The sequence below is a fragment of the Exiguobacterium sp. s146 genome (genome assembly GCF_018618415.1).
Lineage (GTDB): Bacteria > Bacillota > Bacilli > Exiguobacteriales > Exiguobacteriaceae > Exiguobacterium.
In genome coordinates this window covers 1-101,045 of sequence record NZ_JACSMA010000005.1, presented here as the reverse complement: position 1 = coordinate 101,045, position 101,045 = coordinate 1, and the positions used below count along the sequence as shown (strand labels likewise).

The following is a 101,045-nucleotide window of genomic DNA, read 5'->3' as shown; positions in this document are numbered from 1 at the left end:
TCGGAGCAAGATCACTATATGGGTTCAACCCGTTTCTCGCCTTACGTGACGAAAATAAAAAACAAGCAAGCTCAGCTCATAAAAATCGCATCAAGCTAACTGACTTTTTAAAAGCCAAGTTAGCTGATGTCTTTTTTATTTATAGACAGTACACTAGATGAGGATGATCCATGTACATGAAAAAACACCATTCAGCCGAATGGTGTTCCTTGCGTGGCGTTAGACGCGCCCACGCTCTTGCTTTTGACGTTGCCCTTACGCCCCGTGCCTCCCGTTAGAAAGGGCCAGGAACATAGAGATGCGTTTTAAAGCAGCTCTTGTTATCGGGCCGTCAGGGGGGCAGCGGTGCGATGAGCGACTTCGCCACAAGGCGCTAGACGCTCACGCATGAGCCCGAATCACCATTCCTTCTCCCATGCCCCGTCTTCAGACACGCCCCAATCCTCGAAGCGATACTTGATGAGCCAATGGACATGCATCACTTCATATTCGAATACACTCTTGGATAGCTCTGAGACGACGAAACTGACGTCCCCATCCGCCACCACCCATGTCCCATATAGATACACGATCTTGATTGGGTGCTCTTCTGCATTCAGATAGATCAACACTCGGAAGTAACGCGAGTTCCGTCCTTCATCGAACCGGACGACCTTCTCGACACAATGTTCCTTGTCGACGACACGCATCCACTCGGGATGTCCCATCAGTTCCGAGAACACGGTCTGGACGAACGGATCCAATCCTTCGAACACATAGTCATCAAGCAGCCCCTCGTCCATCACGTCTCCCCCTTCCGCTTCGCTATAGAACGATTCCCCCTCCAGAGCCAGTTCAGTCCTTGTTCATGAACCTACAGAAATGAAGACTTTTAAAAAATGTATACACATATACATGTATACACGTATACAAATCTACATGTATACATGTATACAATGACTCCTTTTTCTTATGTACGACGATTTCGTCGAATCATATTGGTATTGAAAAAGACGGTGAGGTGGGTCAAGCGTTCTCCTTCCTTCACGTCACAAAGAAGATCCATGCTCACAAGTTTTAAGTCGTCAAAATCTTCTTGAAGCCGGTCAGGAAGGCGTCGAAGCAATACCTCCGTCATCTCGTCCATCGTCTGTTGGTCTAGTTGAAAATTATCCATCTGAATCATCCTCTCCTGTTGATAGCCTAATGATACCTCGCACCCAAGCAGGCAACATCTCGCCTAATTTCACGTAAGCCCTGGTGTTGTTTCAAACAAGCCCTAGGGCTTGTTTAGAAAACATGGTCATTTTCAATAAATAAACCATGTTTTCACTCCTGACACTTCATCAAACAATCTTCTTACGAGACAGACCAAAACAACGTCCAACCTTCACACACGAACCATCTCGTTTTCGTCATGCGAAAACGGACCTTTTCCCGGATCCCGCTCGATGGATCAAGGCGAGAGCAACGCGAGTCGCCCCTCTCGTCAAAGAAAAACGCACGTTTTTCGTCCTTGCCCTTACCGGACGGACCGGGACCGGTCCCCCGGCCCCACTCCATTCCGTTCAACCCATGTAACCTCGCTGTTTCATGCTGACGTACGACTCGTCCGCTCCGAGGATGAGATGGTCGAGCACCGGGATGCCGATAAGGTCCCCCGCTTCATGTAACCGTTCGGAGACGAGGATGTCCTCCCGGCTCGGGGTCGGGTCCCCGCTCGGATGCTGATGGCAGACGATGAGACACGAAGCGTTGTTCAAGATGGCGCATTTGAAGACTTCCCGTGGGTGGACGACGCTCGAGTTGACGCTCCCGACGTGCGCCCGGTGGACACCGATGACCCGGTTCTTCGTGTTGAGCATGATGACGAGGAACACTTCACGGTCGTCATCCCCGATGAACGATGACCCGATTTGTCGGGCGCTGTCCGGTGAATGGATGATGGCGTGCTCGAGGGCGACCATTTCCTCGCGAACCTCTTGCTTGATACGGATGACCTCGATGATAGCGGATAGTTCCATGATGATTTGTCCCCTTTCAGATAAGCTGTCCTCAGAACGAACACCGTTGTGCGTCCTGTTGACGGATTCGTTGCGAGCGTCGGGAGACGGTGCAAGGGCGACCGCAGGGAGAGCCTCAAAAAAATGCGTAGAGCGCACATAGGTCCAGGCTTCCGTAGCCAACGAGCGAAAAGCCTTGCTTTGAGCCTAAAGCGAAGGAAGACGGGCCGGAGGGCGCGTCATTTTTTTGACGTCCCTTGCACCGACGACCAGCGAGCTAGAGTACGGAAACAGGACGCAGGGATCAACAATCATGAAAAAGGCTGTTCAAACGGGACAAATCAGGTATAAAATAGGAACAAGTGTTCGTTTTATAAAAAGGAGTGATTGTGATGACGATGTATCGCGATCGGGGTGAGCTGAAATGGATCCCGTTCCTCATGCCCGAGCACAAGGCGCTACTGACGAAATACTATAAAGAGATTCAAAAAATTGAGATGCCAGATATCGATGAACAGGTCCTATCGGTCTATGAGAATGTGCTGAATGACGCGATCTTCAGCGGGGATATGGTGGAGGTGAAATATGTGGAGGATCGGGAGATGAAACGATTCAAGGGGTTTGTGCACCGGACGAATTACATGGAGCGGACCGTCGAGCTGGCCAATCAGCGGGACGGGATCATCCATGTGCCGTTCGAGGCAATCATTCACGTGGAACAATCGATGGACTAACGCCCTGGCGGTTGCTGACGAAAAATCCTTTGCTGCTTTTATAGATGTATCAGTTAAAAGTTGCAGTACACTGATATCTTTAAATCATTCCGTTTGTCAATTTAAGCTAGACAGATCGACTCCATTCAGGTGACTCAAAAATGCCTCCAACGGTGTGCGGTAATTCAGTGACTTTCTTGGGATGTTATTCCGCTTGTCGGCCACCGACGAAATAAATGTTTGATCCACCTGGTTGAAGTCCATTTCCTTTGCCAAGCCGTCTTTCCGCAGGAGCCCGTTGGAGTTTTCATTCAAGGCGCGCTGAGAAGGCGTGCCAGGATCCGCAAAGTAAATCGAGACGTCGTGCCGGTTGCACAACGGTTTCCAATTAGAGAATTCCTTGCCGCAATCAAACGTGATGGATTTGAACAGATTTCTCGGGACCCCTTGGAACCACTGGTTCAACGCAGTTTCAATATCGCAAGCCTTGCGTCCTGCAGGCTTCAGGGCGATGATGACTTTCGTCAGCCGTTCGACCAGCGTGATCACCGCACTTTTGTGGCGGGCACCCACAATGGTGTCGCCTTCGATATGCCCGAACTCTTTTTTGAACGACGGGTTGTCGGCTTCCCGTTCGGAAATATGGCGTTTGAACGCCTGCTTTCCCCGGCGTTCCTGGTGTCCATTGGGTTTCCGTTTTCCTTTCATCGGCAGCGTGGCGGCGTCAAAGACCTGATTTTTGAACATGCGATAGATGGTGCGCGCGGAACAATCGATGGCCGTTTCTGCCCGGCCGACAATGACATCCGGCGTCCAGCCCTGCGCCACCTTGTCTTGAACATAGGCCACTTGTTTCTTCGGCAGGACAATCTTCCGCCGGCCGCAGCGTTTCTTATTTTTCTTGTATTGCGTGTAGAAGTCGAGCGCTGTATGTCCTGATTTCAGGAAATTGATGACGTTGTAGATTGGCTGCCTGGAACGGTTCATCAACTTAGCAATGATCGCTACAGGTATATTTTGGCGGTGGTAGGATTCTATCATCACCAGTTCATCCGTGGTAAGATGGGTGTAGGTCATTCGTAATCACTCCTATGTTTTTCTTTGGTCGGAAAATACATTGTGAGTGCACCACGAATGGCTTTTTCAATTGTCTAGCTTAATTTTACAATCGGCGTTTTTGAAAACTTTTTTGTGTTAATTGAATTTAAGTAGAAAAGAGAAGAAGCTTTTGGGCTTCCTCTCTTCCGATAATATCTCATATGTAAACCTTTATCTGGTGGAACCCTTAAAAGCTTATTCTGTATTTATTGTTTCCCTTTCCTACAGGTTTTAGCGTGTAAAACATAACATTTAAACATTCGTTTGAACATTTGATTGACAATCCAGCGAAATATTTATACACTTGCTTTAATCAAACATTCATTTGAATGTTTAACTAACAGTAAAGTATTCGTTAAAGCTCGGATTTACAAAGGAGTTGGTGATGTTGATATCCACTATTTTTTCCGCCATTGCAGCTTATATTGCAACAAGCATTGATTACGTCATCATATTATTGATTTTGTTTTCACAGACCAAAAAATCCGGCCAATTAAAATCCATTGTCATCGGCCAGTATTTGGGGACAGCCCTATTGGTTGGTGTCAGTCTATTGGCTGCATCCGGTCTTACCTTCGTTCCGGAACATTGGGTCGGGTTGCTCGGACTCATTCCGATTTACCTAGGAATCAAAGTGTGGTTTAAAGAGGAAGAAGAAAACGACGAAGAGGATATCCTGTCCCGATTATCTTCCGGAAAATCCAATCGCTTGTTTGTAACCGTCACAGTCATTACATTGGCGGCTGGCGGCGACAACATCGGCGTCTACATACCCTATTTCTCAACTTTGAATCTGAGTGAAACCGTTGTGATGCTTATTGTCTTTGCCGTCATGGTCGCGATTTTGTGTTACCTTAGTTACCGTTTGGCATCCGTTAAGTCGGTCTCTGAAACGATTGAGAAATGGGAACGCTGGATTGTACCGATTGTCTTCATCGGACTCGGCATCTTGATCATGATGGAGAACGGAACCTTTCGATTCCTTTGGAGACTGGTGAGCTGAAATGATTTTTCACATGCTCTGTTCCTATAGAAGAAAAACTTACTGCAACCTATTTATTTGATGAAAAGAGGAAAATGAAATGAGCAAAGATACATGCGAAATTTTGTGTGTGGACGAAGAAAAAGTTGTGCGAGTCCAGCAACAGCTTGCAGAGCAAAATCCGTTGGAAGTCGCGAAAATTTTCAAGGCATTGTCCGACGATACGAGAATCAAAATCGCTTATGCCTTATCGCTGGAGGACAAACTCTGTGTTTGCGACGTCGCCAATATCATCGGCTCTTCTACAGCGACGGCTTCCTACCACCTGCGCCTGTTAAAAAATATGGGGTTGGCGAAATACCGCAAAGAAGGCAAATTGGTCTATTATTCGTTGGATGATGCACATGTGAAACATCTGGTTCAAGTGGCCTTCGCTCATCAGAAGGGGGTTGTTGAAGTTGGTTGAGAAAGCAAAGATAGAAGAAGAAAAAACAGTCTACCGTGTGGAAGGATTTTCGTGCGCCAACTGTGCCGGAAAATTCGAGAAGAACGTCAAAAACCTTTCCGGTGTTGAGGATGCGAAAGTGAATTTCGGCGCTTCGAAAATTTCCGTTTACGGCGAAGCAACGGTCGAGGAACTGGAAAAAGCTGGCGCTTTCGAGAATTTGAAAGTAGCACCGGAAAAACCGAAACGTCAGTCGCTCCCGGAAGTGAACGTGGCTAAAGAGGACAAAAACGTTTTCCGGGTCGAAGGCTTTACCTGCGCCAACTGCGCCGGGAAATTCGAGAACAACGTCAAGCAGCTTCCCGGTGTCCAAGATGCCAAAGTGAATTTCGGCGCTTCAAAGATTTCCGTTTACGGGGCAGCCACCGTCGAAGAATTGGAGAAAGCCGGGGCGTTTGAAAACCTGAAGGTCGCTCCTGAAATTACAGGTCGGCCAGCTGGTTCGAAAACGGAAGCCGAAAAAGTGACAGTCAAAAAAGAGGACAACGTGCCGTTCTACCAAAAACATAGCACTTTGCTCTACTCCACCCTGTTGATCGTTTTCGGGTACATTTCCCAGTACGTTAATGGAGAAGAAAATTTGATAACCTCCCTCCTATTCGTGGCAGCCATTGTCATTGGTGGGTACTCGCTCTTCAAAGTCGGTTTCCAGAATTTAATACGCCTGGATTTCGACATGAAAACCCTCATGACCGTTGCCGTCATCGGGGCGGCTTTTATCGGCGAATGGGCGGAAGCGTCTATCGTGGTCATCCTCTTTGCGATCAGTGAAGCACTGGAACGCTATTCCATGGACCGTGCCCGCCAATCCATCCGTTCGTTGATGGACATTGCCCCGAAAGAAGCACTCGTCCGGCGGAATGGCCAGGAACAGCTGATTTCGGTGGACGACATTGTGGTGGGCGACACCATGATTGTCAGACCCGGACAGAAGATTGCCATGGACGGCACGGTGACCAACGGCTATTCGGCGGTCAATCAGGCGGCGATCACCGGGGAATCCGTGCCGGTCGCCAAAACGGTGAACGATGACGTCTTCGCGGGCACGCTGAATGAAGAAGGCTTGCTCGAAGTCAAAGTCACGAAGTTGGTTGAAGACACAACCATTGCGAAAATCATCCACCTGGTTGAGGAAGCACAAGGCGAACGGGCTCCTTCGCAGGCGTTTGTCGATAAATTTGCCAAATATTATACACCGATTATCATGGTCGTTGCTGCGCTTGTAGCCATCGTTCCTCCCCTTCTGTTTGATGCCAGCTGGGAAACCTGGGTCTACCAAGGATTGGCTGTGCTAGTCGTAGGCTGCCCGTGTGCTTTGGTCATTTCGACTCCGATTTCGATTGTATCTGCTATCGGGAACGCAGCGAAAAAAGGCGTTTTGGTAAAAGGCGGCGTGTATTTGGAAGAAATGGGCGCGCTGAAAGCCATCGCGTTTGACAAGACCGGCACCTTGACCAAAGGGGTTCCGGTTGTCACGGACTTTGAAGTGCTGAACAAGGGAATCAGTGAAAAAGAGCTGCTTTCTATCGTCACAGCACTGGAGTACCGCTCACAGCATCCCCTTGCTTCGGCCATCATGAAAAAAGCGGATGCAGAAAATATTTCTTATTCTTCGGTCTTGGTCGAGGACTTCTCATCCATTACCGGCAAAGGGATTAAAGGAACCGTCGAAGGAACCACGTACTATATCGGCAGCCCGATCCTCTTCAACGAGCTGGGCGCCGCAAGTGCCGATGAGAACTTGGAACAAAATGTAACAGCCCTTCAAAATCAGGGCAAGACAGCCATGATCATCGGAACGGAACAAACTATCCTCGCGGTCATTGCCGTGGCGGATGAAGTCCGTGAATCCAGCAAGGAAGTCATCCAGAAGCTGCATCAAATGGGCATCAAGAAGACAATCATGCTGACGGGCGACAACAAAGGGACCGGTCAGGCCATCGGCCAGCAGGTCGGCGTCAACGAAATCCAGGCAGAATTGATGCCAGAGGATAAATTAAATGTCATTAAACGCTTGCGAGCTGAGTACGACAATGTCGCGATGGTCGGGGACGGCGTAAATGACGCTCCGGCACTCGCTGCCTCTACTGTTGGAATTGCCATGGGTGGTGCTGGAACGGATACCGCTTTGGAAACAGCAGATGTCGCCCTGATGGGCGACGATTTGAGCAAACTACCGTTTACGATAAAATTGAGCCGAAAATCCCTAAATATTATCAAAGTGAACATCGCGTTCGCTATCAGTATCAAAGCGATTGCATTACTCTTGGTCATCCCGGGCTGGCTCACCCTATGGATAGCTATTATGTCCGATATGGGGGCAACTCTTCTGGTAGCACTGAACAGTTTAAGACTGATGAATGTCAAAGAATAAAAAAACAAAAATATTCATTTTTATATCCTCGAATTTGTACTGGGTATGATAAAAATAAATGATCTCTGTTTTTTAAGACGGCTTTAAGATGACTTCGGTATTGTTCCCGAGTCATCTTTTTAGGTTTCATTGTCAGCTTTTTTATCATCAGACAGTTTTAATCGAGGCCGAACCTTATTCATTGACCGGAATATTCTCCGAAGTATGGAAAGAAAATCCGGTCGATAGGTCTACTAAACTATGACAATTAAATCTAAATATTTGAACGTTCGTTTTGGAATCATTCATTCATTCGAATACATCCTATTTTAAGAGACGAAATTTCGATAGTGTTCAAAAAAAAAACGAATGAGGGGGTTTCTAAATATACCCTCATTCGATATTCAGTTTCCTTGCACGTAGAAAAGTATTTATTGGTATCAGACGGTATGAAGTATAGAATTTTTACTCATATGTCGAACCTCAGTGTGGATTTGGTGCAAGGATGACTTATTTCTTTAGTTGTGTTTTTTTGATTCTAACTCTATTGTAGAATGTTTAACATCTAGTTTTGAAGTCACTTCTTTGACTTTTTGTTTAACAATAGTTGAATCCTTTAGATTCATCTCTTCTACTATTAAGTGTAAATTCATGGCGTTATCTTCGCCATCAATTGACCAGACATATAGGTTTTGAACAGAAATCACTTCTTCAATACCTTCAATCTTTTGCTTCACCTCATCGATGTCAATACCATCAGGGACAGCACCTAAAAGTATTTTCATTGTTTTAACTAAATTACGAAACACATTCACTAATATAAACAACGCAATAGCAATTGATAGGATGGGGTCAAGTATATGTATATCCTTGAAGAGTAAAACTATCCCTACTACAAGAACGGCAATCCAACCTAAAACATCTTCTAAAAGGTGCCAAGATAGTACTCCCTCATTTACTGATTTTCCTTTGTGTAGACGGAATGCCGCAAAACCATTTAAAAGCACACCAAAAATTGCAAACCAAATCATTCCTTGTGCATTAGAATGCTCCGGTTCAAACAGTAGAGGAATTGCTTGAGTAAAAATATATACAGATCCAATTATTAATATTGTCGCATTTATTAATGCTCCTAAAAGGGAAAAACGATTATATCCAAAAGTGAAGTTATGATCGGGTTTTTTGTTCGAAAATTTTTGTAAGAACCAGGACAGGCCCAATGCAAGAGCATCACCTAAATCGTGAATGGCGTCCGACATGATTGCAACACTATTAATCAAAAATCCCCCGATAAATTCACCAATCGAGAAAACAAGATTAATTATAAATGCTAGTTTGATATTTTTTGATGCCTTATCAGTACTCGCCATTGTTCGATCTCTCCTCACTTGGTAGTCCATCCTTAAAAAGGTTAGTTGTTAGAATAATACTGGTCTCTAGCGTTCTGCAATATAATAAATTTCTTTGCCTATTGATTGTAAACAACGCATACTTGAGAACTTAAGCGCAGTTCTTAATATTTTAATAAACAATCGAAGGACGTAATTTTTGAAAGCGAAATTAAATACATGTATCTAATTTGTTAGAACCATTTAGGCACTAATTTTATATATAAGACTTCTCCGAACAATTCGGTAACGGTCTGTAAAATGATCACTACAGCTACTTGTGTTGATAGGGGCTCTGGTAATATAGATGCTAATGGAAGAACTACAAGTGAATTCCTTGTTCCCATACTAAATGTAATTGCTCTTCTTGAAGCAATATCTAGTTTGAACAACTTACCAAGGGACTTTGACACCCATGGTATGATAAGTAGAAATAAAATATAAACTGGTATTACATCTATTAATGTCCCGAGGTCACTATACACTTCCCTAATTTGAGAGGCAACTACCACAAAAAGTACAAAAGACATAAATGGAACGGGAATCCATGGCGGCATTTTCATGATACGATTACCTAAAGAACTCTTTTTAGAACACAATTGTGTCATTATCGCTAATAGAAGCGGTATAAAAATCAAAAATAGAAATGCATCTAGAAATGGACCCATCCTAACGATACTAATAGCCTTTTCTCCTAATAATACGAATAAATATATGGGTAAGAATATCGTCTGTAAAATTAAAAGAATCGGTGTTACTTTTAACAATATTGATTCGTTTCCCTTTCCCATCTTTGTAAAAACAATCACATAGTCGATGCACGGTGTTAACAACACCAAATACACCCCCAGCATTAGTGATGAATCTTGAAGAAATATGATAACCAAAACCTAAACTATTAAAGGAACGGCAACAAAATTTCCTAATAAAAGAGCTACCACAAACCTCATGTTTGTAGCAGATCCATTCGATTTCAGAAACGGAATTTGAACGAACATCCCATACATCAAAACTCCTAAAAGGGGAGAAATAAAAATATCGAGATATACAGCTTCTGTATTCAATAGACCAAAGATTACTGCCAACATCAAAAAAATGATGTATATACTGACTTGGTGGGCTTCCACCTTCTCTAGCACTTGAATTCCGAATTTGCTTTCCTTCTCTATCAAAATCACCCCCAAAATTTTCAGGAAATTTCAGAATGAAATAGATAACTCCACGATTTTAATTGCCAGGGCAAGAGGTTTTATATTTTTTCTTCTAGTATTTTTATTTATCCAACAGTAAAAATACCGACTGAAAGTAAATATAATTAAGGCTCATTATTTACACTTCCGAATATAGTTAGTATCTTGAATATATATCAGTCAAAAAATAAAGTGATAACCATTAAAAAAATAATTATTTTAGCCTAAAGCCACATCTAAAATCATCATGATTGTAAAGCCAAACATTAAACAAACAGAAGCCAAGTCCTTGTTTCCATTTTCTTGAGATCCTGGGACTACCTCCTCCACTACAACAAAAATCATTGCTCCTGCAGCAAAGCTTAGCGCAAACGGAAGTAAAGGCTCCATTATGAGTACTGCTACTACTCCTACCAACGCCGCGAACGGTTCAACCATACCAGATAACTGGCCATAGAAAAAACTTTTACGACGAGATAATCCATCTCGTCTCAATGGCATTGACACAGCAGCACCCTCAGGGAAATTTTGTATGCCGATTCCGATTGCCAGCGCGATAGCTCCCGTGATTGATGATGAAGGGAATCCTGCTGCAACTGCTCCAAATGCAACGCCTATGGCAAGTCCCTCTGGAATATTATGCAATGTTATTGCTAACACCAGTAACGTGCTCCGCTTTCTCTTCTTAGGGTTTATACCCTCAGCCTCATCCATCGGTGAAGTGGGATGCAGATGTGGAATCACTTTATCAACACCTGATAAAAAGAATCCTCCAAGTAAGAAACCGATTGCAGCTGGTAACCACGCCGGAAGAGAATCTTGTTCCGCCATCTCAATTGCAGGTGAGAGTAATGACCAAAAACTAGCGGCAATCATTACTCCTCCAGCAAAACCGAGCATCCCATCCATTAGCTTTTGATTCATTGATTTTGTCATAAACACTAACGCGGCACCAAGCGCCGTCATCCCCCAAGTGAATAAAGTACCCAGCAATGCTTGAGTAAGGGGTTCTAACGAAGAAATATATTCAATCATCTATCAAAACTCCGTTGCCAAAAATCGAGTTTCTATACATGCTCAAAATTAAGTAACTATTATCCAAAATCAGCATTGCTGTCTCCTCCTCTTGATTGTCAATCCTACTCAACAGGTGATTTTTTTAATGTTGATGCACTACTTCCCCTACCTTCAGTTTGCAAAGCAATTCATCGCTGTGAGGATGAGAAAGAGTTTCGAATTGAATCGTAGAGTGTTGAACGTTCAGATGTGCTAAATCGTGTTCAATTTCTTGAAGTAGATTCTCACTGTCATAGATTTGTAAATTACCATCAACGACAACATGACATGAGAGTGCATTCATTCCACTTGTGATACTCCAAAGATGAAAGTCGTGTATACTCCGTACCCCCTCCTTGTTGTGAATGACTTGAAGAACCTTTTCGACATCAACGTTTTGTGGTGCACCTTCCATTAATACGTTCAATCCGGATTTCGTCACGAAATAACCACTTCGTAAAACAAGTCCCGCTACAATGATTCCTGCGAGCGGATCTGCCCAGTTCCATCCAAATGCCATGATAAGAAGCGCTGCCAGTATTGCACCGACTGAACCCAACGTATCGCTTACAACATGTAGATAAGCACCTCGCATATTCAAATTATGTTCTACGTCTGCACCTCTTAACATAATCCATCCAACAAGAAGGTTTATAGCAAGGCCAATACTGCTAACAATTAACATTCCTACGGATGCGACCTCAGGTGGTTGAATAAATCGATTGATGGCCTCATAAAAGATATATATGGAAATCAGTATGAGTGTGACCCCGTTTAAAACAGCTGCTAGAATCTCGAAGCGTCTATATCCGAACGTTTTACGATTGTTCGCTATTTGTTCACCTAATTTAAAGGCAAGTAATGCAATAGCGAGCGAAGCCGCATCACTAAGCATGTGACCTGCGTCCGCTAAAAGTGCTAAGCTATTTGTAAGGTACCCTCCAATCGCCTCTACAACCATGTATGCCGAAATAATAAAGAATGAAATGATCAAAATCTTTTTGTTAGAGGTATGAGAATGATCATGTGCATGATTATGTGCCATAAGATTAACTCTCCTTACTATATTTAGTGGTGTTTCGCATGCTCAATCGCCTGTCTTAGTAAGTTCATGACATGGTGATCATCTTCTGAATAAAATAGAGTAGTTCCTTCTCTTCTAAACTTGACAAGTCGAAGATTTTTTAAAAAACGTAGCTGATGAGACACGTTTGATTGACTTAAGTTAAGAAGATCAGCTATTCCGTTGACCGAATGTTCCTTTGTGCATAGCAGGGTTAATATTTTAATTCTTGTCGGGTCACTAAGTGCCTTGAACGTCTGAGATACAATAAATAGAGTCTCATCGTCAATCTGCGCCCCTATTTCTATTTCATTTTCTGTAGTATCTTCAATCGGTTCATCCATAAGTCAGTACCTCCGCTCATGATAACTATACATGTTCATATGTTCATATATAACTTATTAGACTTTTGCTGTGCCGTCAACACTTAATTTAAAAAACATTTATTCTATCAGCTCTACATACTTGAAGATTTGAGATACTTTCTCTGGTTTTGCGATTATTTCTTATTTTTAGCCATACAAAAACTACCTATTAGAGAGCTAGTTAGATCTCATACTCGATAGGTAGTCACGCTTTTTCAAAAAATCAATATAGTACACTAACGTTTTAAGAAAACGTCAATTGAATTATTTACTGGGTATTGTCTAATCTATTTTCCAACTTCAAAAAGCTTTTCATGTTTTTCTAAATCAAAGCTGTTTTTTAGTAAGCATACCAATTTGATACAATTAGTTCTTCATTTTTCAAATCCAAATCAAAAACTACTGTTTGGTACTGATTCGTCCAAGAATGACTGTAATCAGAAAAAAGGCGGTCAACGCTAAAAACGGAATTGTGATAAAACCCATCCAGTCAATGTACTGTGCATTACAGGAAACTCCTTGTTCACATGGTCTGACTTCCGAAAAGCCGGGCACCTTTTGTACAAGATAGTGGTAAAAAGAGATACAGAATCCGATTATTGATAAAGGGAGAACATAAAATTTGATTGAGCTATCTTCTCTGAAAACTGCAATTGCAAGAATCAAAGCTATTGGGTACATAAAGATACGTTGAATCCAACAGAGTTCACAAGGTATAAAACCACGAATTTCGCTAAAATATAGACTTCCAAGTACTGCAGTAATTGAAACAACCCAGGCGAGGTACAGTCCATATCGGTTTATTACTGAAGCGCTCATTGGGTTAGCTCCTTTTCAATTTGTTTTTTTATAGAGGTATAGTCGAATGGATTTTCAAGGATGACCCCATTAACTGCAATCGTCGGGGTCAGTGTAACATTGTATTTTTCTACGAGCGCCGCATCCATTTTAACTGATTCTAATCTAGAAGAACGACTTGATAGGTCTTCTCTAAATTTATTTAAATCTAGAGAAGGGACAGTCTTCGTCGCAATCTCTTCCATTTTCTCCACCGTAACCCATGGATTATCGTGTATTTGCACGTCAGGTTGAGCTTCATAAATAGCTTTGTGAAATTGCCAAAATGATTCTGGGTGATTTTTGTAAACAGATTCTGATGCAAGGGCAGCTAAAGTGGACTCATCTCCGTGAAACAAAACATTAATGTAACTAAAGGAAGCTTTCCCACTTTCAATGTAATCTTTTACAAGTTGAGGATAGATTGTTTCACCCCACTCTTTACACGAAGGGCATTTATAGTCTCCGAATTCTACAATTGATATCGGCGCTTCCTTTTTACCTATTGTAGGTTGATTATTAACTGATATCTTTTCATCTTGAACAATTTTAGTCTTTGATTTTTCGGAACTTTGATCATTTAAAAATAAAAAAGCTAAGACTGCAATTACTAATACGGATGTAAAAATAGTCAATAGTTGATTAGTTTTCAAAACAATTCACCTCTTTTATAAATTCGTTATTTCTTTTATCAGAATTATAGCTAAAAATACTAGAGTATCCTTAGTTTTTCAACATTGAATCCATGGACTTCTAAAAACGAAATCTATGAGTCAAACAAGTTACATTCTAACACATTCATGCAACTAAACTTTTATGCAGATGAAAGGAGGGCCAATTTATTTCTTAAAATACGTCTATTCCCCTTAATAATAGTGCATTTTAAAACAGGGCAAGAAAACTTTTAACTGTAGATAGACGAAAGCCAATAATCGTTGCATAGAATGACTAATATTTAAAGGATAAGTACCATACAGATAGTAAAAAACCATTCATGGGTCTTTACAACCAAAAAAACTACATATGAGGAGTCTATTATGAAGTCTAAACATAAATTTCGAATAAGCTTAGTAATTTCCTTGGCTTTATTAACTTCTTTTTTCTATCCCTTTAAGCTTTTAACTAGTGTTAACGTCCTAAACGTCGTACATGCAGAGGAATCTCTATTCATAACAACTGAAAATTTGAATTTGCGTTCCTCGTTCTCTTCAAAAAGCAAAGTCCTTTTGACGATTCCAAAAGGAAAAACCATTAAGAAGATAGGTGTATATGGAGAAGATAAATCCTGGTTTAAAGTTTCATTTAATTCAAAAATCGGTTATGTCTCAACGAAGTACGTGACGCCAAAACCTATACCTAAAAATTCAGTCAGTTCAATAAACACAATATATAAAACTAAAACTTCACTAAATCTGCGTAAGGGCCCATCTGTCAAATCACCCGTTTTAATGACTATCCCAAAGTCCAGCCCACTAATGTACCATGCTGCCTCAGGCCCTTGGTATAAAGTATCATACAATGGGACTCAAGGCTATGTGGCAAGTCAGTATGTAACCATATCGCCCTCGGCTATGAAGTCACGAAGTAAGCAAACGACCGAGATTCGCTCAAGCATGTCTTTAGTGAACTCAAAGGTCCTTATTACGATTCCAGCATCTACTGAAGTGACTGTACTAGGAAAATCGGGCACAACGGGTTCTTGGTTAAAAGTTATGTATAACGGTATTACAGGATTCACACCTGCTCGACATTATATAGTGCAAGTGGCACCGGGGGATTCTTTATCCACTTATCCAACATATATTACTATCGAAAATCTTAATTTACGTAACCAAGCGAGTCGTTACGGATCTATTTTGACAACAATTCCCTCAGGCACTTCGATTTCTGTCATATCGAAAAGCGCCAGTTGGTACAAGGTGCGATATAACAATCAAGTCGGTTACGTATCATCTGGTTTTGTGCAACCATTTACCGGAAAAACTCCTATAAAATCACCGGTGATTCCAGCTAACAAACACGTGATTTTAATTGACGCTGGACACGGTGGGGGAGATGCTGGTGCAGTGACTTCAAACGGTACAGTTCAAGAAAAAGTACTCACCCTAAACATTGCTAATCGTGTGGCCGACGAACTAAAGAAAAACTATGAGCTTTATGAAGTGAAACTAACGCGCTCAAATGATAGATACTTGTCACTTGTTGAGCGGACCAATCTATCAGAAAGGCTTGATGCTGACGCTTTCATAAGCGTCCACATTAATTCTTCACCTTCTTTCGCTACAGGTCATGAAGCACTCGTCCCTACTTCTAGCGCGTACACCACAAATCCATATGCGAACGCTAGCCGCAGATTAGGTGAAGTAATTAATCAAGAAATCGCCATGAACGTTCCAGATTTTAAAAATCGAGGCGTTAAGCGACAAGATGTCTATGTGGTAGGAAGAAACACGGTACCTTCTACTCTCATCGAATATGGCTTTATTGCTAACTCAGTAGATCGCTCCTATATGTCGGGAAGTAACATGATCAAAGCAACCGCCAAAGGAATTGATAAATTTATGAAGAGTTACTACTAAATAAACACCAAACAAATACTAACAAACGATTTGACCACTGAATTTGAGACAAAATGTCCTAAATTCAGTGGTCATCATTCATTTCCTCATCAAAATGGCATTATAAGTATTTCTCTTGATATACTCGAATGACAATAAACTCAAAAGAACAACTGACATAGAAATGAAAAGAAATAGAAATATAGATGGTGAAGTAATATTGATACAATGATTCCGGTTCGAGTTTTAATCATGATACGAATACTTTTATCCAGCAACGCATTTTTTATAATAGAGATAAGTTACGGAGGCAACAACATTGTTTACCATGAAAAAAATTATAGCTTCAACTTTACTTGGTGTTATGTTAGTTCAAAGCGCATCCCCTTCTTACGCTTTAAACTTGACTGAAAAACAAAAAAATATCCAGCAGAAGCAAGCGCAAAATTCTACAGAGCAACGTAAAGCTAATACGTCAATTCAGCAGCGTGAACAAGATATCACACTCGAAGAACAGAAACTGAATGACTTGGAATCCGAGTTACAGGATATTATCAATGAGGTCACCCAGAAGAAGGCTGAAATTCGGACAACCCAAAAGAAAATTGCTCAGATTCAAACTCAAATTAAAGAATTCCAGAAAAAAATGAGCTCTCAAAAGACATTGATGGAAGAACGCATGGTCACGATGCAAAAAAACGGTGGTTCTTCTATAAACTGGGCTGAATTTATTTTTGGTTCAAAAGACTTTGGTGATCTGGTTTCACGCATGATCACCGCAGGGACGATTCAAGAAAATGATCAAGAACTTTTCAAAGAATATCAATCAACAAAAAATAAGCTTCAAATTGCTAAAGCTGAATTGGACACTGAAAAAGATAAGCTTATTAGTCAAAAAGAAGAGCTAGAGAATAGTCAGAAAAAATTGAACGGCAAAATTAAAGTGCGGGCTGCTCAAATAAAAAAATTAGAGGCCGAAAAAATCCAGTTCACATCTAAATTGGTAAGCTTGCAACAAATGGAATCGACGCTTCAAGAACAAGAAAAATCAATTCAAGCAGAGATTGAAGCCCAAAGGCTTGAAGAACAAGCTAAAATTCGTACCAAAGAGGCTGCGCGTAAAGCTGCAGAAGCAAAAAGTGCCGAAAAAAATGAAATCAGCGAGAATAAAGCCTCTCTCGAAAAATCACCAAACTCTGAGAAAGTGGTAAACACTTCAAAGACTACGGATTCACTCGCTTCTCCAACAAGTGGCGGAGTTTTTCAACGTCCAACCTCAGGTATCGTAACCCAAGGATGGGGTCCAGCAGGCGGGGCCAATGGCTACAGCTTCCATAATGCACTAGATACAGCTGGACCAGTAGGAACTCCTATTATGGCTGCTCAAACAGGAACTGTAACTCGAGCAGGCTGGGGTGGACCTTATGGAAATCATGTCATCATTACGCATGTCATAGGCGGTCAAGTTTGGACTACCCTTTATGCTCACATGAGCTCATTGTCCGTTTCCGCCGGACAACGTGTGACCCGAGGACAGAACATCGGTGCGATGGGGAGTACCGGAAATTCGACCGGTTCTCATTTACACTTTGAAGTCCATCGAGGAAACTATTCGTACTCAGCTACAAGTGCAGGGAATACAGTCAACCCATCCCAATTTTTCTGAATTTCAGAGGCGAAATTGTTTAACACTATATAATTACTTCAGTAAATCACTTAATATTTAGACCACAGAATATTAGATGCCCCGTAAAAGTTGGACCTGATAATCTAATTTTTATGGGGCGATTTTTATGTCCGAAAGCTTTTAAAGTCTCGGTGACCAAACGCTAACTGACTCGCAAGAAAAACTTCAGAAAGTTAGGATGAGCTTTCGTTCGTGCCCCCACCCCCCTACGAGTGCCTGGGGAATACAATCTCAGGTGCGACATACACATTCACTATGTAGATATTAAAAACGATATGGATGGGTAGACAATCTTTAATCGATTCAATCTTGAAGTACAGACTCTTCTCTCCTTTGATGACCTTCAACTGGCAATATACGTCGAGACGAACCTTAGGTTACTAAGGCCGTGTCTAACGGTCGATGATAAATTTACGGATATGAAGGTCCAAATTCAAACCTAGGTTGTCGAAGTCACCAGATGATCTATTTCATTATCCAACTTTTTGGATTAAGTTCAATTAATATCTTTTGAACTTAATATATAAAATTGAACTTAATATATAAAATGTACATTTCTTTATTTTTTATATAGAAAAGTAAACCAATCGAGCATACGACGCTCTATAAAGTCTTGAACCTTAAAAGTGACATGGGGTCTATGCTCGATAGCTAATAAGATTGCATGATCAGGTCACTTTTAATGTAATAATCAATACATCACATTTTCGTGTATGTTAATATTAAATCGTTTAAAGGAGAGAAAAAAGATGGCAAGGTTTTTTTCACTGTTGATTGTTTTGTTAGTATTATCTGGTTGTGGAAGTACAGTAAGCAATAATGGACCTGAAGTGATTCCAGAATTAATTGATGTACAATTTAAAACAGATCCTGAAATAGTAAAAGCAAACGAAGTTATTGAACTTATAGCAACTGTTTCTCAAGGAAACGAGAAAGTAGACGATGCGGATAAAGTTGAATTCGAGATATGGAAAGAAGGCCAAGAGGAAAGCCAACACGAAAAAATTGAAGCCAATTATCAACAAGACGGACTGTATGTAATTTCTTATATTTTTGAAGAGCCCGGTAAATACTTTATATATTCACATACGACAGCAAGAAGCTATCATTCTATGCCCAAAAACGAAATATTAGTAAAATAATAAATTTTAATTATTACAATTAATAATATAGACGAGCTAATCCATGATGAAAAAACTCGTTTTTATTGAATCGCGCGACAACATCAACCTTGTGATATATGCTCGAAAAATACCAATTTTATGATATATCCTTTCCGCTCCAATGTCTGACACGTCCATTCCGTCGCTCCACCTTGGAAACTACCATCAGTTGTATGCTTATATGTAGGAATATAAACGCGAGTCAAATAGAGTCACATTGCTCAAACGCATCCTCAAAAACTCGAAGGATGCGTTTTTTGTCCTGCTGAGTATTGCGGATACAGAGAGCCACTAGTGCGGACGACTGAGCGAGTCAATATGAAGAAAAAGGCCATCGACTCATCGATGGCCAAGATCTTAGCTTATCCCTAGCCCGTGGTGTTCCCTCATTGAGGTTTCGCCATCGACCAGGATTTTATAGGAGTCGTGTACGATCCTGTCGAGAATTGCGTCCGCGATTTGGGCCTGTCCTAGATTCGAATGCCACTCCGCGTGGCGTTAGACGCGCCCACGCTCTTGCTTTTGACGTTGCCCTTACGCTCCGTGCCTCCCGTTAGAAAGGGCCAGGAACATAGAGATGCGGCGGTGAGCCAGCAGCTCTTGTTATCGGGCCGTCAGGGGGGCAGCGGTGCGATGAGCGACTTCGCCACAAGGCGTTAGACGCTCACGCATGAGCCCAAATCACCATTCCTTCTCCCATGCCCCGTCCTCAGACACGCCCCAATCTTCGAAGCGATACTTGATGAGCCAATGGACATGCATCACCTCATATTCGAATACACCCTTGGATAGCTCTGAGACGACGAAGCTGACGTCTCCATCCTCCACCACCCAGGTCCCATATAGATACACGATCTTGATCGGACGTTCTTCTGCATCCAGATAGATCAACACCCGGAAGTAAGGCGAGTTCCGTCCTTCATCGAATCGGACGACCTTCTCGACACCATGTTCCTTGTCGACGACACGCATCCACTCGGGATGTTCCATCAGTTCCGAGAACACGGTCCGGACGAACGGATCCAATCCTTCGAACGCATAGTCATCAAGCAGCCCCTCGTCCATCACGCCTCCCCCTTCCGGTTCTCTATAGAACGATTCCCCGTAAAAAGACAGTTCAGTCCTCATCCATACACTAGTAGAAACGATTCCCATTCAAAAAAATGTATACACGTATACATGTATACACGTATACAAATCTACATGTATACATCTAGAAAATTCTTACGGTCGACCATATGTTCGAAGCGTATTGGTGGTGAAAAAAACTGTGCTTCTTGTCAATAACTCCCCTTCTTTCACATCACATAGGATATCCATACTCACAAGTTTAAATTCCCCGTTCTTAACGTTTAACCGATCCGGTAGGCGGCGTAGCAATACCTCCGTCATTTCGTCCATCGTCTGTTGGTCTAGTTGGAATTTATCCATCTGAATCATCCTCTCCATTTGATAGCCTAATGATATCTCGCATCCACGTAAGCAACATCTCGCCTAATTTCACGTAAGCCCTAGTGTTGTTTCAAACAAGCCCTAGGGCTTGTTTAGAAAACATGGTCATTTTCAATAAACAAACGCTCTTTTCACTTCTGCCATTTCATCAAAAAAATTATGCGACAGACCAAAATAACGTCCCATCTTCACACACTAACCATCTCGTTTTCGTCATGCGAAAACGACCCTTTTCCGGATCCCGCTCTATGGATCCAGGCGAGAGCAACGCGAGTCGCCCGTCTTCTCAAAGAAAAACGTATGTTTTTCGTCCTTGCCCTTCCCGGACGGACCGGGACCGGTCCCCCGGCCCCACTCCATTCCATTCAACCCATGTAACCTCGCTGTTTCATGCTGACATATGACTCGTCCGCTCCAAGGATGAGATGGTCGAGCACCGGGATGCCGATGAGGTCACCCGCTTCATGCAACCGTTCTGAGACGAGGATATCCTCCCGACTCGGGCTCGGGTCCCCGCTCGGATGTTGGTGACAGGCGATGATGCACGAGGCATTATTGAGAATCGCACATTTGAAGATTTCTCGCGGGTGGACGACACTCGAATTGACGCTTCCGACATGCGCCCGATGGACGCCGATAACCCGATTCTTCGTGTTGAGCATGATGACAAGGAACACTTCACGGTCATCGTCCCCGATGAACGATGCCCCGATTTGTCGGGCATTGTCAGGTGATTGGATGACGGCGTGCTCGAGGGCAACCATTTCCTCTCGAACCTCTTGCTTGATACGGATGACCTCGATGATTGACGATAGTTCCATGATGGTTTGTCCCCTTTCGGATAAGCCGACCTCAGAACGAACACCGTTGTGCGTCCTGTTGACGGGAACGAAGCGAGCGTCGGGAGACGGTGCAAGGGCGACCGCAGGGAGAGCCTCAAAAAAATGCGTAGAGCGCACATAGGTCCAGGCTTCCGTAGCCAACGAGCGAAAAGCCTCGCTTTGAGCCTAAAGCGGAGGAAGACGGGCCGGAGGGCGCGTCATTTTTTTGACGTCCCTTGCACCGACGACCAGCGAGCTAGAGTACGGAAACAGGACGCATGGAACACCGATCACGAAAAAGGCTGTTCAAACGAGATAAACCGGGTATAAAATAGGAACAAACGTTCGTTTTATTAGGAGGATGCTTTTTATGACGATGTATCGCGACCGGGGTGAGCTAAAATGGATCCCATTCCTCATGCCCGAACATAGGGCCCTACTGACGAAATACTATAAGGAAATTCAAAAGATCGAGATGCCCGATGTCGACGAACAGGTCCTATCGGTCTATGAGAATGTGCTGAATGACGCGATCTTCAACGGGAATATGGTGGAGATGAAATATGTGGAGGAGCGGGAGATGAAACGGTTCAAGGGGTTCGTGCACCGAACGAACTATTTGGAGCGGACCGTCGAACTGGCCAATCAGCGGGATGGGGTCATCCATGTGCCGTTCGAGGCTATCATTCACGTGGAACGGTCGATGGACTAACGCCCTGATGGTTGTTTGAAGTCTGCGTCACGAAACGAAGTTTCGCTCCTCGGCTTTTTAAACTTCTAAATAGTTAATTTATGAATTGTAATTGGCATCTCAAAACTTTTGTTCAAGCTTTAATCTGATGCAAATGAACAATTTCACAAAAAACATATCTTGGAATAGGCATATAGAAAATATTTATTAAGGTTTCAATAGCCAATTGCTGTAAACTATTAATGTAATTATCTGTTACCCAAGGAGGAGCAGGGTCTATGAAACCTAAACATGCTATGACTGAAGAAGATATCAAAAATAAATTTATTACTCCTGCCATTGTAGAATCTGGCTGGGACATGAAGTCTCAAATCTATTTCGAACATTACTTTACTGATGGGCGTGTAATTGTCCGCGGTAATTTGACAGCTAGAGCTGAAGGAAAACGTGCAGACTATCTGCTAATGCATAAAAGTAACTATCCTTTGGCTATCATCGAGGCCAAAGATAACAATCATCCAGTAGGCGGAGGGATGCAGCAAGCTATTGATTATGCGGAAATCTTGGATATCCCCTATGCTTACAGTTCGAATGGGGATGCATTCGTTGAACACAATCGCTTAACGGGTGAAGAACGGACGATTTCATTGTCAGAGTTCCCTTCTCACGATGTTCTTTGGTCACGCTATCAACAAGATGCCGGTTTAAGCACCGAACAAGAAGAATTAATCAATGAGCCGTATTACTATCAACTTGGTGATAAAACACCGCGCTACTATCAACGTGTCGCAATCAACCGTACGCTTGATGCAATCGCCCAAGGCCAAAACCGTATCATGCTCGTTATGGCAACAGGAACGGGGAAAACCTATACTGCCTTCCAAATTATCTATCGTCTCTGGAAAGCTGGGATTAAGAAGCGGATTCTTTTCTTAGCCGATCGTAATATTTTAGTTGATCAAACCATGATCAACGACTTCAAGCCGTTTGAAAAGGTCATGACAAAAGTAGAAAATCGAGTTCTCGATAGTGCTTACGAAGTCTATACAGCGCTCTATCAACAGTTAGCTGGTGAAGACGGCATGGAACCTTTCCGCCAATTCGAGCCTGACTTTTTCGATTTAGTTATCATCGATGAGGCTCATCGTGGATCAGCTAAAGAAGAAAGTCGCTGGCGTAAAGTGTTAGAATACTTCAGTGGGCCCGATACGACACATATTGGTTTGACTGCTACGCCAAAAGAAACGAAGAATACTTCAAACATTACGTATTTCGGTGAACCGATCTATACGTACAGTTTAAAGCAAGGAATTGATGATGGTTTTCTTGCCCCTTATAAAGTCGTTCGAGTCGGGTTAGATCGTGATTTAGAAGGTTACCGCCCTGAAAAAGGTAAAGTCGATATGTTCGGAAATGAGATTGAAGATCGAGAGTATAACATTTCCGATTTTGATCGAAACATGATTATTGATGGACGCACCGAAGAGGTCGCCAAACGAATCACAGAATTCTTAAAAAAGCATGATCGTTATATGAAGACGATTGTGTTCTGTGCAAACATCGATCATGCAGAACGTATGCGCAGCGCATTAGTCAACCTTAACGCTGACTTAGTAAGAGAGAATTCAAAGTACATCATGCGCATCACGGGTGATACGCCTGAAGGGAAGGCGCAGCTCGACAACTTTATCGATCGTTCAAGCCAATATCCGACAATTGTCACTACATCAAAATTGCTGACCACAGGCGTCGATGCTAAGACGTGTCGCCTCATCGTACTCGATTCAAATATCAACTCGATGACTGAATTCAAGCAGATCATTGGTCGAGGGACCCGTCTTGATCCCGAATTTGGAAAGGAATACTTCACTATCATGGACTTCCGTAATGTCAGTCGTCTATTTGCTGATCCAGAGTTTGATGGAGACCCTGAAGTCATTTACGAAGTGCCTGAAGATGGTGAGCTACCAGACGAAACAAATGAGCCTGGTGGAACGTCGAATACGAACACTCCTTCTCCTACTGGACTTCCAGGCGGAAACAGTGATGAAGATGACTATTACGCAGCACCAAAAAAATATCGAGTCAACGATGTTGATGTAAAAATCGCTAATGAACGTGTTTATTATTATGATGTTGGCGGAAAACTCATCACTGAAAATTTGATTGATTATACGAAGCGCAATATTCGTAGTGAATACGCTACGTTAGAGGAGTTTTTACGTAAATGGAAAAGTGCCGAACAAAAACAATCCCTACTTGATGAATTGAAAAAACACGGTGTTTTATTGGAAGCTTTGTTCGATCAGGAACCGCACTTGAAGGATCTCGATGAGTTTGATTTGATTTGTCACTTAGCGTACGATCAAAAGCCACTGACAAAGGCTGAGCGAGCGAACAACGTGAAAAAACGTGGTTATATCTATCAGTATCAAGATGTGGCTCGTGATGTCCTCGAATTATTGCTTGAAAAGTACCAAAATGAAGGGGTCAAAGAAATTGACGGTACTACCGTTCTTGAACTCCCAGAGTTTCAGCGTTTCGGCAGTTCACTTAAAATCGTTAAGGCTTTTGGTGGAAAAAAAGAGTATTTAAACGCATTAAAACAATTAAAAGATGAAATTTATATTTCCTAGGAGTTGTAATTCATGTCAATCACCTCGTTTGTAAAGAATATGCAAAATATTATGCGTAACGACGCTGGAATTTCTGGTGACGCGCAGCGTCTCGAACAAATCGTTTGGATTTTGTTCCTTAAAGTCTATGCAGCTAAAGAAGAGCAATGGGAATTGCATGACGATAACTACACTTCCATCATTCCAGAAGAATGCCGTTGGGAAAATTGGGCCGTCGATAAGAAAGACGGAAAATCCTTAACAGGAGAAGCACTTCTCAATTTCGTGAACGGTACTCTTTTCCCTACTCTTAAAACGCTTCCGGTAGACGAATTGACACCGGTAAGTAAATCCATCGTCAAATTTGCTTTTGAAGATGCGAACAACTACATGAAAAATGGTGTGCTCTTACGCCAGGTCGTAAACGTTATTGATGAAATTGACTTTACTGACTACAAAGAACGTCATGCCTTTAACGAAATTTATGAACAAATTTTAAAGGATCTTCAAGCACAGCGCGCATCGGGAGAGTTCTACTCTCCTCGTGCGACGACTGACTTTATGGTACAAGTCACTAATCCTCAACTCGGAGAACGTGTCGCTGACTTCGCTTGTGGGACAGGTGGGTTCTTAACTTCATCACTGAATCACTTGATTCAACAAGTCACGACAACAGAAGAACGTGAGCTCTATAATGCTTCTGTCTTCGGGATTGAAAAGAAGGCGTTTCCTTACTTACTCGCCATTACGAACTTATTGCTCCATGACATTGATAATCCAATGATTGTTCACGGGAATTCTTTAGAAAAAAATGTGCGCGATTACTCTGAACGTGAAAAATTCGAAGTTATTCTAATGAATCCGCCTTACGGTGGATCAGAAATTGATGGGATTAAAATGAATTTCCCACTCGAATTACGCAGTAGCGAAACAGCTGATTTGTTTATGTCCGTTATTATGTACCGATTAAAAAAGGATGGTCGCGCTGGCGTCATCTTGCCAGATGGTTTTTTGTTTGGTGAAGATGGATCGAAGCTCGCGATTAAAGAAAAACTCATCAAAGAATTCAATTTGCATACGATTATCCGGTTACCACATAGCGTATTCGCACCATATACATCGATCCACACAAACATGTTGTTCTTTGATAAAACAAAACCAACAGAAGATGTTTGGTTTTACCGATTAGACATGCCCGAAGGTTATAAAAACTTTTCTAAAACACGTCCAATCAAACTAGAACATTTTGAACCTGCCTTAGAGTGGTGGAATAATCGTGTAGAAATCATCGATGGAAAGAACGAAAAAGCACGTAAGTTTACAGCGGAAGAAATAATCGGCCGGAATTACAACCTTGATTTATGTAAGTTCCCTCAAGATGAAGAAGTTATCTTAGAGCCTCAAGAACTGATAGAAAACTATGTGGCAGAGCGCTCACGTCTAAATCATGAAATCGATAGTATCTTAAGTGAAATTCAATCTATGTTAGGTGAAGTTAAATGAATGCAGTCGAGCTAAAAAAATCCGTATTAAATTATGCTTTCCAGGGTAGACTTACAAAAACATCTACCCTTAATGATTCTGCAAAACACACTTTAGAAAAAATTATGCAGGAACAAATAACTCTCATCAAAGAAAAGAAGATAAAAAAAGAGAATAGCATAGACAGTACGAACTATAGCGATATTCCTTTTGATATTCCGGATCATTGGGTTTGGGTTAAACACAATCAAATTTTTGAAATTATTGGAGGTTCCCAGCCTCCAAAATCGTATTTCAAATCCGAACCATCACCAAATTATGTACGTTTATACCAAATTAGAGACTATGGGAATTCGCCTGTTCCTGTATATGTCCCAAAAAACAAAGTCACCAAATTCACTAATGACGGAGATATATTACTCGCTAGATACGGTGCTTCTGTAGGGAAAGTTTTTATAGCTAAACAAGGTGCCTATAATGTGGCAATGGCTAAAATCAAAAAGTTGTTTCAGTCAGAACATCTAATCGACAATTTGTATTTGTACTACTACTACTGTTCTTCTATTTATCAATCGAAAGTTCGAAATTTCAGCCGTTCAGCTCAGTCTGGTTTTAATAAAAATGATTTAAATTCTCTGTGGTTCCCATTACCTCCTTTAGAAGAACAAAAACGAATCATAGATAAAATTGAAGAACTGTTTTTTAAAATTGATTCCTACGATAATCATTACTTAGCTTTAGAAGCTTTAAACAAACGTTTCCCCAAAGACTTGGAGAAATCAATCCTTCAATATGCTATGGCAGGTAAATTAGTAGAACAAGATACTTCAGATGAACCTGCTTCAGAACTATTGAAACGAATTTCTGAACAAAAGGAACAAATGGTCAAAGAAAAAATCATCAAGAAAGAAAAAGCTCTTCCTCCTATAATCGAGGAAGAAATTCCTTTTGATATTCCTGAGACATGGGAGTGGGTAAAGTTAGGTGAAATCTGCGTCACTAACATCGGTGTCACTTACAAACCTGAATCTATAACCACAAAAGAGAATCCTAATTCAATACCTGTTTTAAGATCTTCGAATATCCAAAACAGTTTGATAGATTTAAATGATTTAGTTTATGTGAATAGTGAAGTTCGTAATAATCAATTCCTTCATCCAGGTGATATTTTGATGTGTGTTAGAAATGGTAGTCCAAAATTAGTTGGGAAAACAGCTATAGTAAATTGTTCTGGAATGGCATTTGGAGCATTTATGTCTAAAGTTTCTTCTCCAATTAATGAATATCTTCAAATTTTCTTTCAATCTAACGTTTTTAAAGACCAACTTGTTAGTTCAAAAACTACTACAATTAATCAAATTACACAGTCTGTTCTAAAAAATATACTAGTGCCTATCCCTCCCTTAGAAGAGCAAAAGCGAATTGTTTTTGCCACTAATAACGTTTTAAACAAATTTAAAGAAAAGTTCAAACACGTCTTTTAAACGAACTTTAAAAAGACATCTTTGTCTGCCGATACACTTAAAAACGAAAAGGGCTTTAAATGGCTCTTTTCATTTTGGTCCCATTGTCCATTAACTCATCTTTTAATCAATATATATTCTATCCGATATTTAATGAGAAAATGAACATTCACAAACGCGCCATCTACAATCCTCTTTTCAAGACTCTCCACGTCCTTGAAATTAAAAAAATTCTAACTTCAAGGACGATTTTTAGTGACACCATATTATCAACTCATTTAGTCGCTTTCATTGACACGATCACTCAACTTTAATATATTATAAGTAATCAACTAGCAGGCTGGACTGACCAGCCAACAACGGCCCCTTATCTTTCGGTAAGGGGCCGTTTATTTTATACTGTTCATATCAAAACTATAGTTATGGAGGACCTTGTTCATGTCGAAACCGGAAAAGATATTCAAATCCACGACCGAACAACTTGACCTTCTGCAACGACGAGGTCTCGTCATAGATGACCCGATGTTCGCGGAGGAGGCATTGATTCGAACGAGTTATTATGAAATCATCAACGGCTACAAAGACCTTTTCATCGACGTGAACGTTGAGGAGGAACGCTTCCAAAGGGGGACAACGTTCTCAGAGATATATTACCTATATGAGATGGACAACACTCTCCGTTTTGCCATGTTGTCGGCGACCCTGTCTGCGGAGAACCTTCTACGCTCTGTCATCGCCTACGTCCTCGCTGAAGAGCATGGACATTCCGTAAAAGACTATCAACACAACCGGAATTTTCGACAGGGTAAGAAAATCATGCACGGCCGGGCAAAAGGGAAATTCGAGCGCGAACTGCTGCTGCAAATCTTTACCGAGGTCTATCATTCCACCCACCAACCCATGACCTATTATCGCGAAACCTATAAAGACATGCCCCCTTGGATCCTGGTGAAGGGCCTGAGCTTCGGGAACCTACAATATCTGTTCAAACTGATGCTTCCCGAGTCGAAGACTAAAGTCATCGCACGTGCGACAGGGATGAGCCCTGAGTTGATTGATGACCGTTTCAAACAATCTTTCTCAGAGATGTTTGACATACTGGTCGCTTTTCGGAACTGGGCGGCACATGGGGGACGTGTGTACAACCATCGCGTCCGCAGGAGGCTGAGTCATTCTCCCGCACACGCCCGGTTCAATGTGACGCACTCCGCCTATCAGAAACACGGTCGGGGACGAGACGACATCCTGAGCCTCATCATCGCCTTGTCCTATCTTCGAGAGCGAGGGATGGCGGAACGATTCATCCAATCAGTCACCTCAGAGATCAATGATTACGTGATCAGTTTCCCGAGGCACGAAGACATGCTTCTGAGTCAGATGAACCTCCCGACAGCACTATTTAAGGAGTGGCTACATAACTTATAGTCGGACAAACAAAACCGGGAAACTTCAATGTGAAGCTTCCCGGTTCATATTTCCAATCCCCGTCTTGATTACAATGAAGCGAACCGTTCCTATTCATCATCTTGACGTTTCTTCAAAGAGTTTCGTATCTAAATCATCGATGTGACCGGTCTGGACATCATTCAAATAGTCTTCCAACTGGGAGAGAGACAAAATCCTGCCTTCCCGTTCAATATACTCGGCGATTCGGCGAGCCGGATTTTCTACATCATATTGTTTGAAATAACGATGTGAACCAATAATCAACAATTCTCGTTTCGTCCTCGACAGGGCTACGTTCAATCGGGCGGCATCTGAAAAGAACCTCGTCTTCTTTTTCGAGCGTGTCGTACAATAAAGGATCACCTCTGCCTCTTCACCTTGAAATCCATCGACAGTATCTACCTTGATACGCCCCTCCCGCAATTGAACACCCAATCGTGGGCACGACCCGAGCATCTTGATAATCAGTCTCTTCTGGGCTCTGTAAGGGGTGATGACCCCGAACGTGTCTGAACCCTTCCTGACCAACTTGTCTAAAATGGCCTTCACGACCACTGCCTCCCTCTCGTTACTCAAGGGAGTCTCTTGCTCGAAATAATCCGGATCGTCCCCTAAATCAAGCCATGTCATTTCATTCGGGAAGTGTATCGGTTTTTTATGCAATGTTGATTCTCCGCTCAACAGGTCATTCTCATAGAATAATGAACTGATGAGACCACCCAATGAAGTAGGCATACGATATTGCGTACCCAAACGATTTTTGGCGTGGGGAGGCGTTTGAATATATAGACGCTCGAACAGGCTCTTCTCAATCAACTCATCCTTGATATGGGGTTCCTCATTTGCGAGCAGACCATCCCGGTCTGTCAGTGACGGATGCATCGTCGGAGGTAGTTGGAGGTGGTCACCAATCAAGAGGGCTTTTCGTGCTCTGATCAAAGGGAGAAGCATCTCCCCGGGAAGGGCCCGTCCCGCCTCATCGACGATCACCAAATCGAATTGTAGACGGTCTATCCCAATCTTTCTTCTCGCCAGGCCGACACAGGTGGCCCCAACAATCTGTTTAGATTGGAGAATGAGGGTGGCGATGGTCGCGGAGTCTTCTTTTTCCAATTCTTCACGCCAATCCATGAGCAGCGGTCTCAGGTTATCTGGAACGACTTTCTCTGCGATGCGTTGGCGGTACAGACGCTCGACCTCTTCGAAACTATAGGCGACGAGCTCACGCTGCATCTTACCTTCGTTCCCACAGCGAACCAGACCAGACGGATAATGATCGATGAAGTCCGTCAATACGTTATCCACGGCGACGTTAGATTGGGAGGTAATCAATATACGGTCATGAGGGTGGCGTTTCAGATGCTGTCGAACAATCTCTTGGATGACAGTGGTCTTCCCACTTCCAGGCGGTCCTTGAATCATGTACAAAGATTCTGCACCAAGTGCCATCTCCACGATTTCCCTTTGTCTCTTATTTGATGCTATGTGTGGGTTGAAATAATCAGCGTCCTCTAGTCGCACCGGTTCAATCTGTGGGATTTGCGAAGGATCCAATAACAGCTCATGGATGACCGATGAGGCAACCTCTCCTTGTCTGAAGCTTCTGATGGCATGGAACTGTTGATGCTCCGCATAGCTGCGTCCCATATAGTACAATGCAAAATCGTCTAAATCACTCCTCAACATGACCTCATCCGGTTCGAGCAAAATGAGCATGTATTCCTCACGAACGATGGCCACTCGTTCACCATATCTGGGGTGGTCCATTATCATATATTGACGGTGACGGAATATGGCGTCAGGGCCGCCAAGAAAATTCTCGAGCTCTCGAGAGTGGGTAAAGCGTAGATTCACTTTTACACGTCTAATCGTCGGGTCGAAGGCTTGGTCAATCAGTTCCACCTGTTCTTTGTAAGGGCCTTTGCGGGCTATGGAGACGCTCAACCTCTCCATCAGGTCGGTCCACTTGTTGTAATACAATCGGGTCGCGATGGCCTTTTGGATGACCCTCTGTTTACGGAATTCCGATTCCAGGTAGAGGTGTAGATGGATGGTCGGTTCGGTCATGGAAGGGGTCGATTCGATTAATAACTTCCATTCCGATTCATCTCTGATGTGGAGCGTGAACTCACTTACGACGAAGACCTCTTCTGCACGAATAAGTTCTTCTTTGGCCAACTCCTGATGAAATCGAAAATAGAGCGGCATCTGATTTTCGTCCTTCACCAACTCTACCAGCAGCCCCACGTCCGTGGATAACTGCATCCGAAAATAGTTCGTATCTGAACAGGGGGCGACCTTCCATTCCCTTGAGGAGAACGAACCTTCCCTTTTCGACAGTTCATCCATGAACTCGACGGACGACACCTTGTCAGGAACCGCAAGTGCGACCTCGTCCAGTTGTAGCAGGTTCAAGCTCCGTACAAACTGTTCCGTCACACGAGGACTCTTTTTACCATTGAAAAAATGATAATCCACAACGAGCGGATAGACGATAAGTTCCATCAACGGTTGAGGTCTGCCTCCCAAGGGCTGAATCAACTCTTGGTTCGGGAGAGTGAGTTCAATCCCGTGATAGGAGACGATAGACTCGTGTCTCGTGTTCTTCACAACCTGTACGTTTAACCCTGAGGACTGGGCGTTCTCCAGATGCTCCTTGAAATATCCATGCCCGACCGATGCTGTCCATGTACCGCTATCCCTAAGTCCAATCAAACATAAAGGAACGATTTGGCCATCCTCATAATCTAATACACGATGACGATCACAGTCACTCAGGTAGATGGAAAAAGATAGCAATTCCGATTCAAAAATGTCACCTCCGAGCAACTCCTCTTTGGTTGCATAGAAGAGCCTACCTACGTATGGGTAATCGTTAGGTAACGTCAATTCGAACTCGAAAGGGGCGGCATGTCTTTTTTGGGCCCATTCCATCTTCCTTTCATACCGAGCGAGGTAATTCACGTAAGCGTTCATTTTAGCCAGCGCTTCTTCGAACTCATATAACATCTTCGCAATCGCGTGTGCACGCAGTTGATTGGTCTCGCCACGCTCATCTCTGCGGATGGCATATAGTTTGTTTTTCTCATCCTTGAATTGTCGGATTTGTCTCTCAAACATCTCCCTACGCTCCTTTGCCGAGGAGATGAAATGATTGAACTTTGCTTGGCGTAGGGCCTCTGCTTTAATATATTCTTCTCTCTGGCGGAGTTCTCTACGCGCCTTCTTGAAGGATTCTTCGCGAGAAATCCCGGACCGCCTGAAAGATTCGACCATGAGATCGACTTCTTTTTGAAAACGTTCCACATCCCTCGCCTGCCGCGCTTGTTCCCTCTCGATGTCATCCTTAAGATCGCGGTGCTTCTCACGTTCGCAATCCGAGGCCTCCCCGTTCAAGAAATCCGATACGGTGGACAATACGAACGTCCCTACGACAAGGGCCCCGACGAGTGCAGGTATCATTTAAGGAGCGAGACAAGCTTCTCGCGGATGTCCTGCATCTCTATCTTGATTTCAGTCACCTGCTCTGGGCTCAGTGTATTTGACGCGAGTTGTGCGCGTAGGAAGCGATAGTCTCCTTCAAGCATCTCGATGCTTGATTTTGCCCTGTCTTGATTACGTATCTCTAACATTCTCGCCTCATGCTCCTTCTCGATTTTCAGTTGTTCATTATCTTGTTCCCGCATCTTTTGTTTGTGTTGATATTTGTCCTGCTTCGCATCAAGCTCTGCCTTCACGATGCTTTCATGAATCCTTGCCTCATTCTCTTTTAGTTGATTATCTAATTCACGTCTACTCGTCTTGTTCGACTCTTCGATTTCCATCATACGAGTCTTGGACTCCACCTTCACGACTTCATGTGCCTTCTTGGCTGCATAAACATTCGATATATTTCTGGAAATGTCGGCAGCCGCTTCTAATCCCTTTCCAATCACCTCAGGATTTTGCCAAGGCTTACCGGACGCCGCTCCCCCTACATTGGCGGGTAGGTCTTCTTTTTTTATCGGTAGGTTCGATGAACCTTTCGGCTCGTTACTTTTTGTCATATCTATTCCTCCTTGACGTTGATCACACCATGTTGATGGCGGCATTCTTATGCATCACCTGGAGCTGTCTGATGTCTTCCTCGAGTCTATTGACTTGATGCATCGTTTGCTGCGCGGTATCTCCGAATTGAGTGTCCAAGAGTTCTTTCCACCATTCCACATCATCTTGTAGGAGGCAAATTGCCTTCCCGACCAAGGATACTTGTTGCTGGGCCATCTGTAACTGTTGGACAAACTCTTGCGTCCTGGCATTCAACCTGGCTTCTTCGACTCGAATCGACTTCATCCGTTGTTCTTCCAACTGTTGTTGCATCGTCTCGAGTGCACGTATGCGTGTCGCTTGCTCTGCATCGATTCTCTCTTGGAATATTTTTCGTTTTTCTAGTAACTCCTCTTCGTTCTTACGATTGAGCATTTCACCCTCGAGTTGGGATTTGGCTAACAGGCTCTCCAGCTCCACAGTAATCTTTTTCAATTGACCATATTCATAGAGTGCGGACCCGAAGCGTACGACTTCGATGGCAAACTCGATTGTCTGATAAGGTACCCCCGCCGCCACTCTCCCATTACCTGCAAATCTACCTCCGAATTTAAGACCAGATTTCATGTTCCACCCCCCTGTTCACCTTGCTCTTCTAACCATGAGACAGGGATTCGTTTGACGGCATGAAATGAATCGTACTCTATTTCGAGCATTTCCGTATCATATCCTTCCTCGGCCAGCTTTGTTTCGAACCGCCTCAACAATTCTGAGGAACGGTCCGTCCCATGTACTCTGATCCCGTCCCCTAAACGTGTTGGTGGGGCATGCACAGAGAATGAACCGGTGACCTCATCGATGTACATACTTATTCGCCTATACTTTTCATATGTGTCTCTCTGCTCGAAGAGGCGGAGCGCCTCTTCGCTCAACCAATTCGGACGTTCCTTTCGGAAACGTTCGAGGTGCTCCCAATCATTCTCTTGAATATCATGGAGCACAGAAGGTTCTTTGAGACGAATGGAATTGATTGGGTAATGAAGTTCGAAAAATGGTCCGTCAGATATGGTCGAGGAGGTCTCAAGAAGGAGAGAAGTGTCCACCACCTCTTCAAAGTACGTAGGTACGGCTCTCAGCAAGAATGGTCTGACTTTAGGTGTCGCATCCCTTTGAAACTCTAGTTTTAGAACAAGTTGTTCAGCTTCAAGTTGATCCATCACCTCTTCGGGTGGCATAGTCGATTGAATCAGGTCAAAGGTGTTGTAGGGATTCTCCCTTTGATACAGGGAAGGGGTGATTTTTCTTCTGCTCTCGGTAGATGACTCGAGCTGGTTTTCAAACATTACTCGTTCATGCTCGATGTCAAAGAAAATATTCCAACCGCCAGAATCCAATCGCTCCGAGACGATCAATCGTTCGTACAATCTCTCCCCTATCAGAGTCAGCGTGAAATCGTCACCTATTTCCTCAAGCATGCCTCTTCTAATCAGCCAATCTGCCTGTTCCCGGATGACCCCTTCGCTCAATTCGGTCACTTCTACAAGTTCCTTGGTCTTCACTCCTTGAGCGGCACCTTTAAGCAAAAGTCTCAAGACCGGTCCGAGCTCCGTTTTCAATGTCGAGGTGATTGAGATCCTCCCGAGAAACCCCTCTATTTCAATTTTTAAAGGTTCAGGTAACTGTCGAATCCACATAGCTTCACCTCATCGATTTACTAAATTACATCCATTTTACTTTTGTTTGAAGTACCAAACCATCGTTTCTATTAATATATGGTAAATAAATTTCTATATTTTAACTTTTTGAATGAATACTACATATTCATCGATAAGTTATATAAAGTCTTAAAGTCCGAGGCGTGAATCCCTGCAAGATAATTTACCATGATAAATTTGTTACCCACCTTCTATGTCGCTATTGTTTTAAAATCAAAAAGAATGTTGCGCGAGTAAAGTTTATTGAGCTGATCTACACTATTAATCAACTAACTAAGATGTCTGGAGGCACATTTGAGACGAAGGGACGAGATGTAATGAACTGTGGAGAAGATATTATGGTATGGTCTTATTGGAGAGCGGTCATACGATACGGGCATGTGGGGAAAGGCAAAGAAATCAGTGTGGCACGATATCTGGTCATGCCTGACTATTTTATGATGGTCGATGTGATGACCGTCATCAACGAGATGCCAGGGACGAAAAAACGTGCAATGACCTCACTTCGAAAAATCGATTATACAGAGTATTTAGAAGGTCTCCGCGCAGAGAAGGAGAACTTCTTTCTACAAAGACTCTTCGAAGGGAAAGAAGCTCTTTAAAACAAGATAGTATGAGATTTTTTGTATACATTTCGACGTCGAAACGTATACAAATCTAATCAATCCTGAAGGACCGCATCGACAATACAGCTGACAGAGTGGTGAGAACAGAACAATGGATACACAAGAGACGAAGGTGACCTCATTCCGGGTGTCGCCTGATGTGAAACAACGTATACAGGGCTTGATGGAGGAGCGACAGCTCTCGACAAATCAATTGTTCGAGGAGCTTTTGCAATTGGCCGACAAAGATTCCCCTGACCCGGTCATCGCCGAGGAGGACGCCGTATTGGAGGCGACACTCTTGCAGGTGAGGGCTCTATTCCATGAACGGGCGACCCGTATTGAGGCGCAGATTCGAGAGAACAATCGAATCAAATCCAAACACCTCACGGCGGTGAACGAGCTCGAGCAGGGCATCCTCGAGGAAAAGGACCGTCTCGAAATGGCGCATGAGGAGAACTTGTCTGCACTCGAAATAGAGAGGCGGAATCTCGAAGAGCGACTCGAAATCGCACTACAGGAGAATGGCGAGCTGGCTTCCACCTTGGAGGCGGAACGCACGGCATCCAAGGTGGTCACGAAAGGTCTGAAGCGAGAGGTGTTCGATTTAGAAGGAAAACTCAAGAGACTCGAGGACGAACGCTCCCAGCTTTACCGTCAGAACCAGAGCCTGGTCGACATGGTCGAAGATCTGAAAGGGCGCATACGACGCTCGGATCAATTAGAAGAGGAGAACCAAAGACTCCATCTCGAGGTACAGATTCTGCGTCGCGAGAAGGAAGCCTTTGAGAGTCGACTTGACGAGCAGGTCGAGCTCGCCATCCTGCGAGAACGGAACAAGAGTCACGAAGCATTCGATGAATGAAAAAAGGCACCACCGGGTAAATTGACTCACCCAGTTGGTGCCTTTTGATATATCTCAAAACTTGAACCGATATAATCCTTTAGCCGTTATCAAGACTCGCTTGATTCGTCTCGACAGAGACATCATCAACATCGCTTCATCTAGAAAAATGAGTGTCACACCTTTCTAGCTGACTCCCTGCACATCTTCTCATAGGGACAGTACTTACAATGTGGCCCCGGGGTGGCAGTGATTGATTGTTCAAGACCAGCCCCATCAAACACGTTCCGTCCCCTTGACGGTGTCCCGAACAAGGTGACTTCCGTTCGCGGGATGACATACCTCACCTGACCAAGATGAAAATTTTTCCCCTTCGGACTTGATGGATGTTCATCCCAATAGAGATGATGTTTAGCAGTCCACATCTTTTTTTTCGTTTCAGAGAGGTGAGGGAAGAGTGAACTGACACGACGATCCCAGCGTGCCTCCCTCTCCCTGTCCCCGCATCTGCCCAACAAGAGAAGATTTTGGAATACGAAACCCTCGTGGAACTCGCTCTCGAAAACGGGGCGTTCATCGAACAGATAACTGTAGGCCGCACGTTTCTTACAATATTCATACGTTCTTTTGACCGCTCCCACGAAGACTCGGTCATTGGATGTCAGGGTAATTTTCACAGGGGAAGCGACTTCTTGACCTTCCGTCTCGTCAGATTCATCCTTATCGTCTATGGAATCCGGAGGGGCCTCGGTGAGTCCCATCAGGTCAAGATAGAACGAGGGTGCGAGCGCCTTGTCCTTCTCAAACTCTTGGATGAACGAGAATTTCAGATGGACACCGTTGCACATAAGAAGATATAGAAGATAACATGCGATTTCGAACTCGAGGTCTTTTCGAACCTTCAGTTGTGATAGCGCGACATTCGTCTCAAAGAGATACTGTGTCCGCTCAGGTTTCAGCGGCCAAAGACTCATCGACTGCGTATATGGGAATGATTTCTGATCCATCACACAGAAGTGGATTTGGCGCTTCTGAGAGAACTGCAACCCGTCACTGTTGAGCATCGCTTTGACGAGATCCCCCTTCTGACCTTGTTCACGTCCGTTGACCTCAGATTCATACCCATCTTCTTCTGGTCTTCCAGCCAAGAAGAACTCGAGTCCCCTCACAAGGTCACGTCGGTCCACTGCCTCCAAAGGACTATCCTGTAGCTCTTTTAGAGAATCCCTCACTTCCTCCGCGATTCTTTTATCCGCCGCATTTTGAAGACCGGGCATGATTTCACCAGTGATATGATCATCCAGTACCTCAACGTAGTCTTTGATGTTCGCACGCTCATCTTTGAACAATTTTTGATAGAGTTCTCGGATGACCTGTAAACCTTTCTTGATCGCCTCGATTTCCTCGATGCTCACATTCAGATGGCTTATCATCTCGTGGGGACGTGCGTATAGTCTATGGTCCAAATCACCATCAAACTCACTATGTTTTGCCCGTAATCTTTGTTCTATATCCTCTTTGATTGAAATCAACTCGTCCAACTTTCGAGTCCATCCATCAAACTCTTTTTCTCGTTCGAGTAGCCTCGATACCCTGATTAACGGTCTCAAGTAACATGTCGCCTGGACACCATCGATGAGGAGGAATCCTGATTGGAAGATACGCTGGATCCGTTCGATGGAGAGGTTCTCGGAACTTATATACGAATCAGACCTTGTGTCATATCGACCATTGTTCAGCCTGTGGATATCAAGCAAGAAACGTCCGAACGGGTAACGGGACAACTGCTGCCTCCCCATCTCGTCCAGGTCAGACATGTATCCCCGTATCTTATGGGCTTTCGGTGAAACCAGATGATGTGTATCTCTTCTCGCGTACTCCTTGAATTGATAGAGGTTCTTGAAACGATAGACCTCACCCTTGCTCTCCTCTCCCTCCTCGAACCTTCCGTTCAATGCCTCGAGATAGCGCTTGGCGTGCATGTTGACCGGATACGGGATATCCAACGCCTTCTCACTTGGTGTGTTCGAGAAATCAAGGAATCGCTCGATGGGTTCGAAGCCACGCTTGAAGCCGTCGACGTGATTCACTACGTGGATTACCTCGACCTCTCGGCTTAGCATGTCAAAGATTTTTTTCTGTATCGGTAGGAGGAAGTAAAATCCATGGAGAACGATTTTTTTCTGTTGCGCGAATCTTCGTTCCACGAGACCCCTTAAGTCTGAATCACCGCCGAGTCCCACCCCTGACCCACCATGGAGGATATGGGGATGCGTCTTGCCCCTCTCCGTCAAAGCCTCTTCGAGCAGGTCTGTGAAACATCCGATGATGTCCTCATCGAACCTCGTCATCCAATCATCAAACTTTTTGAACGCACCGGATGTCTCCATCGCACCATAGAGCCTTACGAAGGTCTTCTCCTCCATCGAAACCTGGTCTCTGGGAAAGGAAAGATTGTCCGATTCGACACCAGCTTCCCTTAGCGTCCTCATGGTCGACAAGAGCTGGCCTTGATTCTTGTCGACGGCGCTGTGGATATCAAGATGTTCGACATGCCCCTGTTCAACATGCAGACGCAATGCCTCAGAGAGGAGAACGAACTGATGAAGCTCCGTGCCAGGGCGATACCAACCTCCCCCCATCACCCTTGACAGATCCGCAAAAGAAATCACAGGGTTATGAAACCAGCGGAACAATTCATTGCTACTCTCTTCCATGCCATCCCTCAAGGAATTCGTTGCCGTGATGTGGATGGCATCTCGATAAGGACCGAACCGAGATGCCGGATGCATCAGCTGTTCAGGCGTCTCATAGGTCATGACTTTATAGCCCATCTTCGCGTCCTCCCATCCGTAAAAGGTCTCCCCAGGTACGTGGGGGGTCATTTTCCTTCGCCTTGTCGTATTCATAGACAAATATTCTGGATATCGCTCTCGTCATGGCCACATAGAGCAGTCTGCATTCCTCTTTGATTTGTTCCTCGTCCTCCTCTTTCTTGAGCAAAAAATAGTTCTCCGTCATAAAGTCTATTTTTGCAGCCTGGTCGACGAATCGCCAACTATACTCGATGTCACCCGTCTCGTCGGCAAAGACGATGATATCACTCCCGTCACCGTGGCTCCCTTTCACCATGTTTTTCGAGGTGTAGGGAATCATGACCGTGTCGAACTGTAGTCCTTTCGAACGGTGTACCGTCAGCACCCTTACGATGTTCCCTTCGAAACTCCAGTCCTCGATATCAGCCTCGTCGTCCTCCCGATTGGTGGAGACTTGGATATCCAGCCAGTTGTAGAGTTTCAAGATGTCCAAGGGTTCGTCTGCGAACTTCTCGTGGGCCAGCAACAAGATTTTTTGTATGTTCAGCTCGTACTTCTTCACCTCGGCCTCTGGAACACCCGCACCACGTAAGTTTTCCAAGTGCCGGGAGTTCTCGAGGAAATGGTCGATGACGGGCAGGAGGGGGTGGTGCTTCATTTTCACCTGTGCCTCAGACCATATGTTGTCCAAATAGACAACATGTTCTTCTGCCACGATTCTCTCCTGCCCATCCTCCACCCCTACTCTTCTAACCCTGACCGGATCGGACGGAAACGAGAAGGCGGTCCCATCGAGCGAGAAAATCAACTTCTTGTCCTTAGGAAAAATCCAAGACCCCAACAGAATCAGTAGGTCTTTGGCGGCTTCTGAAAGGAAGAGCGTCCCATCCATCCTCACCTCATAATTCTTTATCCTGCCGTCTTGCCTCAACTTCTTCCCGATTTCTTCGGCCTGGGAGTTCTCGCGTACGAGTATCGCCAGCACCGAATTCTCAGGGAGCTCGTCATATCGCGACTTGATTTCATCCATGTCGACACTTCCATCTTTCAATGTGAAGAACGCATCCCCTCGATCCTCAACCATCTTCCGCGAAAACATCGCCCCATCGTCCCCCGGCAACAGTCCACAAGAGCGCCATGCGACAAAATGATTTTCCATCATCTCTACGAGCCGCTTCGATGAACGGAAGTTCTCGTCGAGTTGATATCTCGTCTGTGGTCGCGCCCCTTTGTTCGCCAGAGTGGATTGCAGGACAGTGAAGGCTGAAGAGTCCGCCCCACGGAATCTATAGATCCCTTGTTTGACATCCCCCACCACAATGAGTCGAATATCCGTCGAAGCGACAAGATTCGCGATGAACGATATTTGAGAGATGTCTGTGTCTTGGAACTCGTCGACAAGAAGATACTTGTATCGTTCTGACATCTCAAAGAGAGGTGCGTCGACTGCAACGAGTCGCTTTAGGTACCGGGTCAAATCAGAAACCCCGAGGATATCTGAAACCTTCTTGAGCTCGTCGAGCCTCTTATCGGAATCGATGACAGTGGCGACGAACGAACTGATGAGCTCATTTTTAGGTGAGTCCATCCTTTCAAGTTCCTCATGAATGAGACCTTTCTGTTCAAATTTGTCCCATAGCTTCTCGACAAACTCACGGACGCGATAATACCACAGTCCCGAGAAGACATCTTGGATATTGGTACCACGGAACTTCTCGTCTATCACCTCATCGATGAGCATCCTCCTCTCCATGGTCATTCCACTGATTCTCACGTTCGAGCCCAGACCGATATGCTGTCCATATTGGTTCAAGATATTTTTCGCGAATGAGGGAATCGTCAAGATGTCCATCCTGCGCAACTCGTTCAAGTATTTCAAGAACCTTGTGTCACCGGTCTGCCTTGTCAGTCGGACGAGTTCTTTGGCAAGTGCCGCCTCCATATTGTTGACCGCCTCGTTCGTGAAGGTGATCATGGCAACCTCTCCCAGGTGTTTGATTGCACCGGTATTTAGAAGAAACAAGATTCTCGCGATGAGTGTCGTCGTCTTCCCGCTCCCCGCACCCGCATTGATGGTGATGCTCTCGTCGATGTCCGCGTGTTCCACCACATATTGGTCGTAGTTGAACCGGTTCGCCAGATGACCGTGCTCCTTGAGATAGCTCGCATATCTTTGGTGGCCAACACCATCATTGATAGTGAACGGGGTGATGCCCGAGATGTTCACAGGGATGTGATAGACCTTGATTCCTCGTATCCTCATCGAGTCGATGACCGAGGGTGATACGTCTCCTCCGAAGACGATTGAGTGACGCGGTGCATTCGTTCTGTCGGTCTCTTTTATAGCGTGTTCTTCTTCATGAAGGGCGTACCGGTCCACCCCCTTCTCGGGGACGAGGTCCATTTCTATCCCTGCCTCATGCCCTTGCATGATTCCAAAGATTTCATAGGCGTCCTCCTCTTCGTATAGCGACAACGCTTTTCCTTCAGCATCCTTCCAGTTCTTCCTCGACTTCAAACGAAAGAGATGTATCGGGTAGGAGGTGAAGGATTCGATTCGTTTTAATGACAGTCTCTTGGTCCTTTCATATGCGGCGTCACCCGAGAATAGTTGAAGACCCATGGAGAAATCTCCGGACCCCAGCAAGATGTCACTTTTCATGAACACGTCATGGGTAAGGCTCATCTCGACCGAGTCGAAGATTCCCGTCTCCTGCAAAATGAAATAGAAGTGTATGTCTGTCAATAGCGCCTTGTAGGCGAGATTGGCCTGACTCTTTGCCGATTCACGGTTCGATCCGGGAAAGTAATCGCCGACGAACTTTTCCTCGAACTCCGTACAGCGAGGTAGACTCCGCTTCTCCAGAATCATCTCATATAGTACCGTGGTGAAAAGGGGCGCGCTACGATTCTTCGTCCCCTGCTGCACGTAGGGATGTCTGTATCGAACATAATCGGTCGTCAACATATGTTCTATCTCTGTGGAGCCCTCGATGTAATTCAAGACTTCTTTCATATCTATCATACCGAGCACCTCCCTATTATTTGATATCGTCAAATGATATATGGCTCATCGATACCTTTCGACATCGAGACTCGCCATCCTTCCAAAATAACGCACATAATATAGGAGGGTATGGTCACACCCATGCCCTCCTCCAATGTCACCGGTTCAGTCACGTCATTCCCCCGGTCCCCTTCGTCGAGAAGCTTGGTCCTCGACCCGGGACTCCTCAATCAATCTCTCCACATATAGTTCCTCCATGATTTCATGCAACACACCGAGTTGACTAAATCTCTTGTTCGAGACGATCTCAAAAAAAGAGACCAGATACCGCACGAAGACAAACAGAATCAATGTGCTGAAGACAAACAAGAACTTGAGGGTCGCTTGCAGCTCTGCAGTGGAGTTCAAGATAGAAATCGATGATGATATGAACACGGTCAGGTACACCGCGTCCAATGAATACCTATTCTCATGTGGGGCAACACGCTTTGCGACTAAATCTGCCAACTCCCTGATATGGATCGATCGATGGATGTGATAGTCGTGTTCGAGGACACCGCTCACAACACCCTTCATCCGCTTGAATCGCTCGACTCTCGCCTGTTTGAGTTTTCTATCAGACATGTCATTGTAGTATCTCATCATGTAAGATGTCATCACGATTGCGATGCACCACAGACTGAGAGCTATCATGCTCTCTACCATTCGAGGAACGATGGCAGGGAATGCCAGGACCGAGAGGTTCAATAGAATCGAGAGGACGAACATTCGCATCGAGGGTATCCTCTTAAAGATACCCCCTTCCTCTTTTTGCTCAAGCTCCAAACGTTTTAGATAGTAATCAATCAGTTTTTGAACCATCTCTCATCCTCCATCCTACTGTAGGTACCTCGACCCTGAACATCAGTATTCGACCATGGTGGTGATTTTTTTTGAATCAAGATAATGATTCATCTCACCTTCAACGAATGCTTCTACGTCCTGAAGGTCGCGAAGCATCGGACCGAACGCCAAGGAGCTTAGGATTTCAGGCCGTCGGATGATCCTGCTGTCCAATATTGCGACCACACCCATGTCTTCCTCTGATCGGATGAGCCGACCGGTTCCTTGCTTCAGTTTAATCATCATCTCATCTTCGACAGTCCCAGGTATCAAAGTGGTCTTATGTTGAATCACAGGGTCAGGTACCGGATATGGCAATCTAACGACAATGAGACAGGAGAGCGCATTCCCTTTGATATTAACGCCCTCCCAGAAGGATCCCGTCGCGAAGAGGACCTTGCCGCCCCCGTCCGTGAACTCTTTTTGGAGCGTTCGGACAGACTTTGTTCCGTCTTGTCTCATCAAAGTCCACGCCGCGTCTTGGCTCTTATCCTGTAGCAACAGGTCGACCTGGTCGAGTTGGCGTTTCGAGGTGAACAACACCAAAGTCTTGCCTTCGAACACATCGGCCAGCCGTTTGATTTCTGAGGCGATCGACTCGATTGACTCATCCGTTCTCACGTCGATTTCCTCCCTTGGCACATAAAGACGTGTATTGCTCTTATAGTCATATGGGGAGGGTTGTGGATCACTGTATTCGGTGCGCACCGGCAGACCTAGCGTCCTCCTTTGATACCCATAATATTTTTTCAAATCCGTCGTCTTGTCTCCCGTACCAAGCGTGGCAGATGTCAAAATCACCGAGTTCCCTCGTCCGAACAACAATTTCTGTATGAACTTATCGATGTTTTTCGGAGCGCTGCAGAGGAACAAGCCTCTCCGACTGAATTCTCGCTCATAGACCGCCCAGTACACTGACCGTTCCGTCAACAACGAATCCAAATATGTATGGAATGTCTCGGCGAGCGTGACCGTCTCCTCATACAGGTCCTCTCTCGAATCGTCATAATCGTGATAAGTCAGCGCCTCCAGGAGTGCACCTAGATTAATAAGAACCTTATTCATCATTTCCCGTGTACCGTGCACGACATCCGCGATATCGAGCCGGTTATCGAGCACATATTCTGCCTCCCTGCCGTACTTCGAGGAAAGGTAGGTATAGAATGTATCGAACAGGTCGAGCAGGTCTCGTTCGAGTGACACGATGTCAAATCGCTTCAACCGGACATCTTCGACAAGTCGTCTCAGCTTTTTGACGTCATGATGGCTCAATTTCGTATTCAGCGCGTCCCTCACGACGTCCTCGAACTTATGAGCCTCGTCTATGACGGTGGCGTGCCCTTCCTCGATGAGTCCTTTGCGACCGGAGAGCTTCTGCCTCAGGTCTTCGACGAGCAGGTTATGGTTCACGATGAGACAATCTACCGAGGACCCTCCTCGTCCCGCGAGGCGTTGTCTCATGGTGTAGAATTCACATGCATGTCTGAGCTCACATCGGTTGAACAGGCAGGACTCCACCTGTAGGCCCCTCTTCTCAGAAGGAGTCAATTCTTCCCCGCCCCAGGCCTCTTGCAACGCCCCGATACTTGAAAAGTCTTTCTTGAAACGACTCGAACCGGACTCATATCTCTTGAAGCAAGAATAGTTGGTGCGCCCCTTCCCTACCGTGTAGGTAAATGGCTTCGAAAGGATTTGACCTACCTTCTCTACGTCCGAGACGAGTTGCTCGGTCAGTTGTATAGAGGACGAAGAGACGATGAGGGGCTTCCCGGTCTGCCAACTTCGAATCAGTCCCGGCATGAGATAGGCGAAGGATTTACCGATCCCGACCCCCGCCTCCGCGATGAGCACCTGGTTCTCTTCCATCGCCTGGGCGATGTCCAACATAAGGTTCTCTTGTCCCTCGCGTGGGGTCAATCCATGTTCCGTCATCGAATCGATGCCATTGAATACTTGATTGATAAATTTGATAATAATCACTCCTTGAAACATATGTTCTCGTTTATTTTATCACTGTCCCCCACTCTTGATCAACCATTATCAGGAAGAAGATGTATATTCATCATGTATCCTACACTCTATAGACATTGATGAATAGCGATTCTTTAATACCCAGCTAAAAATATGACATCCTTAAGGATAGGAAACGACCTATAATGAATAAGAGAAACTTTCATCTTTGTATCGAGACTTCTTACAATATGCTGAGAAGGTGGATAAATGAATTTTATGGGAGGAGTCATTATGGACACAGTCAGTTTTAAAGATTTGCCTATATCAAACCTTGTTCCAAATCGAGTGTACCTTTCTGGTGACACAGGAAATTATACGAGAGACGAACCGATTCAGAGGATTTTCAAATTCGAGGGGTACAGGGGTATCGGTAACATGGGTGGGATTCGCCGTACCATGTTACATGCTAACAACGGGTCATCTGAGGAAGAGGCGTTCATTGTACTCGTGAACAGTGGCGCACAGCTGAATTGGCCAAACGTCTATGATACAGCTAGCGGTATTTTGACTTATCACGGGGACAATCAAAAACATGGCAGAGACCATCTCTCCACGAAACAGGCGGGAAACAAGGCGTTCATCAAATATTTCAGAAGGTCATACGAGGAATTTGGTGCACATATCGTGCCATTCTTTTACTTTGAGAAACTGCCTGACGGAAGCGTCAAGTACATCGGCTTGGCCGTACCTTACGTCGAAGGACTTGACGCTTCAGAGGCTTTGACACTAGAGAGGTTCAATGAAAATCGGACAGGGAAGGATTTTGAGAACCTGGTCGGACGATTCACCGTTTTGAGGACGACCGTCACCAGGGAGTGGTTGCTCGACTTGAAGCATGGGAAGATTGATTCTGAAAATGCACCTGTGGAGTGGCTCCGCTTCCTGGCCGAAAGAACATTTGATCCACATGTCGAACCACCTCAGGTGCAAAGCCTCAGCCGCAACAAGAAAAAGGTGAAGATGGAGAGCATCGGTTATCGCATGGCATCTTTCCGAAAAACACAGGGGAGATTCAGACGGGAACTCCTGAAAAGAAGCGACTGCTGTGATCTGTGTGGTATGGCGGTCGAGCCCCTCTTGGTCGCGAGTCATATCATCCCATGGTCGGTCGCCAACGAACACCAACGGCAAGACCCCGACAATGGGCTCCTTCTCTGCGTCACCCATGACGCATTGTTCGACAAAGGATTCATCACTTTCGAGGACGATGGGAGGATTCTGATTTCGGAGATGTTTCCTCGCCAGGAATGGCAGAGGTTGTCGATAGACGAGACGATGCACCTCTCACATATACCGAGAAACAAGGCATATATGCGCCTCCATCGGGCGAACACCTTCAAAACTTCTTCAAGATGAGCATTTCTATTCAACTCTCAAAAATTATTCAGGAGGATTCGTCCATGCCGTTCGCAGATGACATTCTATTCATGAAAAATCTTTATACGAAGATGCCGGTCCAAGTGGTCCATGGGAACATCCACCTCTTAGAGGAACATGTCCCGGGCCTACAATTGCGATATCCTGGAGCGTTACGCGGTGGCAAAATCGGGGATTATTGTCTCTATTTGAACGATTTTGCTCCCTCGCATACACACGTGGTCCGTGCGATTCATAAGTATTGCGAGATTTCGGGACACGACGGGGCCGAGTCGATGCTCTGCTTTCTAGAGGACTTGGCTACCAACGGCCTAGCGGGGACAGAAAACCTTCCGTCCCCGTTCGAACTCGCGGGAAACAGCTTGGATGACCACCAGACCAGGATGCTCCTCTACTGGTTGATTCTACAGGAGGACATCAATTATCCGAGTCCTCGACACATGGGTGTCCGGATGCCGTTCGTCCGATATACCGAGGCCGTCATCTCTTCGATCCACCCGAATCTGCTCGACATCGAGACCGTCGTCGAGAGGACCGCTGCCCGGGGCGGGAGACCTGCGCCCAGGTTCGCACATGCCTCCCTGTCCTCTCGTTTCCTACGAACGTTCGATGTCATCGAGAACATGAGGCGCTCTGTCGTCTGATGAAAAGAAGTCGCCGGCACCTGTGCGGCGACTTCTTCGAGTATTACAGCCATGTAATTGCCAAACCATCGTCAGAGACGTTCCTCGAAGGAGGCCAGCATTCCCCGCATCCGTACCATGAGACGGATGAACTCCTCCCTGTTCTTCTCGTCGAGCCTTCCGATATGGTCCATGTCGATTGTATCGAGCGTCTTCAGGGACGTGTTGAATGCATCGATTGGTCTCATCTTCGCCCGGGAGATGGCAGTCTCGTCAGCCCTACGGTCGATGAGGGAGGCGGCCTCATTCCTCAGATCCTTCATTTTCGAGTTGAGCTGCCTCATAGCCTCCAGGTCGATTTTCTCCTTTCCCTGAAAAGCGTCGGCGACATCATTAACGATGTCGTCGAACTCTTTGAGGAACACCTCTCGATTCGGTGCCTTCAAGATGTCGTTCCCGATGCGACGGATGTATCTGGTCAAGTCCTTGTTCTTGGAGATTGTCAACGCCGTGAAGAGCATGTCCGTCACTCGGATCCGTTCCTCCTCGTCCTTCTCGTTCTTCAGGATGCCGACCATTTCCTGGAAGGGCCCATCCAGTTCCAGATCCCTCGCGAGATAGAATTTCCCACCGGCGTTGATGAACTCCAGATACTCGACCATCAACTTGGCCTTCTCGACCATCTTCTTGACCTCCGGGAGCTTCTTGTTGGTGTTCAGCACATACTCCTGTTCCGTGAAGTATTCGTTGACGACGATGTCATTGTAGACGTCGACGAGGTTGTCGATAGGATTGTAGTCCACCGGACGCTCCTCGCCATGCTGCAGGTTGAGCTCGAGCCGCTTGATGTCGATATCGGAGAGCCCTTCTTTCGGGTCGAGGATGATTGCCTCGAAGAGCACATCCATCCCGTGGTCACGTCTCAGATGGCGGAGACAGGTGAATCGACGGTTCCCGTCCACGATGGTCCCATCGTTGAGCACCACACCCGGCACCCGCTGTCCGAAGTTCTTGATGTTGTCCTTCGTCTTCTCGAGCGCCACGCTCCCCAGGCCCGCTTTTCATCTCTCATTCCTCCTCCCTTGACCATCAGACGGTATCTCGTCCGATTTTGAATACATGTATTAGGTCCAGTACCCAAGTATTCATTTTTTTGTCTCCACTTTCCTATCTTTTTCCCTGATTTTTAGGGGACGTATCATCATTTTTACAAAAGAGGGATATCTCTTCGATGACTCATCTGTCCCGATACACCACCTCGTCTGTTTCTTTGAAATCGACAAAATGGAGGAGGTCCGCGCCTTCGGCGGACCTCCTCCATCTAAATCGATCGGCTATCGGTTCAATCGAACAGGGCGACGATGTCGTCATAGTTCACGTTCGGGTCAGGTCGGAGCTCGCCGTTCTCAATCGCCTCGAGCATACGCTGCTCCTTCTCCTTGAGTCGGATGTAGATTTTCTCATCGACCATGTTCTGTCTATCGGGCTGGCCCTCCATCATCATGTAATGATAACGGGTGTATTGTCCCTCTGGGAGTCCCAGACGATGAATCCGGTCCCTCGACTGGAGCATATGGGTGAGATTGAACGAATACTCGAGATAGACCGCGTCGTGACAGACATGATGGAGCGACACTGACTCCGCCAGCGTGTGCGGGTTCGTGACGATGACATCGAACTCACGGTTCTGGAAGGCACGGATCAGTCGCTCGCGCTCCTCCTGTGGCGTGCTGCCATAGATGACCGCGGATCGAATCCCGTTCGACATGAGCTCCTCATGGACCCGGTCTATCGTATGCACGAACATGCACCAAACCACCGCGGTCTTGCCCTCCCTGTGGAGGGAGGTGACGGTATCGATGGCACGTCGGAACTTCCGTGTCTCTCGGACGGACCTGAGGAGACGAATCTCCTCCATATCTAAGGAAACATCGGGCTGCCCGTCCCCGTCTAAAAGGGGGATTCCTGTGGCATCTTCTCCGAACATCTCTGCCATGTCGATGTTCCGGAGGACGAGCTCCGGGCTCGATGCCGCTTGGATGAGGCGGATATAGAGGGCGAATGGATTTCCCCGGTACTTCCGGTAAAGGAGGTCGATGATGCGCTGTTCCGTGTCGTCAGCGACAATCTTGTAGAGGATATCGTCATCTGCATCTGGCACACCGAGCTCCCGCTTGTTTGTCCGCCAGAAGAACGGCACCAACTTCATGTTCACCTCTTGGACCTTCGACTCGTCCGGTTCCTTGAGCTCGTAAGGCTTGAAGTTGAAGAATGACTTGTATTCCTCACCGTACAGGATATTGAGGAAGTTATAGATGTCCTCATAAGTGTTGGGTATCGGTGTCCCGGTAAGGACGAACTTATAGGGGGCCAGGGGGGCCAACGCCTTCGCGGACTTCGCGCGTATGCTGTTCAGTCCCTTGATCTTATGGACCTCGTCAAAGACCAGCATGGTGGAGCGGTCGATCACCTCCGAGAGGACCCGCTCATATTTTCCGAGCGACTCGTAGTTGACTAGGATAAGGTCATAGAGGTGTGCGTCGGTCTTCAGGGCGAGCAACGGCTCGACCGATTCATGGATGTCGAGCACCCTAAGGTCTCTCTTGTTCCCGAAGTTCGCCTTGAACTCGTCCTTCCATGAGATGAACGTATTCTTAGGCCCGATGACGATGAGACGCTCGACCTTGTTCACCTCTCTCGAAGAGAGGTATGCATATGCGCCATAGATCATCGAGGTCTTTCCCGCACCTGGCACGGAGAAATTCGCCGCCTTCTGCATCTCGACCATATAGAAGGCCGAGCGCATCTGCCGCTCCCGGAGCTTTCGTTCGAGCTCCCTGTCCACAAGGCTCGAGAAGATTTCGTACTTTTGTTGAACCTTCTCGTGTGACGACTTGAGGAGACGCGCATACTCTGCCCTCTCCTCGATCATGAATTCCTGGTCGCCCAGATATTGCTGGAGACGTTCGGTGACGACGACCTCGAAACCACGCCTTGCGCCGAGGTGCTCCAGACGGCTAATCACCTTCTTGATTTCCATATACGTCAAGTCTGCGCGGAAAGAAGGATATCCTCCCTCGCAGAACGGCACGAGCGTCCTCGTCAGTGTACGCTCGTTCGTACGTAACTTGCCGGGCGCCACCCGGTCATGGACGACGAGCCTTCCCTGATCCAACGTCAGGACCAGGGCGTCGTCCAACAGCATCTCTTTGTCCAATATAATCTTCCCCTTGTCTCTTCTCAGGATATGACTCAGCACGAGCTCCTCGAATTCCCTGACACGTACACCATGTTTGCCCGAACTGTCGGACCAGAGGCTCTCGAACTCCTCGATGGCCCTGTCGATCTTTTGACGGTCGAAGTCCGAGCACAGCCAGGTCCCGGTGACGTCGAATGACTCGTAATTGTGCTCGATGGCGGCGCGTGTCTCGTTATTGGACCCGGTGAAATATAGGATGTTCCCCTCCGCATCCTTGACGAGCCCGAATTTGGAGTGGAACAATCCGGAACGGATGAAACCAATGCGGACGTCCACGACTCCTATTGCGATGAGATGGGCCAGGTTCGAGAAGTCTGCCTCCTCCTGGAGGGAGAGCCTCTCGTCGAGTCGTTCCAAAAGGTCCTGCTCGATTTCACGTCTCAGACGATATCCCTCGGTCATCTGAAGGAAGTCCTCCTCCGCTATCTCCTCGGAGATGATGAGACGCATCCTCCCACCGTTCCGGACCAGCCCCTGAATCCCTCTCGCGTAGTGTGCGAACGCCTTCCCGCTGAAGTACCCGCTCACACGGTCATAGGAGACGGCGTTCGTCAGGACCGGCTCATAGAAGGTGTTCGCGATGCTCGTCTGGTTCGTATAGTATGAGGGTTTCAGGTCGAGGAGGCGAAAGTCAGATTCGGCCCTCATAGGGAATCCAGTCTCTCCCGCAACAGGTTCACCAATCGGTCGAACTCGCCCTTCGTGTGCGCATCCATTCTGGACACCTGCTCCGTGTCGATGTTCTCGAGCGCCTTGAGCGAGGTGTTCAAAGCATCGACGGGTTTCATCTTGGCCCGTGTGATGGCCGTTTCCTCGGCACGACGGCTCACGATATAAGATGCCTCGGAGCGTACCTGTTCAAGGTCCTTGTTCACCTCTCGGATCGTCGAGAGGTCGACGTTCTCCCTCTCCTGGAAGGCGTCGTGCACTTCGTCCACGATGTCCTCGAACTCCTCCAGAAATTCCTCACGGTTCTTGCTGCGGAGGATGTCCTTCCCGATTTTACGGATGTAACGGGTGAGGTCTCTGTCCTTCGAGGTGCTCAATGCCGTGAAGAGCGCGTCCTGGACCCGGATGCGGTCCTCTTCGTCCTTCTCTTTACGCAGGATTCCCGTCATCTCCTGTAGCGGACCGTCGAGCTCCAGCTCACGTGCGACATAGAACTTGCCTTCCGCATTGATGAACTTGAGGTACTCGACCATGAGGTCTGCCTTCTCGAGCATCTTCTTGACATCAGGTTCTTTTTTATCGATGTTCGCTGCGTATTCCTTGATTGTGAAGTAACGGTTGATACGAATGTCATTATAGACGTCGACCAGGTTGTCGATGGCATTATAATCGACCGGTCGCTCCTCCCCATGCTGGATGCGCAGTTCGAGTCGTTTGATGTCGGCGTCCGTCAGTCCCTCCTCGGGGTCGAGGATGACAGCATAGAAGAAAAGGTCTCCCCCGTCCTCACGCTTGAGTTGTCGAAGACAGGTGAAGCGTCGGTTCCCGTCGATGACGGTCCCGTTGTTCAGCACGACACCCGGTTGCATCTGCCCCAATTTCTTGATGTTCGTCTTCGTCTTCTCGAGGGCGTTCCGGTTCGAGTCGACGATCATCTTCTCGACCTTCTCGTTGTACTCGTCTTTTGACAGCTCGTCCACGACGACCCCTTCGGACTCAAGTTTGTTCATCCAGCTGATGATACGTCCGTTTCTTTTGTTATATAGGAGAAGGTCGAGCGGGATTTTGTACACGTCGAAGCTCTTGACCTCACCCTTCAGGGCGAGCTTCCGCTTCTGCTCGGTCTTCATGATGTCATGACCGATGCGCCCTCTCAAATTGATGGTCTCTATTGATTGTTCTGTTCTCAAGTTCATTACCTCGTTTCTAAAGATTATGTGATGTTTTCAGTCTCGATAAAGATCATCGAGGAATATCGACTTGTCTCGGTACACTTTCTCGGTCTCCGGTGAGAAGAACCCTCCCCGGTCCCTGATGGAGTCGATTATCTTCCCGCTGTTGAACGTCATACCGTATCGTTCCTCGAGCCCTCTTTCGAACACGTGGACGTCTGTGCCCTCGCTTTCATGGAGGTGTGCAAGATAGAAATGTCCAAGCATCCTCTTTTCTCTGGAGAAATAGAAGATGTCCCCACCACCTGACGGGATGAAGTTCACGTCCGGATGAAGGCGGATCAGCCTCTCGTAGAAGACATTCTCCATCCCCAGGTCGACCAACTCTGAATCGAGGACTTCTTGAAGCATGGGGAATGTGAAATACTCCGTGTCGAGATGTCTTGCAGTCTCGACAATGCCCTCGATTTCAGCCCGGATCATGGATTTTGAGAACCCGCCCTTCTCCAGTCGCCCGATGTTCATGTAGTGGTCGTCGTCTGCCCTGAAGATCTCTAATTCTGTCTCTAGGTCCTTCAGTACCTTGAAGTAGCTCTGCGTCTTGGCAGCCGGGATGTCCTGTATTCGATACAGGTCTTTGGATTTGATGACGCACCGGAAATATGCCTCCCCACTCCCATACTCCGACTTGACGATGAATCCACCGCTGATTGTGTAGCCCACCTGTGACAGGATCCATTTGTTCAAGAACTTGTCGTAAAGGTCTGGGACGTCCTTATAGAGATCAAGCAGTTGGTCGAACGTGTAGATGGCTTCGACAAGGATTCCCCTCAACCACTCTGTCTCCTCGTCCGTGATGACCGGGAAGCTTGCTATCAATACGTTATCAGGCGATAAATGTTCTAACATGGTGGTCTGGACCAGACTACGCATGGAAGGGATATGAAGTCCAAATCTACGGGACAGAATGTCTAGAAATTCCTCGAGCGGTATCGGGGCATGCTCACGGATTAGATGACGCACCCACGTGAGTTTATCGCTAACACCTATGGCGAGTTCTGGCATCCTTCCCATCGTGACATGAGGATGTGAGATTCTGGTTTTGATGATGTTATGAAGCTCTGAAGGATCTTGGCAGTTCAACTCTTCCATAAGTTCAGGGTCGAGTTGAAAGATGTAGCGCGCATTGTATACACCAGGTTCTAGTTGCAGCAAGCGTAGAAGACGTTCGACCCTCTCACCTGTGAAGACCTTAGGGTCATGGAATCTCAGCCCGTGGCCATACGAGTTGATAACAAACTCTGACCTTTCACCTATACCCTTTAACGTCAGCTCATCAGTCAGGAGTGGAGGGGCCAATTCGACAGGGATATGTTCTGCTATAAACCGTTCGTATTGCCTTTTGACCTCCTCGATGTGAAAAGGGGCCATCGACGCATGAATACGGAGAACATGCTCAAAAATGTTCTTCTTATTGATTGGTACTAGCTCGCCATCATATAAGAACAACGAGAAGTGTCGTTCGAACCTCTTCTGCTGCTCCAGTGTCAACTTGTCGTGAATTCCCGAAATATGTCTTTCCCCGCGTTTCAGTTTGGCTGATAGCAATCTATATACTCCACGATGCATGTCGAAGATTTCGACGAAAGCATCTTCGGAAAGGCTGAATTGGGTAAAGAGTTTAAGATGGGCATTGGTCTCATCGATGTGAGTGAGTGGAACGAGTCCCACTGCCGTGTTCAATCGAGTCGATATGCGTTGTCTGGAAATCCCGCGTTGTTCCGATATCTCATTCACACTCTTGAGACCCTGGAATCTCATACGCATAAATTCTTTCTCAGGCAATCCGTCCCAAACCAAAAATTCTTCGAACGTCCTCCTTATCTTTTTTACAACATGCTCGTCATGTGCAAGCAACCCCTTTTGTTCTGACGCCTGAAGGACCAATCGGACATACCGCTCATCTCTCCCGAATTTTTCTCTAAGTTCCTCCACCGTGAACGTGTCATCCAATTCGTCATACCACTTCTGCAAGAACTTCCTTTCAAGGAGCGTGAACTGTCTTTTGCCGATAGGGGCATGCCTGCCAACGGGCGGATTCACTGGTGTCTGGTAAGACTCAGGCAGAACTGATTCCGATGAACATGAACCCATCGCTTCTTCAAACGCCAGGTAGGAAGTCATCAATTTTTCGTATGTATTCAGCCGATTCCTTCCCCCTGTTCTCTCTTTGAACGTCTCGTAGTCGACTCTTTTAAATGAGTGATAGTCGAAGCCTTTGACTTTCAAAAGTCTCGGTAGCGACTCATTCACGCCCATCCCCATAAAGATAAGATGATAGAAGGTCCTTTCGGCACTCATCCGTATAAATTGCTCGGGCCCGTATATGCCCAAAAGGGCGGTGAGCGTTTTGTAAACCGGCTCCCTGAACCGTTCTATGGTAGCAGCTTCACCTGAAATGAAATCTTGAACAGTCAAATGTTGGCGAGTCAATTGGATGACAGAATTGAACGACAAGGAATATCCCTCTCGTTCTGCGACATCAATCATTCCAAGAAAACTATGTTGCAGGTCTTCTAGACGAATATCCTGATATCTTCCCCCTCCAAATCCCGGCTTCCTTTCATCCATCTTCTTATCCCCCGATTCTCATATTAGTTCACTGACGTCCAATCGAAGACAAGTATTCCTGTAGGGCTCGACGAATGATTTCATCCTCGGATACAGCTTCCTCTCGGGCCTTCTGCCGAAGGTTTTGATAGAGCAAGGCATCGTCATCGTTGAATGTAATCCGGATGTTCCGCTTAGGGGTGCTGGAGGTCTCGATAACTCGCCCTTCTTTCCGTTCTAGCAGCATCTTTTTCACCTCACGTAATTCCTCACGCGTCATCTCATATACGCTCTTCTCCCCATTTTTCGTAGGGTAGGTTTTTCCGTCCAAGAGCGCAGGTCTCGGGTCCTCCGGCCAAGACAAGAGTTCGGCGAGCTTCGTCGCGCTGAAGTCCTGTTCAATCGTCTTTTCTAGGATGTTCGGCCCGAACGTGTTCCAGAATGACACGAAACGGCTCACCTGCGGGTGTGACATCCCGATACGATTCAAGAAGTCCTTCCATGTCCCTTGCACCCTCTGAAAATCCTGCTTCGTCTCAGGGTCCCTGAACAGGGCGTTCGCATGTGCGAGTATTCGACATTTCTCGACAAAACTTGTCGCTTGGATGGCATCGATGTGATTGTAATACTGCACGATCCCCTCCATGTCCTCTGGGAGTTTCTTTGTGATGATCCGTGACAATCCCGTCGCCGGAAGTGCTTGATAGGGATTTGACACGGTCGTGGTCGCTGAGAACTCCTTCACGGCCTCGACCTGTTCGGTTCGCGTGTCGGCCGGTTGTTGGTTCTGCTTGACCGGAAGGCTGGCGCTGAACGTCGAAATTTTCGGGGCATGTTTCTTTCGGTTGCGTGTCATAACGAGAGTACCTCCTGGGCAAGTTGTAGATAGGCATCGGTCGCAGGGCTCTTATGGTCGATGACGGGGCGAGACTCGCGCTGTAGCGTCTGGACCTTTACCGCATAGGGAATCGTCGTCAAGACCGGGATGCCGACTTCTTTTCCGAGTTCTTCGAGTTCTTCCACTGTCGTGACGTCTCCTTTCGAGCGAGCGCTAACCATCGTCGGTATGAATGCCGCGATATGGATGTCTTCCCGGAAGCGTTTCATCTCTTCCAGCTCCTCTGGCGCCGAGTAGACCGCGTCCATCGAGAACTTTTGCATCTGGACAGGCATGACGATACGGTCCTGAGCGACGAGTGCGCAGCGTGCGTATGGGTTAAGGGCCGATGTCGATCCGGGGCAATCAATCAAGCAGATGTCGAACAGTTCGTCGATCTTGGCGAGCTCTTCACTGAGACGATACTCATATCCGATTTGACTCGTCAGGTCACTTGGTGAGGCCGAGCGTCTCGTCGGGACAAGATAAATCGTCCCGGTCTCATACTCGCACGTCACGATGACCTGTTCTATTGGTGTATAGAAAGGGTCATTCTCCTCGAGAAGACAATCGAGGAGCACCTTGCCCTCATAGTCGTTCGTCAGGCCGAGCCCGTTCGTCGAAGAAGCTTGATCGTCCGCGTCTATGACCAGGACACGTAATCCGTCACGGGCATACGCGTGGGCCAGGTTGATGGTCGTCGTCGACTTACCGACCCCGCCCTTTCTATTGTACAGTGCGATTTTCTTCATGATTCGTCTCCTCGTTTCTCGTCTGTGACTTGGATGATATTGTCGCTCACTGTCTGTTGGATGATTTCTGCCAGTAATTCGCTCACGCTTCGATTCTGTGCATGCGCATATTGTTGGAACTGATCTGACAGGTCGGTCGGGATCCGAGCGGAAAGAATGGACGATGGTTTCTTCGCTTTTTGGAACGGACTGACTTTGACCTGAGGCGTCTGGTCACGATTTTTACGTGCCTCTCGGATTTGTTTGACCGTCAACTCGTCGATGTTACGCGACTCCCCATCGATATAAAGTCCTTGCTCGATGACCTCCTCCACGTTGTCGAGATACATCAGTTCGAACAGTTTGGAGGCAGGTACGCTCGAAAGTGTGCCTTCCAGTGGGTGTAGCGTCTCGTAGGCTTTGACATATCGTGAGGCGAGAGAGCTGGACATCGACACGGCTTCGAGGAATCCGAGCCATTCCTTCTTGTCATGCATCTCAGAGCGTGCGATGACGAGTCGCTTCCCTATCTCGAACACTGAAATCGTTTGTACTTTTGAAAGCTCATTGATCTCGTTCACGAGGTCCTCGACCTCTTTGGATACCGGAAGTTTTTGAACGAGGGCACTGATATTTGTCAAACCACTCTGATATGGATGCTGCTCGCTCGGTTTGATTTTATGGATGTTTCGATTCCGTGCCTTCATGACGTCTCACCCGCCTTTTCGACGATTTGTTTGGCCAATCGACGGAACGGGTCAGCGAGCACCTTGGATTCTTTTGAGCGGTACTGGATGACGCTCTTCCCGCTATCGGCCGCCTTTTCGATGAACGTCGACCGTTTGATGGTCGGGAGGATCTCTAGCGTCTCTTGTCTCGCAATGTCCTCCATCGCTTCGTAATATTCTCTGTCAGCCTTCAAAGAGGCGTCCATGGCGACAGGAAGGATGCCTGTGATGACGAGGTCCGGATTATAAAATTTCTTCACTTTTTGCACCGTACGTACGGTACTCGCAAGTTGGTCGAAGACGAGCTTCTTCGGCATGAACGGGATGATGGTCATGTCTGACGTCGACAGGACGACTTTCGAGAGTTCGTTGATTGATGGGACCGAATCCAAGATAATCCAATCGAACTCGTCTTCTAACGGGCTTATCATGTCCTTCAATAGAAAGAGCTTGTCTTGTTCCGATATCAGGTTAATCAATCGTGCATTACGTTCGTTCGAAGGGAGAAGACTGACGTTATGCGTCTCATCGTCAAAAAGGACTTCTTTGATGTCGAGGTTGCGTGTATGTACATCAAACATCGTCATGTACTTGATTGTGTCAGATTCTTTCAACATCAGTTTGCTGAGGGAACCTTGTGGGTCCAAGTCGATAATCAGTACCCGTTTTCCCAGCTCACCCAATGCGTAGGCCATGTTCAAGGAACAGGTGGTCTTTCCCGACCCACCCTTTGATATGTAGAACGTGAGTATGTTCATCTTCTCTCCCCTTTCTCTCTCATATCATGTCATAATCTTTTTTTCAATACAATGAAAAAACCGAATGCCCTATATAAAATCATAAAATATATGTATACAAACGTGTTTCAACAAAGTATACAATAAGGTTCATATATATATATCTGTATACATTTCGACGTCGAAATGTGTCCGATTAGACGATTGTCATGTGGAGCTCCACAAATGTATCGCTGCAAACGGAGCTCATATCAAGGAGAGACATACAAGTTATATCTATACGTCGCTGGATACTTTCACAGAAGAAGACTAAAACCATATTCTTCTGGATTGAAATAATTGAAACAGATTATAGAGAGTTTAAAAGGGATTAATAGAATTGGAAGAACCAGAAGTCCCCTGGACCCAGTCTTCCCAGGCGTTCAGCAGATTATATCGTCTAGAGAATCTTCAGGAGAAGCCATTCTTTTTTCAGAAGGACTTTATTTACTTCTGTTAAGATTTGTGATCATGACGATAAGTTATAAAATCCTTCTTCGTATAATTGATTAATCAGATGAAACATTTGATTTTTTTCCTTAATGGCCGAGCGAAGTGCCGAATCGATGCCCTGATGGTCGAGATAAATCTCAAAGCGTGAAATCAAGCATTTCGCATGATACATATTGGTCGTTTTCAAGAGTTTTTTCAAAAAAGTGCATGTCAAAGAGGCCATCATGCGACAGCCATTTTTTCCTGTATGGTTTTCAGCCGTTGATGAAGATAGAAGATCGGTTCCTCAAAGAACAGCTTGTGCGCGCTCGAGTGGACCAAATCCTCCCGATGGTGGAGGAACGCTTGCTTCAACTCTTCGACCACCTGTTCGAACGATGTTGCTCCGAACGTATCACTCATCGAGAAGAGCGAGTCGCGGCCTATTTTGAGCGCGTCAAAGTCGAGGAACTCCCCGACCCGCTTACGAAGCTCGAACCAAAGGAGCTGGACCGCAGAACGCTCCTGCTCTTTAATCTGCTTGCTGTCGTGTGTCTCCGATAGCTGGACTTCAAGCAAGAGCGGACGTGTCACATCTTGGACACGCTTTTTGAGCGATACGCTCTGCTGGACCATGTTCAAGAAGGTCTTGCTGTCCTCGACGAGCGACACGCGTAGGAACTTGAGACCGGACATCATCTTTTGAATGGCGAGCTTGTGGCCGCAGTATTTAGGAAGGAAACCTTTGATTTCATCGTACGTCAACACGGCCTGCTCGTTTGACTGGACGTGAATATCCTTCTCGACCTGGACGAGCGTCCGCAATGCGAGGCGCAACGTATTGACGTTGTCGAGCGCGATTAGCTCTGACAAGAGGCCATGCCAGATAGACGTGTACCCGGTCTTTGAGACGACAGAGGTGCCGTCGAGGAAGAGGTCACGATAATTCTCACGGTATTCCGTCAACTCGATAGAGAACACCCCAGGGAAATGACGGACGACCGTCATGAGGCCGCACTGTTCGAACATCTTCAGGTTGTTATGTAGGGAACGGGCCGAGGTGCGCGCCGACTCCGCCATCGCAACATCTTCCGCGAAATCGATTTTCCCTTGGTCATCGGCATAGGCGAGGATGGTGAGCATGTGCCGGATCCGCGACTTCGTCCATTTCAAGGATGTGAAGCAGACAGGGATGTTATAATGATGCTGCTCATAACGATAGTGATCCTGTCGTTTAGTCCAACGTGTCAGTCCGCTCATCGCGACTAGAAGTTTATTCGCAATCAAAACATGGCGATTCTTACCGATCATCTCTCCTACACCTCCCCTATCCTAAAATATGCTAGTTTTAGTATCTTGTTCTTTCCAATTGGTGTCAAAGTGCGGTTTCAGTACGACGGTTTGCGACCAAATTTAAATAAACATTGGTGTTGAGCCATTTTTAGAGAGAAAAAGAGTGTCGTTTCAGTACGACGGTTTGCGACCAAATTGATACGAACGGCCTGATGAAGCGATTTCAGGCTATATTCGGCTAGAATTTTCATCACGAAAACATAGATTATGTCGTTTCAGTACGACGATTTGCGACCAAATTGACTTAAGTGTCGTCTCGGTACAATGATTGGCGACAAAAATCGAACAAAATGCGGTTTCAGTACGACGATTCGCGACCAAATTTAAGAAACGGGTACTTAATTTTTTTTTGGAATTCTATCGATTTGCCCATATATGTCGTTCTGGTACGCCGATTCGCGATCAAATCAAAGAAAGTGTCGTTCTGGTACGATGGTTTGCGACCAAATTAAAGAGAATGTCGTTTCAGTACGACGATTTGCGACCAAATTCTATCTAAGTGCGGTTTCGGTACGATGACTTGCGACCAAATTCATCTCAAATGTGTCTTATTACGGATTGTACTGAACACTTTAGAATAAACGCGACATTGTAAGGCCGTTCACCCCCAAAACTCCCAGGATGTCATCTTGGTACGATGGACGATGCTGGTCCATGGCTGTCCTATGACTTGCCCTGAGCATGGAATGTTCCACATGGAACATATTCGGCCGCCATATCAACAAAAAGAAGCCCCTTTTGCAAAGGGCTTCCTGGGATGTACGTCTCTGTCAAAGCAGCAAGGTGTCATTGTGGTTCAACATCTCCCACGACTCGAGCGGATAGAACGTGAAGAAATAATAATCACCGGAGCGGTGCCAGTCCTTCAAGATGAACTCGTGCTCCTTGATGCGGTCGAGGTTCGCCTCGAGCTCCATCAGGTTCTCTGACTTACGTGACTTGTTGAAGCGGATCGAATAGGTGAACTGGCGCCAATGTCGCCGGACCGGGTTCTCCTCCCCCGACTGGATGGAGGCCATACGTTCTTTTTGTAGGACGAATGCCAAATGATAGGCGAAGCTCCCTGTCAACTGTTCGATCTGTTCCCCGTATATGCTGACGATCTGCTGTTTGAGCAGGTCATCATAGACCTCCTCGGTGACCGTGACGACCACCTGGCTGTCGGCCAGTGTCGTGGCGTTCCTGATGGTGACGGATGAGAAGAGCCCGCGGATGAAGAAGTCCCCTTCATCGTTATGCCCGGCGACCCGATAATAGCCGAGCTTCATCAACCGCTTCGTCGTCAAATCATAACTCTTCCCGCTCTTGTTGGCATACAGCTTCTCCACCAGCCGGACCAACGGGAAGATGATTTTCCGGCTCGTCTGGAACGAGATGTCGCGGTAAGAGAGGATCTCGGTGAAGGCCTCAAAATCCTTCGAGTCGAGGTCAGGGACCTTGCCGTTCAACTCTTGGATGAACTCCTTGCTGACCAGGACGGAAAGGTTATGCGGGACGCCCTCCTTGTACTTGGGGACGACGGACTCATAATTCAACAGGTCGAGGTTGAGCTGCGAGGCATCGTTCAACCTCTCGTCGAGGTGGTCCGTCTTGTTCTTGATACGGTCCGACATGCCGAAGAACGGGATGTCGACGGCCAATGTCGGTGAGTGGTGCGCGACCCGTTGCGTCAGATCGATCTCTTTGGCCACCTCCCCTAGGACCATCAGCACGTCGGTCTTCAACGTGGACGTTTTTTGATTGAGGGTCTTCTGCGACCAGTAAGGATATGTGTGGAGTAATCGGTTCGGATCCTCGGCCCATTCCTGGATCTTTGTGATGCAGAGCTGCATATAGTCCTCGACAGACTTCACGTGAAACTCTCTATAGAGGCCTTCGGGGCCAGCCACCTTCAAATAGGCCGAGATCATGTCATGTTGTGCCCGCAGCTCCTTGTTATATCCACGTCCCTCTTGATAGTTACGGATCGCCGTCTTGACCCAGCGACGCTTCAACTTCATGAAGGAATAATAGCGAATCTTTTTATAGGCGTTCTCGATGTTCTCAAGGGCGTAGTGTTCCTGATAGAGCGACGCCACGAAGCCGTTTATGTCGTAAATCGCCGCCTCGTGGAGAATGTCCTCCATGCCGTGCTGTTTGATTGAATTGACCGCTTGCGAAATGATGAGTTGCTGGGAGCGGCTGTTGGAGTTCGATTGGTTCTCCATGCTGATCACCTCTTCTCCCCTAAATATAGCACACGTCCCCAAGAGGAACCTTTAAATTTGATACCCTATAATTATTTCAAATACCACAATTGAAAATGTGCGCCGGCGCACACTTTTTTCTAATATGATGAGAGGTGAAATTGAATTATAATTCTAGTGTAGGGTTTTGTTAGAATACTCCCTAAAAATGGCTTATAAGTAGGCCGTGACTCAATAAATGCAAGGAATGAGGGAAGTTATGAGCGTACATCTTAAGGCGTTTGACACATATATTGGGAAAGGGGCCAAGATGCTGTCGTGGGATGTCGGTCTCAACCCTGATCTCAACGAGAGCAAGGCGAAGACCTCCAATATAACGAAACGGCTCATCGATCGTCATAGCGATGCGATAGAGCTGTTGGAAGGAGATGTCGACGGACGACTGTTAGTGAAGTCTGTCAATCTCAATAAAAAGGGCACTTCCAAACAGAACACTGTCCTCGAGGAAATCGATTTTCTCGAGTGGGTCGAGACGGACTGGGAAAACAGTGCAATCATGCGATCTCTCGGCGGTTCGACCTTCCTATTCATGGTCTTTTGTGAGAACAAGGTTGGGGATGTGTTCTTTCTTGGTCCCGTTCTCTGGAAACTACCACATGAAGAGGTAGAGGGATTGAAATCCTATTGGGAGATGGTGACCAGTATACTGAGAGAAGGGGTACAGATGTGGGAGGCCTACCACGGGAGTAAAATGATCACGAAGAACAATCTCCCAGGCCAGGCGGCGCATAAGATGATACATATCCGGCCGAAAGCGAACAATAAGAACGATGTCACCCTCCTCCCTGACGGACAGACGATCACGAAGCAAGGCCTCTGGCTGAACGCGAAATACGTGAGTGGAATCGTCACCCCCCTCTTCGAGGCCAGACGAGATGAAATCAATGTCCTACGAGACATGGAGTCAATCGACGATGAAATAGTGGGAGCCACAATCGACTCCCTCAAGAGGTTGTTGCAGGAGGAGGCCTATACCCCAGAGACGTTCGTGGCAGCCTGTCGAGAGGTCATTCCGGGATTCGGGGTCGAATCCATCAACAAGCGTCTGGTCGAGAATGTAGGGTATCGGATATCCTCGCCATACATCTTGGCCAGGAAGCATCTGGACAGCAGGTCTTATATCGAGCAAGTCATTTTGGGCGTCGATTATTTCAAGATGGAGGATACACCGGTACTCTCCCATCCCTATGCGTCCAGGATGATGGCAAAGATGAGGGACGGTTGGAGAATCATCGAAATCGAGCCCGGCCTTTTCATCACAGAACGGGCACTCGTCCGTGCGGGCATAACCACCAAACTATTGGAATCTTTTCGGGAGTTGGTCTTTAACGAGATGGAAGTAGGTCGCTTCTATACGATTGAGCGGCTCACAGAACTTCTCGACTATGACCCGCTCGGGGAATACGGGTTCGATGAGAAGGTGTATGAGGGGGTATTGAGAAGGCCAGGTAAAATCTCTCATGTGAAGGTCGGTGATACCTATCTCTTCATCAGAGGGGTGAGCCGAGACCTTCCACAAGCATTGATGAACAGTTTGATGGGGGTGTCTCCACATGCACGGCTGACGGATATGTGCGACGAGTTGTCTGACCTTCATGGCAGACCGTTCGACCGTGCGGGTTTCGTCATCTTGGTGAACCGAACATCATTTTATCTGGCGCCAGACATGGATATGGTATTCGTGACCAAGGATGCCTATCTGTCTTACCTTTATAAGGTGTGATTTGAAATAAGCCCCGGTTAGAAAAGTGTGCGCCGGCGCACACTTTTCTAACCGGGGCTGCTTGGTGAACAACTCGTCAAGCAGATACATATAGACCGTTGCGCCCGAAACGAGACCATGGGCATTTCCAGATGGACACAAGGTATGGTACGGTAACGGGCAAGCTCGATCTGAATTTGATGTATGTTAAACAGATGAAAATAGAGGACGAGAAAGATTCGATGATGAGCCCCGTTGGCAGGGAATCTGGGACAAAGAGAGAACTGTTTCAATACTGCATCTGAAGGATGTGAAACATCGAAGTGAAAGGAGGGTCAGGATGGAAGCGAGCAAAATGTTCGTCAACCTCATCGAGTTGTCTCCAACCGATAGAGGGTACGCCCTCGACGCCGTAGGCTACATCGTGGAAGAAGGAACCGGCGGACGACACCTGGATAAGATACACAAGAAGAATTTCCGGATGACGACGGTCGAGTATGTGAATGGGTTGAAAAATAACCTGGACAATTCCGGACAATGGACTTTGGTCTACGAGGCCATCTCAGAATGGTATGGGTCCTTCCAAAGAGACTTTCAAAACCTGGACATCAATCAATTAAAGAGCAGGTGGAAAGAAAGGCCCATACATACCTGGGCACACTTTCTTTTGAGCGGGGAGCTCCATCTGTTGAGGGAACTAGATCATTCGGAGATGGTTTTGATTGAAAAAGAGACCTGGGAAAGGACGCAGAAACTTTCTTTGAAGAACTCGAGCCTGACAACGACCAGGGATGATGTTCAGGACAAAGGGACAGAACATGACGGTTTAAAAGAAGAGCTCATAAAACTATATCGGATCGATGAAGAGACAAGGGTCAAGGTTTCCCTTTTCGACAAGAGAGTAGCGTTCTTTCTACAGACGCCATATGAAGAAGCCTCCGTCGACGAATATAAGAATAGATACAACCTCCACAGCATCACCCAATACTCGTCGATAGATTTATCCACTTTCAGCACCCAACACGACCTTTTCGTGTTCATGGGGACGAGGGCCACCCATGCTGCCTTCTATAAGCTCACTAGCAAGATTCCTAGGAATCGGTTGTTGCAGGTGAGCGGCCAGAACATAGATATCGTATTCAAAGAAATCACACAACAGTTAAAGGGGAAGATAGATGATGCAGCAGATTAATGAAAAATCAGTATTATTGACCCGGTTGATCCAGGATGTGGAAGATATGTCCCATCGTATCGAAGGGAAAGAACGAAAGAAATTCTTGTACAAAAAAATCGACCTTGGACAGATGCAAGACAACGAGATCGTCGACGATTTTCTCACATTAAGATATATAGCGGGCAATCGTATGGATGAATTCGAGAACCTCTTGAAAGAAAAGCTCCATGCTTATGAATCGGCATTGGTAAGTGCCATCGAGGAATCATTCACAGAAAGAATCACATACAATGAGGAATTGCTTGAGACGGTAACAGAAGAGCTAGTCCCTTACTATCACGGACGGTTCCAAATCAACCTGTCCAGAGAAATCAGTTTCTTGCCGCTCGAACTGCGTCTTCTCCTATATACGAAGCTACTTGCCATCGAACCTTATAAAATAATCCGTTATAATTTGCTTGATCGAATCTCTTTGACGTTGTACAAGTCAGGGGACTCGAGGCTTGGAGAATATGCTACTTTTCTGAAGACAATGCTTGGCGTTGAATTGGCGCCACTCATATTCAAGACAGAGAAACGATTCGAAGAACTGTTCTGGGCTGACATCGGGGCCAACGAGAAAATCGAGACCGTGAAAGAAGAAATCTTAGATGAGGCGAACCTTTACCAAAAAACCATCGAACGAGAGTTTTGGTATGGATTCAAAAGCATGAGTGATTTGAAAAATATAAACGATGTTCACGCAGCCAAGCTATGCTTGAAAGCTTTCACACTATATTTCGAGAAGGTCGTTGAATTATCGAATCAGATGGAAGAAGTGTTTTTGAAGTATTATGACACTAGAAATCGAAAACCGGTGGAGCGCATGTTGAACGAGGAAGGGCTCGAGGGCCTCACAATAAAACCACGTTATACCATTGCCATAATCGGGCAGGAAGGGCAGAGGGAGATGACGGTTGAGGAGAAAGACGAATACGAGGAAGGCATGAGGAGACGCGCAAAAACATGGGCTGGTGTCGGCCGAGAAACCTTACTGATGAACAAAGGGAAGACAAGGGCCAAAGATGAAGTGTACCAGGCTCCCGAGGTGTTAGATCAATCCTCTGCGCGTCTTCATATCACCAATTTGGTCCAACTGATAAGTAATCGTTCCTATACATTGGACCAGTTTGACCGGTATATGTTCGGATTGGTGATTTCCTCGTTGAAGTCGAAAAACTGGGACAAAAAACGCTTGAATCTCTTTTTGGGTACTTTAACTTACGTCCAATCCATGCTTTGGAACAGAAATGACAGAGATCCGGTAGCTTTACTCAAAATCACAATGGATCTGATTGAGCAGGACGGATTACTAGAATCACATGGAGTAGGTTGGCCAATCGGTCTTGTAGTGAATGAGATGGGAAGAGCATCTAAGAAAGACTATATCGTCGTATTTGAGAAAATACAACGGAATGATATTTTCGCAGGGATCGTTTTCGTCTCTTCTCGAGAGCCCCTTCGAAATGGTGGGAAGAAACAGTCAGAAATCGAGAGTCATATAGACCAATTGTTATATTCACTTGTGATAGATTGGAAGAGGATAGAGAAGAAAATGGGGGCGACGAAAAAAGATTCTACTCTACTACGGGATGGTTTGAAAGAGTTGTCGAAAGAAAAAGAGCGGATATTTGTATCGAATTCAATTCAATGATGAACTTGAGGTCTTGAAAAAAAGCTTAGTAGGTATTGAAAACGCTTTGTCTATTCTTTAAAGGGTTGGATTTACCCACAAAATATCAAAAACCCTCAACACTTGAAGAATGTATTGAGGGTTTTTCTTTATTAGGTTCTATCTTTTCTAGGTACTTTAATTACAGTAATTTTATTTCGATACATATTGAAGTCACAAGTGAATGTATCAACTTTTCGTCCTTTGGCATTGTATGCATCGAAAGTGATGATTGGGAATGGAACGCTATTAGGGTACGGTCTCTTACTAGCAATAGTGAATGTAGTTGTTCTATTCGGTGCAAGGCTAAATTTGGCTTGTCTTTGCACCAAATCCATTTTGTTTAACTCTTCTTCGAAGGTATTCCTAAGATTCTCCATGTTCACTACTTGAAGTGTGTAGTCTTTGATTGGTGATTTTCCCGTATTTTCTATTGTTACGTAAAAAACGTTATCTTCATCAGAAGGATAAATAGCAAGTTCCTCTTTTACGTTCTGAACGTAGAACGTGTATATACTTAAAGACAGTGCCCCTAGAGCTATTGTTAATTCCCAATTCAAATCAATAATGTAATCCCACATTCTTTAATAAACCCCTTACTGTTTAGTCCATTCGTTCAGCTAATCTAATTCCATTAGAGTTTTCCCTTTATTCGTGTAGGCAATCTTATAGATACCATGAGTTGTATCTTCAGCGTTAAATATATGAACGAACATTTATTCTACTGAACCGTTTAGTTTGTCTTTATGTTCCGTTTCAATCTGTTTTAATAGTCCGGCTGCCTGTTCATCGTCCCTCACTTCAGAATTAACCGTAATGTAAAAGATTCCTGCGTCATTATAGCGTTACTAAGTGTTATTTCATGTTCAATTTTCTTAGGAGTTTGTTAGTCATCACTAAATTCTGTGCACAAAAGCTGGTCGTCTTTTTTTCGTATGCATTATAATAATGTCTATTACGTTGCGGGATATGTACTGTAATCGTATATCCGCCAAGAGGCCAGCCGTTCTCTTAACTAGACATATTAGATAACATAAAGGACATTCTTTTCAGATGTCCTTCGATTTGTTAAAGGATTTGGAGTTCTTCTGGAATCAGTGTTGCAGTTTACTGATTTCTTTTATACTATTATTTCCATTCTACTTCTAGTGTTGGAAGATCAGCAACTTCAATAAATAAATTAAGCAGATGTTTTGCAATTTCTTTCCCACCACAATAGAGGGGGGAAATAGCAACAGTTATCAAGTCCCACTCGCATAGATTTAACAATTCATTTAAAAGTTCTCTAATTTCTTTGTCCGACATTAACTGAGGATTATCTAATGAATCGGATAGGTTAAAAAAATCTAAATCTAAGTTTAGTATTTTACTTTTGTCATTTGAGTATTTTTGAAATTCATGGAAGTATTTTTCTTTAAATTCTTCAAATGAGAATGACCTATATACAGATTGAAATTTCTCCAGCGGAATAAAATCTAAAATCGCTTCCTTTTCCATTTCTGAATCGTTTCTTGTATAACTATTTTTTGTTTCTTCCAACATCCAAGAAGCAAAATCATGCTGATTCTGACGAGCTACCACAAACATTGAACCAATGGTCCCCCTAGCAAACGATGGCCATATAAAGTTGTCAATCTGTATTTTTGTCTTATTCAATCTGCCGCTATAGAGTTCTTCATTTGTTCTTATTAGAGAGAAAAGTTCTTCTTTATTCTTTGCTTCCATCATCCCATTTACGTCTAAACCATCTGCTACGTCGTCTAAGTGAGCGTCAACATGTAATAAAACAGAATCCGAACCGATAGTACCCTCTATTCGCTCATACTCCCATGCGGCAAACGCCCAAGAATGATCTTTCATTAGATACATCTTTTTTTGGGGTATCTGAACCTTCCAATCATTTCTAGGGTTAAAAATATCCATTTAATAAACCTCCAATTCATTTTGAGAGTCTCTATATGAATTAATAATATGACTCTTAGCATATAAGTAAACTTAAATTGCCACTCCTTTATCTTCGTTGAATAAGCATTTTGTGAACATATAGAATAAATGCTAGATATGGTCTCATCTCTTTCCGTATTGAGGACCAATGACATGTCATATTTTTTATTCAAATGGTAATTCAGTATATAAAACGTTTGAGAGTTGATTGAAAGATTGCAGATAAGCGTTAGTCGTGTTAATCGATTCATGACCAACCAATTGCATGACCCCAATCAGCGGACTCCCATTGGCTAGCAGCTTAGTGATGTAAGCGCGACGGAACCAATGAGGCGGGGCCTTTTCTTCGGTCTCTGCATGCTCGACCGCATTGTGTGTCATCAGGCGGAGGGCCTCGTACGTCATCGCTTTATTCGGCTTTTTGGTACTGAAAGCGATATAGGAAGAGGTGACCTCCTCAATCATCATGAGCGTCTGCAGACGATTAATCAGATAGCTCGCCTTCTCGGTGAGCGGAATCCGTCGCCATTTGTTGCGTTTACCTTTTACCTCGAGATAGAATGTGTGCTGATTCCGTCTCACATCAGTGAATTTGACCGATAGGAGCTCGGCGGCCCGCATCCCCGTCGTCAGCAGCAGATAGCCGATCGTCTCGTTTCGGAGCTCCATGAGCTCCTTTTTCTGTGCCCTTTTGACGGTATAACGGAACGATTCGGCGATCCGCTCGACCTCGTCGAAGTCGAGCTCGCGACGGAGCGGCTCGGGACGCTTCTGGTTCTTCACGTGGAAGGCCAGGTTGTGTAGATGGTAACGGTTGACGTGTAGGTAGGTCAGGAGTCTCTTTAGCATGTTGTTCTTCCGCTTGGCGCTCCGTGGCGCGTACCGTTCGTTCACCTCGAACAGATAGCGATGGACGTCGATAACTGTCAGACGCTTCAGCCCGTCCGTCTTCGTCATCACGAAGTTTAGGACGAACTCGAGGTCCTGCTTGTATGCGCGGCGCGTGTGCGGACTCTTCTCCGCGTAGATTGGGAACAGCTCCGTCGCCCAGAACAGCTCGATGATCTCCAGGTCGTTTAACGTCTCGAGATTGATGTGGTCACCCTTCAACGCCTCGGCCAGTTTCGGGTTCGCCCCGGTCAACTCCCTCAGGGCCAGTTCGAATTCCTGCCGTTTCTTCTCGATTTTCATGCTTCTCCCTCTTTTCGATTCGAATTCACAGTTTTACTCGTCATTCGCTATTCATAAAGGTGTGATTGAACGTATTACATACGTAATTAAATTTTAAATACAATATAAATAGATTTAATATCGTTTGTAATACACGTATTACATTTTTATCATTTAATTAATCACTAAAACACTAACTTGTGATAATCCTATATTATCACAAGTTAGATATTTTAAGTTCGTACTGAGACAAGAGTAATATATTATAGATTTTTTTAGGGTTGATTTTTATATATAAGAAGATTGGATTTTGGTTTTAAGAAATAAAAAAAGTAGCTAGGCGACTCGAGGAAAATTGAATCGTTTAGCTACCTGAGGATACTTAGTGCGGTATATTCCACTCTGTCTTTGGGTGTATTATTGTTCAAGCATTAAGGCGCTACTGTGGAATTATCTCGATTATTCACCCAATTACTATCGAACACTAGATTCGGGTCGTATTCAATACAATAATTTAACGCTTCTACGGCCTTTATGCTTGTATCATTTACATCCCATCCCTGGACTAATCTATAAGCCGAAAGCGGTTTACCTAATGATGAAGTATGACTGTAATGGTGGGCATCCTCAAAATTTCGTTCCATAACATATCGTCTAGCTATATTAGGATCATTTACTTGAATGATTCCAGCTTCAATAGTGAAGTTTAAAGTCCATGCACTATTATTTTGATTATTGACGTTCAAGGTGTCGTCTAAATCATGAATTACTGTATAACAAATTTTAAAATGGTTTAAAACTTTTTGGAAAGACGGAATATTATTTTTCGTACCACAATTTACTACTAAAGGAACATCGTTATATGAAATTTTTCCGTTCTCGACAAACTTGTTTAACAGTTCTCTAAAAACTACAGCCTCAGTATCACCTTCAACTAAAATAACCTTATCGTTAAAGAACCCTTCACAAATGTACGGGTTAAATGAATTTAACATTTTCATGTGCTCTTTTTCTTCTTCGTCAAAAATAGAGTATTTTACTTGGTTTAAGCAAACATCCCCTAAGTCATTGATATTAGTTTTAATTAAAGTAGTATGATCTCTACTTAAATCAATCATAATCGGAGAATGTGTGGCAGCTATAATTTGAAACTCCGGGTTCCCGTTTTCTCGATTTACTAAGTCATAGAGTATTTTCGAAAAAAGTCTAATAGATTGAGGGTGAAGAAAAAGCTCTGGTTCTTCAATTAAAAGCATTTTCTTTCTTGATGAAGTATCTTTTTGGTCAATGTTATCGATTATTTCGACATTTCTTCTGTTTCTAGCAGTTTCCATTTCCTTAAAGACATGATTTAGTCCTCTTAATGAATTGAATAAGAATTGTCTCCGAATGCCATGACCATGATTACTCATGTGCAAAGCTTGGCCTTGTCGATTAGAAAAGTTGATATCGGTATGTATAAATGAAGAGAGTTTTTTACTTATATCATCTTTCTTATCTCCAAATAAAGATACTTTTAAGTCAGGGAAAGTCTCTTGCATCATATCATTTAATCGTGATTCTAATTTTATTGAGTATTCATCTTGTAAAATTTCCTTACGAAGTTCTTCTAGCTCTGATTGAATGGTTCCGATCCGAGAAGAGCTGACTGCGTTGTCTATTACTTTTTCTTTAATCAGTTTCTGAACGTTCGCTAGAATTATTTCTACATCGTCTAATCCGCGTAACCAAATCGGTTCTGGGCAAGCGTTTTGTAATAAGGTGTCGAATCCTCCTGCACCTCCTATATCCCAGCATTGATCCGTTGTGTTAAAAGTATATTTATTAGCGCTTCCTCCTATTTCAACCCACTCTTTTTTAAACCTCCCAACACCTTCATGGTCCATTGAATTCACCATTGCACTATGTTGTCGATCCTCATCGCTTTCGGCTTGGATCCACCCTTCGATAATTATAGGTTCTGAATTATTATTGTGAAAATCATTTAATTTTGCATTTATGGATGAATTAACAAAATACTCGTAGGAATGGAGGATTGAAGATTTTCCTGTATTGTTTTGTCCAATCAAATAGACCAAGTCTATGTTTTCGAAATCAATCTCAATTCCAGCAGTAACTGAATTTCCCGCTATTCCTCTAAAATTAGATACACGTAACTTAATTAATTTCATATATTTCTCCTTCAGATCTTTTAGTAAGAATATTTTTATACATATATTAACTATAAATAATAAAAAAGGTTGCAACAATATTTATTTGTATTTATTTGGATTTTATATCAACTACTTCTGATTAATAAAATTTCGGGAATATGTAACTTGATTGAATAAACTAAAAGAGTGGTATATAGTTAGTATTAAGTAAAGAGTAAGAATTCTTACTGGATATAAAGTGAGAATGCGAAAAGTCAACTAACAAAAAGCATACGAACAAAAAAACCGAGGGAAAATAAATTACACAACAATGAAAATGGTAAAGTGGAAAAAGGAGAGATAAACCATGTTAGCAACGAAAACGAAAAAGGTTGCCGTCTCCAGCAAAAGACAAATCGCCATTCCAAAAGAATTCTTTGATGCGATCGGTATTGAAAAAGAGATTATTATGGAACTGAATGACGGAGTTATTCATATCAAACCAGTAAGAACACATACGGATGATTTCTCAGAAGAAATATTAGCAGATGTTATTCAAGAGGGCTTCACAGGGAACGACATTTTGAAAGAGTTTCAACGCCGTAAAAATATGATTCGTCCGGCTATTTCACAAATGATTAAGGAAGCAACAAGCACTAAACCAACATCAATAGATGATTTATTCGGAGATGACGACGAGGACTGATTTGAATTGAATGATAATGTACCAATTGTATTTCATCCAGCAGCCAAAAAATATTTTATGAAGTCAAAAAAGAAAGATAAACAACTTAGTGAGCTGTATAAAGTAAATCTTCAAAAGATTGTAAGCAACCCTGAAATTGGTGAATTTAAGACTGGTGATTTGGCCGGTATCCGAGGATATGATTTTAGGCATAAGGGAACCGTCTATGAGATTGCCTACAGCATTGAAATGGGAGATGACGGGGAATTGATTGTCGTTATCTTAGCTGGTACAAGAGAAAACTTTTACCAAGAATTGAAAAGGTATTTAAAATCGAAGTAGTTTATAAAATTTTAATTCTACTAAAAGAAAATTAGTACGATACAGACCAGGATAGTTATACCCTAGTCTGTATCGTACTTTTAAGTAGAATGATCTTTATTTTTTCAACCTAGTTATTATTGTATAGACACTATCGTACTTTGGATTAAAAACAGAACTCTCATATATCATCTCATTGTCCTCAACATTATCCAGCCACATTGACGCGTTATGCTCACCTTCAAGAAACACTTCTTCCTTAGAATCAACTTTTGAAACTTTAAATGCCTCACTGTTTCTATTTAGTTTGGTTCCTTCTTTTTTCAAAGGGACATCACTTGAAAAAACTTTTGCTATTTTATCATTACTAGAACTCACAGTGGCAAAGCGGTCTCCTTTATATTCAACCAATCTATGGCAAAGAGAAGTTAATGATACTTCGTATTTTTCATCAGCGAGTTTTTTTATTGATTTTAGGCTTGCGGGATTTTTTCCATAAAAGTTTAAATCTTTTTCTAATTCGCTAGGAGGCGTTATTAAATTTGTAGTAAAGGATTGGGCTTCCATCTCTTCAGAATCCTCTGTTAATAATGTGGATTGACCACGTTTTCTACAATAGTAAATTTCTTGAGTGTGCCACGGAAGTATAAGATGTCCGATTAAAGTACATATTGCAAATTTAATTCTTGCTTCATGATTTAATTTTAAATCAATGATAATAGTATGACTTTTCTTTAATAACATTGCATCCGCTTCATCCTTTAAATCCCCGCGAATGATTTTAATGTCTAATTTTTGAGCGAGTTTATTCACGTTGACAGGCAGTTTTTTATCAAAATATTGTTCATAGATATATTGCGCATATTGTTTAGGATCCGCTGTATAAATTTTGATTTTTTGATTTTGGCCAGTAACTGAAAGTGAATAGTTAATTATTTTTTCTTTCGTAGAGTGATCGACATTTTTAATTATTTTTAAAAGTTGTTCACTAATAGGATCTAAAGAAATCTCATCTTTATTTTCACTATCTACTCCTGATATAAGATATTCTGCTTTCACTCCTAAAGCACTCGATAACTTCAAAATAGCATCATATGAAGGATTTCTAACACCCGATTCATACTGGCTAATAGAAGGAGGCGTTAAGCCTGCTCTCCTCGCTAATTCAGTTTGATTTAACCCTAATTCTGTCCTTTTTTGAATTATTCTATTTCTAACAGACATAATATACCTCTCATTTCAATCTATAGTTATTAATTAAAATAACATATGTTATTTATCCTTGACAACGATAATTACTACCGTTATCATTCGAGTTAACAGTAGTAATTATTATGAAAAGCGAGGTATTTCTATGAAAAAAATGATTTCAGTCGTAATTAATGGAGAAATAAAGGAAGTTGAAAAACGAAAGTATACTTTCCAGGAAGTAGTCGAGTTAGCATACGGGACCTTTGATGAAGCTCAAAAATCCTATACTGTAGTTTCAACAAAAAAGAACGATGATGGAGAAAAGCATAAGAAGCATTACTCTTTCGGTGATGAAATTGATATGAAGGAAGGTATGCGCTTAAATGTCGACTCCACTAATAGATCTTAACCAAGATTTAAGTAAGCTCAGCGCAGAGGGATACGAAATTTCGATTGTAGCAGGTAACTTGGTTGTGAGTGGTATTCCATACGTAAACAATCAAAAGACTATTAGTTTTGGGGTTATTTTTTGTCCTTTAACGCTTTCGGAAAATAAAATAATGCCCCCTTCAGATCATACTGTATACTTCATGGGCGATCATCCGTGTGATCAATATGGGAAACCCGATGATTCCTTTGTAAATAGCCCGACAAGTCAATACCTGAGTCCAGAAATTACTGGGACCTTCTACTTTTCTTCAAAACCAGCTTCGGGCAATTATCCGGATTTTCATTCAAAAATGACGAGGTATATTAGTCTATTATCTGCTCCTGCAAAATCAATCGATCCGGGAGTCTCAGGGCAGAACAAGGGATCTCATTTTTACAATGAAGATAGTGTATTTCTTTACACTGATACGTATACTGCTAGAGCAAATTTAACTGGCGTTTCTGAAAAGTTAAAGAATCAAAGAGTGGCTATAGTTGGTTTAGGCGGTACAGGATCTTATTTATTAGACTTTATAAGTAAAACCCCTGTTCAAAAGATTTCTTTATTTGACGGAGACGACATGTTGAACCATAACGCTTTCAGAATGCCTGGTGTTATGACTATCAGTGAATTAAAAGAACAGCCCGACAAAGTCGTATATTTTAAGGAAAAGTATTCAGCCTTCCGATCAGGGATAGATGCACACAATTTCTACTTAGATGAAAGCAATGTTCATTTATTGGAGGAGCACGATTTTGTGTTCCTTTCCCTTGATAGGGCTAGCGCTAAAAAATGCATTATCGATTTCTTAATAGAAAAGAAAATTCCTTTTGTTGATTTAGGAATGGGGATCAGTATTGTGAATAACTCTCTTCGTGGAACTTTGAGGAAAACACTTATAACTCCTGATAACAATTCTTCTATCACAAGAATTGCTATGCAAGAAGTTGCGGATGATGACTTGTATGCTACTAATATTCAAATCTCTGAACTTAATGCTTTAAATGCAATTCAAGGAGTCTTAGCTTGGAAGAAATTGAACGGCTTTTACCTAGCAGAAGAGAATTTGGTAAATTCAACTTTTATATTGGACGAAGAGGAATTTAATCATGAAACATAAATTTGTTGAATTCATTCCAAGTGATATTGAAGAAGGTACTTTATATATATCGATAGAGTACGATGTTGCAAAGCATAAATGTGCTTGTGGATGTGGCTCAGACATTGTTACTTCTTTATCTCCTGCCCAATGGAGGTTGATTTATGATGGTGAAACAGTATCACTTCAACCTTCAATCGGAAATTGGAATCATGAATGCCGATCTCACTATTTTATTACCAACAATAAAATTCAATGGTCGACTTCAATGTCTCAACATGAAATTCAAAAAGTCATTAAAAATGACCAACAAGCGATAAAGAATCATGTGAAACATGTCAAACCTAAGAAGACTTTCATTCAAAAATTAAAAGATTTTTTGGGACTTTAATTTAAATACTCAAAGAAGGGGTCCGGCCACTGGAAATCAGTGACCGGACCCCTATTTTTATTGAAAAGCTTTAACATCGGCTAGTTATATCTCGGCCTCATGTGACATCAGAGTCATTTTTAGGAGTACTCATTTTTTTACAATTAATGATTACGTCATTGCTTGAAGAGCAGAAGAAATGAGGTGCAATGCGTTTAATAGATTATCTAAGTTTAAGGCAATATAACCGGTGCTTATAGCAATAATAGTAAGCATTAGCAATTTAAAATAATCTAACTTATTGTTGTTCATTACAACCATCCTTCTAATTTTTATATTATTGATTGCGTTGTAAATAAATTCTGAAAATAAAATCTATTTAAAACTAATGCTATCAAAAGAATAAAGAAGTATCAATTAATAGTTGTAACTTACATCCCAATGATGACTAGTGGTACTAGTGACGTCAATACCACTTCGGAATGTAGCTTTATAATCCAAATCAGCGGAAGCGAGAGTTCCTGTCGAACTCCAAACCATAGAAGGCGAATAGTAATTAGAGCTAGACATATTATAGTCGGTGACATTCCAATTAGCCCATCCGTTAGTAAAGCTACTTGTCGCTTTAATTGTGGGGTTTGTTGATATATCAAAAGTAAAGTTTAAATTAATTGGATAACCGAAAGTGACAGAGTAAGGACTTGCTGAAGCATTTTGTGGTTTAAATTCATCTAGTTTGTCTGAAGTATACGGTAAAGAATTCTTCATATTGAGAATTGTAGCTCTCCACCCAGAGTTAGCTTTGACTTGAACAGTATTTTTTACGGTGAAAATATCATACGTTGTATCTCGCTCACTTGTAGATTTATATAATTGATAAAAGGATGTTAAGGTACCGCTATCATTACTAAGATAATATCCGGTTGTTGTTTTAGTAGCACCTCTGAAAACTAAGGAACTACTAGCACTTGCAGTATTTTTAGAGAAAATATCTAAAAATGCACTATTTTCAGATAAATCTTCTTCTAACATTTCAATTCTATTTGATTCCTGTTTTAATATTTCTCGTAAATATAAATCGTCACTGATTTTAATCCCATTACCTTTCTCATCTTCGTTAGTTATGTACCCTCCCCAGAGTCTTAAAGGCTCTTCTTTAAGAGTATAACCAATGATATCTTCTAATTTTTCTTCATACTCATCATCTTTAATCTTGTCACCTTTTTCGGAATCTACCGCTGTCTCATCCTCTATAAAATTAATGTAAAATGGATGATCTTCACTGCCGACATTAACTTTCATATCATCCAATCCTAATAATTCAGCGTATTTTTTAAAACTTAAACCTCCGTACAAATAGATTTTTTTCCCTTTGTTAAGTTCTGAATTCAGATAACTGCGAAGTTTAATATCATTTTCTACTTCTTTATAATTAACAGCTAAAGACTTAAATTCATCTTCTTTTGTTATATCTTTAAGTGATTTCACTAATTTTGTTTCCAATTTATTTGCTTTGAAAGCTTTTCCGACACTATCCATCGCTTTTTCTTGATTAATATTTGTTTTCATATCTTCAAGTTTTTTCGAAGAAACATCATTAGATAAAAAGAATAAATTGCCTTGTTTTGTTCTTTTACTTGCTTCAACTTTATCTTTTTCCTCAATCTTTATACTATAGGGATTTAACAAAATACTTGTAGCTAAAAATAATGACGTACCTACAATCGCAATTTTTCTTAAGTTCATAAATTATCCTCCTCAAAGTATTAAACTCAATGTACTTGCTAATTTAAATTTTGCACTTTATACCTCTTTTTTACAACTATTTTTTAAAAAAATACATTAAAAGGTTAATATTAGTTCTTATTAACACATAAGAAACTTATCCAACTCGGAGAAAATACTTTCGGAAGAGAATCTAAATTCTCCGTACGGAGATTCTTAATAAAATGTGAAAAAAGAAAACTGTATTAAATCAGACTCAGTGATAGATGATACATAGGTTCAGTCAAATACTTCTACCAAGAACGACCAAATGGCCTTAGCCCATTAGAATTCAGGACTAAAGCCGTCTAAAATTTTTATATTATATTTAACTCTCCATTTAAAAAGAATAATACAGAATACCAAAACAGCAGTCCGGACTAGGTGTCAATTGATATAAAATTTAATACTATTCATATTAAAATTAATTAAAGCGCTCACTATTAAAAAAATCATTTAAATTTATTCCAAGTCCATCACAAAATTTTTGAATTGTGCTCACTTTAGGATGTTTGGTTCGTCCGCTCATTAGTTCTGAGATTGTTGCTTGATTCAACCCCCCTTTTTGAATGACTTGATGGATCGTCATACCATGCTCCGCTGCGAGCTCCTTCATCCGTTCGATGATTGCCTCGTTCAATTCCAATTGCTCACCCCACGATCAAAGTACTTTCTTCATCACTTATTCTTTATGAATCCTTCTATTCCTCTACCCTACCACAATCTCTTGAAATCAAAATAATTGTCATAATTTTCTATACTCAAAGCGTTATTTTTTTACAGTTGTGCTACAAAACAAAAAATATTGAGTTACTGTTGCCTATGAATCCTTATACAGAGCGGATTCGACAAGAATCGTCAACTGTAAAATTTCTGACATATCAGAAAACTGATGATTTTTATTCCTAACCCTGTTATATTGGAACCAACAAAAGGAAACATCTGTTTGGTCGCCGCTCTGGTTTACAGAAAGGGGAATGCTTATGTATCGATTCGGGGAGTGGTTGAAGGAGAACCGCCGGCTCTCGGGCTGGTCACAGGTCGAACTGTCAGAGAAGACATTTGGAGAGATTTCACAACCCGCCATCAGCCAGTATGAACAAAACCGTTCGGTACCGTCTATTGCGGACATCGATCACCTAGCCCGCGCATTCGGGCACACGCTCGCGACGGTCCCGTGGGACGCCATCGACTTCGGATACGGGTACGGGGCAAAACATTCTGTCACTAAGCTCGAACGTCGTCGGTTCGATCTGAAGGAACTGCCACAGGCCGACTCGGTCCGCACGTTCGACGGGAAGACGTATGAGCTACATGGCTTCATCGGCATCGAGAAGGGAAGCGGCGAGGCGGTCCAGCTGACGCAGCTCTATTACCGGATTCGCACGGTCGTCTGTGACGCCCACGTGCTCGCCAAGCGCAAGAACCCGGATGACGAGCTCATCCACGTCAAGAAGCGGAAAAGAGTCCGACAGTAACCGATATCGATGCAGCAGCACATCCTTAAGGATGGTCTCCTCCAATCACATATCGGCGTGTCCCTCACCAGTGACCGGGTGAGCGGGATCTACGCACAGATGGTTCGGCGAGAGTCGCCTAAAACTCGCCACAAGGTCACCGCATCGTTCCGGGTCATCGAAAAACCCTGTACAGCTCCTTCGATTCAGCGAGGAGTGGAGTTCGTGGGGGAACGGCTAGAAACCCACCGCACCGAATCCGACTGTCCTTAATGATGTGCTGCTGCACATCACGAGATCAAGGGAAGGAAGTGTGTACTGTGGCATCAAAAGAACAGAAACAGAACCGTAGCTTCGCCGAGAAACTTTTACGCATCCGTGGGAAGGATTATGAGGAATGGCTCGACGAACAGCATCAACAGGTCATCCAGGACAACCAGGAACTCATCATGGAGGCGCTCGAGGCGAAGCTCAGCTTCAAGTCGCCGGCGCACCAGGACTAAGGAGGGAACGACATGGGACTCAATGAGACAGGGCTCAGCTTACTTCAGTTCTTCCAGGGGCTCGCCGTCATCGCCGCGGCCATCGCTTTCGCGATCGGGGGCTTCTACTTCATCTTCGGCGGCGATCGAGGTCGCTCGAAGGCCGTCGGTTGGCTCGTTGGAGGCGCCGTCGGCCTGATCATCGTCATGGGTGCGTTCACGCTCGCCGAGATGGTCGACCAGAACATCAAATTCTAATGCATATCCACGCAGCGTTCCAATCGGAAGGCTTTTTTTGTTGCTTGAAACGAGAGGAGGAACGAGATGCTGTTTGTACGATTCACCGACGTGCCGGACACACGGATCCAGAACTATGAACGACTCCCCTTCGCCGAGGCGGTCGTTGTGACCCATAATCTGCACCAGGCACGTAGCGAGGAAGGGACGAACTGCTCCGGTGACTTCCGGCTCTTCGACCAGAAAGACGAGCTGCTCTATCGAGGCACGTTCACGTTCGGGTCCGAAGGCACCTATCCGAACCTGTATCATCAGGTGAAGGACCGGATACAACGGATTCGAACGAAGAAAGAGGATAACGCGAAGAAGATGTGGCTCCTCGACGAGATCGAGTCCGAGACACCGGACGACTATAAGAGCCATTCCATCAAATCAAACCCGATTGTGTCGTCGACCTATCAGTCACGCCTGACCCGACTACAGCGTCGCCTCATCTACGGGGCGGCCACGGTCGGGATTCTATTCACCTCACTGTTCACTGCCGCGCAATGGTTCATCGATAAAGAGGCACACGCCGAACAGGGGACCGGTGGCGAACATACGTGGCTGAATGCTTACGAGCAGGCGCTCCAAGGTGAGGAATCCTCGCTCATCGATTTATTGGAACGGAAAGACCGGTCCGAGGAAGAGGATGCCCTATTGATCGATCTTTATCTTGCGGAAGGAAAAGACCAGAAAGCGCTCGAACTCACAGATGACCCGATCCTGATTGAGACGAAGCTGGCCGGGCTTCACCTATCCGATAAGGAAAAGTTGGAACGGCTCCAGGACTTCCAAGCATCACATCCGACCGATGAGGGCGCGTTCGATATCGCCGTACTGGAACGGAACCATAAGACCGTCGCCAAGACGGATGACGTGGAATGGACCGCTCCACGCGTCTCTGCGAAAGTGACTGCCTATCTTTATCTCGGAGACATCGAATCTGCAAACGAATGGGCGTCCAAGACGAACGACTCTGCCGCACAAGAAAAAGTCGACAAATACCAAAATATCACGGCCACCATCGACGGACTGAACGAGAAACTGAAGAAGACCTCTAGCAAGGACACCTCGGCACGTGAGAAGATTCAAGCCGCTATCGCTACTAAAGAAACTGACCTAGAAACAACTCTTTATTTAGATTAAGGTAGGTGAAATAATTGAGAACTTGGTCTCTATCACCACGATTTCCGATACGTCTGGTTTTCCCCGCCCTGTTCTGCCTGTTGGTGGTACCGGCCGGGCTTTTTTATCTGCTGAACGGGGTCTACAACATCATTCGACAAATCATGACCCCAATTCTAAAAGAAGGGCTGTTGGCCGGGGCGACGATTCCGACGCTCTCACCCTCTTTGTTCTTGGAGGTGAGTCTTCCCTCTTCGACCGTCTTGATCGGACTGATCGCGTTCAGTCTGTTCATCGGATTGGTCGTGTTCGGCAAGGTATGGCTGAACTTCCGGGATCTGCGACAGAATCAGAAAGGGAGCGCCCGCTTCACCTCATTCGATGAATTGAAACAACAGTATCGTCGCGTCCCGGACCGGAAGAAACAATATAAAGGATCAGGTGGTGTCCCCGTCGGACGAGTCAAGAACGAGCTATTCATCGACGACTCGCCCGTCAATAACCTCGTCATCGGGACGACCCGATCCGGGAAAGGCGAGACGTTCGTCTTTTCGACGATCGATCTATACAGCCGGGCGCGTGACCAAGCGAGCCTGATCATCAACGACCCGAAAGGTGAGCTCTTCGCCGCCTCGAAGGAGACGCTCGAGCAACGCGGTTATCAGGTCGAGGTGTTGAACCTGATGAACCCGCTCCAATCGATGTCGTACAACCTGTTGCAACTGACGATTGACGCATTCCTCGAGGAGAACTATTCACTCGCCCAACAGTATGCACGCTCGGTCGCGTTCATGTTGTACCATGACCCGAAGGCACGGGACCCGTTCTGGGCCAACTCGTCAATCGACCTGTGTACGGCGCTCATCCTCGGGCTCTGTGAAGAGGCGAAGGACACACCGGAGAAGATCAACATGTACAACGTCGCCCTCATGCTCTCGGATTTAGGATCACGGACGGTGGTGACGCGACAAGGACAGGAAATCTCCGCGCTCGACGAGTTCTTTCAGCGATTCCCGGAGAACCATCCCGCCCGGCTCCAGTTCGCGACGCTCCACTTCTCGGGTGGCCAGACACGGGCTAGTATCCTGGCCAATACGAATGCGAAACTCGGGATCTTCACGTTGAACGGGACCGGAAAGCTGACGTCGATGAACTCGCTCGACATGCGACGCATCGGATTCAACCGCTGGATCAGCGGACGGGCGGAGCCACTAACACGACTCACGTTCACGTTTCCCGATGGGACGACCCATGCGCTCACGACCGACGACGATGGCAGCTTCATCGTGTACCACGCGTCGTCACTTAGAACCGGAGACGCCGTTCAAATCTCGACCGACTCAAGCACTGCGACGATCCAGCTAGAAGCGCATGACGAGGAGAGTGGACGTTTCCGTTACGCAATCGATGAGATGATACAGATTCGTGAGGTGATGCACCAGCTCCGTCCTGTGGCGGTGTTCCTCATCGTCCCAGACTATGACCCGACATTCAACGTCATCGCGTCGCTCTACATCAAACAGGTATACACGGCGCTCGCCCGGGTCGCCTCGCAGACGAAACAAGGCAAATGCGAGCGCCAAGTCGTCTTCTTACTCGATGAGTTCGGCAACATGCCGCCAATCGAGGGTATGGCCAACATCATCACGGTCTGTCTCGGGCGCAACATGCGCTTCAACCTCGTGATCCAGGCCTACTCTCAGCTCGAGAATCTATACGGTGAGGATTGGAAGACGATTGACGGCAACTGCGGGAACACACACTATCTGTTGACCGCGGACGAGTCGACCGCCGAACTAATCTCGAAGAAGCTCGGTGAGGCGACCATCGTCACGAAATCGCGGTCCGGTCAGACGTTCTCGCTCAAAAAATCGAAGACGGAGAATGTGGACGGCCGCCGGCTCATGACAGCGACCGAGGTCATGGGGCTTAAGGAAGGCGAGATGCTCATCATCCGTGTCATCAAGCGTCAGGACACGAAGAAACGACGCATCCAGTCGTATCCAATCTTCCTGAGCGGCAAGACGGCGATGAAGTACCGTTATGAATACCTGACGGACGACTTCGACACGGACCGCTCCCTGCATGACATCGACATCCCATGCCGTCACGCCGGTCTCGACTTCGAACAGATTCGTATCCGTTTTGCGAAGAAAGAGGACGAGACGGAAATCAACGCTCCATCGAATCAGGAAGATAAGTCTAAGTCCTTGACGGTACGAGATGTGCTGCAGGACAGCATCCTCCGCTCGATGTTCGAAGGACATGACATCGGTGGGATGTCCCTCCCTGAGTTCGAGACGAACCTGAACGTAGGAGTTTACGACGTTACCGACAGCCAGAAGAGCTTTTTGAGCACGATGATCGCGAAGCGACTCGAGAAACTGAAGCAAGGTACACCGTAGAGAGGAGGCCGAACCCATGGCCGAGAGTGCGAGAGAGAAGCGAATTCAGAACGAATTGCGTGTCGTCGCGAGGATCATCGAGACGCAACGCGTCCGCCTCGAACGGGGCGACGTGCTCAATATCCAGACGACCGATGGCTTTCTGACCGTCTATCAGGACGACACCTCAGACACCCCAAAAACTGTTACACTAATAGATAAGTTCGACTTCCGCGTCAACTTAAAAGTCGCGGATCTATTGAAGGGGAAAATCGTCTGACGGAGGGGTAAACGTTATGAGGAAACTACTTGCGGGTACTTTAGGAATCAGCTTGTTTTTACTTGGAGCTTGCTCAAATTCCAATGAGTCTTTGGTTCAACGTGATATTGAACACGTTGAGAAGATCATGACAGCCGAAGAGGATGATTATTTGCTGATTGTAAAAGAAGAAGATGGTGAATTCGAAGAGTTCGTTGAATTCGTAAAAGAGGTAGCGAACGAAGAGAGTCAACAAGTCACGCTCTATAATACGTTTCAGCCAGATGGCGAGGAACTTGTCGATCGTGGTAACTTTGAATACACTGACGAACTAAAAGGTGCCGTTCTATACTCGATTCAAGATGGAAACATCACAGATGAAATCAATGTTGGAATGTTGACGGCGGATAATTACGAACAACAGTTAGCAGACTTCTTTACTAGGACTCAGTAGATTGGGGGTCTTTCAATGACTGATTCCGATTTAATCACCAAATTACAGGAATACGAAGATGTACTCCAAATAAGTAGTATGGTCAATGACGCACTGCGCTCAATGGGATGGATTCTTGTCAGAGGACTATCAGTCTTGATTGACGGCCTTGAATCAATCACGAATCAAATCCTATTAACCAATACATTCTTCAATAATGAACAAGTGGTTGAATTCGTTCTTACGATTCAACCTTTTTTGTATGTTCTTTTAGCAGGAAGTTTCTTGTTCACTGGGTACTTGTTGATTTTCCAAAAGAAATTTGAACGTGAGAGTTTTTTGATCAACCTGTTCATCACACTATTGATCTTAGGTTTACTTTCACCAACTATGAGCCGGATTCAGGAGTTCTCTGATGAGGCAATCGCAGAAATCGGAACAGACTCGCTTTACGACGGTGAAGCCTCATTATCTGAGAGTATCTTAAAGCGGAATGTACATGATTTGATTGAGCACGATTCGAAGAATTTTGATGCTAATACAGGCGAATCATTAAATGCCATTCCGACTGAGTTGATTGATAATATCCGAATTAATGAAATTTTCGACAAGAACAACTATGACTTATCGGCAACCGGAAACAAATTGGCCGAGTCCTATATTCTATGGAACGGAAAAGAGACAAGTCTCGGTAAACTCGATCAAAGTGGCGTCGAATGGAACAACCAGTATTACTACCGCTATCAGCCGAACTGGTTGACCATCTTCGTGACGCTCGGGATCATGGGCTTCACGCTGTTTTCCATTGCTTATAAACTGGCGCGTCTCTCGTTCGAGCTTGCCTTCAACTATGTCCTGGCGATTCTCGTTGCACCGGCTGACCTACACAGTGGCCAAAAGACGAAGAAGGTCATCCAGAGCATTTTGAACACGTTCCTCGTGATCATCCTGATCTTCGTCTCCATCAAGTTGTACACGATTGGGACCGCCTATCTCGCAGAGACGTTGGACGGGTTCGCCTACCTGATTGCCCTCATCGCCTTCTCGGTCGCCTTGATTGATGGACCGAACATGGTCGAGCGGCTGTTTGGGATCGATGCCGGACTCAAACGGGGCTGGGGTGTTGCGCTCGGCGCCTATGCCGCTGGGAAAGGCGTGACTTCGGCAGGTGCCCACGCCGTCTCGAAGGTCGCGCGTGCCACACAAGGCACACCAAAGATGCCATCGCTCCATGAGGCCGCGACGACACGGATGGATTCAAACTCCGTTCTTCAGAATGGTTCACCGCTTAGTGCGGCGAGCCAAGCTCCACAAAGGATGGACAATGAGCGACAGATTGATTCGAATGAGTTCGACCAGGCGAATCAAACCGCCAGTCGCACGCAGACCGACCAAGAGAATCCGACAAATCCGAAGGACGTTGCGCAACCAATCAGTGGTCAAGAATCAGAACTGGAAACGCAAGGTTCTCCACACGGGAAGGAAGCATCGGGCCGCACGTCTCCCGAATCGATCCATGCGACGAATCCGAAATCGAATATTGAGCGTGGACCCGACTACCAAACAACATCATCGGAGACGCAGAGACCGGAGTCGATTCACGACCATTCAAGTTCAGGTCATCATGCTCCAATCCCGGCTTCGTCGGCTCTCGAACCGGTCACCGGGTCCATCGATGCCGCATCCGGACCAGGCCGTCGTCACAATGAATCAGTAGACAGAGATGACGTGACGACACCGACACCTCGTGAGGTACCACCTTCAGGCGACTCATCCTCGTCTTCGTCATCTACGAGGGACTCGAGTGATGCGGCTACAGAAAAACGCCAAGGACGCGCCCGACGGACCATCCATCAGGACACCGTGTTCGACGTCGAGACCGAGGTCATCGAACAGGTCCGAGAGAATCAGACGCACCGTCATACACAGAATCATGAAGAGTCGCGACGGATCTATCCGACCTCGCCACCGAAATCTGACAACATGAAGAAAAAGGAGTGATGACCCATGCGCAAATACCGGATCCCGAACGAGGTCACGACCGAGCTCAAGATCAACAAGATGCTCTATCTGCATGACTTCCTGTTCCTCGTCGGGCTCATCGTGCTCCGGCTCGTGACGCTCCCGTTCATCCCGTCGGCACTGCACATCCCGTTCACGGTCTTCCTCGTCGTCTTCGGGCTGTTCATGGTGCTCCGTCCGGCGACGAACCCGCAGAAGCGGATGGTCCACGCGCTCTATTACGCGCTCATCAAACGGAAAGACACCTATCTCGCGCTCGACGCGCAGACGAAAGGACGTGATTGAGATGGCTTTCATCGAAGATACGCTACAGGGACCTAGACGCACGGGCACCTGGCTCGACGAACAGGACGTGGTCGAGAAACAGAAAGTCAAAGACAAGGTCGTCGTCAAACCGACGGTCGCCGAACTGATGCCGGTCGTCGACGTCACCGGGACCGAGGCGTTCGAGATGCGCGACGGGACTTATCTCGACATGGTCCAACTCACCTCAAAGGACATCTACTCCTTGAACGAGGAGGAAAAGGACCATGACGTATTCTCGCTCGCCTATCTCCTCCAGGCGTACGCACATCCGCTCAAGGTCGTGCCGCTGAACACGCCGCTCAATCTCGAACGGCAGAAGATCAGCATCGAACGACAGATTCGACAAAATCAGACACCGGCCTACCTGCCCTTCCTACTGAAAAAGAAGCAGGAGCTCGAGTATCTCGAGGAGCATCGCACCAATCGCGATTATCTCCTCTTTTTTTATGCCGACGACGAGCGGACGCTACGGGAGCGAAAGACGCACCTCTATAAACTGCTCCGGCGCTCGAACCCGATGCGCGAGCTGACGCTCGACCAGAAGGTGCATGTGCTCTATCAGCTGAACAACCCGAACACGAAACCGCAACTCGACACCTGAAGAAAGGAGTGACGCGCATGTGGCAGCGCCTGCGTGAAAAGTTATCCAAACAACAGGACCCGGAGATCGTCAAAATCAAGAAAGGCTATAACACCGACGTCATCGCCAAAATCCAGCCGCAGGGTGGTATTAAGTTCGACGCCAATTTCGTCCGGCTCGGGGACGGCTACCTGTCGTGTCTCCATGTTTATAAATATCAGTCGCTCGTCTATGACTACTGGCTCGAACCCATCTTGAACATGCCGGGCGTTTTGACGACGCTCGACATCGGGACGGCCGACAAGCGTGAAATCATCCAGACCATCAACAAGTCGATGGCCGAACAGAACACACGCTTTGAGAACGCGAAGGACAACATCGACCGCATCGATGCTAGGGAGACATATAAGGAGCTGAACGAGCTCTATGAACAGATCACCCAGGGCGAGACGATGAAATATCTGCATCTGCGCCTCTATGTGAAGGCGAAGACGCTCGACGCGCTCGAGGTGAAAGTACAGGAAGTGATGGAAGAACTCGAGGCCCGGAACTTCCGCTCGACGATCTTCCTGAACGAGCAGGAATGGGAGTGGCAGAGCCTGTTCACGAGCTATGACCAACAACAAAAACTGCCGAATCGGCGACGTGGGAAAGAGATCCCTTCCCTCTCCATCGCTGGCGGCTATCCGTTCCACTTCACGTCGCTCCAAGACGCGACCGGGACGTACTACGGGACGACCGACACGAACGGAAGCGTCATCTTCGACCTGTTCCATAAGGACAAACAGCGCAAGTTCTATAACGCGCTCATGATCGGCAAGATGGGGTCCGGCAAGTCGACACTCCTCAAGAAGACGGTGCTCGACCAGGCGATCAAGGGCAACAAGATCCGCATCCTCGACGTCACGGGCGAGTTCTCCGACCTCGTGCGGCAGCTCGGCGGGAAAGAAATCGCACTCGACGGGTCGGCCGGTCTCATCAACCCGCTCCATGTCTATAAGACCGTGACGAATAACGACGGCAGCGCCAACGAGGCGCTCTCGTTCATGCAACACCTGTCGAAGATGGCCGTGTTCTATCACTACATCAACCCGGCGGCGACACAGGAAGAAACGAACGAGTTCGAAATCCTGCTCCGGGACTTGTACGTTCGGCACGGGCTCTGGGACGAACAGGGCGAACTGCCGATCACGACGCATCCGGCGAACCGGTACCCGACGTTCTCCGACTTCTTAAAACTCGTGCGGCGTGAGCTCTACACGGACGACACACGCACCTCGATCAAAGAAGCGATCAGTCCGAACCGGGTACGGCGTCTCGAGAACATCGAGCTCGCTATCACGAACCTCGTCCATAACTATGGCAACATTTTCGACGGCCACTCCTCGATCGACCGGTTCGACGAAGAGCTCATCGTCTCGTTCCCGCTCCGAAACCTGACAAGCCTACGGGACGAGGTATTCCAGGCGCAGGTGTTCTCGCTCATGAACATGCTGTGGGACGGGATGATCGCCAACGGCTCGAGTCAACTGAAAGCCTATAACCAGGGCGTGCTCCGGACCGAGGAGGCATGCAAGTACCTCATCGTCATCGACGAGGCGCACCACTTGTTCAACACGCGCGACATCGCGCAACCGGCCATCCTGTATCTGCAACGCTGCATGCGCGAGGCGCGCAAGTATTTCGGCGGTATCTTCTTCGTGTCGCACTTGATCACCGACTTCGTGCCGGCCGGATCGAAGTCCGAGAACGCCGAGAACGTCAAGTCGCTCTTCCAGCTTACGCAATACAAGATCATCGGCGAACAGGACGCGGAGAGCATCCCAATCATCCAGACGGTGTTTGATGGCCAACTCTCGAATTCCGAGATGCGCATCATCCCCTCGCTCGAGACGGGACGCGTCGTCCTCAGCATATCCGGCGTACAGAACCTCATCTTTGACGTCGATGTCGCACCCGAGGAGCTCGCCCTGTTCGGCGGAGGTGCCTGATGTGGGCGGCCGCGAAACGGATTGCCCACTTCGCCCTCATGGTGAAGTGGCAGCTTGCGACGCTCAAATGGCGACTCATCCTGCTCGGCATCGCGGCACTCGTCTTGTTCCTGGTCATCCTCGTCGTCGGAATCCTCGACAAGCTCACGGGTGTCCAGAACGAACAACCGACCGACGTCACATTCGACACGGCCGGCGGTCTCCAGGTAAGCGACCAGGTGCTCCAATATCGGGGCTTGGTAGAAAGTGAACTGACGAAGCACGGACTAGCCGAACAGACGAACCTCGTACTCGCGCTCATGATGCAGGAGAGCGGCGGACGCGGGAACGACCCGATGCAGGCGAGCGAATCGCAGTGTGGACGGATCGGGTGCATCACCTCCCCCGAGGAGAGTATCGTCTACGGCGTCGAACATTTCGCATCCGTCTTCGAACGGGCGAACCGCGACGTGCAGCTCACGTTACAGAGCTACAACTTCGGCGGCGGCTTTATCGATTATGTCCAGGAGAACGGCGGGCGCTACTCGAAAGAGCTCGCCATCTCATTCTCGCGGATGATGTACCAGCGCGTGAAACACACCGGTATCTATCGTTGTCATCGCCCGAGTGCGGTCCAGCACGGCGCCTGTTACGGGGACATCGAATACGTCGACGCGGTGTTGAAATACCTCGCGCCGGTCGCCGTCGCCGATGGGATTATCACGAAAGAACTGTTGTCGGGGTTACGTTCTCCGCTCGCCATCCCGCTCAACGTGACATCGCGTTTCGGGTGGCGCGTCGTCTTCGGACAACGGGACAACCACACCGGGATCGACTTCAGTTGCACCCCGTCCGACACGATCCACGCGGTCAAGAGCGGCACCGTCATCTATAGCGGGAACCGCGGACCATACGGCAATCTCGTCCAGGTCCAGCACGACAATTACATTACGGCGTATGCGCACCTGAGTCGTCTCGGCGTCCAAACGGGCCAACAGATCGACGCTGGGCAAGCGCTCGGGTACTGCGGCACGACCGGCCGTTCGAGCGGGAACCATCTGCACTTCGAGATCAAGACGGCTGAATGGTCCGGTCATATCAATCCCGCCCCGGTCTTCGAATTATAAGTCATGCATGTATGAAAAGGAGGAGGAAGAATGAACTTCACCGCACGTCACCTCGCGTATCTGTTCGGGGTACTGCTCCTGATTTCGATCGCAGCGAACGTCTTTTTCTATCAACAAGCGACGGCTGTCACGAGTACTTCAGACACGAGCGAGACGAAAAATGAGAGCGTCACTCACTCTGAATCGGCAACCTCCGAAAATACGCCGTCAGACACTGCACCAGTCGTCGCTTCGACGGAGACGGAACGAATGGAGGAGCTGACGACACACGCGACGCGCTTCATCGAGTATGCCTTTACCATCACGAAGGACAGTTACACGACCCAGAAACGACAGGCGAAAGGTGTCATGTCCGAGGAACTCGCGGCCACGCTCTTCACCGCTGACGGCAGTGACGTCGGCACGTTCGAGACGATCGTCCGCGACATCGAGGTGTTCCCTTCTGTCTCCGGAGAAGATTGCCTCGTGCGATTCGAACAAGACCTGTTGATCACCGAGACGGGTTATGAAGAGACGACGCAAGAACTGTTGGCCCTGACGTTCGAGTCCATCGACGGACGTTTGGTCGTCACAGAAATGGAAGATTTGACACCGAAAGGAGGGATCTAGATGCGACGGCAAACGCGACGGCGTCTCACCCAGAACGTCTCCCGGTTCTACCTCGGACTCGGCGTATTCTTTGTCATCGGCTTCCTCTTTTTCGGTACCTCGTCGTTCTTCTTCGCCGAGGAGGCACCGGTCAATGAGACGCCGATCAACGAGGCAATCCGTCTCTCGAACGGGGAGACCGTGACGCTCCACGCGTCTAGTTACGATACGAAGACGAAGACAATGCGCATTCGACTCTCACTCGATGAAGCACCAGGTAACACGAACGATCATCTCTTCCGCTACGTCTATAAGGCACGTCCTGATTCCGAGAAGGAAGTCACATCGCTGTATGAACGGAACAATCAGTACGTGCTCGAATTGAAGGACGTGCCGAACGACTTCGACCAGCTCGCCATCCGAATCTATGGGGTGGACGAGTCACAAGCAATCGAATCACTCACACCCGAGGAACGGGAGAGCAGTCTGTTGACGTCCCTCTATGCCGACCGTCGGACCATCGAACAGGCGAACCATACCTCATCTGACGAGACAACTTTCACGAGACTATTCGTCGAGGATGAGCTCGCGGAGACCGAACGACAGGTGGAAACGACGCAACAATCAGTCGAGGCGCAGCGGCAACAGATCGAGCGACTCGACCGTGACAAAGAGGAACTCGAAGACGAACTTCCCTACCTCTCGCTCGACGAACAGGTCGAACAGGAGAACGAGATTTTCGATCTTGGTCGGAAGCGTGACGAGCTCACACTCGAACTCGAGAAACTCGAACAGTCGGTCCAAGCGCTCGAAGAAAAGCACGACAAGTTACGCGTCCGGCTTCGGGAACTATCGATTTAAGTGGCACATTTTGTGCCAAATCGCTGGTTTTACTGGCACATTTCGTGCCGTTTTCGGACTTTTGGTGATATCACGGAAACCCCAGGCTCTGCCTGGGCTATCACGACAAGTGATAGCAGTTTCCCCTTATGCTCTTTGAACGAACTTTTAGGACGTCGGCAATATGTAGCCTCTAGAAAGGTGGTCAGGCAAATGGATCTGTTACTCCGCGACATCGACCCCGTCATCGTGAAGCAAATCGATGAATGGGCGAAGGAACACAACCGCTCCCGGCAACAATATTTGAAAGAACTGCTCGCCTCCTGGTGTGCGAACGGCATCCAATCGACGCAGGTCGAGCGGCTCGAACGACAGCTCGAGGCGAACACGCTCCACTTGAAACGGAGTGCGGACGAGCTCGCCGAGGTGACCCGGTTGTTGAACGAGGTGATGCAGGATGCATGAGACGCCGGGTGTCGTCATCAAATCAAAGTTCAAGGTGCCAGGCACAAAAAAGAAGTCACGTCGCTACACGACGTACCTCGACTACATCAATCGTCCGGACGCGAAAGACAGCAGCGAACAGTTCGAGACGTATCACGACTACATGGAAGACGAGACGAAATCGAGCGGTCTGTTCACGCGCGTGGACGATCGGTTGAACGACGAAAAACGTCGCGCCGTCCGCGACATCTTCAAGCATGCGCAAGAGAGAGGGAGCATCCTCTGGCAAGACGTCATCTCGTTCGATAACGCTTGGCTACGCGAGACCGGCGTGGTCCACGACGACCTCATCGACGAGAAACGATTGATTCAGGCGACACGGAATGCGGTCGAGGCGATGCTCCAAAAAGAAAAGATGGTCCACGCCTACTGGACCGGCGCCGTGCATTACAACACCGACAACATCCACGTGCATGTCGCCATCGTCGAGACGAGCCATATGCGCGAGCGCGGCAAACGCAAACCAAAATCGATCGAGCTGATGAAGTCGAAGGTCATCCATTCCCTCGCCGACCGGACGAAAGAACAGGAGAAACTGAATGCGTTCATAAGAGACGAACTGGTCGCCCATAAACGGAACCGGAAGATTCCAACGCTCCCGAACCGTGTCCTGCATCCCGAGCTCGTCCGTCAATTCAAGGACATCTATGAGCGGTTGCCGGAAGACAAACGACAGTGGCGCTACAACATGAACGGGATGCAGCCGCTTCGGGAATCGCTCGATCGTCTGACCGACAGTTATATCGACATTCACTTCAAATCAGAGTTCCAAGCCTTCAACGAGCGACTTGAACAGGAAGTGTCGTTCCATCGTCGTAGCTACGGCGACACGGAGAAGGCCGAGCATTACCGGACGACGAAGCGACAGGATCTCTACACCCGGATGGGGAATGCCATCCTCGCTGAGATGCGAGACTTGTCAAAGGAACAAATGACACTTGAAAAAATTGAAGCCCCTAAACATCCGGTCCGACGCGCGTTCAACCAACAAAAGATATTCAACGAATCAATCTACCGTATCGAGCGGCACATGAATGACGAATTCGAACATTTGAAGAACCAACGAGCTTTCGAACAGCTGGAACGGGACATCGAATATGGAAAGTGAGGGAGGACGATGGAAGAGTTGAGACAGATCCGTCTCCGATTAAAGCCGGAGACGGTCGCGTATTTAGAAGAGTTCGCCGACGACAAACGCTTCGGCCATCTCGGTCAGGTCATCGACCATATCGCAGACGAGCATAAACAACTGGCTGACGGGAAGTGGGACATGCAGTTCCTCACCCGCTCGATCAGCACGCAGGTTACAAGTCATATCGAGGAGTTAATGAACAAGCAGGTGTCGACGGAACTCGAGCGGATCCGACTCGCCGCGAACCGTTCCGATCGCCACGGGCAGATCCTGACAGAGCTTCTGCAGGCGCTGATGCAGACCGAGGGCATCGAGGACATCATGACGACGGATCAATTCAAGCCGACGTTTCTCGCGACGGCGGAACGCATCGTCCAGGAGCGCATCGAACACCAAAAACAGAAGAAGGACACATTAACTGTTGAGAGAGGATGAATCTTATGCGACCACTTGACCGTCCCTTCACGATGGGACAACTGTTGACGCTTCAACCGGATACCGTCACGGTCCTCATCTATGGAAAGCGATACGACATGCCGGTGTCCGTTTCCGAGCACCAACTTTTGACCGCCGTCGCGCAAGACGAGATCGTCTTGCTTCCCGTCAATTTCGAGCGGACACAGCTGTTACTCGACATACCGGAAACGTCGCCACAACTCGAGCGTGAACTGGACGAATTTGCGGATAGTGATGAATCTGTCACCGACTTGTTGAAGGAAGGAGTCTGACACGATGGCCAAGATGAAGACGAACGAAGAACGGAAGGCCGAGCTCGAGGCCTTGACCGAACAGATGGGAAAACAGATCGACAGCTACTTCGAGAGTCCGGAAAAAATCCGGGAACATCTACAGTTCCTCGGCAAGTTTCATCAATACTCGATGCGGAACGCAATTTTGATCGAGTCCCAATTCCCCGGCGCGGTCGCGGTCGGCTCTTACCCGTTCTGGGAAAAGCAAGGCGCACAGGTCCAAAAAGGTGAGCGTGGCATCAAAGTATTTGTCCCGAACCCGGTGACGTATGTCTTGCACAAAGATGAATGGGTACCGCTCAGCAAGGCACCGAAGCCAATCAAGGACGGCGTGAAACAAGGACGCATCCCGTCACGCAAGATGATGTACTTCAAGATCGGTCACGTGTTCGAGTACACGCAGACCGACGCACGCGAGAAAGGAATCGAGGTCTCGGACATCTTCAAACGGTATCACCGGGACGGCGGGATGGAGAACGAACAAGACATCCGTGACGCCTTGACGACGCTCGCGGATGCCCGGAATGTGACGCTGTTGGATGAACCGCTCGACGAGATCGGAACGGCGAAGGGCTGTTACTATCCGGAGCTACATGCGATTGCCTTGAACCCGCGGAACTCATCTATCGAGGACATCAGCGTCCTGATCCACGAGCTTGCCCATGCGGAGCTACACAATCAGGAGCGGAATTTTGAACGCGATCATCCGCTCACGGCACCCGAGAAGGAGTTCCAAGCCGAGATGGTCGCCTATGTCGTCTCACATCAACTCGGGTTCTCGACGGACGACTTCTCGCTCTCCTATCTGGCCGGTTGGACGAAAGACAAGGAACTCCTCGACAAGGAAAAATTGTTGCAGGAGGTCCACCAGACGTCCGCAGGCTTCCTCGAACATATCGAGACACACTTAGAAAAGGTGAACACCTTGCAACAGGAGAAAGAGCAGAGCCCTCTTGATTACCTTGAACAGCTGGAGCGGCCAATGGGATGGAAAGACGCTGACCTCAGTCTTTATGAACGGGTGCATGCCGTACAAAGTGTGTTCCCCGAGGAGGTGGAGCCCTATCTGAACGCAAAAGCGGCCCTCGAGACGAACCTGAAGGTGGATCGCGTCGATGAGCCGCTCATGTATATTCATGGTATGGGTCTCGGGTTTCAGCAGTTCGGCATCGCCAATAATCATGACTTCAGTGAAGATCAGCTTGTGGCTTATACAATCGCATTACCGAATCAACCATTGGTCAGTGGTCACTTCGTCCCGGAAAGTGCCGTACATCCTTTACACCATCTTGAAAAAACCAATCGTTTGGAGAGACCGGTCCTGAAATCGCTTGAAAATCACTGGCATGACGTGTTGTTAGATGAAGAACAAAAGTCCCTTTCAAGAATTTCATTGTTTAACATCGAAAGACTCTGGTGACATTCGTGGGTATGATGATTTTAAAATTCATACCCTTTTCAATTTCAGAGCGCTGCCATTGCTTTTACCTCATACATTTTGTGTAAGCATATGAGCAGCTGTTTCACGCATATCTTGTAGGTCAGATATCTCTGCGAATTCAGCTACAGTTATTGCGCTGGTTGTTAACAACTCAATTATATGCTCATCCATTCTTGACCATGTTCTTCCGCCTGCATTGTCGTAAGCATCGAGTAACTTTGTCAAACCATCCTTACCAAACAGTAATAGATGTGATAGAAAATCCACAGATGTGTCCGCAATACTAATTTCTGTCCAATCTATCAAACCAGAGACCTCAAAATTCTTATTTATTAGTATGTGGCCAGGGTGTAAATCCCCGTGGCTTACACCTACATGCGATGGCCATAGCGAATCATTCGCCAACCATTCTTGCCAACGCTCCCATAGCTCTGAATTCACATGATACTTCTGTCTCACCTTCTCCATCCGTATCTTCATTGAACTGTTTAAATCTCTAGCATATAGAGTTTTGATACCGATTTCTTTGAAGTGTCGATGTGGTAATGTGTGTAGTTCTGCCAACACTTTACCTAATGACTGATAGTAAGATTGTGGTGTATTCTCTTTGTCAAAACTCCAAATGTAATCTTGTTGCTCTACATCAATTGTTGCAACCGGAACACCATCTAATTGCTTATACGCAATTAGTTCATCATCAAAAATTGACCAATTTGGAACTTGAAAACTCACATGTTCTTCCATAATTTCTAGTGCCCCCTTTTCTTTCAAGGCGCTCCTCATCGAATCTAATCTTCGAGGAATTCTTAGTATCCACTTGCTACCAAGCGTATCTTTTGCATAAGCAACTTGAAAATCAACACCCGATTCATTTACCACAATGCTATTCTCTAACACATCTAATCCTTTATTTTTTGCAAGCCGTTTAAATTCGTTCATGATTTGTTCCTCCAATTTTTATGTTGTGCGATAAGCAAGTGAAATGTATGCATTTTTAATACTTTTTCATTTCAATCTTTTCTAATTAGACTTAACTAAATGAAGTCATAAAAAAAATCACAGACAAAATGGTGTCTGTGATCAAGAGTAAATGAGCTACAACCAAGAAGCGTCCATTATCAAAAATAAAAGGACACGACAAAAAGAGTTGTAAATCTGCTATGTTTGTAAGTGTGTGGTTTCTTCGTCAAAGATTGATAAAAATGTGCAGACTACTCCCATTTACTCTGTTTTATGAAAACAGAGCCTTTGAACATATTCAATTAGCCATTGTTCAAAGTGTGGTGGCGTAATCTCCCGGCGTGCATCATTCTTAACAATCCTCCTAGTGAATATTATGCTGTTGACTTTATATCAGTTTTTATTCAATGTCAATCGAGCTTTATATTTAGATAAAAATTATTTGCCGATTTGTCTTTATTAAAAAATACTGATTTGTAAGTTTTAAAAATACAATCATGAATAATTGATACTCGTTTTTAATCTTCCCAAAGCTCATCCATCAACTCATCGATATCACTCGATAATCGTTTGCGTTCCTTGGCGTCCACTTCAACTTTCCCATCTTCATAAAACCAAAGCACGTCACCAGGTTGAACCGTGTCTGGAAGTCGTGACTTTGGAATATCCTCCATCACTTCTCCGAATTCGACGACAGCCAGATCTCCTTCAAACCGGTCGATGATCCCTCTGCGTCGCTTCATTTTGATTTCTTCACGGCGTAACTCGAGCCGTTTCCTGTGATAATGATCGTGCCATTTTTGTCTGTACGAAGCGTGTTCGCTTTTTGGCGTTTTAAGTTCGTCACCACTTCGGACGTCGGGTGCCCGTAGTTGTTCTTCCCGACACTGATGACGGCATGCTTCGGTTTGACCGTATTCAGGAACGTGCTGCTCGTCGACGTCTTGGCACCGTGATGCCCCACCTTCAAGACATCTGCACGGAGCGTCTGCTTCTTGGCCATCATGTCCTTCTCAGAAACGTGTTCCGCGTCCCCTGTGAACAAGAACGTGTTCTTCTTGTACGTGACATGAAGGACTGCACTCCAGTTGTTCAAGTCACTGTTCGAGTAGGATTTGACCGGACCCACAAACTTCGCACTGACACCTTTGATCGGCAGTTTCACGCCAGCCTGTGCCGTTTTGATGGTCTTCCCTTCCCGTTTCACGGCTTGAAGGAAGTCTTTGTAGGCTTGGGTTGTGTGTTTCACTTTTGGTGCGTAGACGTTCTCGACACGGTAGGCATCTAAAATTTCGTCCAATCCACCGATATGATCCGCATCCGGATGCGTCGAGATCAATACTTCGATATCGTCGACTTTTTGTTTTTTGAGATAGGCGACGATGGCATCCCCTTTACCTTTGTTCCCACCGTCAATGATGACGTCCTCACCGCTTGGCATCTTGATGTAGATGGCGTCCCCTTGCCCGACATCGATGTAATGGACTTTGATGCTCGCAGCGGCTGATGCTTCCCCGTATGGCGACACCAATAGCGCTCCACTAAATAGAACGGCACTCCCAATCTTGATCAATTTATTCATCTTCTATCACTCCACTTTATAATTATTGTAAAATTATCCAACACACCTTTATTATAATCCGGTATTTGTTAAATAGCTTCTTATTCCTGTGGTTGACCGTATACATAAATAGGCAAGGTGTAATTGATAGGAGGAGTGAGAGAAATGGATTTACGAAAACCAATCGCAATAAACAAGACGAATAAACCGGTCCTGATTTTTAAAGACGGGGTAGAATTAAAGGAGTGTGTCTCCATTCAGGAAGCTACACACTATCTGAAGGGATACACGTTATGCACCGCAATGCCGTATCGTCACATTATGAATGGCATCATTCTTGATGAGACCTGGATCCATGAGGGAAGCAGCTATAGGTTCACCACTGATCCTGATGTGAAAAAGGCAAAGTTGGAAGAGATGAAGATCCGGAACAAAGTCCGTTTTTAAGGAAGGACAGAATATGAAATCGAACAGGTCTCATGTGCGGCACCTTACACACGCTGTACACGACTTCGTCACTGTTTATTACAACCCTACGAGGTACACTTGAACTAAAAAGGGGTTCTCCTTATGCGACTTCAAGAATGGATCCAGCAATATCACAGTACAGAGATACTACGCTTTGATCACCTTTGCGAGTACTTGGATGCGACACCGTTTGAAATCAAACACCACCTTGATGGAATCAGTACTGAGATAACCGGCGTACTGAAGTCAGAAGAGGGTGTTGGCGACGACGCGTTCATCACGAAGCTAGAACATCATTTGCTAAGTCGATTCAACAAACGAAGAAAAAAAGTGAAAGTCACAATTGAGGTAGAACTGCCATTACCGGAAGAAGCCTACAACTTTTGTCAGCGCGAACGATTTGGAATGATTGAACGCGTCACTCAACATATGGACGAACAAAACGTGAAGGATTGGCGCATCGTAAACATGCGGAGGATATAATTGAACATAGATCGTATTGACTCATCTACATATATACATGCTATAAGGAGAACAAAATGAAATTTACCTACTTAGCCTTCCCTTTGGCCATCCTGCTGATGGCCGGTTGTACCAGTGAAAACACCCCTTCTACAAATGAGAAAGCAGAGGAGCCTGCTACTCAAACAGAAGAAGTCGTCGAGACGACCGAAACGAGCACAGACGACTCAAATACGGAGACGACTGCAGAAGAGCCTGCAGAAGCCGAGAGAACGGTCACAAATTCGGATAACAATCAATTCTCCGGCTATAAACTGATCAATGTTGACGGTGGCGATTTGTCCGGGTACCGTGAGGCGAACGTCGTCGTCGATATCGGATATGGAGATCGCGAGTATTGGGCGTTCACGAACGAACATGGTCAATTGATTCGTGTCATCGCCGATCAGATCATCTTGCAGGATGATGATTCGGAGGATGTGACCTCGGATGGCCGCTACTATCATGACGAGGCGAAGGTCCCAGGCGTCGAACACAGTGATCTCGATGAAGGCCACGTCATCGCCGACTCGCTCGGGGGCGTCTCGAACGCCTACAACATCACACCACAGGATAGCACGCTCAACCGCTACGGGGACCAGGCCTATATGGAGGATGTAATCCGTAAGGCCGGCGGCGCGGCCGACTTCGAGGCGATCATCACGTATCCAGATACGAGCACACACACCCCTTCACACTATAAGTACACCTACACTGTCAGAGGAAATGTCGTCACCGATTCCTTCGACAACGTTAACCCGGATGAAGTGAACGAAACACTCGGCCTCACAGAAAGTGAACCGGAACCCGCAGCTACACTTGAGGCCACAGGCGATGTCTCGAGCGTAGATACGAATGGGAACGGTCAGGTGACGATCCAGGAAGCGAAAGACGCCGGTTTCACGATGCCGATCATGAGCGACCATTGGCTCTACCCCTATATGCGTGATAACGACAACGACGGAATGGTCGGGGAATGATTTTAACCTGAAAATTAAAACAATGATGATTGTATAAAAAGACATCCTCTATTTTTAAGAGAATGTCTTTTTATGTTCATTTACGTTTTCGCTTCACTTTATCGAGCCGAATTTTTTCAGTTAACGCGTGGATGATCTGTTCATCTCTTCCACCGAAATCTTTATTGAAGGGAATCCGCTCTCCTTCGAACATGAAGTAATCGAGCAGGTACGGGACTCGAGGTGTTGCGTGGCCCCACGTGTGCTTCGAGCAACGATCCCACACCTCGGCTCCGAACTCTTTTGAATACCGCATATGCTCGACAGCAGCCTTGACCTCTGATTTTTTCAGGACGAAGTAGTCCTCGAAGACGAATTTACCGAGAAGCTCGTACCACATCTCCTCGCGGGCTCGCTCTTTAATCGCTTCTACATCGACCTCGACGTGATACGGGGCCTCTTCTTCATTCTTGACGACATCCCGAGCATCCCCTGTCACTGACTCCGGATACAGCTCCCATCCTTCAGGCATCCGTTCTTTGATGAACTGTTCGAGCGCCTCCTCACTGATCCGATAACCTTTTTTACGCGACTCGAGCGGTTCTGCCTGGATCACGCCTTTTCGTACCCAGTTGCGGACCGTCTCCTTATGGCTTGTGAGCTTGTTCTTCGATAAGATTTCAAATGCCTCGTCAATCGTATACATGATAAGATAATCCTCCTTTTAACACAATGATCATTTCATTAAATAATACCATGATCATTGTGTTAAAAATATAGAAACAAACTCTACTTTTTAGAAGGGATATCAATCAAAATTAAGAGAATTAATCATGGTAGAAATTTAATTTGGAATCAAAAAGCGAAATCCTTTTTAATAATTGACTTTTTTTGTATTTAAAGGGACATTAAGGGGTAAGATGTATATCTTTAACTTCACTTGTATAAGAGGAGGGTTTATGCAGAAAAGAAAAATGTATTATTTCATCATTTCGACCTTAGTCATCCTCGCTTTATTTAAAACCGGCGGGGCTTTCCTTTATGGAATGATTGTAGATCGCCCCACCCAACAAGACATGTCGGGAAATCCAAGGTATATCGATGGTGAATTGGCAACCTTTAAAGAAAAAACAGAGAATCTAGAGGATACGAATGATATACCGAGGTGGTATGATCTTTTGGCAAAAGAACGGTTTGAAAAGAAGGCGTCTGGCGAAGATCAAGAGACTGCTTCAGATGTCCTGAAATGGGTCGTTATAGCTTTCTTGCTCATTTTATTTCTCAAGTACTACAAGCGCGTACGGGATTGGTGGGACAAGCGGCGACGCAAAGCGACACCGTCCTCGGCTGACGAGAGACCATTCTCAGTTCGAGCCAACATGAACACGGTGACCAACACAACACCAACCTTTCTCTATGCCTCTGATACTGAGCTTGGAAAACTACTCGTGGAGCTAAATGACACCTTGAGCGACACTCAAAAACGAAAACCTCACGAGACCGTCTCAGAGTGGTTTGCACGCATTCGATTCGAACAATCTGTGAAACCTTATG

The 101,045-nt window shown here is 45.8% G+C and carries 89 protein-coding genes and 1 pseudogene; 47 read left to right on the top strand and 43 right to left on the bottom strand.

The genetic code is table 11. The features are described 5' to 3' along the window. Positions 1-398: 398 nt before the first annotated feature. The 3 genes from KNP83_RS13600 to KNP83_RS13590 form a co-directional block, all read right to left on the bottom strand. Positions 399-782 (bottom strand): hypothetical protein, encoded by a 384-nt coding sequence (locus KNP83_RS13600; RefSeq protein WP_214762937.1) that lies wholly within the window; start codon positions 780-782, stop codon positions 399-401. Between the two features lie 167 nt (positions 783-949). Next, positions 950-1,156: a hypothetical protein gene (locus KNP83_RS13595; RefSeq protein WP_131444104.1), complete on the bottom strand. Its 207-nt coding sequence runs from the start codon at positions 1,154-1,156 to the stop codon at positions 950-952. 391 nt (positions 1,157-1,547) lie between these two features. Next, positions 1,548-2,003, bottom strand: a complete 456-nt coding sequence (locus KNP83_RS13590) for a JAB domain-containing protein (protein WP_034799670.1) — start codon at positions 2,001-2,003, stop codon at positions 1,548-1,550. A 371-nt stretch (positions 2,004-2,374) separates the two neighbouring features. Between KNP83_RS13590 and KNP83_RS13585 the strand changes: the two genes are divergently transcribed. Beyond that, positions 2,375-2,716, top strand: coding sequence for a YolD-like family protein (locus KNP83_RS13585; protein WP_251139394.1), 342 nt, complete (start codon positions 2,375-2,377; stop codon positions 2,714-2,716). 96 nt (positions 2,717-2,812) lie between these two features. Here KNP83_RS13585 and KNP83_RS13580 read toward each other — a convergent pair whose 3' ends face one another. Continuing rightward, the gene (locus KNP83_RS13580; RefSeq protein WP_114167461.1) at positions 2,813-3,772 is read right to left on the bottom strand and encodes an IS30 family transposase; all 960 of its coding nucleotides are present in this window, start codon (positions 3,770-3,772) and stop codon (positions 2,813-2,815) included. 409 nt (positions 3,773-4,181) lie between these two features. Here KNP83_RS13580 and KNP83_RS13575 point away from each other — a divergent pair, with 409 nt between their 5' ends. The 3 genes from KNP83_RS13575 (at position 4,182) to KNP83_RS13565 (ending at position 7,654) form a co-directional block, all read left to right on the top strand. After that, positions 4,182-4,796: a CadD family cadmium resistance transporter gene (locus KNP83_RS13575; protein ID WP_034781986.1), complete on the top strand. Its 615-nt coding sequence runs from the start codon at positions 4,182-4,184 to the stop codon at positions 4,794-4,796. Positions 4,797-4,875: 79 nt separating this feature from the next. Then, on the top strand, positions 4,876-5,241 hold the full coding sequence (locus tag KNP83_RS13570) for an ArsR/SmtB family transcription factor (RefSeq protein WP_034781981.1): 366 nt from the start codon (positions 4,876-4,878) through the stop codon (positions 5,239-5,241). Further along, positions 5,234-7,654 carry a heavy metal translocating P-type ATPase gene (locus tag KNP83_RS13565; RefSeq protein ID WP_251136643.1) on the top strand — a complete coding sequence of 807 codons (2,421 nt, stop codon included), beginning with the start codon at positions 5,234-5,236 and terminating at the stop codon, positions 7,652-7,654. The genes KNP83_RS13570 and KNP83_RS13565 overlap by 8 nt, the downstream gene beginning before the upstream one ends. A 497-nt stretch (positions 7,655-8,151) precedes the next feature. Here KNP83_RS13565 and KNP83_RS13560 read toward each other — a convergent pair whose 3' ends face one another. From KNP83_RS13560 to KNP83_RS13530, 7 genes are all read right to left on the bottom strand, one after another. Then, entirely contained in the window at positions 8,152-9,003 is an 852-nt protein-coding gene (locus KNP83_RS13560; RefSeq protein ID WP_214762936.1) for a cation diffusion facilitator family transporter, read from the bottom strand. 212 nt (positions 9,004-9,215) lie between these two features. Next, positions 9,216-9,908: an arsenic resistance protein gene (locus tag KNP83_RS13555; RefSeq protein WP_260564226.1), complete on the bottom strand. Its 693-nt coding sequence runs from the start codon at positions 9,906-9,908 to the stop codon at positions 9,216-9,218. Positions 9,909-10,430: 522 nt separating this feature from the next. Then, on the bottom strand, positions 10,431-11,246 hold the full coding sequence (locus KNP83_RS13550) for a ZIP family metal transporter (protein WP_029336175.1): 816 nt from the start codon (positions 11,244-11,246) through the stop codon (positions 10,431-10,433). Between the two features lie 124 nt (positions 11,247-11,370). Continuing rightward, complete coding sequence (locus tag KNP83_RS13545; protein ID WP_029336176.1) at positions 11,371-12,312, bottom strand: cation diffusion facilitator family transporter; 942 nt, start codon at positions 12,310-12,312, stop codon at positions 11,371-11,373. A gap of 23 nt (positions 12,313-12,335) precedes the next feature. After that, the gene (locus tag KNP83_RS13540) at positions 12,336-12,674 is read right to left on the bottom strand and encodes an ArsR/SmtB family transcription factor (RefSeq protein WP_029336177.1); all 339 of its coding nucleotides are present in this window, start codon (positions 12,672-12,674) and stop codon (positions 12,336-12,338) included. Between the two features lie 420 nt (positions 12,675-13,094). Further along, positions 13,095-13,514 (bottom strand): disulfide oxidoreductase, encoded by a 420-nt coding sequence (locus KNP83_RS13535; protein WP_029336179.1) that lies wholly within the window; start codon positions 13,512-13,514, stop codon positions 13,095-13,097. Further along, positions 13,511-14,185 carry a thioredoxin domain-containing protein gene (locus KNP83_RS13530; RefSeq protein ID WP_029595508.1) on the bottom strand — a complete coding sequence of 225 codons (675 nt, stop codon included), beginning with the start codon at positions 14,183-14,185 and terminating at the stop codon, positions 13,511-13,513. Before KNP83_RS13530 ends, KNP83_RS13535 begins: the two co-directional genes overlap by 4 nt. 384 nt (positions 14,186-14,569) lie before the next feature. Here KNP83_RS13530 and KNP83_RS13525 point away from each other — a divergent pair, with 384 nt between their 5' ends. From KNP83_RS13525 to KNP83_RS13515, 3 genes are all read left to right on the top strand, one after another. Further along, positions 14,570-16,111: an N-acetylmuramoyl-L-alanine amidase gene (locus KNP83_RS13525; protein ID WP_081828362.1), complete on the top strand. Its 1,542-nt coding sequence runs from the start codon at positions 14,570-14,572 to the stop codon at positions 16,109-16,111. A 307-nt stretch (positions 16,112-16,418) separates the two neighbouring features. Then, the gene (locus tag KNP83_RS13520; protein ID WP_029336183.1) at positions 16,419-17,756 is read left to right on the top strand and encodes a murein hydrolase activator EnvC family protein; all 1,338 of its coding nucleotides are present in this window, start codon (positions 16,419-16,421) and stop codon (positions 17,754-17,756) included. Positions 17,757-18,526: 770 nt separating this feature from the next. Continuing rightward, positions 18,527-18,919 (top strand): FixH family protein, encoded by a 393-nt coding sequence (locus tag KNP83_RS13515; RefSeq protein ID WP_029336184.1) that lies wholly within the window; start codon positions 18,527-18,529, stop codon positions 18,917-18,919. A gap of 378 nt (positions 18,920-19,297) precedes the next feature. Here the strand turns inward: KNP83_RS13515 and KNP83_RS13510 are convergent. The 3 genes and pseudogenes from KNP83_RS13510 to KNP83_RS13500 form a co-directional block, all read right to left on the bottom strand. Continuing rightward, positions 19,298-19,426 (bottom strand): annotated as a pseudogene (locus KNP83_RS13510) (ATP-binding protein); the annotation flags it as partial. Positions 19,427-19,621: 195 nt separating this feature from the next. Beyond that, on the bottom strand, positions 19,622-20,005 hold the full coding sequence (locus KNP83_RS13505) for a hypothetical protein (RefSeq protein WP_214762935.1): 384 nt from the start codon (positions 20,003-20,005) through the stop codon (positions 19,622-19,624). A gap of 752 nt (positions 20,006-20,757) precedes the next feature. Continuing rightward, positions 20,758-21,213 carry a JAB domain-containing protein gene (locus KNP83_RS13500; RefSeq protein WP_131486123.1) on the bottom strand — a complete coding sequence of 152 codons (456 nt, stop codon included), beginning with the start codon at positions 21,211-21,213 and terminating at the stop codon, positions 20,758-20,760. 370 nt (positions 21,214-21,583) lie between these two features. Here KNP83_RS13500 and KNP83_RS13495 point away from each other — a divergent pair, with 370 nt between their 5' ends. The 5 genes from KNP83_RS13495 to KNP83_RS13475 all read left to right on the top strand — a co-directional run bounded on the left by KNP83_RS13495 (position 21,584) and on the right by KNP83_RS13475 (position 28,889). Further along, positions 21,584-21,925 carry a YolD-like family protein gene (locus tag KNP83_RS13495; protein ID WP_251139393.1) on the top strand — a complete coding sequence of 114 codons (342 nt, stop codon included), beginning with the start codon at positions 21,584-21,586 and terminating at the stop codon, positions 21,923-21,925. Between the two features lie 257 nt (positions 21,926-22,182). Then, positions 22,183-24,540: an EcoAI/FtnUII family type I restriction enzme subunit R gene (gene hsdR, locus KNP83_RS13490; RefSeq protein ID WP_251139392.1), complete on the top strand. Its 2,358-nt coding sequence runs from the start codon at positions 22,183-22,185 to the stop codon at positions 24,538-24,540. 12 nt (positions 24,541-24,552) lie between these two features. Beyond that, positions 24,553-26,022, top strand: a complete 1,470-nt coding sequence (locus KNP83_RS13485; protein WP_214762933.1) for a class I SAM-dependent DNA methyltransferase — start codon at positions 24,553-24,555, stop codon at positions 26,020-26,022. Next, positions 26,019-27,485: a restriction endonuclease subunit S gene (locus KNP83_RS13480; RefSeq protein WP_214762932.1), complete on the top strand. Its 1,467-nt coding sequence runs from the start codon at positions 26,019-26,021 to the stop codon at positions 27,483-27,485. The genes KNP83_RS13485 and KNP83_RS13480 overlap by 4 nt, the downstream gene beginning before the upstream one ends. Before the next feature lie 417 nt (positions 27,486-27,902). Next, a complete protein-coding gene (locus KNP83_RS13475; protein ID WP_214762931.1) occupies positions 27,903-28,889 on the top strand; it encodes an Abi family protein in 987 nt (328 codons plus the stop codon). Positions 28,890-28,985: 96 nt separating this feature from the next. Here the strand turns inward: KNP83_RS13475 and KNP83_RS13470 are convergent, their stop codons facing one another. From KNP83_RS13470 to KNP83_RS13455, 4 genes are read right to left on the bottom strand one after another with little or no spacing between them, the layout of a single operon-like run. Continuing rightward, positions 28,986-32,327 (bottom strand): DEAD/DEAH box helicase, encoded by a 3,342-nt coding sequence (locus KNP83_RS13470; RefSeq protein ID WP_214762930.1) that lies wholly within the window; start codon positions 32,325-32,327, stop codon positions 28,986-28,988. Between the two features lie 41 nt (positions 32,328-32,368). Further along, entirely contained in the window at positions 32,369-32,956 is a 588-nt protein-coding gene (locus tag KNP83_RS13465) for a hypothetical protein (RefSeq protein WP_214762929.1), read from the bottom strand. A 22-nt stretch (positions 32,957-32,978) separates the two neighbouring features. Beyond that, the gene (locus tag KNP83_RS13460; RefSeq protein ID WP_214762928.1) at positions 32,979-33,515 is read right to left on the bottom strand and encodes a hypothetical protein; all 537 of its coding nucleotides are present in this window, start codon (positions 33,513-33,515) and stop codon (positions 32,979-32,981) included. A 44-nt stretch (positions 33,516-33,559) separates the two neighbouring features. Next, positions 33,560-34,630 (bottom strand): hypothetical protein, encoded by a 1,071-nt coding sequence (locus KNP83_RS13455; RefSeq protein ID WP_214762927.1) that lies wholly within the window; start codon positions 34,628-34,630, stop codon positions 33,560-33,562. Between the two features lie 359 nt (positions 34,631-34,989). Here KNP83_RS13455 and KNP83_RS13450 point away from each other — a divergent pair, with 359 nt between their 5' ends. Then, positions 34,990-35,253 (top strand): hypothetical protein, encoded by a 264-nt coding sequence (locus KNP83_RS13450; RefSeq protein WP_214762926.1) that lies wholly within the window; start codon positions 34,990-34,992, stop codon positions 35,251-35,253. Positions 35,254-35,368: 115 nt separating this feature from the next. Next, positions 35,369-36,121: a hypothetical protein gene (locus KNP83_RS13445; protein ID WP_214762925.1), complete on the top strand. Its 753-nt coding sequence runs from the start codon at positions 35,369-35,371 to the stop codon at positions 36,119-36,121. A 155-nt stretch (positions 36,122-36,276) separates the two neighbouring features. Here the strand turns inward: KNP83_RS13445 and KNP83_RS13440 are convergent, their stop codons facing one another. The 4 genes from KNP83_RS13440 to KNP83_RS13425 form a co-directional block, all read right to left on the bottom strand. Next, positions 36,277-38,934, bottom strand: coding sequence for a hypothetical protein (locus KNP83_RS13440; RefSeq protein ID WP_214762924.1), 2,658 nt, complete (start codon positions 38,932-38,934; stop codon positions 36,277-36,279). Then, a complete protein-coding gene (locus KNP83_RS13435; RefSeq protein WP_214762923.1) occupies positions 38,924-41,941 on the bottom strand; it encodes a UvrD-helicase domain-containing protein in 3,018 nt (1,005 codons plus the stop codon). The genes KNP83_RS13440 and KNP83_RS13435 overlap by 11 nt, the downstream gene beginning before the upstream one ends. A gap of 156 nt (positions 41,942-42,097) precedes the next feature. After that, entirely contained in the window at positions 42,098-42,784 is a 687-nt protein-coding gene (locus tag KNP83_RS13430) for a hypothetical protein (protein WP_214762922.1), read from the bottom strand. 42 nt (positions 42,785-42,826) lie between these two features. Beyond that, the gene (locus KNP83_RS13425; protein WP_214762921.1) at positions 42,827-44,689 is read right to left on the bottom strand and encodes an ATP-dependent DNA helicase; all 1,863 of its coding nucleotides are present in this window, start codon (positions 44,687-44,689) and stop codon (positions 42,827-42,829) included. A gap of 360 nt (positions 44,690-45,049) precedes the next feature. On the opposite strand from KNP83_RS13425, the gene KNP83_RS13420 reads away from it, so the two are divergent. Beyond that, positions 45,050-46,174 carry an HNH endonuclease gene (locus tag KNP83_RS13420; RefSeq protein WP_214762920.1) on the top strand — a complete coding sequence of 375 codons (1,125 nt, stop codon included), beginning with the start codon at positions 45,050-45,052 and terminating at the stop codon, positions 46,172-46,174. Positions 46,175-46,218: 44 nt separating this feature from the next. Next, the gene (locus KNP83_RS13415) at positions 46,219-46,839 is read left to right on the top strand and encodes a hypothetical protein (RefSeq protein WP_214762919.1); all 621 of its coding nucleotides are present in this window, start codon (positions 46,219-46,221) and stop codon (positions 46,837-46,839) included. A 71-nt stretch (positions 46,840-46,910) separates the two neighbouring features. Here the strand turns inward: KNP83_RS13415 and KNP83_RS13410 are convergent, their stop codons facing one another. From KNP83_RS13410 to KNP83_RS13365, 10 genes are all read right to left on the bottom strand, one after another. Next, on the bottom strand, positions 46,911-47,861 hold the full coding sequence (locus tag KNP83_RS13410) for a hypothetical protein (RefSeq protein WP_214762918.1): 951 nt from the start codon (positions 47,859-47,861) through the stop codon (positions 46,911-46,913). A 299-nt stretch (positions 47,862-48,160) separates the two neighbouring features. After that, positions 48,161-50,725, bottom strand: coding sequence for an SNF2-related protein (locus KNP83_RS13405; protein WP_214762917.1), 2,565 nt, complete (start codon positions 50,723-50,725; stop codon positions 48,161-48,163). Continuing rightward, a complete protein-coding gene (locus KNP83_RS13400; protein WP_214762916.1) occupies positions 50,722-51,936 on the bottom strand; it encodes a hypothetical protein in 1,215 nt (404 codons plus the stop codon). Before KNP83_RS13400 ends, KNP83_RS13405 begins: the two co-directional genes overlap by 4 nt. Before the next feature lie 36 nt (positions 51,937-51,972). Next, positions 51,973-54,549, bottom strand: a complete 2,577-nt coding sequence (locus KNP83_RS13395) for a hypothetical protein (protein WP_214762915.1) — start codon at positions 54,547-54,549, stop codon at positions 51,973-51,975. Between the two features lie 28 nt (positions 54,550-54,577). Beyond that, positions 54,578-55,384, bottom strand: coding sequence for a hypothetical protein (locus KNP83_RS13390; RefSeq protein ID WP_214762914.1), 807 nt, complete (start codon positions 55,382-55,384; stop codon positions 54,578-54,580). Beyond that, positions 55,381-56,157 (bottom strand): ParA family protein, encoded by a 777-nt coding sequence (locus tag KNP83_RS13385; protein WP_214762913.1) that lies wholly within the window; start codon positions 56,155-56,157, stop codon positions 55,381-55,383. Before KNP83_RS13385 ends, KNP83_RS13390 begins: the two co-directional genes overlap by 4 nt. Then, positions 56,154-56,843 (bottom strand): DUF3102 domain-containing protein, encoded by a 690-nt coding sequence (locus KNP83_RS13380; protein WP_214762912.1) that lies wholly within the window; start codon positions 56,841-56,843, stop codon positions 56,154-56,156. The genes KNP83_RS13385 and KNP83_RS13380 overlap by 4 nt, the downstream gene beginning before the upstream one ends. Then, positions 56,840-57,622 (bottom strand): ParA family protein, encoded by a 783-nt coding sequence (locus tag KNP83_RS13375; protein ID WP_214762911.1) that lies wholly within the window; start codon positions 57,620-57,622, stop codon positions 56,840-56,842. Before KNP83_RS13375 ends, KNP83_RS13380 begins: the two co-directional genes overlap by 4 nt. 693 nt (positions 57,623-58,315) lie before the next feature. Then, positions 58,316-59,383, bottom strand: coding sequence for a hypothetical protein (locus tag KNP83_RS13370; protein WP_214762910.1), 1,068 nt, complete (start codon positions 59,381-59,383; stop codon positions 58,316-58,318). A gap of 812 nt (positions 59,384-60,195) precedes the next feature. Further along, entirely contained in the window at positions 60,196-61,632 is a 1,437-nt protein-coding gene (locus KNP83_RS13365) for a hypothetical protein (protein WP_214762909.1), read from the bottom strand. 238 nt (positions 61,633-61,870) lie between these two features. Here KNP83_RS13365 and KNP83_RS13360 point away from each other — a divergent pair, with 238 nt between their 5' ends. From KNP83_RS13360 to KNP83_RS13350, 3 genes are all read left to right on the top strand, one after another. Then, entirely contained in the window at positions 61,871-63,394 is a 1,524-nt protein-coding gene (locus KNP83_RS13360; RefSeq protein WP_214762908.1) for a PDDEXK family nuclease, read from the top strand. A 319-nt stretch (positions 63,395-63,713) separates the two neighbouring features. Beyond that, complete coding sequence (locus KNP83_RS13355; RefSeq protein WP_214762907.1) at positions 63,714-64,565, top strand: hypothetical protein; 852 nt, start codon at positions 63,714-63,716, stop codon at positions 64,563-64,565. Next, positions 64,549-66,240 carry a hypothetical protein gene (locus tag KNP83_RS13350; protein WP_214762906.1) on the top strand — a complete coding sequence of 564 codons (1,692 nt, stop codon included), beginning with the start codon at positions 64,549-64,551 and terminating at the stop codon, positions 66,238-66,240. Before KNP83_RS13355 ends, KNP83_RS13350 begins: the two co-directional genes overlap by 17 nt. A 131-nt stretch (positions 66,241-66,371) precedes the next feature. Here KNP83_RS13350 and KNP83_RS13345 read toward each other — a convergent pair whose 3' ends face one another. The 4 genes from KNP83_RS13345 to KNP83_RS13330 all read right to left on the bottom strand — a co-directional run bounded on the left by KNP83_RS13345 (position 66,372) and on the right by KNP83_RS13330 (position 71,543). After that, positions 66,372-66,839 (bottom strand): hypothetical protein, encoded by a 468-nt coding sequence (locus tag KNP83_RS13345; protein WP_214762905.1) that lies wholly within the window; start codon positions 66,837-66,839, stop codon positions 66,372-66,374. A gap of 547 nt (positions 66,840-67,386) precedes the next feature. Further along, positions 67,387-68,181 carry a peptide arginase family protein gene (locus tag KNP83_RS13340; RefSeq protein ID WP_214762904.1) on the bottom strand — a complete coding sequence of 265 codons (795 nt, stop codon included), beginning with the start codon at positions 68,179-68,181 and terminating at the stop codon, positions 67,387-67,389. 186 nt (positions 68,182-68,367) lie between these two features. After that, on the bottom strand, positions 68,368-69,393 hold the full coding sequence (locus KNP83_RS13335; protein WP_214762903.1) for a tyrosine-type recombinase/integrase: 1,026 nt from the start codon (positions 69,391-69,393) through the stop codon (positions 68,368-68,370). Between the two features lie 410 nt (positions 69,394-69,803). After that, positions 69,804-71,543 carry an ATP-dependent nuclease gene (locus KNP83_RS13330; protein WP_214762902.1) on the bottom strand — a complete coding sequence of 580 codons (1,740 nt, stop codon included), beginning with the start codon at positions 71,541-71,543 and terminating at the stop codon, positions 69,804-69,806. A gap of 328 nt (positions 71,544-71,871) precedes the next feature. On the opposite strand from KNP83_RS13330, the gene KNP83_RS13325 reads away from it, so the two are divergent. Both KNP83_RS13325 and KNP83_RS13320 read left to right on the top strand, forming a co-directional pair. Continuing rightward, positions 71,872-72,210 carry an AbrB/MazE/SpoVT family DNA-binding domain-containing protein gene (locus KNP83_RS13325; RefSeq protein ID WP_029596503.1) on the top strand — a complete coding sequence of 113 codons (339 nt, stop codon included), beginning with the start codon at positions 71,872-71,874 and terminating at the stop codon, positions 72,208-72,210. Between the two features lie 6 nt (positions 72,211-72,216). Continuing rightward, on the top strand, positions 72,217-72,531 hold the full coding sequence (locus KNP83_RS13320) for a type II toxin-antitoxin system RelE/ParE family toxin (RefSeq protein ID WP_251139391.1): 315 nt from the start codon (positions 72,217-72,219) through the stop codon (positions 72,529-72,531). Positions 72,532-72,627: 96 nt separating this feature from the next. Here the strand turns inward: KNP83_RS13320 and KNP83_RS13315 are convergent, their stop codons facing one another. Further along, positions 72,628-73,734, bottom strand: coding sequence for a helix-turn-helix domain-containing protein (locus KNP83_RS13315; protein WP_214762901.1), 1,107 nt, complete (start codon positions 73,732-73,734; stop codon positions 72,628-72,630). Positions 73,735-73,864: 130 nt separating this feature from the next. On the opposite strand from KNP83_RS13315, the gene KNP83_RS13310 reads away from it, so the two are divergent. From KNP83_RS13310 to KNP83_RS13300, 3 genes are read left to right on the top strand one after another with little or no spacing between them, the layout of a single operon-like run. Next, the gene (locus tag KNP83_RS13310) at positions 73,865-74,110 is read left to right on the top strand and encodes a multiubiquitin domain-containing protein (protein ID WP_214762900.1); all 246 of its coding nucleotides are present in this window, start codon (positions 73,865-73,867) and stop codon (positions 74,108-74,110) included. Next, the gene (locus tag KNP83_RS13305) at positions 74,085-75,251 is read left to right on the top strand and encodes a ThiF family adenylyltransferase (RefSeq protein WP_214762899.1); all 1,167 of its coding nucleotides are present in this window, start codon (positions 74,085-74,087) and stop codon (positions 75,249-75,251) included. The genes KNP83_RS13310 and KNP83_RS13305 overlap by 26 nt, the downstream gene beginning before the upstream one ends. Then, positions 75,241-75,621: a ubiquitination-like system serine protease family protein gene (locus tag KNP83_RS13300; protein ID WP_214762898.1), complete on the top strand. Its 381-nt coding sequence runs from the start codon at positions 75,241-75,243 to the stop codon at positions 75,619-75,621. Before KNP83_RS13305 ends, KNP83_RS13300 begins: the two co-directional genes overlap by 11 nt. A gap of 396 nt (positions 75,622-76,017) precedes the next feature. On the opposite strand, the gene KNP83_RS13295 is transcribed toward KNP83_RS13300, so the two are convergent. Both KNP83_RS13295 and KNP83_RS13290 read right to left on the bottom strand, forming a co-directional pair. Next, positions 76,018-77,346 carry a hypothetical protein gene (locus KNP83_RS13295; RefSeq protein ID WP_214762897.1) on the bottom strand — a complete coding sequence of 443 codons (1,329 nt, stop codon included), beginning with the start codon at positions 77,344-77,346 and terminating at the stop codon, positions 76,018-76,020. A gap of 442 nt (positions 77,347-77,788) precedes the next feature. Continuing rightward, a complete protein-coding gene (locus KNP83_RS13290) occupies positions 77,789-78,010 on the bottom strand; it encodes a helix-turn-helix domain-containing protein (protein ID WP_214762896.1) in 222 nt (73 codons plus the stop codon). 337 nt (positions 78,011-78,347) lie between these two features. Between KNP83_RS13290 and KNP83_RS13285 the strand changes: the two genes are divergently transcribed. From KNP83_RS13285 to KNP83_RS13195, 19 genes are all read left to right on the top strand, one after another. Continuing rightward, the gene (locus KNP83_RS13285; RefSeq protein ID WP_214762895.1) at positions 78,348-78,842 is read left to right on the top strand and encodes a helix-turn-helix domain-containing protein; all 495 of its coding nucleotides are present in this window, start codon (positions 78,348-78,350) and stop codon (positions 78,840-78,842) included. 299 nt (positions 78,843-79,141) lie between these two features. Beyond that, entirely contained in the window at positions 79,142-79,324 is a 183-nt protein-coding gene (locus tag KNP83_RS13280) for a hypothetical protein (RefSeq protein ID WP_051627825.1), read from the top strand. Positions 79,325-79,336: 12 nt separating this feature from the next. Continuing rightward, positions 79,337-79,561 carry a hypothetical protein gene (locus tag KNP83_RS13275; RefSeq protein ID WP_012390467.1) on the top strand — a complete coding sequence of 75 codons (225 nt, stop codon included), beginning with the start codon at positions 79,337-79,339 and terminating at the stop codon, positions 79,559-79,561. Positions 79,562-79,627: 66 nt separating this feature from the next. Further along, a complete protein-coding gene (locus KNP83_RS13270) occupies positions 79,628-80,728 on the top strand; it encodes a hypothetical protein (RefSeq protein ID WP_214762894.1) in 1,101 nt (366 codons plus the stop codon). 143 nt (positions 80,729-80,871) lie between these two features. Further along, positions 80,872-83,112, top strand: a complete 2,241-nt coding sequence (locus KNP83_RS13265) for a VirD4-like conjugal transfer protein, CD1115 family (protein WP_214762893.1) — start codon at positions 80,872-80,874, stop codon at positions 83,110-83,112. Positions 83,113-83,128: 16 nt separating this feature from the next. Continuing rightward, positions 83,129-83,371: a hypothetical protein gene (locus KNP83_RS13260; protein WP_012390470.1), complete on the top strand. Its 243-nt coding sequence runs from the start codon at positions 83,129-83,131 to the stop codon at positions 83,369-83,371. Between the two features lie 16 nt (positions 83,372-83,387). Beyond that, positions 83,388-83,804, top strand: a complete 417-nt coding sequence (locus tag KNP83_RS13255; protein WP_214762892.1) for a hypothetical protein — start codon at positions 83,388-83,390, stop codon at positions 83,802-83,804. Between the two features lie 15 nt (positions 83,805-83,819). Continuing rightward, complete coding sequence (locus tag KNP83_RS13250; protein ID WP_353048571.1) at positions 83,820-85,784, top strand: pLS20_p028 family conjugation system transmembrane protein; 1,965 nt, start codon at positions 83,820-83,822, stop codon at positions 85,782-85,784. Positions 85,785-85,790: 6 nt separating this feature from the next. Beyond that, the gene (locus tag KNP83_RS13245) at positions 85,791-86,090 is read left to right on the top strand and encodes a DUF5592 family protein (protein ID WP_128124166.1); all 300 of its coding nucleotides are present in this window, start codon (positions 85,791-85,793) and stop codon (positions 86,088-86,090) included. A 1-nt stretch (position 86,091) separates the two neighbouring features. Continuing rightward, positions 86,092-86,712, top strand: a complete 621-nt coding sequence (locus KNP83_RS13240; RefSeq protein WP_214762890.1) for a hypothetical protein — start codon at positions 86,092-86,094, stop codon at positions 86,710-86,712. Between the two features lie 17 nt (positions 86,713-86,729). Then, positions 86,730-88,682, top strand: coding sequence for a VirB4 family type IV secretion system protein (locus KNP83_RS13235; protein WP_214762889.1), 1,953 nt, complete (start codon positions 86,730-86,732; stop codon positions 88,680-88,682). After that, complete coding sequence (locus KNP83_RS13230; protein WP_251139390.1) at positions 88,682-89,788, top strand: lysozyme family protein; 1,107 nt, start codon at positions 88,682-88,684, stop codon at positions 89,786-89,788. Before KNP83_RS13235 ends, KNP83_RS13230 begins: the two co-directional genes overlap by 1 nt. Before the next feature lie 30 nt (positions 89,789-89,818). Further along, complete coding sequence (locus tag KNP83_RS13225) at positions 89,819-90,397, top strand: hypothetical protein (protein ID WP_214762888.1); 579 nt, start codon at positions 89,819-89,821, stop codon at positions 90,395-90,397. Next, entirely contained in the window at positions 90,398-91,237 is an 840-nt protein-coding gene (locus KNP83_RS13220; RefSeq protein ID WP_029596488.1) for a hypothetical protein, read from the top strand. It abuts the gene before it with no gap. 192 nt (positions 91,238-91,429) lie between these two features. Then, on the top strand, positions 91,430-91,681 hold the full coding sequence (locus tag KNP83_RS13215; RefSeq protein ID WP_029596487.1) for a hypothetical protein: 252 nt from the start codon (positions 91,430-91,432) through the stop codon (positions 91,679-91,681). Continuing rightward, positions 91,674-92,828 (top strand): MobP2 family relaxase, encoded by a 1,155-nt coding sequence (gene mobP2, locus KNP83_RS13210; protein WP_214762887.1) that lies wholly within the window; start codon positions 91,674-91,676, stop codon positions 92,826-92,828. Before KNP83_RS13215 ends, mobP2 begins: the two co-directional genes overlap by 8 nt. A gap of 9 nt (positions 92,829-92,837) precedes the next feature. After that, entirely contained in the window at positions 92,838-93,287 is a 450-nt protein-coding gene (locus KNP83_RS13205; RefSeq protein WP_214762886.1) for a hypothetical protein, read from the top strand. 5 nt (positions 93,288-93,292) lie between these two features. Continuing rightward, a complete protein-coding gene (locus tag KNP83_RS13200; protein WP_214754919.1) occupies positions 93,293-93,580 on the top strand; it encodes a hypothetical protein in 288 nt (95 codons plus the stop codon). A gap of 4 nt (positions 93,581-93,584) precedes the next feature. Then, complete coding sequence (locus tag KNP83_RS13195; RefSeq protein WP_214762885.1) at positions 93,585-95,021, top strand: ImmA/IrrE family metallo-endopeptidase; 1,437 nt, start codon at positions 93,585-93,587, stop codon at positions 95,019-95,021. 69 nt (positions 95,022-95,090) lie between these two features. Here KNP83_RS13195 and mphN read toward each other — a convergent pair whose 3' ends face one another. The 3 genes from mphN to KNP83_RS13180 all read right to left on the bottom strand — a co-directional run bounded on the left by mphN (position 95,091) and on the right by KNP83_RS13180 (position 97,584). After that, positions 95,091-95,981 (bottom strand): macrolide 2'-phosphotransferase MphN, encoded by an 891-nt coding sequence (gene mphN / locus KNP83_RS13190; protein WP_029596482.1) that lies wholly within the window; start codon positions 95,979-95,981, stop codon positions 95,091-95,093. Positions 95,982-96,520: 539 nt separating this feature from the next. Next, the gene (locus tag KNP83_RS13185) at positions 96,521-96,745 is read right to left on the bottom strand and encodes a DUF3006 domain-containing protein (RefSeq protein WP_024127775.1); all 225 of its coding nucleotides are present in this window, start codon (positions 96,743-96,745) and stop codon (positions 96,521-96,523) included. Then, entirely contained in the window at positions 96,742-97,584 is an 843-nt protein-coding gene (locus tag KNP83_RS13180; RefSeq protein ID WP_214762884.1) for a ComEC/Rec2 family competence protein, read from the bottom strand. The genes KNP83_RS13185 and KNP83_RS13180 overlap by 4 nt, the downstream gene beginning before the upstream one ends. Positions 97,585-97,728: 144 nt before the next feature. On the opposite strand from KNP83_RS13180, the gene KNP83_RS13175 reads away from it, so the two are divergent. The 3 genes from KNP83_RS13175 to KNP83_RS13165 all read left to right on the top strand — a co-directional run bounded on the left by KNP83_RS13175 (position 97,729) and on the right by KNP83_RS13165 (position 99,512). Then, positions 97,729-98,010: a hypothetical protein gene (locus tag KNP83_RS13175; RefSeq protein ID WP_214686260.1), complete on the top strand. Its 282-nt coding sequence runs from the start codon at positions 97,729-97,731 to the stop codon at positions 98,008-98,010. Between the two features lie 123 nt (positions 98,011-98,133). Then, positions 98,134-98,514 (top strand): hypothetical protein, encoded by a 381-nt coding sequence (locus tag KNP83_RS13170; protein ID WP_214686262.1) that lies wholly within the window; start codon positions 98,134-98,136, stop codon positions 98,512-98,514. 56 nt (positions 98,515-98,570) lie between these two features. Beyond that, complete coding sequence (locus tag KNP83_RS13165) at positions 98,571-99,512, top strand: DNA/RNA non-specific endonuclease (protein WP_214762883.1); 942 nt, start codon at positions 98,571-98,573, stop codon at positions 99,510-99,512. A gap of 76 nt (positions 99,513-99,588) precedes the next feature. Here KNP83_RS13165 and KNP83_RS13160 read toward each other — a convergent pair whose 3' ends face one another. Beyond that, the gene (locus KNP83_RS13160; protein ID WP_214762882.1) at positions 99,589-100,197 is read right to left on the bottom strand and encodes a helix-turn-helix domain-containing protein; all 609 of its coding nucleotides are present in this window, start codon (positions 100,195-100,197) and stop codon (positions 99,589-99,591) included. A 253-nt stretch (positions 100,198-100,450) separates the two neighbouring features. Between KNP83_RS13160 and KNP83_RS13155 the strand changes: the two genes are divergently transcribed. Beyond that, positions 100,451-101,045 (top strand): hypothetical protein (locus KNP83_RS13155; RefSeq protein WP_214762881.1); only part of this gene is annotated, 595 nt, incomplete at its 3' end.

Excerpts from the sequence above, each read along its gene's own strand:
- KNP83_RS13520 (WP_029336183.1), top strand. The coding sequence starts at position 16,419 with ATGAAAAAAATTATAGCTTCAACTTTACTTGGTGTTATGTTAGTTCAA.
- KNP83_RS13310 (WP_214762900.1), top strand. The coding sequence starts at position 73,865 with ATGAAAAAAATGATTTCAGTCGTAATTAATGGAGAAATAAAGGAAGTT.
- KNP83_RS13315 (WP_214762901.1), bottom strand. The coding sequence starts at position 73,734 with ATGTCTGTTAGAAATAGAATAATTCAAAAAAGGACAGAATTAGGGTTA.
- mobP2 (WP_214762887.1), top strand. The coding sequence starts at position 91,674 with ATGCATGAGACGCCGGGTGTCGTCATCAAATCAAAGTTCAAGGTGCCA.
- KNP83_RS13260 (WP_012390470.1), top strand. The coding sequence starts at position 83,129 with ATGGCCGAGAGTGCGAGAGAGAAGCGAATTCAGAACGAATTGCGTGTC.
- KNP83_RS13270 (WP_214762894.1), top strand. The coding sequence starts at position 79,628 with ATGCTGTTTGTACGATTCACCGACGTGCCGGACACACGGATCCAGAAC.
- KNP83_RS13465 (WP_214762929.1), bottom strand. The coding sequence starts at position 32,956 with ATGACAAAAAGTAACGAGCCGAAAGGTTCATCGAACCTACCGATAAAA.
- KNP83_RS13580 (WP_114167461.1), bottom strand. The coding sequence starts at position 3,772 with ATGACCTACACCCATCTTACCACGGATGAACTGGTGATGATAGAATCC.
- KNP83_RS13300 (WP_214762898.1), top strand. The coding sequence starts at position 75,241 with ATGAAACATAAATTTGTTGAATTCATTCCAAGTGATATTGAAGAAGGT.
- KNP83_RS13385 (WP_214762913.1), bottom strand. The coding sequence starts at position 56,157 with ATGAAGAAAATCGCACTGTACAATAGAAAGGGCGGGGTCGGTAAGTCG.
- KNP83_RS13485 (WP_214762933.1), top strand. The coding sequence starts at position 24,553 with ATGTCAATCACCTCGTTTGTAAAGAATATGCAAAATATTATGCGTAAC.
- KNP83_RS13170 (WP_214686262.1), top strand. The coding sequence starts at position 98,134 with ATGCGACTTCAAGAATGGATCCAGCAATATCACAGTACAGAGATACTA.
- KNP83_RS13525 (WP_081828362.1), top strand. The coding sequence starts at position 14,570 with ATGAAGTCTAAACATAAATTTCGAATAAGCTTAGTAATTTCCTTGGCT.
- KNP83_RS13330 (WP_214762902.1), bottom strand. The coding sequence starts at position 71,543 with ATGAAATTAATTAAGTTACGTGTATCTAATTTTAGAGGAATAGCGGGA.
- KNP83_RS13345 (WP_214762905.1), bottom strand. The coding sequence starts at position 66,839 with ATGTGGGATTACATTATTGATTTGAATTGGGAATTAACAATAGCTCTA.
- KNP83_RS13550 (WP_029336175.1), bottom strand. The coding sequence starts at position 11,246 with ATGATTGAATATATTTCTTCGTTAGAACCCCTTACTCAAGCATTGCTG.
- KNP83_RS13535 (WP_029336179.1), bottom strand. The coding sequence starts at position 13,514 with ATGAGCGCTTCAGTAATAAACCGATATGGACTGTACCTCGCCTGGGTT.
- KNP83_RS13595 (WP_131444104.1), bottom strand. The coding sequence starts at position 1,156 with ATGGATAATTTTCAACTAGACCAACAGACGATGGACGAGATGACGGAG.
- KNP83_RS13390 (WP_214762914.1), bottom strand. The coding sequence starts at position 55,384 with ATGACACGCAACCGAAAGAAACATGCCCCGAAAATTTCGACGTTCAGC.
- KNP83_RS13305 (WP_214762899.1), top strand. The coding sequence starts at position 74,085 with ATGTCGACTCCACTAATAGATCTTAACCAAGATTTAAGTAAGCTCAGC.
- KNP83_RS13195 (WP_214762885.1), top strand. The coding sequence starts at position 93,585 with ATGGCCAAGATGAAGACGAACGAAGAACGGAAGGCCGAGCTCGAGGCC.
- KNP83_RS13235 (WP_214762889.1), top strand. The coding sequence starts at position 86,730 with ATGTGGCAGCGCCTGCGTGAAAAGTTATCCAAACAACAGGACCCGGAG.
- KNP83_RS13295 (WP_214762897.1), bottom strand. The coding sequence starts at position 77,346 with ATGAACTTAAGAAAAATTGCGATTGTAGGTACGTCATTATTTTTAGCT.
- KNP83_RS13160 (WP_214762882.1), bottom strand. The coding sequence starts at position 100,197 with ATGTATACGATTGACGAGGCATTTGAAATCTTATCGAAGAACAAGCTC.
- KNP83_RS13415 (WP_214762919.1), top strand. The coding sequence starts at position 46,219 with ATGCCGTTCGCAGATGACATTCTATTCATGAAAAATCTTTATACGAAG.
- KNP83_RS13215 (WP_029596487.1), top strand. The coding sequence starts at position 91,430 with ATGGATCTGTTACTCCGCGACATCGACCCCGTCATCGTGAAGCAAATC.
- KNP83_RS13450 (WP_214762926.1), top strand. The coding sequence starts at position 34,990 with ATGGTATGGTCTTATTGGAGAGCGGTCATACGATACGGGCATGTGGGG.
- KNP83_RS13440 (WP_214762924.1), bottom strand. The coding sequence starts at position 38,934 with ATGGGCTATAAAGTCATGACCTATGAGACGCCTGAACAGCTGATGCAT.
- KNP83_RS13435 (WP_214762923.1), bottom strand. The coding sequence starts at position 41,941 with ATGATAGATATGAAAGAAGTCTTGAATTACATCGAGGGCTCCACAGAG.
- KNP83_RS13340 (WP_214762904.1), bottom strand. The coding sequence starts at position 68,181 with ATGGATATTTTTAACCCTAGAAATGATTGGAAGGTTCAGATACCCCAA.
- KNP83_RS13225 (WP_214762888.1), top strand. The coding sequence starts at position 89,819 with ATGAACTTCACCGCACGTCACCTCGCGTATCTGTTCGGGGTACTGCTC.
- KNP83_RS13515 (WP_029336184.1), top strand. The coding sequence starts at position 18,527 with ATGGCAAGGTTTTTTTCACTGTTGATTGTTTTGTTAGTATTATCTGGT.
- KNP83_RS13350 (WP_214762906.1), top strand. The coding sequence starts at position 64,549 with ATGATGCAGCAGATTAATGAAAAATCAGTATTATTGACCCGGTTGATC.
- KNP83_RS13505 (WP_214762935.1), bottom strand. The coding sequence starts at position 20,005 with ATGGACGAGGGGCTGCTTGATGACTATGCGTTCGAAGGATTGGATCCG.
- KNP83_RS13240 (WP_214762890.1), top strand. The coding sequence starts at position 86,092 with ATGGCTTTCATCGAAGATACGCTACAGGGACCTAGACGCACGGGCACC.
- hsdR (WP_251139392.1), top strand. The coding sequence starts at position 22,183 with ATGAAACCTAAACATGCTATGACTGAAGAAGATATCAAAAATAAATTT.
- KNP83_RS13180 (WP_214762884.1), bottom strand. The coding sequence starts at position 97,584 with ATGAATAAATTGATCAAGATTGGGAGTGCCGTTCTATTTAGTGGAGCG.
- KNP83_RS13600 (WP_214762937.1), bottom strand. The coding sequence starts at position 782 with ATGGACGAGGGGCTGCTTGATGACTATGTGTTCGAAGGATTGGATCCG.
- KNP83_RS13220 (WP_029596488.1), top strand. The coding sequence starts at position 90,398 with ATGCGACGGCAAACGCGACGGCGTCTCACCCAGAACGTCTCCCGGTTC.
- KNP83_RS13420 (WP_214762920.1), top strand. The coding sequence starts at position 45,050 with ATGGACACAGTCAGTTTTAAAGATTTGCCTATATCAAACCTTGTTCCA.
- KNP83_RS13335 (WP_214762903.1), bottom strand. The coding sequence starts at position 69,393 with ATGAAAATCGAGAAGAAACGGCAGGAATTCGAACTGGCCCTGAGGGAG.
- KNP83_RS13205 (WP_214762886.1), top strand. The coding sequence starts at position 92,838 with ATGGAAGAGTTGAGACAGATCCGTCTCCGATTAAAGCCGGAGACGGTC.
- KNP83_RS13570 (WP_034781981.1), top strand. The coding sequence starts at position 4,876 with ATGAGCAAAGATACATGCGAAATTTTGTGTGTGGACGAAGAAAAAGTT.
- KNP83_RS13430 (WP_214762922.1), bottom strand. The coding sequence starts at position 42,784 with ATGGTTCAAAAACTGATTGATTACTATCTAAAACGTTTGGAGCTTGAG.
- KNP83_RS13285 (WP_214762895.1), top strand. The coding sequence starts at position 78,348 with ATGTATCGATTCGGGGAGTGGTTGAAGGAGAACCGCCGGCTCTCGGGC.
- KNP83_RS13585 (WP_251139394.1), top strand. The coding sequence starts at position 2,375 with ATGACGATGTATCGCGATCGGGGTGAGCTGAAATGGATCCCGTTCCTC.
- KNP83_RS13590 (WP_034799670.1), bottom strand. The coding sequence starts at position 2,003 with ATGGAACTATCCGCTATCATCGAGGTCATCCGTATCAAGCAAGAGGTT.
- KNP83_RS13455 (WP_214762927.1), bottom strand. The coding sequence starts at position 34,630 with ATGTGGATTCGACAGTTACCTGAACCTTTAAAAATTGAAATAGAGGGG.
- KNP83_RS13560 (WP_214762936.1), bottom strand. The coding sequence starts at position 9,003 with ATGGCGAGTACTGATAAGGCATCAAAAAATATCAAACTAGCATTTATA.
- KNP83_RS13165 (WP_214762883.1), top strand. The coding sequence starts at position 98,571 with ATGAAATTTACCTACTTAGCCTTCCCTTTGGCCATCCTGCTGATGGCC.
- KNP83_RS13395 (WP_214762915.1), bottom strand. The coding sequence starts at position 54,549 with ATGGATGAAAGGAAGCCGGGATTTGGAGGGGGAAGATATCAGGATATT.
- KNP83_RS13545 (WP_029336176.1), bottom strand. The coding sequence starts at position 12,312 with ATGGCACATAATCATGCACATGATCATTCTCATACCTCTAACAAAAAG.
- KNP83_RS13405 (WP_214762917.1), bottom strand. The coding sequence starts at position 50,725 with ATGAGGGCCGAATCTGACTTTCGCCTCCTCGACCTGAAACCCTCATAC.
- KNP83_RS13355 (WP_214762907.1), top strand. The coding sequence starts at position 63,714 with ATGGAAGCGAGCAAAATGTTCGTCAACCTCATCGAGTTGTCTCCAACC.
- KNP83_RS13265 (WP_214762893.1), top strand. The coding sequence starts at position 80,872 with ATGACCCCAATTCTAAAAGAAGGGCTGTTGGCCGGGGCGACGATTCCG.
- mphN (WP_029596482.1), bottom strand. The coding sequence starts at position 95,981 with ATGAACGAATTTAAACGGCTTGCAAAAAATAAAGGATTAGATGTGTTA.
- KNP83_RS13250 (WP_353048571.1), top strand. The coding sequence starts at position 83,820 with ATGACTGATTCCGATTTAATCACCAAATTACAGGAATACGAAGATGTA.
- KNP83_RS13480 (WP_214762932.1), top strand. The coding sequence starts at position 26,019 with ATGAATGCAGTCGAGCTAAAAAAATCCGTATTAAATTATGCTTTCCAG.
- KNP83_RS13200 (WP_214754919.1), top strand. The coding sequence starts at position 93,293 with ATGCGACCACTTGACCGTCCCTTCACGATGGGACAACTGTTGACGCTT.
- KNP83_RS13445 (WP_214762925.1), top strand. The coding sequence starts at position 35,369 with ATGGATACACAAGAGACGAAGGTGACCTCATTCCGGGTGTCGCCTGAT.
- KNP83_RS13185 (WP_024127775.1), bottom strand. The coding sequence starts at position 96,745 with ATGAAGCGACGCAGAGGGATCATCGACCGGTTTGAAGGAGATCTGGCT.
- KNP83_RS13255 (WP_214762892.1), top strand. The coding sequence starts at position 83,388 with ATGAGGAAACTACTTGCGGGTACTTTAGGAATCAGCTTGTTTTTACTT.
- KNP83_RS13325 (WP_029596503.1), top strand. The coding sequence starts at position 71,872 with ATGTTAGCAACGAAAACGAAAAAGGTTGCCGTCTCCAGCAAAAGACAA.
- KNP83_RS13360 (WP_214762908.1), top strand. The coding sequence starts at position 61,871 with ATGAGCGTACATCTTAAGGCGTTTGACACATATATTGGGAAAGGGGCC.
- KNP83_RS13370 (WP_214762910.1), bottom strand. The coding sequence starts at position 59,383 with ATGATCGGTAAGAATCGCCATGTTTTGATTGCGAATAAACTTCTAGTC.
- KNP83_RS13275 (WP_012390467.1), top strand. The coding sequence starts at position 79,337 with ATGGGACTCAATGAGACAGGGCTCAGCTTACTTCAGTTCTTCCAGGGG.
- KNP83_RS13175 (WP_214686260.1), top strand. The coding sequence starts at position 97,729 with ATGGATTTACGAAAACCAATCGCAATAAACAAGACGAATAAACCGGTC.
- KNP83_RS13230 (WP_251139390.1), top strand. The coding sequence starts at position 88,682 with ATGTGGGCGGCCGCGAAACGGATTGCCCACTTCGCCCTCATGGTGAAG.
- KNP83_RS13500 (WP_131486123.1), bottom strand. The coding sequence starts at position 21,213 with ATGGAACTATCGTCAATCATCGAGGTCATCCGTATCAAGCAAGAGGTT.
- KNP83_RS13475 (WP_214762931.1), top strand. The coding sequence starts at position 27,903 with ATGTCGAAACCGGAAAAGATATTCAAATCCACGACCGAACAACTTGAC.
- KNP83_RS13365 (WP_214762909.1), bottom strand. The coding sequence starts at position 61,632 with ATGGAGAACCAATCGAACTCCAACAGCCGCTCCCAGCAACTCATCATT.
- KNP83_RS13245 (WP_128124166.1), top strand. The coding sequence starts at position 85,791 with ATGCGCAAATACCGGATCCCGAACGAGGTCACGACCGAGCTCAAGATC.
- KNP83_RS13540 (WP_029336177.1), bottom strand. The coding sequence starts at position 12,674 with ATGGATGAACCGATTGAAGATACTACAGAAAATGAAATAGAAATAGGG.
- KNP83_RS13380 (WP_214762912.1), bottom strand. The coding sequence starts at position 56,843 with ATGAAGGCACGGAATCGAAACATCCATAAAATCAAACCGAGCGAGCAG.
- KNP83_RS13495 (WP_251139393.1), top strand. The coding sequence starts at position 21,584 with ATGACGATGTATCGCGACCGGGGTGAGCTAAAATGGATCCCATTCCTC.
- KNP83_RS13375 (WP_214762911.1), bottom strand. The coding sequence starts at position 57,622 with ATGAACATACTCACGTTCTACATATCAAAGGGTGGGTCGGGAAAGACC.